Origin of the sequence: Ilumatobacter sp. (assembly GCF_046290335.1) — a bacterium.
Lineage (GTDB): Bacteria > Actinomycetota > Acidimicrobiia > Acidimicrobiales > Ilumatobacteraceae > Ilumatobacter_A.
The window spans coordinates 1,667,528-1,782,331 of the sequence record NZ_JBKAGH010000001.1; the positions used below are offsets into that span (position 1 = coordinate 1,667,528).

The following is a 114,804-nucleotide window of genomic DNA, read 5'->3' on the forward strand; positions in this document are numbered from 1 at the left end:
GCGACGGATTCCCCGCCGCCGGCGAACCAGGTCTCGGCGGCATCGACATCGTCCTGCTCGACCTCGGCGGCACGACCGTCGCCTCGACCACCAGCGCTGCCGACGGCAGCTGGCAGATCGACGGCATCCTCCCCGCCGCCTACACGGCCGAAATCGTCTTGGCCAGCGTTCCAGCGGGCTTCACCCCCACCACCGTGGAATCCTTCCCGCTGTCGCTCACGTCAGGAACCGACATCGACGTCGTCGACTTCGGCTACCGGATGCAGGCCACGATCAGCGGCGAAGTGTGGCACGACCTCGACGGCGACGGCTCGATCGACGACGGACTCCCCGCCGACCGCGGCCTCGGGGGCCTGACCGTCACGCTGACCGGCGGCGACCTCCCGGTCGGCGGGATCACCACGACCACCGACAGCGTCGGCACCTACTCCTTCACCGGGCTCGCCCCCGGCGCCTACACCGTCACGTTCACGCCACCGAGCGGCGGCATCTCCACGACGGGCGGCAACACCGACAACGTGACGCTGCTGTCGGGCGACGCGGCGACCGTCGACGCCGGCTACCGCTTCCCTGCGACGATCGGCGACCGCGTGTGGCACGACCTCGACGCGGACGGGATCCAGGACCTCGGCGAACCGGGCCTCGGTGGCATCGACGTGCTGCTGACCGATGAGGACGGCGTCGGGGCGACCGTTCGAGTGACGAGCGATGGCACCGGTGCCTACTCGTTCAACGATCTGGCCCCCGGCACCTACACGGTGTCGATCGATCCGCTGACCGTTCCGGTCGGCGTCGTCTCGGGCGCCCAACTCGCCGCAACGACCAGCGTCAGCGTCACCGTGCCGGTCGCATCCGGCGAGGCGATCGACGACGTCGATGTCGGCTATGCCACGACGGGAGCGATCCCGGCCTGTGTCTTCGACGACGCGAACGGCAACGGCGTCGCCGACGCCGGAGAGATCGCGGTGTCGGGCATCGACATCGACCTCGTGGACGACGGCGGCGCGATCGTCGCCACCCTGACCACGGACGCGAGCGGCTGTGTCACGTTCCCCGGTGTCGCACCCGGCACGTGGACGGTCCAGCCGAACCCCGCCACGTTCCCCGCCGACACGAGCCTCACGACCGCGTCGACGTCGACGGTGACGATCGGTTCCGACGAGGCGGCGCCGTCGTCCGACTTCGGACTCGTTCGCCCCGCCGCCATCGGCGATCTCGTCTGGCACGACCTCGATGCGAACGGTCTCCGAGACGCAGGCGAGCCCGGGCTCGGCTCGGTCGACGTGGTGCTGTCCCAGGGCGGCACGCCCGTGGCAACCGCCACCACGCTCGCCGACGGCACCTACTCGTTCAACGGACTCGCTCCGGGCACCTACACCGTCACGGTCGACGGCTCGACCCTCCCGCTCGGCGCGTCGACGGGCGGCGCCTTCGTGGCGACCGCCGGTTCCACCACGTCGTGGACGGTCACCCTGGTCTCCGGCCAGATGGTCGCCAGCGCCGACTTCGCGTTCCACACGACCGCGGTCATCGGCGACCTCGTGTGGCACGACCTCGACGCCAACGGTCTCGACGACGACGGTCCGGCCACCGACCCGTGGCTCGACGCCGTCGTGGTCGAACTCGTCGACCCCGACGACGGCTCCGTCATCGCGACGACCACCACCTCCGACGGCTCGTACCTCTTCGCAGGCGTCGCACCCGGCACGTACCAGGTGCGAATCGACACCGCCACGGTCCCGGTCGGCTACTCCTCGACGACCGGCAACAACCCGACGACGCTCACCGTGCAATCCGACGAACTGGTCGACGACGTCGACATCGGATTCGCAGCCCTCACGGGCGGCTCGATCGGCGACGCGGTCTTCCACGATCTCGACGCCGACGGGGTCCGCGATCCCGGCGACCCCGGGCTCGAGGTGACCGTCGAACTCCTCGACGACAGCGGCGACGTCATCGACAGCGAGACGACGACGAACGGCGCGTACCTGTTCACCGGGCTCGCTCCGGGCGACTACGAGGTACGGATCGTTGCCTCGTCGGTGCAGCCCGGATACACGACGACCACCGGCGGCAACTCGCGTGCGGTGACGCTCGTGTCCGGTGAGGCCGATCTGAGTGTGGACTTCGGGTTCGCCACGACCGCGACCCTCGGTGACCTGGTCTGGCACGATCTCGATGCCAACGGGCTGGACGACGACGGCCTGCCGTCGACGACCGGGCTCGCCGATGTCACCGTCGAGTTGCGCACACCTGGTGGCGTCGTCGTGACGTCGACGACCACGGCCGCCGACGGATCTTGGGGCCTCACCGCTGCACCAGGCGCCTACGACGTCGTCATGGTTCCAGCAACGTTCCCGATCGGAACCGGCTCGGGTGAGCAGATGACGCCGACCACTCCCGCCACGTTCTCGATCGTCGTGCAGTCGGGCGAAATGCGCACCGATCTCGACGTCGGCCTCACGACGACGGCCACGGTCGGCGACCTCGTCTGGGACGACATCGACGGCGACGGACTTCGCGACGCCGGCGAGCCCGGCTTGCCCAACGTCATCGTCCGAGCCATCGGCGACGCGACCGACCAGACCGCCACGACCAACGCCGCAGGCTTCTACACTTTCGCCGGGCTCGCACCCGGGTCGTACAGCATCGACGTCGACGCCGGGAGCCTTCCCAGCGGCGCCGTCCGCTCCTCGGCCGCCGGACCGGTGCTCCTCGTGCTGCGATCCGACGATGTGATCGACACCGTCGACTTCGGCTACGTCCAGCCGGCCTCGATCAGCGGACTGCTGTTCCTCGACGACGACGGCGACGGCGACCAGACCGGCGAGACGGGCCTTGGCGGGCTCGACGTCGACCTGCTCGACGCGGCCGGCCTCGTGATCGACACGACCACGACCAACCCCGATGGCACCTACGCCTTCGATGCGATCGTGCCCGGTGACTATCGGGTGCGTCCGATCCTCCCTGTGGACATGGTGTTCACCGTGCCCGACGCCGTCGACGATGCCGACGACTCCGACGTGCTGCCCGGCGACGGGCGCACCGCTCCGATCACGATCACGAGCGGCCTGGCCGTCGTCGACGTCGACGCCGGCGCCTACCGACTGGCGACGATCGGTGACCTCGTCTGGGTCGACCTCGACGACGACGGCGTGCTCGACGACGCGCTCACCGGCCCCTCGGCGGGCATGGAGTTCGGCCTCGGCGGCATCGAGGTCTCCGTGTTCGACGCAGCGTTCGGCGCGGGCGGCGCCTTCGTCGGTGCCGTCACGACCGCTGCCGACGGAGCCTGGACGCTCGATGTCGCTCCCGGGACATATCTCGTGCGTATCGACGTGCCCGTCGGATACGGACCCGGCGTGGCGGGTTCGGAGATCACCGTGTCGGTGACCTCCGGCGTGCTCGCCCTCGACGCCGACCTGCCAGTCGTCCCGATCGGCAGTATCGCTGGCAGCATCCTGCACGACCTCGCTGGCGACGGCACGGTCGGCCCCACCGATCTCGGCCTCGCCGACGTGGTCGTGAGCGCCACGTGGACGACGCCGGACGGCGACCTCGTCGTGACGACGACCACGACCGCCGCCGACGGCTCCTACGGCTTCAGCGGGTTGCCTCCCGCCGAGGTCACCATCGACGTCGATACCGCCACGCTTCCCGACGGCCTCGTCGACCCGACGCTCGACCCCGACCCGGTGATCGACCTGACGACGGTCGTCACCGTGGCCGGCGCGACGATCGACGGTGTCGACTTCGGCGTCAACGGCACCGCCCGTCTCGGCGACAACGTCTTCGTCGACCTCGACGACAACGGGGTGCTCGACGCCGACGAACCCGGCGTGCCCGGCGTGACGGTCGTCGCGATCGTGGAGACGGCCAACGGCACTCGGGTGTATCGCACCGTGACCGACGCCGACGGCGCCTACGAGTTCACCGGTCTCCCCGCGGGCGACTACGTCGTGTCGGTCGACCTCACGACCATCCCCGCCGGCATGGTGGCAAGCATGACGAGTGCCACGTCGACGTTGAGCATCGGCGGCGACGACGACACGCTCGACTTCTCCCTCGTGCTGGTCGACGGACCGATCGCGGTCGACGATCAGGCGACGACGACACTCGACACGCCCGTGACGATCGAGGTGCTGGCGAACGATCAGGTGGTCCCGGCCTCGTCGGTGACCGTGACCTCGGTGACGGCGCCGACCAACGGAACGGTGGTCGTCGACGGCGACGGTGTCGTGACCTACACGCCTGACCCCGGCTACGTCGGCACCGACACGTTCGACTACACGATCTGTGACCTCGACACCTTGGCCGCCGTCGGCGACACCCCGGCGACGCGCGACGCGCTCTGCGACACGGCCACGGTGACCGTCGTGGTCACCGCTCCCATCCCAGGTCCGCCCGATACTGCGACACCGACCACGACACCCGCCACGACGCCCGGCACGACACCCGGCACGACGCCCGGCACGACACCGGGCACGACACCCGCCACGCCTGTCACCACGACGAGTGGGCCAGGTGGCACGACGGCCACCACTGCGCCGGTGAGCACGACGACCAGCAACACCAGCACGGAGACGACCGGCAGCCCACGACCGCTGCCGACGACCGGTTCCGAGCTCGGCGGGGTCGAACGTGTCGGCGCAGGCCTCCTGCTGCTCGGTGCGATCCTCCTGCTGGTCGGACGCCCTCGACGGCGCTCCGAACCTGCCAACTGGCCGCCGCCGACCGTCTGATCACCACCGTCCGGTCCGGTGACCGATACGCGACCCTCGGTCGCCTGCCCGGCTGCGGCCCGAGCCTCCCGATACGATGGATCAGCGCTCACGGGCCGACATCAGCGCCAGCATCTCCACGGCGCTGCCACCACGCCCGCACTGCTCGACGACCACTCACTCCCATGCACGACACCGACCGACCCCGCTTCTTCCTCGCGATCGTGGTGACACTCATCGCCGTCCCTGCGTTCTTGCTGATCAGCCGTGACAGCGACGGCGAACCAGGCGATGACACCGTTGTGGCAAGCGATTCGGTCGACGACTCGGTCATCAATCCGATCCCGGCGGCGAGCGACATCGCTGCGCCGACGAGCAACGAATCACAACTCCCTCCGCTCGACGCCCCCGACGGCGATCCGATCTTCATGGACGGGCCCGTTGCCGACTCCAGCGGCCGAACGGTTGCGATCGCCGTTCCCGCAGCTCCTGCCATCGAACCGGTGGTACTCGCGGCCACGTTCCGCAGCACGGTGCCGGGGACGCGCTCGTGCATCGTGCGCGGGATCAGCAGCAACCGAACGGTGACGGTACGCAACCTCGACAACGGCCGATCGATCACCTGCGTGACGATCGTCGCACCGGCATCTCAGGTCGAGGACATGATCATGCACACCGAGGCCTTCGAACAGCTCGCCGACCTCACCGAAGCACCGATTCCGGTCGAAGTCCAGCAGTGATGCACGGCGTCGCAGCGATCCGCCGTCAGCAAGATGATCCGTGCAAGATGATCCGTGCAAGATGACGCATTCCCGACCAGCGATCAGAGAACTGCTCGACGAGCACGGCCTCGCCCCGCGTCGAGACCTCGGTCAGAACTTCGTCGCCGACCCCAACACGGTGCGGCGCATCGCCGATCTCGCTCGGGTCGGCCCCGGCGACCACGTGGTCGAGATCGGCGCCGGGCTCGGTTCGTTGACACTCGCCCTCGCTGAAACAGGTGCGGCGGTCACCGCCGTCGAGGTCGATCGGGGCGTCGTGCCGCTGCTGCGCGAGGTCGTCGCCGACGCCGCCAACGTTCGCGTCGTCGAGGCGGACGCGATGACGATCGACTGGACCGAGCTCCTCGATCCGCACGTCGACGGAGGCTGGACCCTCGTCGCCAACCTGCCGTACAACGTCGGCACACCGCTCGTGTGCGACGTGCTCGACGACGTCCCCCACGTCACCCGCCTGCTCGTGATGGTCCAGCGAGAAGTCGCCGAACGCTTCGCCGCGTCACCGAGGACGAGCGCCTACGGAGCGATCAGCGTGAAGGCGGCGTACTGGGGCACCGCCCGCATCGTCGGGCACGTTCCGGCCGCGGTGTTCTTCCCCCGCCCCAACGTCGAGTCGGCCCTGGTCGAGATCACCCGGCGCTCTCCTCCCGACGCCGCGCCCGACGCACTCTTCGGGCTCGTGAAAACGGCATTCGGGCAGCGACGCAAGATGCTGCGCAAGTCGTTGGCAGGCATCGTCGACCCCGATCAGTTCGTCGCCGCCGCCGTGGCCGAGACCGCTCGCCCCGAAGAGCTCGACGTCGACGCGTGGGTGCGGCTCACGCACGCGACCGCTGACGATCGCGGCGCCGGCACATGAGCGCGACACCGGCTCGGCTGCCCGAGGAACGCAGCGAACGCACACCGGACGAAGCCACCCCGATCGAGCTGCGCGCGCACGCCAAGCTGACGCGGACGCTGCGCATGACGGGTCTGCGTGACGACGGCTACCACCTGATCGACGCAGAGATGGTGAGCCTCGCGCTCCACGACGTGCTCGTCGTCGACCCGGCCCGCACCGGTCTTGCGGCAACCGGCCCCTTCGCCGCCGGGATGCCGACCGACCACTCCAACCTCGTGGCGAAGGCGCTGCGGTTGATCGGCGCCGACGCCCACGTGACCATCGACAAACGGATCCCACACGGCGGTGGACTCGGCGGCGGATCGACCGATGCCGCCGCCGTGCTGCGATGGGGCGGGTTCGGCACCAACGATGCGGCCCTCGTCGAGGCGTCACGGCTCGGCGCTGACATCCCGTTCTGCATGGTCGGAGGACGCGCCCGCGTCACCGGGATCGGCGAGATCATCGAACCGCTGCCTCAGGTCGATCTGACCATCACCCTCGTCATCCCGCCGCTGGCGGTGAGCACCCCCGCCGCGTATCGAGCATGGGACGACCTCGGAGGACCGACCGGCGACGGTCCCAACGACCTCGAGGTCGCCGCGATCACGGTCGAGCCGCGGCTGGCGTGGTGGCGCGACGCGATAGCGGAGCGCACCGGCACAGCGCCGGTGCTCGCAGGCAGTGGGGCGACGTGGTTCGTCGACGGCCAACGCGACGACGCCCTCGCCGATCTGGTCGACGAGGGCGCTCGGTTGGTGGTCACGACGACCATTTCGTCCGTCTCGTCACCGTTCGACCTGTGACGACCGAACGATCACGCGACGACCTCAGGCCGCAGTTGACGTGAACTGTGTTGGTGATTACTTGCGACGCTGGTGACGCGTGCGGCGGAGCATCTTCTTGTGCTTCTTCTTGCGCATGCGCTTGCGACGCTTCTTGATCAGAGAACCCATAAGGCCGACGACGCTATCGTGCGTGCGACGGCCCGCCACCCGCGGTACGGTGGCGTCTAGGTGTTGTCGTGGCCAAACAGGTCGACGGCTGGCCCGATCCCGGGTCGTCTAATGGTAGGACAGCGGTTTTTGGTGCCGTTTGTAGGGGTTCGAATCCTCTCCCGGGAACGCTCACACCGACGACAGAACACCTGGGGTCAGGCACCAGGCGTTGATCGGCGTTCGAATCCTCTCCCGGGAACGCTCAGGCGAAGGTTGTCCGACGCTCCACTAGCCTCGCGAGCATGAGTGTTTCCGCGATCGTCTTGGCGGCTGGCGAAGGAACGCGTATGCGTTCGGCCCGACCCAAGCCGCTGCACATGATCTGCGGACGCTCGATGGTGCTCCACGTCATCCACGCGCTCGAGAAGCTGCAGCCCGAACGCACGGCGATCGTCGTCGGCCACGGTGCGGAACAGGTCACCAAGAAGGTGCAGGCCATGGCGCCCGCCTGGGCCAACGTGGCCTTCGTCGAGCAGGTCGAACAGAACGGCACCGGCGACGCCGCCGCGATCGGCATGACCGCCTTCGACGGCGACGACTACGACGACGAGGCCACCATCATCGTGTTGCCGGGCGATGCGCCGCTCCTTCGTACCGAGACCCTCGACGAATTGGTGGCGACACATGTCGCGAACAGCAACGCAGCGACGATGCTGACCTCGGTGATGGACGACCCGACCGGATACGGCCGGGTGATCCGCAAGAAGGACGGCCAGGTCCAGCGCATCGTCGAGCAGCGCGATGCGTCCCCCGACGAACTCGACGTCCGCGAGGTGTGCACCTCGATCTATGCGTTTCGCCGCGACCTGCTCGGCCCGGCGCTGCGCACCCTCACGACCGACAACTCGCAAGGCGAGTACTACCTGACCGACGTGATCTCGGTGCTCGCCTCGATGGGGCACCGAGTGGGATGTGTGCAGGCTCCGAGCGAGGAAACGCAAGGCGTCAACGACCGCTGGCAACTCGCCCTGGCCGAACGCGAGTTGCGGGCGCGCACCAACCGACACTGGCTGCTCAACGGCGTCACGATGCTCGATCCACGCCAGACCTTCATCGACGTGACGGTCACGATCGGACGTGACGTCACGCTCTATCCGGGCACGATGCTGCAGGGTACGACGGCGATCGGCGACGGCTGCGAGATCGGACCCGACGCTCGACTCGTCGACTGCGCGATCGGCAGCGAAGCGACCGTCACCCACACGGTCGGCCACGACGCCGAAGTGGGAACGGGCGCCAACGTCGGCCCGTACGCCCATCTGCCAGTGGGCTCGTCCGTCTCTTCGAACACGGTCACCGGCGCGTTCTACACTGCTCCTGGCACCTAGCCACGGCGGGCGGCGCTCTCCACACCCACGACACCCCCAAGACACCACCCCCACGACACCGGCCAGGTCTCGAACCAGGTCAGAAGGTTGCACATGGAAAAGGTCACCACGAAGCGGCTTGCGATCTACACCGGTCGTACGCATCCTGCGTTGGCGCACGAGGTGGCAGCCCATCTGAACATCGACGTCGGCCACGACGGCCTGATCGAGTTCGCCAACGGCGAAGTGCGCTGCAGCTTCGGCGAGTCGGTGCGCGGGACCGACGTGTTCGTCATGCAGACCCATTTCGGCATCGACGACCGCTCGGTGAACGACTCGATCATGGAGCACCTGATCATGATCGATGCCGCGTCTCGCGCATCGGCGAAGCGGATCACCGCGGTGTGCCCCTTCTACGGCTACGCCCGCCAGGATCGCAAAGCGGCAGGCCGCGAACCGATCACGGCGCGTCTCGTCGCCGACATGTTCAAGGCCGCCGGAGCGAAGCGGATGATCTCGATCGATCTGCACTCCGGTCAGATCCAGGGATTCTTCGACGGCCCAGTCGATCACTTGACCGCGATGCCCGTCCTCGAGCAGTACGTCCGCGCCAACGCCTCCGAGCCCGTGATCGTGTCGCCAGACGCCGGACGCATCAAGGTGGCCGAGCGGATGGCACAGCACCTCAACGACTGCGGCGCCGATCTCGCGTTCATCTACAAACGGCGACCGAAGGGCACCACCAACGTGGCCGAGGCCGCTGAGGTGATGGGTGACGTCGAGGGCCGCATCTGCGTGCTCACCGACGACATGATCGACACCGGCGGCACGATCGTCGCTGCCGCGGAGTTGTTGATGAAGCGCGGCGCGAAAGAAGTGTGGGCGATGGCGACCCACGGCCTGCTCTCGGGCCCGGCCATCGACCGGCTCAAGAACGCACCGATCGAGCGGATCGTGCTCACCAACTCGCTGCCGTTCCCACCGGAGAAGCAGCTGCCGAACCTCGAGGTACTGTCGATCGCGCCGCTGATCGCCGAAGCGTTGAGTGCCGTGTTCGACGACACCAGCGTCAGCGACATCTTCGACGGCGAAAACCTGGCCTGACGCACCGCCACGCGCATCGCCGGCGGCTGTGTAGCTGCCGCCCGGCGCGCATGTTGAGGTCGTGACGCGCGGCGATAGCGTTGCCGCCTGCTGTATTTCGTACGGCGGCACTTGGAGATGATCGGATTCTCCAGGCACCCGTCGCAACCGTTTGGACAACGATCACCATGACTGAGACCATCCTCCACGCTGAATCCGGGCGCACCACGGGGAGCGCCGCGACTCGCCGCTTGCGGGCCGAGGGCAAGATCCCCGGCGTCGTGTACGGCCACGGGATGGACCCGGTGAGCATCAGCGTCGACCGCCGTGAGCTGCGCCAGGCCGTCTCCGGTGGTGCCGGCATGAACACGATCATCGACCTCACCGTCGATGGCACCGTGTACCCGTCGCTGATCAAGGACGTGCAGCGCCACCCGGTGCGCCTCAACATCGCGCACATCGACTTCATCCAGGTCAACCTGAACGAGGAGATCGTCGTCAGCGTGCCGATCCGTCTCGACGGCGAAGCGAAGGCCGTGTCGAACGGCGGCGGCCTCGTCGACTTGTCGATGAACGAACTCGAAGTCGCGACGACCCCGCGCAACATCCCCGACGAGATCATCGTCGACATCGCCGACATGGACATGGACACCGTGATCCGCGTGGAAGATCTCAACATCCCAGCTGGCGCCAAGGCGACCGCGGACCCCGAGGTCCCCGTCGTCACGGTGCTCACGATGCGCACGCCGGTCCTCGACGCCGAGGAGGCTGCCGCGGCCGAGTCCGCGGACGCCGGCGCAGCCGACGACTCCGCCGCTGCGGGCGACGACGCCGACAGCTGAGTCTGGCGCCGAACTGAGCCTGCGATGAATCTCTTCGGGCGAGCCGGCAAGGGCTCCCCGTTCGACTGGCTCGTCGTAGGGCTCGGCAATCCGGGCGAGAAGTACGCCCGGACTCGCCACAACGTCGGAGAAGAGGTCGTTCGCCTGCTCGCGCAACGCCGCGACTCGACGCTCAAGGGTGGGCGTGACAACGCGCTCGTCGCCGAGACCCGCTTCGCCGGGCCCGACGGAGACGAGCGTGTGGCCCTGGCGTTCCCGATCACCTACATGAACGAATCCGGTCGTGCCGTCGGCGCGATGGTGCGGCGATATCGGATCGAGTCACCCGACCAGATCATCGTCGTGCACGACGAACTCGACCTCCCACCCGGCGAACTCAAGGTGAAGGTCGGCGGCGGATTGGCCGGTCACAACGGGCTGCGTTCGATCACCCAGCACGTGCACTCGCAGGAATATCTGCGGGTACGCATCGGCGTCGGCAAACCCGACTCCAAGCACGTCGGCAAAGTGCATGTGCTCGCCCCGTTCCCGAAACGCCAGCGCGAGTTGATCGACACGGTGATCGTCGACGCTGCCGACGCCGTGGAGCGAATCATCGCCGACGGCGTCAACGCCGCCATGCAGCGCTACAACACCAAGCGTTGACCGCGCGCGTCGCCCGCGACCGTCACGAGCGCCACACGGCACAGGTGGCATCGTCGCAATCACGAGCGAGCGCGCTTCAATGGGCCCAGATGACCACTGCAGCGCCCATCGGCGACGCCAGGACGATCCCCGCCAGCCCCGACGCTGCAACCGGAGCCGACCAGCCCGACGTGAACGAATCCGTCGCCGGGCTCGCCTCGCTGGCGCCGCTCCTACGCGCCGAACCCGGACTCACCCGGGCGCTGTCGGATCCGTCGGCGCGGCTCGCGGTCGTCGACGTCGCTCGACCGATCTCGATCGCCGCGTTGTCGAAGCTGTCGAACCGCCGACCGCTGGTCGTGGCATGCCCGACCGGCACGATGGCAGCGCAGCTCCACGACGACCTGAGCCAGTTCCTCGACGATTCCGAGCTCGTCTTGTTTCCCGGCTGGGAGACGCTCCCGTTCGAGCGGGTCAGCCCGAACGTGGAGACCATGGGGCAGCGCCTCGACGTACTGTGGCGGCTGCGCGATCCCGAGCGCTGTCCGAGCGTCATCGTCGCCGGCGTGCGGTCGCTGCTCCAGAAGCTCGGCCCCGGAACGATCGACGTCGAGCCGATCGTCGTGGCACCGCGAACGGAGATCGACCCGGACGAACTCGTGCAGACGCTCGTCCAGTTCGGCTACCGCCGCGAAGAGCTGGTCGAGCACCGAGGTGAGTTCGCCCGACGCGGCGCCATCATCGACGTGTTCCCCGCCCGAGCGCACGCACCGATCCGCATCGATCTCTGGGGCGACGAAGTCGACCGACTCACCCGCTTCAGCGTCAACGATCAACGCTCCACCGACGACCTCGACCTCGTGCACATCTTCCCGGCGAGGGAACTGATCCCGTCGGAAGCCGTGCGAGCAAAGGCGGCCACGCTCGTCGCCACCGAGCCGTGGGGGCGCGAACAGTGGGAACGCCTCGCGGAAGGCACGCATTTCGATGGCATGGAGTCCTGGCTGCCCTGGCTCGTCGACGACGACGTCCTGCTCACCGACATCCTCCCCGGCGACGCGAAGGTGCTGCTGATCGAGCCACGGCGGATGCGCGATCGAGCCAGCGACCTGCTCGCCGAGGAGGACGACCTCGCTCGCACCCTCGCATCGACGTGGGCGCGTGACCCCGACAAGACGTTCCCCCGACTGCACGCAGACCCCGATGTGCTGCTCGCCGGTGCCGGTTCGTTCTGGTCGATCGACTCGACCCCCGAGTCGCCCGACACCCCGCTGGTCTCAGCGATGGGGTGGGGCCCCGTCGTCGGCGACGGCAGCGGACTCACCGACCGACTGCGCGACCTGATCGCCGACGGCTACCGCGTCGTGGTCGCCGCCGACGGCGAGGGCTCGGCACGCCGCATCAAGTCGCTGCTGCTCGACCAAGGACTCGACTTCCCGATCCGGCCCGTCACCGACCACAGCGACATTCCGCCGGGTGGTCGCATCGTCGTCGCGCCGCTGCACCGCGGCGCGACGCTGCCCAACGCGAAGATCGCGATCGTCGCCGAGGCCGACCTCACCGGCCGTCGTCGCGCACACCGCAAGGCCCGGCCGCGCAAACGTAGCGATGCGGCGAGCACGTTCGAAGACCTCACGACCGGCAGCTACGTCGTGCACCATCAGCACGGCGTCGGCAAGTACGAGGGCATGGTCAAGCGGGCGATCGGCGGCGTCGAACGCGACTACCTGCTGCTCAGCTACAAAGGCGGCGACAAGCTCTACATCCCGTCGGATCAGATCGACACGATCCGCCAATACGTCGGCGGCGAGGCGCCCAAGCTCCACAGGCTCGGCGGGTCCGATTTCGCCAAGACGAAGTCGCGCGTCAAGTCCGAGGTGCGTCAGATCGCGCAAGAACTGGTGCTGCTCTACCAGCAGCGGGTCACGGCACAGGGGCACCAGTTCGCGCTCGACACCCCGTGGCAGGCCGAGATGGAAGAGGCGTTCCCGTTCGTCGAGACGGTCGACCAACAGCGCGCCATCGACGAGATCAAGGCCGACATGGAACGCGAGTTCCCGATGGACCGCCTCGTGTGCGGCGACGTCGGATTCGGCAAGACCGAGATCGCGATCCGCGCCGCGTTCAAGGCGATTCAAGACGGCAAGCAAGTCGCGGTACTCGCGCCGACCACACTGTTGGCCACCCAGCACGGCAACACCTTCGCCGACCGGTTCGCCGGCTTTCCGATCCGCGTCGAGGTGCTCTCGCGCTTCTTGACGCCCGGTCAGGCGAAGAAGGTCATCGCCGACGTCAAATCCGGAGAGGTCGACTGCGTGATCGGCACGCACCGCCTGCTCGGCGCCGACATCCACTTCAAGGACCTCGGCCTGTTGGTCGTCGACGAAGAGCAACGGTTCGGCGTCCAGCACAAGGAGAAGATGAAGAAGCTGAAGACGAACGTCGATGTCCTCACCCTCTCCGCCACGCCGATTCCTCGCACGCTCGAGATGTCGCTGGTCGGTATCCGCGACCTCTCGTTGCTGCAGACCCCGCCCGCCGAACGCCAGCCGATCCTCACCTACGTCGGCGAGTACGACGAGCGCGTCGCGATCGAGGCGATCCGCCGCGAACTGCTGCGTGAAGGACAGGTCTTCTGGGTGCACAACCGGGTGCAGTCGATCGAGACCGCGGCGCGCCGGCTTCGCGAACTCGTCCCCGAGGCGCGTATCGCCATCGCGCACGGGCAGATGGACGAGGGTTCGCTCGAAACGGTCGTGCAGGAGTTCTGGGACGGCGAGTTCGACGTGCTGGTCTGTACGACGATCATCGAGTCGGGGATCGACATGCCGGCCGTCAACACGCTCGTCGTCGAACGCGCGGACCTGCTCGGGCTGGGCCAGATGCACCAGTTGCGCGGACGGGTCGGGCGCTCGGGCCAGCGCGCGTACGCCTATCTGTTCCACCCGCGCGACAAGACGCTCACCGAGGAGGCCTACGAACGCCTCCGCACGATCGGCGAGGCCACCGAACTCGGCTCCGGGTTCAAGATCGCGATGCGCGACCTCGAGATCCGCGGCGCGGGCAGCCTGCTCGGCGAGTCGCAGTCGGGCCACATCGCAGCGGTCGGCTACGACCTGTACTGCCAGATGGTCACCGAAGCGGTGAGCGAGATGAAGGGCGAACCGCTGCCCAACCAGCCCACCGAGATCAAGCTCGACGTGCCGACCGACGCGTTCCTGCCGAACGACTACGTCGCGAAGGAAGAGCTGCGCCTCGAGGCCTATCGCCGCCTCGCCGAGGTCACCGCGCAGGTGCACGTCGACGACATCCGCACCGAATGGCAGGACCGGTACGGCCCGCTGCCCACCCACGCCGAGGCGCTGCTCCAGGTCGGCTACCTACGAGCCGAGTGTCACCGACTCGGCATCACCGACCTGCAGATCACGTCGTCCGATGCTCGGATCCAGCCGATCGAGCTCAAGATGAGCGCCACCCTTCGACTTCGGCGCCTCTCCAAAGGCGCGAAGTACAAAGACGACCTGTCGCAACTCGTGGTGCCGCTCCCGCGCGGCAAGGACGCCGCCACCTACCTGGTCGGCTTCCTCCGCGACCTCGTCCCCGTCGAGGACTGAGATCAGCCCCGAGCGGCGGGTAGCGTGCAGGACCGTGACTCGCCGACCGTTGACGATCCTGCTTCCCCTCGCCGCCGCCTCCCTGCTCGCTGCCGGATGCACCACCTTCACCGACGACAACGTGATCGCCCGTGTCGACGACGCCGAGCTCCGACAGGAGCAGATCGACGAATTGCTCCCGTTGGTGAGCCCCGACGTCAGCTCCGAGGCCCAAGCCGGTGCCATTCGCACGGCCATCTCGGTGTGGATCGAAGCGCAGGTGTTCAGCCAGGCGGTGTCGGATGCGGGTATCGAACTCGACGACACGGCGATCGACGACACGAACACTCGTCTCAGCGGTCAGTTCCCGACGTTCAGCGAGATCAGCGCCGAGACTCGCGATCTGCTGGTCGAGTACGTGACCGGCCTCGACCAGCTCCCGGCACTGCCCCGACCGTCGCAAGCCGACACCCGTCGGTGGTTCGACGGCGGCCCGCAGGTGAGCGGAGTCGCCTGCGTCACGCACATCCTCGTCGACACCGAAGCCGAAGCCGACGAGATCATCGACGAACTCGCTGCCGCACAAACCGAGGGCGGCGAGGAGGCCGAAGCCGCCGCGTTCGCCGCGCTCGCGGCGGAGCGGTCGACCGATCCCGGATCGGGCGCGAACGGTGGTTTCCTGACGTGCGACGTCACCGACGCGATCAGCACCCAGTTCGTGCCCCCGTTCGCCGAAGGAACGCTCGCCGCGATGCCCGGCGAGCCGACCGAGCCGATCGAGTCCGACTTCGGCTTCCACGTGATCCGGCTCAACACCTACGACGAGAGCGTCGCCGACCTCGAGGCATACTTCGCCTCCGGCTACGTCCAGGCCCGCATCGCGATCGACTCAGCAGACGTCTACGTCAATCCCCGCTACGGCACCGCCGAGGGCATCAACGTCGTGCCGCTCGGCTGAGCCCGACGACCCAACCACACCCAACGACCGATGAACGAGCGATGAGCGAGCGATGAGGACGCCGACGATCACGGTGGTGGGGCTTGGCCCGGGCAACCCAGATCACGTGACGGTCGAGACCCTGGCTGCGATCGAACGGATCGAGCACCGCCACCTCCGAACCGCCGTCCACCCGTCGGCACACCTCGTGCCCGATGCGATCGCCCACGACGATCTCTACGAGCGCTCCGACGAGTTCGACGACGTGTACCGGGCGATCGTCGATCGTCTCATCGCTGCCACCGTCGACCACGACGAGGTGCTGTATGCCGTGCCGGGCTCGCCGTTGGTGCTCGAACGCACCGTTCGCTATCTGCGCGACACCTGCGCCGACGCCGGCGTCGACCTTCGCGTGCTCCCGGCCATGTCGTTCCTCGACGTGGCGTGGGCCCGTCTCGGGATCGATCCGGTCGAGGCCCGCGTCACCCTCGTCGACGGGCATGACTTCACGGTGGCCGCCGCGGACCTGACCGGGCCGCTGCTCGTGACGCACACGCACGCCAACTGGGTGCTGTCCGACATCAAGCTCGCGGTCGAACAGGCGACCGGCGACGAAGCCGTCACGATCCTGCAGGCACTCGGCACCGACGACGAGCGCATCGTCGACACCACCTGGGCAGACCTCGACCGCACGATCGACGCCGATCATCTCACCTCGCTCTACATCCCGGCACTCGGCGCTCCCGTGGGGCGCGAGTACGTGCGGTTCCACGAACTCGTGCGCACGCTGCGCGAGACCTGTCCGTGGGACATCGAGCAGACGCACCAGACGCTGTTGCCGTTCCTCCTCGAGGAGACCTACGAAGTCGTCGATGCACTGCAGGCACTCGATCCTGGCGACGCAGCCACCGACGACGATCTCGTCGAAGAACTCGGCGACCTGCTGTTCCAGATCGAATTCCACGCGACGATCGCCGAGCAGGAGGGGCGGTTCACGATCGCCGACATCACCCAGGGCATCCACGACAAGCTCGTGCGACGCCACCCGCACGTCTTTGCCGACGTCACGGTCGACGGCACCGACGAAGTACTCAGCAACTGGGACGACATCAAGCGCGCCGAGAAGGGGCGGACCTCGGTCTTCGACGGGATACCTCGCTCACTGCCCTCGCTCAGCTATGCCGCCAAGGTCGGCAAGAAGGCGTCGAAGGTCGGCTTCGACTGGCCGGACGTGTCGGGCGCGTTCCCGAAGATCGTCGAGGAAACCGGTGAGCTCGCAGCGGCGATGGCGAGCGATCGCCGCCGTGACCCGGGTGCTGAAGCAGGTGACGATCCGGGTGCTGAGGCAGGCGATGACGTGCGTGATGAACTCGGCGACCTGCTGTTCGCCACGGTCAATGTGGCCCGCCATCTCGACGTCGACGCGGAGTTGGCGCTTCGTCGTGCGACCGACAAGTTCCGGGCGCGCTTCGAGCAGGTCGAGCGACTCGCGGTCGAGCAGGGCATCGACTTACGCGACGCCGATCTCACCACACTCGACCGGCTGTGGGACGACGCCAAACTCGTGGTGCGCGCCAACCGCTCGACATCCGGCTCGACCAACCGCTCGACATCCGGCTCGACCATCCGCTCGACCACGGACTGAGCACCCCGCCACCCGTGCGGACGCCGTCGATCCCCGGCACCCACGCGTTCGCCGCGCCCCATCGATGACCTGGTGATGTCCCGGCAACTTTATTGACGCTAAACAGTGCTAATTCATGCTAAAGGGTACTAATTTCAATCGGGTCGTCATCAGGCGACATCGCCCCTACCGAAGGAACCCACCATGGAACTGTTACTGAGCGAGGGCCAGTACAACCTCGTGTACAACGCCTTTTCGTTCGTGATCGCCAGCATGGGCGCGGCGCTGATCTTCTTCCTGCTCGTCAGGAGCAAGGTCGACCCACGTCATCGCATGGCGATCACGCTGTCGACGCTCGTCGTCGCCATCGCGCTCTACCACTACCTGCGCATCTTCGACTCGTGGTCCGCCGCATTCAGCTTCGACGGCACCAACTACCTCCAAGACGGCGAACCGTTCAACGAGGGCTATCGCTACGTCGACTGGCTGCTGACCGTGCCACTGCTCCTCGCGGAACTCGTCGTCGTGCTCAAACTCACGAAGGGCAAGACCCGCAGCCTGCTGATCCGGCTGACCATCGCAGCGACCGCGATGATCCTGCTCGGCTGGCCCGGCGAGGTCTCCGATCCGGACTCCACGGCTCGCACCGTTTGGGGAGTCCTGTCCACGCTTCCGTTCCTCTACATCCTCTACGTGCTGTTCGTGGAACTGGGCCGGTCGCTCGGGCGCCAGAGCGACACCGTACGCAAGCTGGTCGACGGACTCCGCTACGTCATCCTCGCCACGTGGGGCGTCTACCCGCTCGCCTACATCGCGCCGTCGGTCATCGACGACGAAGCCAAGGCCGAAGTCGCCCGCCAGGTCGGCTATGCGATCGCCGACGTGCTCGCCAAGCCGCTGTTCGGTCTGCTCGTGTTGGGCATTGCGCTGGCCAAGTCTCGTGAAGATGGCTACGGACCAGCGCTCGACGCCGAACATGCTCACGGTGACGAGACCGGAGATCCCGACGTCGAAGTCGCTCACTCCCCGACCTGAGTCGAATCGAGTCGGGCTGGTCTGACCTGAGGCCAGCCTCGATCTCCCACCCGCGCGAGATCCCCCCACCGGTGACCAACACCTTGGTCACCACCGATGGCGCCCCGAGCGACGGCCCCTCCGACAACGAGTGGTCAGCACGGGGCGTCGTCGCGTACCAACGGCGGTCGGCACGCAACCACTACGAGATCCCAGCCGAAGTGTGGTTGCCGGACTGCGCCTGTGCCATCGCGACAGCGGCCTGCCGACGGTCGAGTTCGAGGCAGCGGTCGGCCAGCACGTTGTGTCGATCGGCTTCCTGGCGGGCGCCTCGCGTCACCAGACGACTCGCTTCGGTGACCGCCAGCATCGACAACAGTTCGATCAGCGCAGCCAACGCGAGGTAACCGGCCAGGCGACCGAAGCGGTCGGCCGGCGACGAGACGTCGAGCGTCGACAGGCCGGCCAGTCCCTGCACGTGGACGAGCAGGATGACGCCGAGCGCGTACGCCAACCGAACCGGCTGGCGACGAGCGCCGACCGACACGGCGGCTCGCTCCACGAAGAAGAACGGCACATACGCGACGGCCGCCTGCAGTGCGAACCCGGCGACGACGACCATGGTGTCGTCGCTGTCGCCGACTCGGGAGCCGATGGCCCAGATCCCCGCTGCGGCGGCCGGCCATGCGACTGCTGCGAGGACAGGATTGCGCCGACGACCAGAGGCGACTCGAGCATTGAGCACCGTGACGAATGCCCACACCGACGTCACGCCGAGCAGCCCGAGTGCGAACAGGCGCTCGACGCGGCGCAGCGCGGCGAGCGCGTCCCACGCTCGGTCCTGCTGCGACTGGAGGAGCAACCCGTCGCTGGACTCACGCCAGAACAAGAACATGACGATCGCCGCCACGGTGCTCAACAGCACGAGGGCAGCGATCGCGATCACCAGCGCCAGCCGGAGGATCTCGTCACCGGGTACGAGTCGGATGCGTTGACGAACGTCGCGCTGGATCGGCGGTCGAGCATCGGCTCGCAACGCGCGAGCCATCAACCCGAGGCGGCCACGGCCGATCCCGGCGGTGATGTCGCCGTTGCGTCGCAAGTAGGCGAACCCGACTGCGTCCTCCATGGCACGGCCACCGCGCCACGCGAGCCACAGCACGATGACGAGCGGCGGGAGCGCCACGACGCCAAGCGCCCACGGCGGGACGACGCCGTCGAAGTCGTCATAGGCTCCGCCCGCATCCAACGCGATGAGGCTGAGCGACCCGACGACTGCCAACGACACCGGAACCCAGAACCAGCGGGCGAGTGTCACCGAGACGCCACCGAGTCGCCGAGTGACGTCGGACAGCAAGAAAAGTGGGCGATACATCACCAGCAGGGTCACGATCATCGACACCAGTCCCACAGCAAGTGGTAGCGGCGACGTGTCGCCGAGCCCTTCGCGCTCGGCGCTCGCTTGCAAGTAGACCACGGCGGCACCGGCGGCGCCAGCAACGGCCAACGGAGCCATCCAGGCGAGCGCCGTCATGATCGGATCGGGTGGGTGCTGCGACCGGGCGATGACGAGGAGACGACGGGCATTCTCGACGATCACCCACGTCCACAACAGCAAGGACGAGGCCGCGAGGATCGACGCGGCGAGTGCACCGAACGCGATCTGACTCGACCACGATTGGTCGTCGAGGACACGAGCGCTCTGCCAGCCGGAGAGTCCGAGCGCGACCGCTCCGCCGGTCAGTGCCAGCCAGCGCAGAAAGCGGGTCGGGATGGCCAGGGGTTCACACGCAGGAGCGTCGTCCATCGTCCAGACGCGAGGATCGACCTCCGCCATCACCGCGGGCGCGTGCGTCTGCTGATGGACCGCCGTCGGGGCCGGATCGAGCGGTGGATGCAGCGTCGCGCTCGGCGGCGCGAATGGAGCGGCGGCGGAAGATCCTGCGGTGGGATCCTGAGGTTCCATATCGACAGCATCGGCACTCGTTGCTCGACCCTTGAGCAGAAATTGAGGAAAGAGCGCCTCCTCGCTGACGGCATGCGCGAGCGATACCGGCGGATGCAGTCAGACTGGGTAGATGCGTGTGCAACTCGCCAGTCCGTCCGATCATCCTCACATCGCCGGACTTCCCTTCGCCCAAGCGCTCGACGACTGGACACTTCCGCACATGCACGGCGTCCTCGGACTGCATCGCCACGTCGTCCGACTGATCGAACTCGGCAACGCCAGCTACGTGATCAAGGAGTTGCCCGACCCGTTGGTGCAACGGGAGTACCGACTCCTCCGAGAGCTCGACGATGCGGGCTTGCCCACCGTCGAGGTCGTCGCGGCCGTCACCGGCAAGACCGGTGGCGCCGACGGCATGTTGGTGACGCGTCACCTCGACTACTCACTGCCGTACCGCACCCTGCTGTCGGGCCGAGGCCTGACGATCCCGTACCTCGGCGAGCGAGTGCTCGACTCGCTCGTCGGTCTGCTCGTTCGCCTCCACCTCGCCGGGTTCTTCTGGGGGGACTGCTCGCTGTCGAACACCCTGTTCCGCCGCGACGCCGGCGCGCTGAGCGCGTACGTCATCGACATGGAGACCGGTGAGCGGTACCCGCAGATCTCGCCCGGCCAACGCAGTCTCGACCTACAGATCGCTACCGAGAGCGTCGCCGGCGGGCTGCTCGACCTCCAGGTCGGCGGCCGCCTCAAGGCCGACATCGACCCGTGGGAGGTGTCGATGCAGATCGAGGAGCGCTACCGAGCCCTGTGGGACGAACTGACCGCCGCCGACGAATTCGGCCCCGGCGAGACCTACAAGATCGATCAACGACTGCAGCGGTTGCACGAGCTCGGCTTCGACGTCGAAGAGATGGAGATCGTCGACGACGATGGCAGCGACCGGTTGCGCTACATCCCCCGCGTCGTCGAGCACGGATTCCACGCTCTGCGGCTGAGGAACCTGACGGGGCTGGAGACGACCGAGAACCAAGCGCGCCGACTGCTCGACGACATTCGCGCCTTCGGCCACGAACTCAACCTGGAACGCCAGGCGAAGATCGAAGCCGGTCTCCCGACCGGCTACGGCGGCTCGACCGTGCGTTCGCTTCCCGAGAACGTCGTCGCCGTCCGCTGGCTCGACGACCGCTTCGAGCCACTGATCGCGCAGATCCCACCCGAGCTGTTCGCCAAGCTGGAGGCAGCGGAGATCTACCACCAACTGCTCGAGCACCGATGGTTCCTGTCGGAAGAAGCGCAGGTCGACATCACGCTGGAAGAAGCCTTGCCCTCCTACATCGCCGACGTGCTCGCGGCGGCGCCCGACGAGCTCAACATCTCACGCGAGAGCGCCTCCGCGTCGGATACGTTCGAGGCATGAGCGAGATCATCGACATCACCGGCCGCGAAGTCCTCGACAGCCGTGGGAACCCGACCGTCGAGGTCGACGTCCTGCTCGATTCCGGAGCACTCGGCCGTGCGATCGTGCCGTCGGGAGCGTCGACGGGAGAGCACGAGGCGGTCGAGTTGCGTGACGGCGGCGACCGCTACGGAGGCAAGGGCGTCCTCGACGCGGTCGGCTTCGTCAACGACGAGATCGGCGATGCACTCGAGGGCTTCGATGCGCTCGACCAGCGGATGATCGACCGAATCATGCTCGACCTCGACGGCACGCACAACAAGGCCCGTATCGGCGCCAACGCCATCCTCGGCGTGAGCCTGGCGGTCGCCAAGGCCGCTGCGATCGAGCTCGACATGCCGCTCTACCAGTACGTCGGCGGGCCCAACGCTCACGTCCTGCCCGTGCCGATGATGAACGTGATCAACGGTGGCGTGCACGCCGACAACTCGATCGACTTCCAGGAGTTCATGATCATGCCCGTCGGGGCCCCGAGCTTCTCCGAGGCACTGCGCTGGGGCACCGAGACCTACCACGTGCTCAAGAAGGTCATCGGCGAACGCGGCCTGTCGACCGCGGTCGGCGACGAAGGTGGATTCGCGCCGAACCTCGACTCGAACGAGGAAGCGATCACCGTGCTCGTCGAGGCGATCGAGCGCGCCGGCTTCACGCCGGGCGACGACATCGCCATCGCGCTGGACCCCGCCGTCAGCGAGATCTTCTCCGACGGCAACTACCAGCTCGCCGGTGAAGGCAAGGTGCTGACGCCCGCCGAGATGTCGGCCTACTGGACCCGCCTGGTCGACACGTACCCGATCGTCTCGATCGAGGACGCGATGGACGAGAACGACTGGGACGGGTGGGCGACGCTCACGGCCGCCGTCGGCGACCGCGTCCAGCTCGTGGGTGACGACTTGTTCGTGACCAACGTCGAGCGCCTGCAGCAGGGCATCGAACGCAACGTCGCCAACTCGATCCTGATCAAGGTGAACCAGATCGGCTCGCTGACCGAGACCCTCGACACGGTCGGCCTGGCGACTCGTCATGCGTACACGTCGGTGATGAGCCACCGCTCGGGCGAGACCGAGGATTCGACGATCGCCGACCTCGCCGTCGCCACCAACTGCGGCCAGATCAAGACGGGCGCGCCGGCTCGTTCGGACCGCGTCGCGAAGTACAACCAACTGCTGCGCATCGAAGCCCAACTCGGTGACGCCGCCGCCTACCGCGGCCGCGCGGCGCTCGCTCCCCTCCGCTGACCCCACCCCCGTCAATCTGGTGTCTGACACCAGGTTGACCGTCTCGGCGCTGGTGATCACTCCCTGGTCACTCGGATCGGTCGGAGCTGATTCCGACCCCATCGCCACGATCGAGCCGGTCCATCTGCTCGACACGCGCTCCAACGGCGAAACCATCGACACCCAATCCCAAGCCACCGGACGACTCGACGCCAGCGCCATCATCACCATCCAGATCGCCAGACGCGCCAACATCCCCGACGACGCCGCCGGCGCCATGCTCAACCTCGCCGCCATCGACCCCGACGGCAACGGCTTCGCCACCCTCTACCCCTGCACCACCACCCCACCCCTCGCCGCATCACTCGACACCCCAACCGCGTCGACATCTCCAACGCCTTGACCGTCGCCCTCCCCCCACCGGCACCGTCTGCATCTTCACCTCCAACCCCGCCGACTACGCCCTCGGCTACCTCCCCGCCGACACCAACGCGACGAGCACCACCACGACCACGACCACGACCACGACCACGACCACGACCACGACCACCACCACCACCACGACGCCGCCCACGTCGGCGTCACCGAGATCGCGTTGGCCGACTGCGAGACCCTCGTCGCCCGGTTCGACACGGCCGACGGGGCGAACTGGGTCGACAACACCGACTGGCTGAACACGACCACAACCTGCGGTTGGTTCGGCGTGCAGCGCGCGTCCGGGCGGGTCTCGGCCATCGATCTGCCTGCCAACGGACTGACGGGATTCATGCCCACCGCGATCGGCGCCCTCACCGGGCTCACACCTCTCCAACAACCGGTTCGACGGAACGCTGCCGACCGAGATCGGAGCATTGGTGATCCTGATCAACCTCTGGCTCAACGACAACGAGCTCGACGGAGAGGTGCCGTCGAGCATCCAGAACCTGACCGCGACGGCGAACCTCTTGCTGATCGGAAACGGCTGCTTCACCGCAGAGGGACCCACCTCCGCCTTCCTCGACGTCAGGAGCCCCGGCTGGGACGACGTCTGCTTCGTGCTCCCGCGCTCGCCGCGCGCCTGAGCCCCGTTCGAGCAGTGCCGATCAGGCGGTCAATCTGGTGTCAGACACCACGTCAATCTGGTGTCAGACACCACGTTGACGTCGATCTGGTCAATCTGGTGTCAGACACCACGTTGACGTCGATCTGGTGTTGGCCACGACGAGCAGACACCACGTCGACCGCCACGTCGACCGCCACGTTGGCGGCGAGGCGGAATGCGGCGTCGGGTCGGCGGTGGACGGGCAGGGTCGACCTGTGGTGAAGGTCGAGGGACTTGCGGGGATGACGGGGGAACACGGGTCGGTCCTGGCAGAATCGTGCGGTGCCCCGTAACGCCACCACCTCGATCAAGCGACCGGCACCCGGCGCGGCGTCGAAGGAGGGGTCGTCGCGCCTCGGTGACTTCACCCGGCCGATTCCGATCGACAAGCGGATTTCCCGCCGGCCGCGCCTGGCCGTCTTCGCCGCGCTCTTCGCGGTGGCGCTCATCGGAGCGGTCGGCGCCGCGGTGTTCGTCCTCCCGATCGGCACCTGGCGAGATCAAGACGTCGACCTCGTCCAACGCCGCACCCAACTCGACGAACTCACCCGCGTCAACACCGAACTCGAAGCCGAGGTCAACCGGCTGAAAACCGACGACGGCATCCGCGAAGCGGCGAGAGAGGACTACGGCTACGTCGAAGCGGGCGAACGCCGCACGTCGATTCTGCCGTTCCCGGATCTGTCGACCGCGTTGCCCGATGGCTGGCCGTACAACGTGGTCACCCAGATCATCGCAGCGACTGCAGCGGGCCCAGCGCCAGCGCCGACCAACGACGACGGCTGACCGCGACCAGCGGTACCGCGACAACAGTGCCTCCGCACGACCGGGGGTCGCGGAATGCGTCCACTCGGGTGGCCATCGCGCCGCTCGATGCGGCTAAGTTCGTGACCGACGTCATGTCCGACCCGACGTTCCCGTCAGGCGACGATCGATTCCGGACATTCAACAACCGAGTCTCAACATCAAGGGGTACACGTGACTGGTGGCAGCATCCTGGGCAATCGGGTCCAGCGCAAGGAAGATCCGAAGTTCCTCACCTCGGGCGGCGTGTACGTCGACGACATGGTCGACGACCGACTCGCCGGCGCTGCGTGCGTGCACTTCGTGCGCTCCCCCATCGCCCACGGCACGATCAACGGTATCGACGTGTCCGACGCGATCGACATGCCCGGCGTCCTGGCCGTCCACACCGCCGAGTCCTTGGGACTGCAGCCCACCCCGGCCGTCTTCAACCCGATGGTGTCGCGCACCCTGCTCGCCAGCGGCAAGGTGCGTTACGTCGGCGAGCCGATCGCTGCAGTCGTCGCCGAGACGCGCGAGCAAGCGGCCGACGCTGCCGAAGCCGTGTTCGCCGACATCGACTTCCTGCCGGCGCACATCGATCCCGAAGCGGCGATGATGTCCGACCTGTTGATCTACGAAGAGGCCGGGTCCAACGTCGTGTTCGACACCACGGCGCTCGGCATCCCCGAGAACACGCCGGCAGAGGAGTACTTCGCTGGCTGTGAGGTCGTCGTCGACGGCCACTTCCTCAACCAGCGCGTCGCCCCGTGCCCCCTCGAGGTCCGCGGCGCGGCAGCCGCGTGGGTCGACGGGCGGCTCTACCAGTGGCTCTCGACGCAGCACTCGCAGGGCGCCAAGGCGCCGACCGCTCAGGCGAACGGCATCACCGAAGACGACGTCCGCATCATCGCCCCCGACGTCGGCGGTGGCTTCGGCGCGAAGATCGGCATCTACCCCGAAGAGTTGCTCCTCGGCCCGATCTCGAAAGCACTCGGCCGCCCCGTCACGTGGCGTGAAACCCGCAGCGAGTCGATGATGGCACTCGGTCACGGTCGTGCGCAGATGCAGCACGTCACCCTCGGCGGGACTCGTGACGGCAAGGTCACCCACTACCAACTGCACGCCATCCAGGACTCCGGCGGCTTCGCCGACATGGGCACGATCCTCGCGCCGTTCATGACCCGCCCGATGGCATCGGGCGTCTACGACATTCCCAACATCGAAGTACGCACCACGTCGGTGGTCACCAACACCACCCCGACGGTGGCGTACCGCGGTGCCGGCCGCCCCGAGGCGACCGCTGCGATCGAGCGGGTCATGGACGTCTTCGCCGCCGAGATCGGCCAGGACCCGGCCGAGGTGCGCCGCAAGAACCTCATCGCGAAGTTCGACACGCCGCACACGACCGCCATCGGTCAGGTCTACGACGTCGGCGACTTCGAAGGTGCGCTCGACAAGGCGCTCGAGGCAGCCGATTACGCAGCGTTGCGCGCCGAGCAGGCCGCTCGCCGCGAGTCGGGCGATGCCAAGCAACTCGGCATCGGCGTGAGCGTCTACGTCGAGATCACCGGTGGCGTCGACCCCAAGCAGGAGGGCGCGAAGATCGAAGTCAACGACGACGGCACCGCCAACGTCTACACGGGCACGAGCCCCCACGGCCAGGGCCACGACACCGCATGGTCGATGATCGCCAGCGATCAGACCGGCATCCCGATGGACAAGATCACCCTCATCTGGGGTGACACCGATCTCGTCCCGTCCGGTGGCGGCACGATGGGCTCTCGTTCGCTGCAGCAAGGTGGCGTCGCCGTCAACCAGGCCGCGCAGGAACTCGTCGACATGGCACAGAAGCTCGCAGCGAAAATGCTGGAAGCCGACGAGGCCGACATCGTGCTCGACAAAGAGCGCGGCGCGTTCCACGTCGCCGGCACCCCGGCGGTGTCGAAGACCTGGGCCGACATCGCCGTTGCGGCGAAGCACGACGGCGCCGATCTCACCGTCGACACGATGTTCGTCGCCGAGATGGCGACGTTCCCGTTCGGTGCGCACGTCGCCGTCGTCGAGGTCGACACCGGCACTGGCCAGGTCAAGCACCTGCGCCAGATCGCGTGTGACGATGCCGGCCGAGTCATCAACCCGCTGCTGCTCGACGGACAGATCCACGGCGGCATTGCCCAGGGCACCGCCCAAGCGCTGCTCGAAGAGGTGCGGTACGACGAAGACGGCAACCCGGTCACGTCGAACCTGGCCGACTACGGAATGATCTCGTCGGCCGAGTTGCCGAGCTTCGAGGTCATCCACATGGAGACCCCGACCTTCGTCAACCCGCTCGGAGCGAAAGGCATCGGCGAGTCCGGCACCATCGGTTCGACCCCGGCCGTCCAGTCGGCCGTGGTCGACGCGGTGAGCCATCTCGGTGTCCGCCACATCGACATGCCCGCCACCGCCGAGCGCGTCTGGCGAGCCATCCAGTCCGCCACGAACTGAGCGACAGAGTGGGTCAGACCCACTCTGTCGCCCGCACCCGTCCGCCATCTCGACACGACAGAGTGGGTCAGACCCACTCTGTCGCCATCGCCCGAACACCACCTCGAACACGAAAGGCCCGGCCATGACCGACACGATCGATCCCACCACGAGCGCCCACCCCCGAGCGTCGTTCACGTCCTTCGAGGAGTCGACCGCCGAGGACTGGGCGCTCATCGTGCCGCAACTCGAGGTCACCCAGTCGCTGGTCGCCGATCGAGTCATCGGGCTGCTGCGAGATCTGGCGTCGGATCATGGCGGGTTCCCCGTCGACCGCCTCGAACACAGCCTGCAAACCGCCACCCGTGCCGAGCGAGCCGGGAAAGACGACGAGTACGTCTTCTGTGCGCTGATCCACGACATCGGCGACACGCTCAGCCCGTACAACCACCCTGACATCGCTGCCGGAATCGTGAAGCCGTTCGTGTCAGATGCCAACTACTTCATGGTCAAGCACCACGGCACCTTCCAGGGCTACTACTTCTGGGATCACATCGGCCTCGACGGCAACGCCCGCGAGCAGTTCCGCGGGCACGAACACTTCGACTACACCGAGGAGTTCTGCGCCGAGTACGACCAGACGGCCTTCGATGCGAACTACACGAGCAACCCGCTCGAGCACTACGAACCGTTGATCCGCCAGATCCTGCGCGGCGCCTGATCCGCCGATCGAGGCCGACCCGACCTGCCCGGCATCGCCGCTCGTCAACTCGTACCGTCGGCGAGACGTCGCGCGTACTCCTCGACGTCGATCTCACCGCCGGCGTCGGCCGCTTTGCCCTCATCTGCTGCAGGGAGGAACCCCTGCAGCAGATCGATCCGCTTCCAGGCCGGATACGGCTGCGACCCGTTCGCATCGGGCACGTAGTCGGATGCGCGAACTCGCTCATGGGGATGGATGTAGCGAGCGCAGTTGACGAACGTGTTCTCGACGCGGCCGCGCACGATGAGTTGCGCTCCAGGAAACCGATCCAACATCGGATCGTCGTCGTGGACCGTGGCCTCGGCGTGCAGTCGAAGCCGATTCGGGGTCTCGAAGTCGATGAACAGCAGCGCGATCTTCGCGGTGGCGCCGATGTTGCCCATCGACAGGAACATTCCGTTGCCGTCGTAGCTGGGAAACACGATCGTGCGTTCGTCTTCGACCTGGACCACTCCGACCCCTCCGCCCTTGTACGACACGGTCGGCCAGCCGTCGGCCCCGATGGTCGACAGGAAGAAGAAGTCGCGTGATTCGATGAACGCACGGCGATCGTCGTCGATGCCGGCCTGCACGATCGTCATCAGATGAACGTCCGCGAGGCGACGGGTGTCGAAGTCGTCCTGCAGCAACCGTTGGTGCGCACCGTAGAACTCAGCCATGACCGCATCGTCGCACGTCTGCGCCGACCGACGCATGCCGGACCGTTTGGCGTTCGATTCGTGGGGCCGATGTCGCCGCTTGACGAAAATGGGTGCAGACTGCAACCAATGATGTGTGAGATCACCAGCGAATCGTGGACCAGATGACGAATCCGATCGTCGCCGAAGGACTGCAGCGCTACTTCGGATCGGGAGACACCTTGGTGAAGGCGGTCGACGGAGTCGATCTCCAGATCGAGCCGGGCGAGGTCTTCGGTTTCCTCGGACCGAACGGGGCCGGCAAGTCCACCACCGTTCGCATGCTGACCACGCTGCTGCGCCCCACCGGCGGCACCGCACGCGTCGCCGGATTCGACGTCGTGACAGAAGCCGACAGCGTACGTCGCAACATCGGCGTGGCCCTGCAGGACGCGGCGATCGACCCGCTCATGACCGGTGAGGAGTTGCTGCTGCTGCAAGCCGTGCTGTACGGACTCCCCAAACAGCAGCACCGTCAGCGGGCGGGCGAACTCCTCGAGCGAGTGGGCCTGACCGCCGCCGGCGAGCGACGCGTCGGCACCTACTCGGGCGGCATGCGGCGCCGTCTCGACCTGGCGTTGTCGTTGATCCACGAGCCGTCGGTGCTGTTCCTCGACGAGCCGACGACCGGGCTCGACCCGATGAGCCGGATCTCGCTCTGGGAGGAGATCCGTCGCCTCAACGACGACGGCACGACGGTGCTGTTGACCACTCAGTACCTCGAAGAAGCCGATCAACTCGCCGAGCGCATCGCGATCATCGACAACGGTGTGATCGTCCGCAAGGGACGCCCCGCCGAACTGAAGGCGGAGGTCGGGTCGCCGACGCTGTTCGTCTCCGTCCCCGCCGACCACCGCGAGCAGGCGACCGCCGTCCTCGCGACGTTCGGCGAGCCGCGGCCGAGTCCGGAGGGCACGCTCGGCGTCGGCCTCGACGACGGCCCTGGCGCCGTGTCGACCGTGGTGCGCCAACTCGACGACGCTGGCATCCACGTCGCCAACCTCGAGTTGCGCGAACCCAGCCTCGACGACGTGTTCGCCGAGGCGACCGGCCACCGGCTCGAGGGCGCAGAATGACGATCGCTCCCCCCGTCGCCACCGCCATCGACGAGCGACGACTCGATCCGTCGACGATCGCGCAGACCTGGGCGATGTCGAAGCGAGCGATCATCGCGCTCGCCCGCCAACCAGCGCTCGTCGTGCCGTCGATCATCTTCCCGCTGTTCTTCGCCGCGCTCGGCACCGCGTCATTCGGCCGAGCGATCGACGTCCCCGGCTTTCCCGAGGTCGACTCGTACCTCGATTTCGCCTTGGCCGGTGCGATCGCGCAGGGCGTCCTGTTCGGCTCGACGGTCGGAGCGACCGCACTCGCCACCGACATCGAGAACGGGTTCTTCGACCGTCTGCTCAGCTCGCCGACGAGTCGCACGAGCATCATCGTCGGCCGCATGGCCGGTGGGATGGTCTACGGCGCCGTGCAGTCGGCGTTCTTCGTCGCCGTGCTCCTCCCCTTCGGGTTGTCGATCAAGGGTGGGGTCGTGGCCGTCATCGGACTCGTGATCGCCGGCACCTTCCTCGCGCTCGCCGTCGGCGCGCTGATGGCGACCATGGCCATCGCGACCGGATCGTCCGAGGCAACGCAAGGCGCGTTCCCGCTGCTGTTCATCGCGCTGTTCTTCTCGTCGTCGTTCTTCCCCCGTGAGACGATGAGCGGGATCTACGCCACGCTCGCCGACTGGAACCCGATTTCCCATCTCGTCGAAGGCATGCGTGACCTCGTGATCGAGGGTGCGTCGACATCGGCGCTCGTGCGGGCGATCGCCATCCCTGCCGTCCTCTCCGTCCTGACGGTCGCGTTGGCGGTCCGTTCGCTCCACCGACGGCTGGGAGCGTCATGAGCACGATCGATCAACGCACCGATCGCCCGACGAACGAGTTGCGCACCGGCCTCGCTCCCGCCTCGGTCGGCCTCGCACGCCGCAGCCTCGGCAACATCGTGCGCCTGCCGTCGGCGTTCATCCCGTCGGTGATGATGCCGATCGTCCAAGCCATAGCGTTCTCGGGAACGTTCTTCGCGATCATCCAGATTCCGGGATTCCCCACCGACCGGTCGATCAACTGGTTCATGCCCCTCGCGGTGCTGATGGGTTGCGGGTTCGCCGGTATCGGCGTCGGGTTCTCGACCATTCGAGATCTCGAAGGTGGCTTCTACGACCGCCTTCGGCTCACTCCGACCCCGCGGCTGGCGTTGATCACCGGATTGCTCCTCGCCGCGCTCGCTCGCGCCGTCATCGTGATCACCGTCGTGCTGATCGTCGGGACCCTGTTCGGCGCGCGACTCACCCACGGCCCGCTTGGCCTCGTCCCGCTGTACGCGGCCGGCCTCGGCATCGCCGCGATCGGCACCGGTTGGTCGCTCGGCCTCGCCTACCGCTTCCGTGACATGCGGGCGGCGGCGATCATGCAGCTGACCTTGTTCCTCGGATTGTTCCTCACCGAGGCGCAGACGCCCTCGTTCGTCATCCAGGGCTGGCTCGATTCGGTGGTGCGGGTCAACCCACTCAATAACATCATCCGACTCGCTCGACTCGGGTTCCTCGATCCCGACATGACCTGGGATCACACCTGGGGCGGGCTGGTCGCGGTCGTCGGGCTGGCGACGGCGACACTGTGGTTCGCTCGACGCGGCCTCGACCGCCTCGACCAGGTGTGAAGCGACGCTGCGCTGGACGTATCGTCGGATCGGACGACGACGCATCAGCCGACCCCGACCACGACTCGAGACTGTCATGACCCACCCTCCTGTCACCCACGTCCTGCTCGACCTCGACGGCACGCTGTCGGACTCGTCGGCTGGCATCGGCCGCTCGCTGATCCATGCCTTCAGCGAGTGTGGATACGAGCCACCCGACGACGCCACGATCCGCAACCTGATCGGACCGCCGTTCGAAGTCTCACTTCCCAAGATCGGGGTCCACGTCGACGACCTCGAGCGGTTGATCGACACGTATCGAGTTCGCTACGACGACGTCGGATTGTTCGAGAACGACGTCTACGACGGGGTGCACGAGATGCTCGACGGCCTCCGTTCTGCCGGACACGCATTGACGTTGGCGACCGCCAAACCCGAGCACGTCGCCGTACGCATCACCGAGCATTTCGGGTTGACCGGCTACTTCCGAGCGCAGGTCGGTTCGTCGCCGGAAGTCGGATCGAGTCGTCGCACGAAAGCCGAGGTGATCACCGAAGCGTTTCGCCGGCTCGGAATCGGCGCCCACGACCGCATCGCGCTCGATCACGTGGTGATGGTGGGCGATCGAGATCACGATGTCGAAGGTGCCCACATGAACGCGATCGACTGCATCGGCGTGTCGTGGGGCTTCGGCTCGCACGACGAATTGCTGGGCGCGGGGGCCTGCGCGGTGGTCGACACCCCCGCAGAAGTTGTCGGAGCCGTCGCTGCGACCTACCGTTCCAGGCAGACATGAGCACGACCGCCGAGCCCTCCACCGGCGCACCCACGGGTGCTCCGCATCCGGCGACGTCCGCCTCGCCGGCCGACCGATTCATGCGTCGGCTCCTTCGCCTCCCCGAAGGCAAGACCTCCACGGCCGCCGAGGCGCGATCGGCCTTCCAGAAATCGTTGGCGTTCACCACGTGCCGGTGCCTGCTGATGTACATCGTGTTGCCGTTCGTGTTGCCGCTCGTTGGCATCGCGCGCGGCGTGGGTCCGGTGATCGGGATCGTGATCGGTCTGCTGGCGATGGTGTCGATCGTGTACTCGATCCGCCGGTTCTGGCGAGCCGATCACTCGAAACGTTGGCACTACACGGTCTTCGGTACCGTCATCATCGGCTTCCTCGTGTACCTGACGATCAAAGACATCGCCGACCTCGCCAGCTGAACTCCTCGCCGATCGCGGCGCGAGGTGCGCACCGCGCGATGTCGGAGAGGCGCGATGTCAGCGTGACGGTGTGTTGCGTGACACAGTCGCACGGTTCAGATGCAATGCGGCGCGCCTGCGACGCTTCGGAGATGTCGATCTCCGACCCACGCTTCTCGGTGCACGAGACGGCCAGGACGCTCGACGACAGCCTGCTCACGCGTGTGGTGTCCGGCTTCGGCATCGGGAGCGGCTGGACCCTCGGCGAGATCGTCGCGGCGGCCGGCCGCCCCAGTCTGTTCGTGTTCCTCCGACACTACGGTTGACTCTTCTACCGTCAACTGGTCAGCGAGTTCGCTGCCATCGTCGACCAGGAGCCCGACTATCCGCGAGTCGTGTTCGTCTATCAAGGCACCGCCGAGCAAGGCGCCATGTACTTCGGCACGCTCTTCGCCGATGCCAGCGCGATCGCCGACCCCGACGGCTCGCTGTATCGAGCGTTCGGCGTCGAGCGGGGCAACTGGCGAGCGATGTTCGGGATCCGATCGTGGCGATCCGGGATCCGGGCCACGCTCGACGGCCACTTCATCAACCGCAAGATCGGCGACGCCTGGACGCTGCCGACGATCTTCGCGATCCGCAGCGGTGCGATCATCGGTGAGTTCCGCGGGCGCTACGCCGGCGATCACCCCGACCTGACGAGCCTTCCGAGAGAACTGGGCATTCGATGACCGAGACACCGACGACACCGACGACACCGACGACCGGGGAGCCGGCCAAGCCTTCGACGGTTACGGTCGTCGCGGTGCACGGCAACGGAGGGGGCAGCACTCGTTTCGATCGCGTCCGTACCGACCTCGGCGACGGCATCCGCTTCGTCGCGGTCGACCTGCCCGGCTTCAACGGCGTGCCGCTCGATCCGTCGTTGCGCGATGTCGCTGCCTACGCCGACCATCTCGCCGGCCTGTTGGTCCAGGCCGCCGGTGATGGCGACGGCGGTACCGACGGCGCCGCTCGGCCTCCCGTCGTGCTCGGGCACGGCATCGGTGGCTCGATCGCCCTCGATCTGGCCAGTCGTCGACCCGAGACCATGTCGGGATTGATCCTCCACGCTCCGGTCGGCGCCGACCTCGACACCCGCCTGTTCCCCAAGATCATGTCGACTCGACCGGTTCGTGAACTGATCCGCCGGGCGATCTCCGCGCGTCTTCTGCGTCCCGTATGGCGCCGCGTCTTCTTCCCGATCGGCGCGCCCAACGCCGACCTCGACGTGTTCTTCGAGGGCTACCGATCGTGCGAGGCGTTCGGTCAGATGTTCGAGATCATCGACGCCGAGTGGTTCGAGGCGCTCGAACCGATCACCGCCCTCCCCACCGTGCTCCTCTGGGGTGAGCACGATCGGGTCCTGAAGTCGGGACAGACCGATGGGATCGCGTCGAAGGCTCCAGCCGCGAAGCGTGTGATCGAGGCCGGCTGGGATCACTTCCCGATGATCGAGCAACCGGAGGAGTACGCCGATGTCATCCAGCGACTTGCGCGCACGCTGGCGACGCCCGCGACCTGAACCGTCGGCGCCGCTCGCACCGACCGGCGCGCTTCGGCTCGGGTCGGGCACGCTGGCGGGCCTCGGCGTCTCCGACAAGGCCGCGCTCCTCGATCGAGCACTGGCCGCAGGGTTGGCGGTGCCCGACGGACTCCTCGTCCCCGACGGCATTTCTTGGAATCCGCTCGACGGCGCCGCGTTTCCCGCGGGACGGCGCGTCGCCGTCCGATCGGCGTTCGGCGCCGAAGACCGCCGCGACGAGAGCCTCGCCGGATGGTTCACGACGCTGCTCGACGTCGAGTCGTCGAACATCTCGCACGCCATCGACGAGGTGCGCGCGTCGGCACTGCGTCGAGACGGCGACTTCCGGCGCGACGTGTTGCTGCTCGAGATGGTCGACGCCGACCACGCCGGCGTCGCCTTCAGCGAACCGGGCCGCTACGACGACCTCGTCAACGTGACCGACGGTCTCGCCGATCGTCTCGTCGGCGGCGAGGTCGAAGGAGAACGCTTGCTGCTGGCACGACTCGAACAGGCTGACGACGGTTGGCCCCGACGCTTGCAGGCACTGCTCGGAGACGTCCGCGACGAGTTCGGCGACCGTCCGTGGGACATCGAGTGGGCCGATGACGGCGACCGCTGCTGGTTGATCCAGATTCGGCCGATCACCGCGGCCCCACTGCGCGACGAAACACTCACTGCGGCGAACCACGCCGAGATCCTTCCCCGGCTTCCTTCACAGCTCATGACGAGTGTGATCGCCGAGGCCGGGCCCGACCTGTTCGACTGGTACCGACGGCGGGTTCCTGGTCTCCCTGCCGACCGTGACTTCCTGCACGTCGTCGCCGGGCGGCCCATGATCAACCTGTCATTGCTCGAGGACATGATGCGCCACCTCGGGCTGCCGACCAAGCTCGTCGCCGAGTCGATCGGCGGTGGCCACGGCGTCGACCAACCCGGTGCTCCGATGCGGATCGTCCGGAGGAGTCCGGCGCTCGTTCGGCTCGGTCTCGCTCAGGTCTCCGCGGTTGCGTTCGCGTCCCGGAATCGGCGTCGGGTCGCGGCGATCGGTGCGCGTCCCGCCGCCGACTTCACCGCCGCGGTCGACGACCTGCACCGGGCGTACGTCGCGCTCGTGACCGGGATGTTCCCCCTGTCGTCGGCGATCGGACCGCCTCTGGCCGTCCTGCGTTCGAGCGGCACCCTCTACGAGCACGCCGCCCGCCATCGAACCATCACCGCCGAATTGGCCCGACGTCGTGCCGAGCTGCGCACCACACCCGAGCCGGACCGCGGTCCGCTGCTCGCCGAATTCCTCCGCGACTTCGGGCATCGCGGCGTCTACGAAAGCGACATCGCCCGACCTCGCTACGCCGACGACCCGGAGGCATTGGCCGACGAGCCGACGTCGTCGCTCCCACCCTCGAACGCGCGCACGGCGACCTCACTCGAGGCCGCCGAGAACGGGCCACCACGACGAACCGTTCGCGGTCGGCTGACCTCACCGGTCTGGTGGATCGCGAAGCGGCCCCTCGATGCGCGAGAGCGGTTTCGCCACGACGCGATGCGGAGCTTCCAGTCGGTGCGACGGTCGCTCGTTCGCTTGGCTGACACCGCCGTGGGTCGCGGTCAACTGCGCGAGGTCGATGATCTCTGGCTACTCGACGCCGATGAGACGCGCCGACTCGACAGGGGATGGATGCCCGAGCCATCGTTCTGGCACGAACGCGAACAACTCCGCCACGTGCTCGACGACATCGACGTCCCCCACGTCGTGCAGCTGCTCGATGATCCGGCGTCATGGTCGATCGAGTCGCACGCATCGAGCGAGTCGGACACTCCGGACGGCCCGCTTCGCGGCTTGCCGCTGTCGACGGGACGCGTCGAGGGCATCGCCTGGGTGCTCGACGAACCCTCCTCGACGCTCCCGCCCGGGTTCGCTCCCGACACCACGATCCTCGTAGCTCGGTCGATCGATGCTGGCTGGATCTCGACCCTCGGTCACGTCGCCGCCGTCGTGGTCGAGATCGGCGGCGACCTCTCCCACGGCTCGATCCTCCTGCGCGAGCTCGGCATCCCGTCGATCACCAACGTGACAGGAGCAACCCGACGCGTCTCCACCGGCGACGCACTCCGCGTCGATGCCCGCTCCGGCTCCGTCCTCCAGACGACAAAGCGATGAGAACCGGCGCGACACGTGCGCCGGGATCCTCATCACCGACGGCTCGCTACGGCGACGCGGCGCGCCAGACTGGAGGAATGGATGCCGACGCGCCAACACCGACGCCACCCCGGATCGTGTCGTTGCTCCCTGCGGCGACCGAGATCGTGTACGCCCTCGGCCTGGACGACCATCTCGTCGGCGTGACGTTCGAGTGCGACTTCCCACCTGATCCTCGGACCACTCGTCGGGTGGTCGTCGGCGGCCTCGACACGCACGGACTCACCCCGACGCAGATCGACGCGCTGGTTCGCGAGCGTCTCGCCGCCAGCGACGACCTGTACCGCCTCGACGAGGACGGGTTTCGCGAATGCGCGCCGACCCATGTACTCACGCAGGACCTGTGTCGTGTCTGCGCACTTCCGGCGGGTGACGCCGATGCGGCCATGACCCGGCTCGGTTGTGCCGCGGTGACCGTGACGCTCGATCCGCACACGCTCGACGAGGTGCTCGACACCATCACGACGGTCGGCGACGCACTCGGCGTGCGCGACCGGGCCGACGAGGTCGCGGGCGACGCCCGACGCCGCCTGGCGGCCGTGGAAGCAGCGACGGCGGGGCACACGATGCCGAACGTGTTCGTACTCGAATGGTCGGATCCTCCCTTCGTGGCCGGGCACTGGGTGCCGGACCTCGTTCTCGCTGCGGGCGCGAACCCGGTGCTCGCCCGACCGGGCGATCGCTCGGTCCCCACCGACTGGTCGGCGATCGCCGAGTGCGATCCCGATCTGATCGTCGTGGCGCCCTGCGGGTTCGGCCTCGACGCCGCTGCCGACCAAGCCCGAGACGTGCTCGATCGGCTGCCCGCCCGCGCCGCCGTGTGGGCGATCGACGCCGACGCGTTGATCGTCCGTCCCGGGCCCAGACTCGTCGACGGTGTGGAGACGCTCGCCGCGATCTTCCAGCACCACGACGGCAGCGACCGCATCCGGACGGCGCTCGACGGCCGAGCACGACTCATCCGTCCGTGAGTCGAGTCGGCGAGGCGAGCGGGCGACAGAGAGGGTCTGACCCACTCTGTCGCTCGGTCGTCGCCAGGCGCACTTGCGCACGATCGCGCGTTGCGTGAAACCTCTCGGTGCCAAATGAGGCATGATGGTGGCGCGCGTCACGTACGCACATCACCATCACCACAACACAGAACCATTGGGGGTTTTCGTGGAAGTCAGCATCACGATCAATGGACAGCAGCAGACGCACGACGTCGAAGCGCGCACACTCCTGGTCCACTACATCCGCGAACACGCCGGCCTCACCGGCACCAACGTGGGCTGTGACACGTCGTCGTGTGGCGCCTGCTCGATCCACCTCAACGGTGAAGCCGTGAAGAGCTGCACGGTCCTCGCCGCGCAGGCCGACGGCATGGAGGTTCGCACCATCGAAGGCATGGCCGCCGCCGACGGCACACTGCACCCGATGCAACAGGCCTTCATGGAGAACCACGGCCTGCAGTGCGGTTACTGCACACCGGGAATGGTGATGGCTGCGACGAGCCTGCTCGAAGAGAATCCGAACCCGACCGAAGACGACGTCCGCATCGGCCTCGAAGGCAACCTGTGCCGCTGCACGGGCTACCACAACATCGTGAAGTCGGTGCTGGCTGCGGCCAACGCCTGACGGCCGCAGCACCACACCACGCAACACACAGCGGTGCATCCGGCGTTCGGGGGAACGCCGGATGCACCCGTGCTCTGGCGAGCACACCCATCATCGACACGGCGAGTGAACTGGGGGTTCACGACATGACCATCACCGACGATCCATCGACGACCGGAACCTCGGTCATCGGCACACGAATGCTCCGCAAGGAGGATCCGGCGCTGTTGACCGGCGAAGCCGTGTTCACCAACGACATGAAGGTGCCGGGGGCGCTGCACATGGCGGTGCTGCGCAGCCCGTACGCACATGCACGCATCGTGTCGATCGACACCGGTGAGGCCGCATCCATGGCTGGCGTGCATTCGGTGTTCACCGGCGAGCAAGTGATGGACCTGTGGGCTGCGCCGATGCCGTGCGCCTGGCCGGTCACCGACGACATGTTGAATCCACCGCACTATCCGCTGGCCGTCGGCAAAGCCGTGTACGTGGGCGACGGTGTCGCCTGTGTCCTCGCCGAGACCGATGCGATCGCTCGCGACGCGCTCGAGGCCATCATCGTCGAGTACGAGCCGCTGGAGGCCGTGATCGATCTCGAGGAAGCGCTGTCCGACCGCGTGGTCATCCATGAGGAACTCGGCACGAATGCGTCCTACACCTGGCCGCTGGTGATCGAGGAGAACGAGGGTGACTGCGAACGGGCGATGCAGGAATCCCCGCACGTGGTCAAGGAGCGCTACGTCCAGCAGCGGCTCATTCCGATGGCGATGGAGCCGCGTGCGGTCGTGGCCATGCCCGAGCCCTTCGGCGGCAACATGACGCTCTACTCGGCGACGCAGGTGCCCCACATCTTGAAGGTGATGACCGCACTCACCCTCGGAATCCCCGAACAGCAGATGCGAGTCGTGTGCCCGGCCGTGGGCGGCGGGTTCGGTTCCAAACTCAACGTGTACGCCGAAGAACTGCTCTGCGTGGCCCTCGCCCGAAAGCTCGGCAAGCCGGTTCGTTGGAACGAGGAGCGCAGCGAGAACGCCCAGGCGACGTGCCACGGTCGAGCCCAGATCCAGGAGATCGAGCTGGCCGCCGACGCCGACGGCAAGCTCACCGGGCTGCGCGTGCGGCTGATCGGCGACATGGGCGGCTATCTCCAGTTGGTCGCTCCGGGCGTGCCGCTGCTCGGTGCCTTCCTCTACGGCGGCGTCTATCACCTGCCCAAGGCGTTCGACTTCAGCTGTACGTCGGTCTTCACGAACATGACACCGACCGACGCCTACCGAGGTGCCGGACGGCCCGAGGCGACGTACGCGATCGAGCATGCGATGGACGCGCTCGCCCGCAAGATGGGCATCGACCCGCTCGAGATCCGGCGCCGGAACTTCATCCCGACCGAGTCGTATCCCTACGAGGCCTACACCGGGCTCGTGTACGACTCCGGCGACCACGACAAGGCCGCCCGCGTGGCCGAGGGACTCCTCGACTACGCCGGCCTGCGAGCCCGTCAGGCCGAGCAGAACACGCCCGATGCGACGAAGCGTCTGGGCATCGGCGTGTCGACGTACTTCGAGATGTGCGGGCTCGCTCCGTCGCGCGTGCTCGCCTCGCTCAACTACTCGGCCGGCGGCTGGGAATCGGCGACCGTGCGAGTGCTGCCGACGTCGAAGATCCAAGTCGTCACGGGCACCGCCCCACACGGCCAGGGGCACGAGACCTCCTGGTCGATGATCGCCGCCGACAAGTTCGGCATCGATCCCGCCGACATCGAGGTGCTGCACTCCGATACCGCCATCGCACCGCTGGGGCTCGACACGTACGGGTCGCGGTCACTCCCGGTCGGCGGTGTCGCCATCGGGATGGCCTGCGACAAGGTCATCGACAAGGCACGCCAGATCGCTGCCCACCAGATGGAGGCCAACCCCGACGACCTCGAATTCACCGGCGGCGTGTTCCGGATCGCCGGTCAGCCCGACAAGGAGATGCCACTCGCCGCGGTCGCATTCGAGGCGTTCACCGCTCACGATCTCCCCGACGGGGTCGAGCCGAACCTCGAAGCGCAGGTGACCTACGACCCGCCGAACTTCTCGTGGCCGTTCGGCACCCACATGTGCGCCGTCGAGATCGACGTCGAGACCGGTGAGGTCGAGGTCCTCCAGTACGTCGCCGTCGACGACTGCGGCGTCCAGGTCAACCCCCTCATCGTCGAAGGCCAGGTCCACGGTGGCGTCATCCAGGGCCTTGCTCAGGCGCTCTGGGAGGAGGCTCGCTACGACAGCGACGGCAACCTGCAGTCGTCGACGCTGGCCGAGTACCTGGTGCCCGCAGCGAGCGACGTGCCGAGCATCACGACCGGGGTGAGCGTCACGCCGTCGCCGACCAACCCGCTGGGCGTCAAGGGCGTCGGCGAAGCGGGCACGATCGGTGCCGCCCCCTGCGTGATGAACGCCGTGGTCGACGCGCTGTCGGGTCTCGGCGTCACCGACATCCAGATGCCGGCCAGCCCCCTCAAGGTCTGGCAGGCAATCCAGGAAGCCCAGCAATGACCGGTACACCCGACCACGGCACGCCGAGTGCCACCCGATCCGCTCCGACCGTCTACATTTCGTCCAGCACGCCTTTCAACTCCCAGGAGAGCAACCAGTGATCCCCGCATCATTCGAATACGTCCGGGCCGAGTCGGCCGAAGAGGCCATCAGCCTGATCGGCCAACACGGGGACGAATCCAAGTTCCTTGCCGGAGGCCACAGCCTGCTGCCCCTGATGAAGCTCCGTCTGGCCCAGCCGACGGTGTTGATCGACATCGGGCGGCTCAGCGACCTGTCATACATCCGTGACGACGGCGACGTCATCGCGATCGGCGCGCTCACGCGCCACATGGATGTCGAGAACTCGCCCATCCTGCACGAGCACGTCCCGCTGCTCGCGCACGCCGCGTCGCACGTCGGCGATCCACAGGTTCGCCACCGTGGCACGATCGGCGGCTCGATCGCTCACAGCGACTCGGCGTCCGATCTTCCCGCGACCACCCTGGCGCTGGGCGCCACGTACGTCGCGCAGGGCCCGAACGGCACTCGCGAAATCGCCGCCGGTGACTTCTACCAGGGCTTCTTGACGACGGCGCTCGCCGCCGACGAGATGCTCACCGAGATTCGCGTGCCGAAGATGCAGGGCGCCGGGTGGAGCTTCCAGAAGTTCAACCGTCGCGCCCAGGACTGGGCCATCGTCGGCGTTGCCGCGTGGCGTCGCAACGGTGACTCGGGCGTCGGGCTCGTCAACATGGGTTCGGTCCCGATCCTCGCCTCCGAGGTCAGCTCGGCGCTCGCTGGTGGCGCATCGATCGAGGACGCAGCCGCTCTCGCCGCCAACGGCTGCGACCCCACGGCCGACCTCAACGCCAGCATCGAGTACCGCGAACACCTCGCCCGCGTCCTCACCCGCCGAGCCCTCGAACACGCCAGCGCCTGACCGCCAGGCGTAACGGTTTGTGTCAGACACAAACCGTTACGCCGGTGAGATGACCGGAGGGTGAACCCCGGGTAGCGTCGCGGAGATGTCCGCGGCGCGATGGCGACAGATCCGGTACGGGCTCGTCGCGCTCTACGGAATCGGGTACGTCTGGTGGTTCTTCAGTCGAGGGATCATCATCAATCACGTCCTCGTCCTGTCGTCGATGGCGCTCTTCTTCGTGATCGCCAGCGTCGGCCGACCACCTGGGCACTGGTTGCGGTCGCTCGGTGACTTCGCCCTGTTTGCCGCGATGTGGCTCGCGTATGCGGAGAGCCGCGGCATCGCCGATCAACTCGGCTTCCCGATTCAGGTCGAGTCGGTGCGAAACATCGATCGGTTCGTGTTCGTCGGTAACGATGCCGTCGTGATCCTGCAGGAGCGTTTCCTCGCTCCCGCCGGTGTCGTGCGCTGGTACGACGTCGTCGGCTCGATGGTGTACTACTCCCACTTCATCGTGCCGCCGGTGACGATCGCCGTGTTGTGGCTCGTCAGCCGCACGCAGTGGGTCCGCTACATGCGGCGTTTCGCCACGATGCTGTTCATCGGCTGCGTTCTGTTCGTCGTGGTACCCACCGCTCCCCCGTGGATGGCCGGCGATCCCGACTACGGCTACGGGGCGCTTGCGCCACTGCGCCGCCCCACGGGCAACGGATGGCGCCACATCGGCCTCGACGCAGCCGTGCAGGCCTGGGACACCGGCCGCGATTGGGCGAACCCGGTCGCTGCGATGCCCTCACTGCACTCGGCGTTCTCGCTGTTCGTCGTGGTGTTCCTGTTCCGCTGGGTCGTCGACTGGCGCTGGCGGATCGTCATGTTGGCGTACCCGGCGGCGATGGCGCTGTCGCTGATGTACTTCGCCGAGCACTACTTCGCCGACGCGATCGCCGGATGGATGATCGTCGGGTTCAGCTTCTGGATCTGGAGGATCATCGAGGAACGGACGGACGCCTCAGAGGAGCCCGCCGTACGCTCCGCCGTCGACGTGGAGTTGGACACCGGTGGTGAAGCGGGCCTGGTCACTGCACAAGAACGCGACGACTGAACCGAAGTCGTCGGGGTCGCCCAGCGTGATCGCTGCCTTCTGTTCCGGGGAGTAGAGCGCGTCGAGCCGGGGCGTGTCGTGCATGCCCGGCTGCACGGTGTTGACGGTGACACCGTCGGCAGCGAATTCGAGCGCGAGCGTCTTGAGGAACGCGGTGAGGCCAGCGCGAGCCGTGTTCGACAGGATCAACTGCCCGATGGGTTGACGAACCGACAGCGAAGTGATCGCCACGATGCGCCCCCAGCCACGAGTCTGCATGCCAGGCACCACCGCTTGGCACATCGCCACGATCGACATCAGGTTCTGGTCGAGTGCTGGCGAGTAGGCCTCCATCGGGGTGGTCGCGAACGTTCCGGGTGGTGGGCCGCCACCGTTGGGAACGAGAATGTCGATCGGTCCATCGAGCCGTTCGGCCGCCTCGGCGACGAACGCCGTCGCCCCGTCGACCGTCGACACGTCCGCGACGAAACCGACACAGCCGTGACCGATCGACTCGACCGCTCGGTCGAGCCGCTCGGGGTCGCGTCCACAGATCGCGACGCCCACCCCTTCGTTGGCGAGCGCCCGAGCCGCGCCCAGCCCGAGCCCCGACGTTGCCGCCGCGACCGCGGCCCGACGTCCAGCAATCTTCAGGTCCATGCCGACACCGTAGGGCACACACCGCCCGACATCGGCAGCATCGAGAGCGTCGAGGCGAGCTGGCCGACGAACGAGCCCCGGGGCGGCACCAGCCCGTCAGACCAGAGCGGCAGACCAGAGCGGCAGACCAGGGCGTCAAACCCGAGCGTCAGCGGGCCGCGTCGGCGAGCACGATGATCGAGCGTGGCCCGACCGCGACGTACTCGCCCGCCAATTCGCTGTCGTCCAGAACGCCGCGTTCGAGCGACGTGTCGATCACCGGCCGCCACGGGCCCGGCACGAGCACCGAGAACGTCAGCGGCTCCCACCACATGTTGACCATCGCATACAGACCGTCGAGGTGCCAGGCGATCGACCGAGAGTGCGCTGCGAGGTCAGGAGCGCCGTCGACGCCGAACCACTCGACGTCGTCGCCCCACCAGTCGGCTTGCGTCAACACCGGATGCGCTGCTCGGAACTCGATCAGCCGAGCGACGTACGACTCCAACCACTCGTGCTCGTCGCGCCGATCCCAGTCGACCCACGACGTCTCGTCGTCGAGGCGGTACGGATTGTTGTTGCCGCGTTGCGTGCGGCCGAACTCGTCGCCGGCGACGAACATCGGCGTGCCGTGGCTGAGCAACAGCAGCGCCCACGCGTTGCGGAGTTGCCGTCGTCGCAGCGCGAGCACCGACTCGGGGGCGCCCACCTCTCCTTCCCATCCGCAGTTCCACGAACGGTTCTCATCAGGACCATCGGTGCCGTTCCACCCGTTCGCGTCATTGTGCTTTCGGTCGTACGACACGAGGTCGTGCATGGTGAAGCCATCGTGCGCGGTGATGAAGTTGAGGCTCGTGGACGGCGATGTGAACAGATCAGGGCTCCCCTGCAACCGCTGCATCACCGCAGGCACCAAACCGGGTTCGGCTCGGAGGAACCCGCGCATGTCGTCGCGGAAGCGATCGTTCCACTGCATCCACCGCTCGTCGGGCCAACCACGACCGACGAGATAGCGCGCCACGTCCCACGGTTCAGCGACGAGGCGCACGCCCCGCTCGTCGGCCCAATCGCCGATCGAGAGAACGAAGTCGGGATCGCGTGCCAGCACTGATGCGAGATCGAAGCGGAAGCCGTCGATGCCGAGATCGGCGAATCGATCGAGTGCTGTCATGATCAGTCGCTGGGCCGGGGCGGAACCGGCATCGACGATGTTGCCCGTCCCGGCTTCGTCGACGTAGGTCCGATCTGCGCGCACGACGTAATAGTCGATGTCGGCGAGCCCGCGCAGGTTGTAGGTCGGCCCGTGCTCGTCTTCCTCGGTCGTGTGGTTGAACACGACGTCGATCCACACTTCGATGTCGAGGTCGTGCGCGGCGGCGACGAGATCGGCGAGTTCCGTGGCCGGATCGTCGCCCGCCGCGTACTGACGGTGAACGGCACCGAACACCAGCGGCATGTAGCCCCAGTAGTTGTCTTCGTCCGGATCGAACTGGTGCACCGGCAGGAGTTCGATCACCGACACGCCGAGCTCCGCCAGGCGAGGGAGTTCGTCGACGAGGGCTCGATAGCTTCCGGCGTCGTCTCGTGGACGGCGTCTGGTCATCCCACGAACGTGCAACTCGTCGACGACGAGCGGGCGTGTCGTGCGGCGCGACGGCCTCGGTGCCGGCCACGGCGACGCCACGGCCCACGCACCCGACTCGCCGTCGCGAGCGTGTCCGTCGGCAAACCACACCTCCGTGGCGTTCGGGTCGACCAGCCGGCGGTGCGGATCGAAGCGTCCCTCGGCCGGGCCCCACGCCCGAAGCTGGTACCGAGCGCCGTCGGACACCTCCCCGAACCACTCGCCGCGTTCTCGCCGCAGCTCGCGTTCGGTCCCACCGTCGTCGACGACGACGACTCGTTCGGCACGCGGCGAGTACACCCGAAGCTCCACTGTCTCATCCTGCCAGGCCCGACGACGCTTCGCTGTCGGACCGGTCGGGACGGATCTCGGTGGAGGCCTCCGGTAACGTCGTCGGCGTGACGCCCGATGACGTGAGCACCCGCCTCTCCGCCCAGGGCTACCTGCCCGACGACGGGATCGCGACGGCGGTCTTCTTGGCGATGACGCTGCAGCGGCCGCTACTACTCGAGGGTGAGGCCGGTGTCGGCAAGACGGAGTTGGCCAAAGCGCTCGCCGCGTCAACCGGTGGCGAACTCATCCGGCTCCAATGCTACGAAGGCATCGACGTCGCCCAGGCGGTCTACGACTGGGACTATTCTCGCCAGTTGCTGCACCTGCGCGCGGCCGAGGCGACCGGCGAGTCGCGTTCGATGTCGTCGGACGCGCTCGAAGCCGAACTGTACGGCGAGCGTTTCATGGTCAAGCGTGCGCTGCTTCGCGCGATCGAGCCGACCGAGGGTCCGCCGCCGGTCTTGCTGATCGACGAGGTCGACCGCGCCGATGACGAGTTCGAGGCCTACCTGCTCGAAGTGCTGTCCGACTTCCAGATCACCGTGCCCGAGATCGGGGTCTTCTCGACCGATCGACCGCCGCTGGTCATCTTGACGTCGAACCGGACCCGTGACGTCCACGACGCGCTCAAGCGCCGCTGTCTCTATCACTGGGTCGAGCACCCCACCTTCGAGCGGGAGGTGGCGATCGTGAAGCTGCGCGTGCCCGGCGTCGACGACGGCCTCGCCCGCCAGGTCGCCGGTGCCGTCGAAGCCTTGCGTGAGCTCAACCTCTACAAGCCGCCGGGCGTCGCCGAGACGATCGATTGGGCCAACGCGCTCGGCCGACTCGGGGCGACACGCCTCGACGAACGCCTCGTCACCAACACCCTCGGCACCGTGTTGAAGTACCGCGAAGACCACCAGCGTGTCGATCAGCATGGCGTCGCGGCGGTCATCAAGCAGGCGTTCGACAAGGGCCTGCTCCACGGGTGAGCACGCAGCAGCGCTCGGATCCGGCCGACATCGCCGTCGCGTTCACACGGGTCTTGCGCGGTGCTGGCTTGTCGGTGCCGACGAGTTGTACGCACACGTTCGCCGAAGCACTCTGCGCCGTCGGATTCGACCAGCGCGACCGCGTCTACTGGGCCGGTCGAGCCACCCTGGCGCGCCGCCCGGAAGACACTGCCGTCTACGACCGTGCGTTCGCCGTGTTCTTCGATCAGCGCGGCGCCGACGTCTCGCTCGACGAGGAAGAACTGTTGTCGATCTCCATCGCCGTCGACGTCGACGATGATGATGACGGCGACGACGGTGCCGACTCGGGAGATGCCTCGGACGATCCGGTGATCGAGCTGCGCTTCTCGGCAACAGAGGTGCTCCGACACAAGGACTTCGCGCAATACAGCTCCGACGAACTCGTGCGGTCGCAGGAGTTGATGACGCAGCTCCGTCTCGTCGGCTCGCCTCGCGCGTCACTGCGACTCGGCCCGTCGCCGCGCCAGTCCTCGCGCCCCGACATCCGCAAGACCATGCAGGCGACGATCCGTTCCGGTGGCGAACCGCTCGAACGCCATTTCCGTCGCCCCACCACCCGCTTACGCCGCCTGGTCCTGCTCCTCGACGTGAGCGGATCCATGGAGCCCTATGCGCGAGCGCTGCTGCGGTTCGTGCACGCCGCGGTCGCCGGCCGACAAAAGGTGGAGGCGTTCGCGCTCGGCACTCGACTGACGCGCATGACCCGGGAGCTGACGAGCCGCGATCCCGACGTTGCGCTCGCGGCGGCGGCCGAGCGAGTCAGCGACTGGAGCGGCGGCACCCGACTCGGCGACGGCCTACGACGCTTCAACGATGAATGGGGCGTTCGCGGGCTCGCTCGCAATTCGATCGTCGTGGTGTTGTCGGATGGGTGGGACCGCGGCGACCCCGACGAACTCGCCGCGCAGATGGAACGCCTCCACCGGGTCACGCATCGCCTCGTGTGGGTCAACCCGCTCAAGGTCACGCCCGGCTACGCCCCGCTCGCTCGCGGTATGGCCGCGGCGCTGCCACACGTCGACCACTTCGTCGAAGGCCACTCGGTCGCCGCGATGGAAGAACTGACCCGCGTCATCAGCGAGCCATGAGCGCCTGCCCATCGCTGCGAACCGCGATTCGCCTCTACCATTCGACCCGTCACGAAAGTCGAGCGTCATGAAAGAACTCCTCAACGACATCCAGCGCTGGCGCGCAACCGGTGAACGTATCGCGGTGGCGCGAGTCGTCGACATCGAAGGGTCCGGGCCCCGACTGCCCGGAGCAGCGATGGCCGTCACCGAGTCGGGGGAGGTCGCCGGCAGCGTGAGCGGCGGCTGTGTCGAAGGTGCCGTGGTCGGCGAGGCACTGTCGATCCTCGACGGCACGACCTCACCGCGGGTCGTCACGTTCGGGTACTCCGATGACGATGCGTTCGCCGTCGGGCTCACCTGCGGCGGCACGATCCACCTGTTCATCGAGGAGTTGGCCTGGTGACGTCGATCTTCGATCGCTACGCCGAACTGCTCGCGGCCGAAGAACCGGTCGCGCTCGCGACGGTCATCGACGGAACCTCGGTCGGCGCCAAACTCCTCGTCACGAGCGATGGCGCGGCGCCTCTCGGCTCACTCGGTCATCCCGAACTCGATCGGGTGGTCGCCCGTGACGCTGTGGCGGAGCTCGAAGCCGCGAGGTCCGGCGTCCGCAGCTACGGACCCGAGGGGCAGACCACGCCGGAAGATCTCGTCGATCAACCGACGATTCGCGTGTTCGTCGAGTCGCACGCTCCGCCACCACAGATGTGGATTTTCGGCGCGGTCGATTTCACCGCAGCGCTCGCTCGGGTGGCGAAGGTGCTCGGCTACCGCGTGACCGTCTGCGATGCCAGGGAGGTGTTCGCGACGAAGCGCCGATTTCCGATGGCCGACGCCGTCCGCGTGACGTGGCCGGGGCCGATGTTCGACGAGCTCGGTGCCGGCCTGACCCAGCGTGACGCTGTGTGCATCCTGACGCACGATCCCAAGTTCGACGTGCCCGCCGTGCAGGGTGCACTCGCCACTCGCGTCGGCTACATCGGCGTGATGGGCAGCCGCACGACGCACGCGAGACGGATGGAGCGCCTCGCCGAGGTGGGGGTGTCGGCTGCTGAGCAGCTCGATCGGCTGCAGTCACCGATCGGGCTCGACATCGGCGCACGAACGCCCGAGGAGACCGCTGTGAGCATCTGCGCCGAGATCATCGCTCGACGGACCGGCAAGCAGGTGCCGAGTCTCAAGGACTCCAGCGGACCGATTCACGCCTGACCCGATCAGGCGGCTCTGGTCAGGCGGCTCTGGTCAGGCGGTGGGGTCACCCCAGCGCACGGTGTTGCGACGCCGCTCGCTGATGGTGTCGACCTCGACCGTGCGGCCATGGGTGATGCTGTGGATGATGGCGTCACCCACACCGAGGTACATCATGATGTGGCCGGGATAGTGAACGAGGTCGCCAGCTTTTGCGTGCTCACGGGTCAGCGGCGCCGCCTCGTTGATCTGTGATCCGCTCTGGCGGTACAACTCGACGCCGGCACCTGCCCACGCGTAGGTGGTGAGGCCGGAGCAATCGAAGCCGACGCCCGGCTTGCTCGTGTTCGTGCGGTAGGGCACACCGATCTGTGTCAGCGCACCGAGCAGCGCCCGCTGATGACCGAGGGGCGCGTCGCTCCACGCGGTGACCATCTGCAGTTCGTCATAGCCGAGTTGCTGGGCCGTGTAGCGGGCGGCGATCGCCCGATGCCACGCCAGATCCTGCGCGTCGGCGGGGTTCCCGCTCTGGTCGTAGGCCTCGAGTGAGGTGACGGCTTCGGCCGCCGCCATGGTGATCTGGTCGGCGAGCGCGTTGGTCGCCATCTCGGGGGCGATCGCTGGCGACGCGGCGACCGGGGAGGCCTCGGTCAGTGCGATCGAGGCGACGCTCGTCAGCGTCGCCGCCAACGTCACCGTCGTGAGCGCCGCCGCACGACCGAACCGCCGAGCGGATCGGGGACGTGCAGTGGCAGAGGAGGGAGTCGAGGAGACGATCATCGGAGTCGGTGCGTTCGTGTCGGCGCTCAAGCGCTGCGCCACGGTCCGCCCGTGACAGGTACGTAACATACCGTCATGCAATCGCAATAATCAAGCCCCAATCGCGAGTTGTGTGTCGGACTGGTGACGCTTGCCATCACGCTGAGTGAGCTTGAACCCACTTTGCGCCAGCGATTCCGCGATTCCGTGCCGAACGATGTCGCTCCCCGGCACACTGCCGACGTGACCGATGTCATCGCCGTCCTGCTCGCTGCCGGTGCTGGCTCACGCTTCGCCGGCAGCGAACACAAGTTGCTGGCGACGTTGCCGGCCGCCGACGACCGGCCCGCCGAAGCTGTGGCAGCGAGAGCCTTCTCGAACCTCGCGCGATCGGGCATCGAGCACGTCGTGGTGGTGACGGGCGCAGTCGACGTCGGCGCCGTCTTGCCCATCACCGACGCCGCGAACGCCACGGTCGAGATCGTCCACAACCCTCGATGGGCCACCGGCCAGATGTCATCGGTACGCGCCGGAATCAGTCGGGCGCGCGATCTGGGGGCTCGTCGAGTCGTCATCGGTCTCGCCGACCAGCCCGCCGTCGAACCCGCCGCATGGAACGCAGTCGCCGGCAGCGGCGGAGCGATCGTCGTGGCCACCTACGACGGACGCCGAGGCAACCCCGTGGCGCTCGCCGCAGAGGTCTGGTCGCTGCTCCCCGAGGAGGGCGACGAGGGTGCCCGTACGCTGATGCGTCTTCACCCCGAACTCGTCGTTGAAGTAGCGTGCTCTGGTTCACCCGACGACATCGACACCACAGAGGATCTCCGCCGATGGCAGAACAACTCGTCAACGAATTCACCGTGAATCGCCCGATCGAGGAAGCGTGGCCGATCATCACCGATGTGGAAAAGATCGCTCCGTGCCTTCCTGGGGCCGAGTTGCAAGAGGTCGTCCACGATGACGAGAACGGCGACACCTATCGCGGCGTCGTCAAGGTCAAGCTCGGAGCCATCTCGACCCAGTTCAAAGGTGACGCGCACTTCGTCAGCCGTGACGACGAGAACTACACGGCCGAGTTGAAGGGCAAGGGCCGCGACACCGGCGGACGCGGCAACGCCTCGGCCGACATCAAGGCGCACGCCGAGAGCCTGTCACCGACGAGCACCAAGGTGACCGTCACCACCGACCTCCACATCACGGGCAAGGTCGCACAGTTCGGCCGCGGCATCCTCGGTGACGTCAGCGCCAAGCTGATCGACCAGTTCGCCGCCAACCTCAACGAGATGATCGACCAGGACGGCGTCGACGACGCCGAGCCCGCTGCGGCCGCACCCGATGAGGCCGCCCCGGCCGCCACCGACGAGGCCGCCACGGCGAGCTCGGAGAGCGACGCCGGCGGGCCGAAGGTCCGCAAGATCAACGGTCCGGCAGCCGAGCCGATCGACCTGATGGACGTCAGCGGCAGCTCGATCCTCAAGCGGGCGGCACCGGCGTTCGCTGCGCTGCTCCTGATCCTGCTCCTCCTGCGCCGCCGCCGGAGCTGATGGACGACCGGGAACGCGTCGCCGAGTTGCTCGGGCGCACCCCGCGAGGACAGTTCGACGTGGTCGTACGTGACGATCGAGGAGATCCGGTGGTGGTTCGCAATGCCCCGTTCCTCGACGACGGCACACCGATGCCGACGCGCTATTACCTCGTCGGCGTGGAGCACGTTCCTGCGGTGAGTCGGGTCGAAGCCGACGGCGGCGTCAACGCGGTCGAGGCCGAGCTCCCCGATGAGGTGATCGCCGCCATCCACCGACGCTACGAGCTCGAACGCGACGCCGCGATTCCCACCGGCCACGTCGGCCCCCGCCCGTCTGGCGGCGTCGGCGGCACCCGACGCGGCGTGAAGTGTCTCCATGCACACGTCGCCCACGAACTCGCCACCGGCGACGACGCGATCGGCAAATGGACGCTCGCTCGGATCCCACCACCGATCGGCACGGCGAGCGGCGAGGCGACCGAATGAACCCCGACCCCGGCGGATTGACCATCGACATCGACGATCGCGAGTTGACCGTGACCATGACCGGCGGAGCGCAGTGGACGCTGCCGGTCGGCCCGGCCACGCTCGTCGACGGTGAACTCGAGCGCGCCGACACGCCACACCCGGCGCAGCTCACCAACGCGCTCGGGGTCGTCCACGACCACTTCGACGACATCCTCGTCGTCGCTCCGATCGTCGCTGCTGCACCGTCCATCGAGTTCCGTGGGCGCCACGCGGTCGGGCTCGCCCAGGTCGAGATCGGGAGCGACGCGGTGTCCGGTCGGGCCGTCGTGCAACGCGCCGATGTCGACGAGGTGTTCCGAACGCTGGTCAGCGAATCCGTCGCCGACCGCACCCACAACCCGGGACTCCCCGCCGATCAGGTCGAGACGATCATCGCCACGTGCTGCGTCGTGCTCGCCATCGTCCGACGACTCGACCTCACCTCCCTCACGATCTCCGGAGCAGGCGACTGACATGGTGTTGCGCCATCCCTCCCGAGCACTGGCTCCCATTCGACTCTACGGCCGTCGCATCGTGCTGCGTCCGCTCGCTCCCAGCGACTTTCGAACGTGGAGCGACGTTCGCCAGCGCAACGCGGACTGGCTCACCGTCTGGGAGCCGAGTCGCCAGGCTCACCAGCCCGATCCGACCACGGATCGCTCGGCGTTCGCCTCTCGATGCCTGCAGCGAGATCGAGATCGCGCGGCCGGAACGGCGTTCCAGTTCGGCATCTTCATCGATCAACAGATCGCCGGTGAGGTCAACCTCAACAATGTGATCCGCGGGGCGATGCAGTCGTGCACCATCGGCTACTGGATCGACCAGGCGCACGCCGGCCACGGCTACACGGCCGAAGGCGTCGTGCTCGTCATGCAGTTCGCGTTCGAGCAGCTCGGGCTCCACCGCGTCGAGATCTGCATCGTGCCGCGCAATCACCGCAGTCGGCGCATCATGGAAAAGCTCGACATCCGAGACGAGGGCATCGCGCAGCGGTATCTCGAGATCAACGGCGTCTGGGAAGACCACATCCGCTTCGGCATGACGACGGAGGAATGGTCGGTTCGCCGCGACGAACTCGTCGGCCAGTGGATCTCCGGCACGGCGCACTGACCGGCGCCTCCCCATCGCGCACCGAACCGGTCCCCCGCCCGGCTGCACCCAGAGGGCTCAGAGCGGGTCGAGCACGTGCTTGCGGCGATGCTCGAACATGATGCTGGTGCGCTCGTCGACCACACCGGGGAGCTCCGCGATCTGATCGACGACGATCGCACGCAGGCTGGCGGTGTCGGGAACGCTGACGTGCACGATCAGGTCGATGTCACCTGACATCAGCGAGACCGACACCGTCTCGCGCATCGAGTAGATCGCGTCGACGACCGCAGCGACACGATCACGGGTCTTGGGCACGACGCGCACCGAGATGAGCGCCTCGATCTGGCGACCGAGAGCCGACGGATCGATCTCGGCGTGGTAGCCGACGATCACACCACCGCGTTCGAGGTCGCGGACTCGCTCGAGCGTCGACGACGGCGACATGTCGATCGCCGTGGCGAGTGCTCGATTCGAGCACCGCGCATCTGACTGGAGATGACGGAGGATTTCCAGGTGTTTCGCGTCGATGTTCGCCACATTGGCATCCTGACAGAATTTTGTGCGGATTTCTTGCACTCTGTCCGTGCGCTTGGAAAAGTAGAGCCGGGGAACAGATCACGGCGGCAGCGCTGCGGTGACGACCAGACGGGGATGACATGACCACCGAAATGCCCACGTTCGACGCCTCGAACACCTCACCAGACGAACGAGCCAGCGAGCAGCACGGCGGCCAGACCAGCGCACATGACCGCGGGTATCGGCTCACCGACCGCTACGTGGCCGACGAGGGACGAGTGTTCCTCACCGGAGCGCAAGCGTTGTCCCGGCTCCCGATCGAGCAACTCCGAGCCGACCGAGCCGCAGGGCTCAACACCGCCGCTTTTGCCTCGGGTTACCCCGGCTCTCCGCTCGGCGGCATCGACGGCGACTTCGCACGCGCCGCTGCCGCCCGACCCGAGCTCCCCTTCGTCGTGCGTCCGAACGTCAACGAGGAGTTGGCCGCCACCGCCGTCATGGGCACCCAACTCGTCGGCGGACAGCCCGACGCGAAGTACGACGGGGTCCTCGGGCTCTGGTACGGCAAGGCACAGGGGCTCGATCGATCGTGTGACGCCCTCCGACACGGGGTCTTCGGCGGGAGCTCTCGCCACGGCGGCGTCGTCGTCCTCGTCGGTGACGATCCGGGTGCCAAGAGTTCGGTCGTTCCGTCCAGTTCCGACCTCGCACTGCTCGATCTGCACCTGCCGGTCTTCTATCCCGCCGACGTCCACGACGTCGTCGATCTGAGTCGACACGCCGTCGCACTCAGCCGCGCCACCGGGCTGTGGACCGCGATGAAGCTCGTCGCGCCGGTGGCTGACGGGTCCGGCACCGTCGACGTGTGCACGTTCCGCGACGACATCGTGATCCCCGACATGCACATCGACGGGGTCCCCGACCACCACGTGCCCGACATGCGGCTGCTCCCACCGCACAACATGGACGTCGAGTACGACATCCGCACGACGCGCGCCGAGCGAGCGCAGCGGTACCTCGCTGCGAACCGGCTGAACCGGATCGACGGCGACACCTCGCCCGATGCGTGGATCGGACTCGCCGCGACCGGCCACACCTACAGCGAGCTGCGTGAGGCCCTGCGGCGCCTGGGCCTCGACACAGTCGACGAGATCGCCGCGGTCGGTGTCCGACTGCTCCATCTCCGGGTGCCCCTTCCGTTCGACGTCGAGACGACCCGCCGCTTCGCCCGTGGACTCGACGAGATCGTCGTCGTCGAGGAGAAGGACCCGACGCTGGAGTTGTTCGTCAAGGACGCGCTGTACGGCATCGCGGGCGCACCCCGGATCGTCGGCAAGCGTGACGAGACCGGAGCGACCTTGCTGGCGAATTACGGCCCGCTCTACGCCGACACGATCACCCCGGCGATCCGTACGCGCCTCGAGGGGCGGCTGGGCGAACGTCTCGCTCCTCCTCCCCCACCGCCGCCGCGTGAGCGCACACTCATCCCGCTGTCGGTCGAACGAGCGCCGTACTTCTGCTCGGGTTGTCCACACAACTGGGGCACCAAGGTGCCCGACGGCGATGTGCTCATCGGGGCCGGGGTCGGGTGCCACACGATGGCGCTGACGATGGAGGAGGACAAGGTCGGCAACATGGTCGGTATCACCCAGATGGGGGGTGAGGGCTCGCAATGGACCGGTATGGCACCGTTCGTCGAACGCCGGCACTTCATCCAGAACATCGGCGACGGCACGTTCTTCCATTCCGGCCAACTGTCGGTGCAGGCGTCGATCGCCGCGGGCGACAGCATCACCTACAAGCTCCTCTACAACGGCACGGTGGCGATGACCGGCGGCCAGGACGCCGTGGGCGGACTCGACGTCCCGACGATCGCGTCGGTTCTCATCGGCCACGGCGTGCGGCGCGTCATCGTCACCACCGACGACGTCGACCGCTACCGCGAGTTGCAGCTTCCCACCGACGACGCAGGCCGCATCGAGGTGTGGGACCGCACGCGTGTGGTCGAGGCCCAGAAGGTCTTGGCGGAGGTGCAGGGGGTCACCGTGCTGATCCACGATCAGGCCTGCGCGGCTCAGGCTCGCCGGCTCCGCAAGCGCGGCCACATGGCGACGCCGACGCAACGGATCGTGATCAATCACCGCATCTGCGAGGCGTGCGGCGATTGCGGCGAAGTGAGCAACTGCCTGTCGGTCCAGCCGATCGACACGCCGCTCGGCGTGAAGACCACGATCGATCAGACCACCTGCAACCTCGATTTCTCGTGTCTGGGCGGCGACTGCCCCAGTTTCGCGACGGTCGAGGTCGACCCCGACCGTCCGGTGCACACGCCAGCGACGCTCGATCCGCCGGTTTCACTCGACCCGCCGACGGCTCGCGTGGCGTCCGATCACGTCGACGTACGCATCGCCGGAATCGGCGGCACGGGCGTCGTGACCGCCGCGCAGGTGATCTCCACGGCGGCGATGCTCGACGGCTTCGACGCTCGTGGTCTCGACCAGACCGGCCTGTCGCAGAAGGCCGGTCCGGTCGTGAGCGACATCCGGCTTCGCCTCGGTGATGCCCCGGTGTCGAACCTGCTCGGTTCGGGCACCGCCGACGTCGTGATCGCCTTCGACCTGCTCGCCGCGGTCACCGAGCGGACACTGTCGTCGTGCCGAGCCGATCACACGATCGCCGTCGGCTCCACGACGCCGACGCCCACCGGGGCGATGATCGGCCACCCAGAACGCACCCTGCCCGACCTCGAGACGCAGCGCGCACGCCTCGACACGGCGACCGATCCGACCGCCACGTTGCTCGTCGACGCCGGAGCGATCGTCGACGCACTCCTCGGGAGTGCCGCGGCCGCCAACACGTTCGTCATCGGCGTCGCCTACCAGCATGGCGTCCTTCCGATCTCGATCGAGTCGCTCGACGAGGCCATCCGCCTCAACGGCGTGCAGGTCGAGACGAACCTCGCCGCGCTGCGGTGGGGACGGGCGTGGGTGCTCGATGCCGTAGCCGTCGAGGGCGCCGCCGCACAACGCCGAGGCCTCGTTCCGAGCGTCGACGTCGATCCGCTCCCCGAGAAGCTGCAACGCCGAGTCGACGCGGCCACCGACGGCGCGAACGATCCTGCCAGCGATCGCGCGGCGTTGTCGATGCTGACCGCCGATCTGGTGGCCTATCAGCACCGCGCCTACGCACAGCGCTTCCTCGACGATGTCGAACGCGCCACCGCTGCCGACCCGCGGCTGACGATGACGGTCGCGCGCTCGTTGCACAAGTTGATGGCGTACAAGGACGAATACGAGGTCGCCCGTCTCCTCATCGCGCCCGACGCGTCGGCGGCCACCCGAGCGGTCGGCGGGAACGACGCGTCGGTGACCTGGAAACTGCACCCACCGGTGCTCAAGGCACTCGGACGTCACGACAAGATCGGCGTGCCCGAGCGCATCGGCCAGCCGATGATGACGCTGCTCGCCGCCGGCAAACGTCTGCGGGGCACGCGTCTCGATCCGTTCGGTGCCTCACACATGCGCCGCACCGAGCGGGCACTCATCCAGGAGTACCGCACGCTGCTCGACGACGAGATCGCAGCGCTCGGCACGTCACCGACCGATGAGCAGGTCGCAGCTGCGATCGCTGCACTCGCGCTGCCGATGCAGATCCGCGGCTACGAGGAGTTGAAGCTGCGACGAGTCGAGGAATACAGAACGGCCGTCGCAGCCAGAGCGCAGGCTCGGGCTGCGACGGCCTGATCCGTCGTCTGGGTTGGGTTCGGTCAGAAGCTGGCGAAAGTGGGGTCCTCTCGCGTCATCTTCCAGGCCTCGTTCTTCTGCTGGCGCATCTGCGTTCGCCGCTTCCACATCTTGGTCTTCCAATGCCGCTTGGTGCGGCCGCGCTTTGCGAGTTTGCTCTTGGCGACCTCCGCATCGTGATGATGCATCGGCTTCCACGCAGCGCCCGGCTCGTGAACTTCATCCGGCTCGAGACCGCCCGACACACTCTGTGCGACGGATTGCAACTCCACATGGATGCGGTGGCGCTCGCTGTGTGCGTGCGCTCGCCGTTCCTGGCGGGGCAACATCGGCGTCTCGGAATCGCGATGACGCTGGCTCATTGGTGACCTCCTACTTTGCGGCTCAGGTTTCGCCGCGGTGGTTTCGGTTCCTGTAGTTCAACAGTACGACACGCCGTGTTTGCTCCGAATGGACGTTGTGTAACGATTCTGCGCGCTTTTGCATACCGACGTTGCGCGCGCACCTGATCACCCATCGTCGATATCTCGCTCCCGAACACTCCGCCACGATGCCCGATCGGTGCGGTCGAGATCATGCTCGGTCACACGATTCGTCAAGAACGGCGCTGCAGCGACCGATACCGAAACTGTGGAGCTTCCGCCACCCCCTCTCCTCGAACGCGCCGTTCCGCCGCCACCGCCGCCGCCGCCAGTGCCGTCGTCAGTGCTGGCGCACCGTGCACCCCGCTCGTCACCGATTGCGCCGTCAACCGACCGGGCCGCGCAGCTTGGCGCACGTCTCGTCAGCTCCATCGACGCGGTCGTCGCCGGTCAACACGAGATCGCGAACATCGCGGTGGCCACACTGTTCGCACGCGGTCACCTGCTGATCGAGGACATCCCCGGTGTCGGCAAGACGCTGCTCGCGCAAGTCCTGGCCCGAACCGTCGGCGGGTCGTTCGGCCGTGTCCAGGGCACACCCGATCTCCTACCGGGCGACGTCACCGGCTCGATGATTCCCGTGCTCGACCCCCGTGGCGACACGCGCCTCGAGTTCCGGCCGGGCCCGATGTTTGCGAACGTCGTCGTGTTCGACGAACTCAATCGTGCGACGCCTCGAACGCAGTCCGCACTGCTCGAGGCCGCCGAAGAAGCGACCGTCACCGTCGACGGGCAGATGCACCGTCTGCCCCAGCCGTTCACGATCGTGGCGACGCAGAATCCGATCGACCTGGCCGGTACCTACGGGCTCGGCGAAGGAGCGCTCGACCGATTCACCGCCGTGGTGTCGCCAGGGCGAGCGTCAGCCGAGTTCGAACTCGACGTCGTCACCGGGCGTCGCGGGAGAACGATGCTCACGGCGATCGAACCGATCACGGACCCCACCGAGATCGCGGCGATCCAACGAGACGTCGCCGCCGTACACGTCAGCGACGCACTCGGCCGGTACGTGATCGATCTGCTCGCGGCAACCCGTGCGCACCCCGCCGTTCGCTTGGGTGCGTCGACACGAGCCGGTGTCTCGCTGGTCGGCCTCGCCCGTGCACGCGCTGCGCTGGCCAGTCGGTCGTTCGTCGTCCCCGACGACGTCGCCTCGATCGCCGTCGCCGCGCTGGGTCATCGAGTGCTCGTCGCCGACGGCAACGGATCCACCACAGCCGGCCAGACGGTGATCCACGACTGCCTCTCTCGGGTGCCGATCCCCTCCGCTTGAGCATGACGACCGAGACGAACGCCGTCGAGGTTCCGATCGAGACTCGGTTCGGACGTGCCCACCCGGTCGGGTTCTCGCGCGGCAGTGCGTCGCTGATCGCCGCTTGGGTCGTCGGACTCGCCATCGTGCGTCTCACGGGTGCTGCTGCTGTCGTCTTGATGCTCGTGGTCAGCGCCGTCGCTCTCCTCGGCGCTGCCGCAAGCGGCTGGCTCCAACTGCGTCGACTTCGCGGCATCTCGGTGATCGCCCCGCCGATCGCCGAGGCCGGTGCCGACGTCGACCTGATCCTCGACGCCATCGGACCGGCGACCGCGACCAACCCACCCCTCGTCGTTCGACACGCCGACCGCCACGCCGACCGCGACACCGACACCCACACCGACATCAGCACCGACACCCACACCGACACCAGCACCGGCGTCGAGCTCGATCGTGCGATGTCGATGCGCATCGTGATCGCTGAGGCCGGCACGGTGACCTCGCTGCCGATGACGGTGTCGGCGGCCGGGCGGGCCGGGCTCGTGTGGTGGCGACGTCGGATCGAGGTCGTGATCGAGCCGATGCGGGTCGCCCCGACCGCATCAGGGCCGATGTTGCCCGTCGGGGCGACGGCGGCAACCGACGACGGAACGACCGTTGCCGGTGGAAGCCGCCACATCGGTGACATCGACGGCGTACGGCCGTGGCGGCCTGGCGAGAGTGACCAAGCGATCCACTGGCCGTCGACCGTGCGCTCTGGTCGACTGATCGCACACGACCGCACCAGCACCGTCGAGTCGCGTTGGACACTGTCGCTGCGCAACGATCCCGGCCGATTGCGGTGGACGCTCGAACGCGGCATTCGTCTCGGTCACGAGGTGTACGTCAGCGATCCCGACAGCGGCCAGGAATTCGAGATCCGTTCGGCCGACGACGCCGCACGCTGGGCCACCGTCGCCGCCGACGTCGCGCCCGCCGACTGCCACGACGACGGCACGCCGCGTTGGTGGCGACGCAGCGTCACCCTTCGCCACCGCATCGCGGAGTCGACCCACGTGCGGCCCTTGGCGCGTTGGTGGACAGGCCTCGCCTCCGCGATCGCGCTCAACATGTTGCTCGGCGCACTCGGCGCGTCACTCACGGCGCACGTCCTCGCGACCGCTGGTATCGCCGTCGGCGCGTCCGTGTCGGTTCGGTTCCGCCACGGTCAGGTCCCGACCTGGATCCGCGTCGGCGTGACGATGCTGACGTTGGGGGCACTGCTGCGCATCGTCGTGCAGGAGGCCGACCTGCGCGGTCTCGTCGAGATCCTCCGCGGACCGATGCCCGACCTGTTGATGCTGCTCCTGGTGCTCCACGGCGCCGAGTGCATCGACCGTCGAACCAATCGGGTCCACCTCGCCATCGCCGGTGTGATCGTCGCCTACGCCGCCGGGCTTCGACTCGACGACGGAGTCGGATGGTGGCTGTTGGCGTGGTCGGTTGCGGCCGTCGCCGCGGTGACCTCGTTGCCGAGCCCCGAACCGCACGCGATGACTCCTCGCCGGATCGACGGCGGCGCACACCGAGGGCGGCGGCACGCCGGATGGGCCGGGTGGCTGGCACTCGGCGCGCTGATGTCGTTCGGACTCGCGAGCATCGTCCCCGTACCCGCCGGCCCGGCGAGCCTCGGGTTGCCCGCCCTGTCGGGCGGCGATGCGGACGGCACGCTGGACGGATCGGGCGGGGATGCGAATTCCTCTCGACGCGGGGCACTCGATCAGGTCGGTGGCTACCCGGGGTTCTCCGAGACGATGGACACCTCGATGCGCGGCGACCTCGGTGACGAGATCGTGATGCGCGTGCGAGCCCCGGAGCCGGCGTTCTGGCGAGGGCAGACCTTCACCGACTTCGATGGCCGCTTCTGGCGCGTGGCCGACGTCGACGGCCCTCGCTTCGACGGCCCGCGGATCGGCATCGAGCCGACGGTCGGCGATCTGCCCGCCGACGGCGTTCGGGTCGAGGAGTTCGTCCAGACCTATCACGTGGAGGCAGACCTGCCGAACGTCGTCTTCGCTGCGTCCCGACCCGACACGGTCGTGTTCGACGGTGCCCTCGAACCTCGGCCGGACGGATCGATTCGTGCCGACCGTCGGCTGACGGCTGGCACGATCTACACGGTCGTGTCGCAACGCGTCCAGACCACACCAGCGATGCTCCACGAGCAAGGTGACATCGCCCAGCGCTTCGCCGCGGTCGCCGATCCCCGAGCCCGCCCGATCATCGACCCCTACCTCGCGCTGCCAGCGACGGTCAGCGACCGCACCCTCGAACTCGCCGAACAGCTGGAAGTTCCCGGCTCGACGTACGAGACCGTCATGGCGTACCAGCGGTGGATCGCCGAGACGACGGTCTACGACCTCGATGCACCCGTACCGCGCGAAGGCGCCGATGCAGTCGACGATCATCTCTTCGTGTCACAGCGCGGGTTCTGCGAGCAGATCGCCTCGTCGCTGGTCGTCATGCTGCGCTCGCGTGGTATTCCGACACGAGTCGCGACCGGCTACATCCCTGGTGAACGCGATCAGGTGTCGGGCGTGTGGAAGGTCCGAGCGAGCGACGCGCATGCCTGGGCCGAAGTGTGGTTCCCCGACACCGGGTGGGAAGCCTTCGACCCGACAGCGAGCGTGCCGCTCGCGGGCGACGTCGACGCTCCGACCGTCGGCGACGACGCGGCCGGCGCCCTGTTCGATTCGATCACCTCGAACCCGATCGAGGTCGCACTGGTCGTCGTCGGTGCGCTCGCCGTCGTCCTGGGGCTCCGCCGGCTCGACGCGCTTCGCCGTCGCCGCGAACGCGGTGACTGGGGCGTGCTACACGACCGATTCGTCGCGCTGGCACGTTCCGACGAAGAACCCGGCGATCCCCGCGAACGCCGCGTACCGCTGACGACGACCGCAGCCGCGAACCGGCTCGTCGACCGACTTCGAACCGAGCACGATGCGTCGGTGGCCCTCCCACCTCCCGAACTCGCCGCAGACGTCAAGATGATCGCCGAGACGCTCGACCGCGTGGCGTTCGACCCCACCTTCGGGGCCGATGCTGCCACGACCGACAACGCTCGCGACCTCGAGCGCCGGCTCGACGCGGTCGAGGCGGCGCTCGGCCGTCGAGGAACGTCTCGACGCCGAGCGTCGCTCAGCGCTGCTTCGAGCTGATCTTCGCACGCAACGCGGCCATCCGCTCGGCGAACCACGGCTGCGTCGTGCTCCATAGCTGCGGCTCCAGTTCCCGGGCGACCGCAGCCGGGTGCTCGTCGATGTCAGCCATCGCCAGGATCGTCGCCTTGGTGGCGATGGCCAGTTCGCGAGGTGCGGACGCCGCACCGGCCGCGAACGTCTGTGCGGCTTCGGCGAGGTCGGCGAGCGGCACCGATCGATACGCGAGTCCGACGCGTTCGGCCTCTCGGCCGTCGAGCACCTGCCCGAAGACGACCGCTGCCATCGCTGCCTGGGGGCCCGCGATGCGGCGGAACATCCAGGTGTGTCCGCCGCCAGGGTGGATGCCGAGTTGCAAGAACCGCGTGTCGAGCTTGGCTTCGTGGGCGACGATGCGAACGTCACAACCGAGCGCGAGGTTCATGCCAGCGCCGACGGCCGAGCCGTTGACCGCTGCCAGCGTCGGGAGCGGACTGCGTGCGATCCGCAAGAACCCCTCGTAGATCTTTCCCAGACTCTCGCCCGTGGCTTCGGAGAGGTTGCCGAGGTTCGCTCCGGCGCAGAATGCCGGTGCCGCGCCGGTGACCACCAGCGCACCGACCGATGCGTCGGACTCGATCGCATCCATCGCCGCCGTGATCTCGTCGACCATCGGCGCGGTGAGCGTGTTGCGCTCCCCGGGGTTGTTCAGTGTGAGCGTGGCGACGCCGTCGCGGATTTCGGTGAGCACGAGTGACATGCTCAGATCCTCGCACGCCGACCCCCACCATCATGCGACAGACGACCCCAGGCGAGCGACAGAGTGGGTCTGACCCACTCTGTCGCTTAGCCTTGCGCCAGATGCTCGATCACGTGTTCACCGATGCGATCAGCGCGCTGCGCGATGCGTTCGAAGCCGCCTTCCTCGAACGCCAGCCGTTCGAGGAACACTTCCAGTCCGACGTGCTCCTCGGCGACCTCACGTGGGAGACGAGCTATGGGCTTCCCGGCGAAGGCGAACCACCGCGGGTCGTCGCACACATCACCTTCGACTGGCCGTCGTGGAGCCAAGCTGCGTACCGACGTTGGTACGTCGACGACGAACTCGAGGTCCGGCCCGCGATCGAGATGGAGATCGTGTTGCGTGTCCAACAATTGGCAGCACCCGTCGATCCCGAACAGGTCTACGCCGCCATGCCCCAGTCGAGCCCGCTGATCGGCGACGACCGTCTCGAAAGGGCCGGGCTGACGACCGAGGTGTCGCATCCCGACCCCGACGGAGACCCGCTCGACTTCGCGGCAGAGTACGCCGTCGAGATCACCTACGAAGGGCTGTACGAGTTGGCAGAATAAACCGTCGCCGACGGACGCAGCAGTCTGCTCGACGACCACTTCGGCGCCCTCGGCGGCTGGATCGCCTCGACGCTCGTCAAGCTCGGCGATCTGAAGCTCAGCTTCCTGCCGACCGACTGAGATCGCGCTGCACCGGTCGGAGCCGGACGTGGTCGCCCGGGATGATGAGCCAGCCGAGTCGATGTGCTGGGATGGACGCATGGCTGAACCCGTGGTGCTGTACGACGTCGCCGACCGGATCGCGACGGTGACGATCAATCGACCCGAGGCGCGCAACGCGCTCTCGAGTGAGGTCCTGACCCTGCTCCCGCGGCTGCTGAGCGACGCCGAACACGACGACGCAGTCGACGTGATCATCCTGACCGGAACCGACCCTGCGTTCTCGGCCGGACTCGACCTCAAGGAACTCGGTTCCACCGGCGGGAACCTCGGTGGCTCGTCGTCGAGCGGCCGACCCGACGGTGCCAGCCCCAACGATCGCGGCGCTCGCGGCCCGTTCCCCAAGCTCACGAAACCGCTCATCGGAGCGATCAACGGGGTCGCCGTCACCGGAGGTTTCGAGCTGGCACTGAACTGCGACTTCCTCGTCGCGAGCGAGCACGCCAAGTTCGGCGACACCCACGCACGGGTCGGGGTCATGCCCGGCTGGGGGCTCACGGTCCTGCTCCCCCAGGCGATCGGCGTCAGACGGGCCCGCGAGATGAGCTTCACCGGCAACTTCATGGGCGCGGAGGAGTCGCTGCAGTTCGGACTCGTCAACCACGTCGTTGCGCATGACGAGTTGCTCCCGTTCACCCGTCAACTCGCCTCCGACATCGTCGGCAACGAGCAAGACGGCGTGCGTCAGATCCGCGAGACGTACGCATCGATCGCGACCGACGACGACGCATGGGAGACCGAGGCCCGCGACGGACGTGCGTGGCGACGCAGCCAGTTCAGCCCCGACAAGGTCGCCGCCCGCCGGGAGAAGATCCAGTCTCGCGGCAAGACGCAGTGACCACCCGCTGAGCGATCCGGGCCACCATCTCGCTGAACGAACCTGCTGAACCGAACGGCGACTCGCCGTCGTAGCGGATCAGATCGCGGCGCCCATGTCGCGCAGCGCATCCTGCACGGCCACGGCGATGTCGATTGCCAGGATCTCGGCACCGGTCGTGTTGAGATGGAACCCGTCGGAGGCACGAACGTCTTTGCCCACTCCGTCGCGCGGGTCGACGACGAACTCGGCCCAGTTGCCGTCTCGACCGGAGAACCGCTTCCAGGTGTCGATGAAGACGATCTCGGGTCGTTCGGCCGCTGCCGCCCTCACGGCTCGATCCTGAATCGCGAGGCGCGCCGTGACGTCGGCGTTGTCGTCGTTGGGAATACCGACCCAGATCACCTCGCGGTCGTTCTCGAGCAGTTGGTCCATGACCGCGCCTGCCCGCCGCTGGTACTCCTCGGTCCACTCGGCCTCGTTCGCCACGGGATCTCCGACGATGAACTCGAGTTCGGGTTGCGGCAACGAGAGCCCCTGCGAGTCATTGCCCCCGAAGGTGACGACCACGATGTCGGGGTCGACCTCTGGCAGCTTGCGGTCGAGTTCTTCGGGCCAGTTGAAGAAGTCGGGACGAGCGAGACCCGACGACACCTTGTAGTCGAGGGAGGTCTCGACGATGCGTGTGCCGTCGAGAAGCTGTTGGAGATAGGGCCCAAACGTGCCGGCGTCGCTGTCGCCGACGATGAAGACCTTGGCCGGGTTCGACGGCGACGGCGGACCGCTCGACGCTGGCTCCGGATCCGTCGTGGCCGCGCTGTCGCCAGTCGCCTCCTGGCCCGGTGTCAGCGCCACCCCCTCGACCTCGACGCCGGCGACGTCGGTCGCCTCCGTCGCTGGCTCGTCGGCGGCGTTCCCGTTGCCGGCGTCGGCGTCCGCTCCGGCGTCTGCCGCCGTGTCGGTCCCGGCTTCGGTCTCGGCCTCGGCTTCGCTCGGTGTCGCCGTCGTGGTGTCGCCGCTGTCGCCGTCATCGAGCAGTCCCACGACCGCCATGACGCTCGCGTACCCGATCACACCGAGGACGCACAGCACTCCCACGCGGCGAAGCCAATAGCGCTGTCGGCTGACCCGCTGACGAGGCGCGGAACGCGGTGGTGTCGTCGACGAGGCCACGCCCCAACGATACGTGCCCAGCAGCGATGTCAGACATCAGCGGCTCATCCCCGCAGCGGCCCCACCACTACGCTCGCGTCGATGACCGGTCCCTCTGCCTCCGCACAGCCGCTCGACGGACCGCTGGACCAGCCGCTCGACGGACCGCTGGGTGATGTCGACGTACTGGCGCGGATCTGGATTCCGGTCGGTCTCCCCGGCTTCAGCGGCGACGACAAACAGCGCCGCGCCGACCTGCTCGACGAACGCTGCGGGCCTGACGGCTGGCGATACCGGTTCGTGGTGCGCGGCGAACTCGTCGACTTCGATACCGCGATCGCCGAGTACGAGGAGGCGTACCGCGTCCACCTGCGGCGGAACCCGGCGATCGTCGACTGGCTGGTGACGCACTGCGCCAACGTCTACGACCACAGCGTCGACAACGTGCACGACGACGACTACGTACAGCCCGGTCCGGCCGCCAACCACTATCAAGACATCTCCGTGCGCCGCGTCGTCGCCGAACTCGCAGACGAGCAGCGTGCCACACAGGTCGTCGACGCACGCAGCGAGATGGCGTGGGGTGAGGCGACGGAGGCGATCGACCTCGGCACCGGCGAACGCCACCTGGTGCCGCGTGCACGAGGATTTCGCGGGCGCTACCTTGCCCAGATCCGCGATGCCGAGTCACCGGCGTACTTCCTCAATCCCGCCGTGGTGCCGGTCCACGATCCGGCGCTGATCACGACCCTGCCCGGGCGCCACGAGTGGTACCACCTCGAAGGGTGCGCTCACCTCTCGGTCGAGGCGTATTGGCAGATGGCCAAGGTGATCGAAGTGCGCTACGACCGCTTCCTCGCGCTCGGCGACCTTCGCCACGACCCGCTGGCCGACGTATGACCTCGACGATCACTGCCCGCTTGCTCGGCCCGCTCAGCATCGACCAGTACCGAGGCACGGTCGACGACGCCGACACCAGCGACCACGCCGATCTGCCGGGCGGCGGAGCGCTCAACATGGCGTTCCACTGGGCTCGGCGAGGACTCGAAGTGGAGGTGATCAGCCGCGTGTCGAGCGACCGGTCCGAGCTCTTCGACGCGTTCTGTGACCGTCACGGCATCAACTCGACGCCAGACCTGATCGCCGATGGACCGGCCTGTACCGTCGACATCCGGTTCGCCGACGACCGCCAACCCGTCATGGATCAGTTCGTCGAAGGGGTCCTCGCCGACGTGCGGGTGACCGTCGACGAAGCCGACCGCCTCTTCGGCGCATCGCCGAGTCATCTCGTGCTGGTCGAGGTCGTCGATCGGGAACTCCACCGTCTCGCTGCCGAGCGCCTGGTTGGTGCAGCGCCGCTCACCGGCGACTTTCTCAGCGCTCGTCATCTCACCGTCGAGCGGTTCGCCGCGACCCTGCGACACCTCGACATCGGCTTCGTCGGGTGGCCCGGCCGACCCGACGATGCTGGAGCCACGGAACTGGCGAATCGGGCGGTCGAGGCATCGTCGCTTCTCGTGATGACCTTCGGGTCGCAGGGCGTTCGGGTGATCGACGGGCGAACCGAACGACGCCGCGACCACTGGTTCGAGGTCGATCCCGTCGAGGTGATCGGAACGACGGTGGGGTGCGGCGACGCGTTCATCGCCGCGTTCCTCGCAGAGTGGTATCGCTCGGAGCGCATCGATGCCGCCGTCGACGCCGGCCGCGCACTCGGCGCCGAAGCCACCTCCTGGCTGCGCCCGCTCCCCGACCACGCCTACCACTGGCCCGCTCGGGGCGTCACGGTCTGTGTCTGACACACACCGTGACGCCTGGCGCGACTGATCGATCAGGTCACAAGCTGGCGAGAATCTCGCGGCGACGTTCGATCGGCGCGAACCCTGCGGCCACGCCGTTGCGGACCAACTGACGAACCTCGTCGTCGGTCAGACCGAACGTCGAGCGCAGGAGTGCCATCTCCGTCGACGGCATCACCGCGCTCATCAGCCGGTTGTCGGTGTTGACGCTGACGTCGAAGCCGGCGCGCAGCATCGGGCCGATCGGATGGCTGGCGATGTCGGGCACCGCTCCGACATGCACGTGACACGTCGGTGCCATCTCGAGCGGGATCTGACGATCGAGAACGAACCGCGCCAAGGGACCCATCGAGGTGATCTCACCATCGTCGATCGTCATGTCGGCGAGGAGCCGGACCCCGTGGCCGATGCGGTGGGCCCCATGGGCCAACGCATCGCTGATCAGTTCGAGATCGGGAGGTTCGGACGCGTGAATGGTGATGTTGAGATGCCGTTCGCGGGCAAACTCGAGCGCCTCGGCATGCAATGACGGCGGCCAGCCCGTCTCGGCGCCGGCCAGATCGAAGGCCAGCACCTTGTCGTCGTCCTCGCGCAACCGATCGACGAGTTGCGCGATCTCCATCGAGCGCTGCTCGGTCCGCATCGCACACAAGATCGCTCCGATGTAGATGTCCGCGCCGCCAGCTCGAACCTCGGCCTCACCGCGCCGGAACCCCGCGGTGACCGCCGCGACCACGGCATCGAGCGACAGGCCCTGCTGTTGATGCAGCTCGGGAGCGAAGCGAACCTCGGCGTACACCACACCGTCTGCGGCCAAATCGACCGCCGCCTCGTACGCGACGCGTTCGATGTGTTCTTCTGTTTGCATCACCGCCAGCGTGTGCTCGAAGGTCGCGAGGTACTGCAGCAAGTCGCCCGACGCTGCCCCGGCGGTGAACCATGCGGCCAGCGCCGACGGCTCGGTGGTCGGTAGCTGCCAGTCGATCGAGTCGGCGATGTCGAGCACCGTGGCGACGCGCAGACCGCCGTCGAGATGGTCGTGGAGGAGCGACAGCCCGACGTCGCTCACGACGCCAACCCCCAAGAATCGGCATGCATCGTCAATGCTCCTCACCGGAGACGAACGGTCGACCCGTATACGCGGGAGGTCGCAATCGTTGCGCCGCGGTGGCGAGCACGATCAGCGTCAGGACGAACGGCACCGACTTGGTCAGCGGCTCGGGTACTTCGTCGACCGCGACGAACGCGAGCAGTGACAGTGCTGCGAGCACGCCGATCACGACCGCCGGGACGACCTTGCGCTTCATCACCGCTCGGATCATCGCGACGAGACCAACGATCGCGAACACCAAGAAGAGTTTGGGTACGGCCTTCGAGCCGACCAACTGCAATGCCTCACCGAAGCCGAACAGCGCCGAACCGCCGAGCACACCGGTCGGCCGCCAATTCCCGAAGATCGCCGTCGCCAGGCCGATGTACCCGCGTTCTTGCGTCTGCCCCTGTCGATAGAAGGAGGTGGCCACGATCGCGAGGAAACCACCGCCGAGCCCGGCCAGGCCTCCGCTGATCAGCATCGCCTGGTAGCGCAGCGGCACGATCTTGACACCCAGCGATTCCGCGGCGTGCGGCTGTTCGCCCGACGAGCGGATCCGCAGGCCGAACCGAGTCCGCCAGAGCACGAAGAACGTCACCGGAACCAGCACGAGCGCGAGGATCGACAAGTACGACACGTCGATCGTCAGTCCGCGCAGGATGCCCGCCGCGTCGGAGATGAGGAACCACCCGCGTTTCTCGAGGTTGCCGAGCACGTCCGGCGTTCCCCATCCTCCCGAGAGCACCGGCAGACTCAACTTGCCGATCGACGACGTCTGCTGCGGCGACTGCGTGATGCCACCACCCTGCTCGCCCACGAAGATCAACTCCGACAGGTAGCGCATCGCACCGAGGGCGAGGATGTTGATCGCGACGCCGGAGATGACGTGGTCGACGTTGAAACGGGTCACCGCAACACAATGGATGAGACCTCCGATCGAGCCGCCGAGGATGGCGAACAGCACGCCGACGTACGCGCCCCACTGCCAGGCCGCCCACCCACCGAACCACGTACCGAGGATCATCATCCCCTCGATACCGATGTTGACGATGCCGACGCGGTCGGCCCAGAGCGCTGCGAGGCCAGCGAGCAGAATCGGGATCGTGGCTCGAAGCGCTGCGCCGACCGTGATCGACGACGTCAACGCACTCGCATCGGTCGTGAAGCGGACGATCGACAACAGCACGAACAGGCCACCCGCGAGCAGCAACGCGACGCGCCACTTGCGACCGCGCGCCAACGAGGTCGGCACCGGCGCACCGGTCGCTCCGACTGGCTGATCGACGACGGTCATTCCCCGGCCTCCATGCTGAGGCGGGCCGCAGCCCGCTCGGTCGTGCGCTTCGTGTACCACCGATTGACGATGCCGTTGACGATCACGACCGAGAACAGGGTGATGCCCTGGATCACGTTGACGATCGACCGCGGGATCCCCACGAGCTGCAACGGTCCGGCCGATGCTTCGAGGAAGCCCCAGAGCACGCCAGCCAGCACGATGCCGACCGGATGGTTTCGGCCGAGCAAGGCGACCGACAGGCCGCTGAAGCCATAGCCGCTCGGGCGAGACGGACCGTAGGCACCGGCATCACCGATCAAGTACTGGAGTCCGGCGAGTCCGGCCACACCGCCCGAGATCAGCATCGCGACCAGCACCATCTTCTTCGAGCTGATACCCGACGTGGACGCGGCCGTCGGGTTCAACCCCGAAGCTCGAAGTCGGAACCCGAACCGGCTCTTCGACACGAGCACGTAGTAGGCCGCCGCGACGATCAGCGAGACGACCAAGAAGCCGTTGACCCGCCCGTCCACGATGTCGGGCATGAGGCCCGAGTCGGGAATCGGTTTCGTGCGAACGTCGAGCGAGCCCGTGCCGTCGTCGAAACGGAAGAAGTCGTTGAACAGCCAGTCGATGATCTGCAGCGCGATCGCGTTGAGCATGATCGTGCTGATGATCTCGCTCACCCCGAGTTGCACCTTGAGATAGCCGGCGATGCCGGCCCAGAAGGCACCGGCTGCAGCGCCGACAACGAGGATGAACAGCACGTGGATCGGCCCGGGCAGATCCACATACGCGCCGGCGACCGCCGCCCAGAACATCCCGAAGAGGTACTGCCCCTCGACGCCGATGTTGAACAGGTTCATCTTGGCGGCCACGGCGAACGCGATCGCCGAGATGACGAACGGAATCGCCCGTTCGATCGTCTCGTACTGGAACCGAGTCGTCGTCGCCGTGTCCCACATCGTCGACAGCACGTCGAGTGGGCTCTTGCCGGTGAGCACGAGCAGTGCAGCGCTCAAGATCAAGGCGATGATCACGGCGGAGACCGAGCTCCCGGCCATCACCAAACCGGCCTCGAGACGCGCCCTGCGGCGTTCCGCGGTGAGTCCCGGGTGCTTCGGTCGTTCGACCGGATCGCTCGGTGGATCGTCGATGATGCTCACGCCGCACGCTCCGGCCGTCCACCGGTCATGTAGGTGCCGAGGATCTCGGGGGTGGCCTCGGCGGGTTGGAGTTCGGCGTGGATGAGGCCGTCGAACATCACGATGATTCGGTCGGACAAGGCGATCAGCTCCTCCAGGTCGGCGGTGATCAGCAAGACAGCGAGGCCGTCGTCACGTTCGGCACGCAGATGATGCCAGATCGTCGCCTGGGCGCCGACGTCGACACCGCGGGTGGGATGGGCGGCGATCATCACGCTCGGGTTGCTGTCGAGTTCTCGGCCGACGAGCAGCTTCTGCTGGTTGCCGCCCGACAGCGCATACGCCGGGACGGTCTCATCGGGGGTGCGCACGCCGAACTTGTCGATCGTGTCGAGGGTGGCATCTCGTACAGCCTTCTGATTCACGAACGCGCCCGACCTGAACGGCGGCTCCTCGTCACGGGTGAGGAGCAGGTTCTCCCACAGCGGTGCATCGAGCATGAGACCTTCGGAGTGGCGGTCGAACGGGATGTAACTGAGACCGGTTTCGAGTCGCTGCCGGGTCGACAGCATCGTGACGTCATTGCCGTCGAGGCGGATCGTTCCTTCGCTCTCGACCAGGCCCAGGATGGCCTGGCACAGCTCGTATTGTCCGTTGCCTTCGACACCGGCGACGCCGAGGATCTCGCCTGACCGGACGGCGAACGAGGCGTCGCTCACGAGCGGCTTCGACACTCCCGGCACAGGATTCGCAACGGTCAGCGATGTCACCTCGAGGCGAACCTCGTCGCTGATGGTCGTCGTGCGAGGCTCGGCAGAGGGCAGTGCATCGCCGACCATCAGCTCGCCGAGACCGGTCTGGGTCACCTCGGCGGGCTTGACCGACGCCACGGTCGTTCCCGCTCGGATCACGGTGATGTCGTCGCTGACCGCGAGGACCTCGTCGAGCTTGTGGGAGATGAAGATCACGGTGGCGCCATCGGCAACGAGTTGGCGCAGGTTCTCGAACAACTCGTCGACCTCTTGGGGAACCAACACGGCGGTGGGTTCGTCGAGGATGAGGATCTTCGCGCCGCGGAAGAGCACCTTGAGGATCTCGACCCGCTGGCGCTGACCGACTCCGAGCTCCGAGACGAACGCGTCGAGGTCGATGCTGATGCCGGCGTTCTTGGCGATGCGGGCCAGTTCGGTTCGCGCGGACTTCATGTCGAGCCTGATGCCGTTGGTCGGTTCGGCACCGAGGATGATGTTCTCGAGCACCGTGAAGTTCTCGGCGAGCATGAAGTGCTGGTGCACCATGCCGATCCCGGCATCGATCGCATCGGATGGCGAACGGAAATGCTGCTCGAGGCCGTTGACGACCACCGTGCCCTTCTCGGGCTGGTGCATGCCGTACAACGTCTTCATCAAGGTCGACTTGCCAGCACCGTTCTCACCGATGATCGCGTGAATCGTCTGTGGGTCGACGGTGATGTTGACGTCGTGGTTGGCGATCACGCCGGGGAATCGCTTCTCGATTCCGATCAATTCGACCGCTGGTGTTGCGCTCATGTGACTCCTTGGGCCGTGCCCACCGACCGACGGTGTGATCGGTGCAGCGTAGACGCACAACGCCCGGAGGCCGAAACCCCCGGGCGCTGCATCGCATGTTCTTCACACGCTGTTCTTCGAATCAGGCCGAACGTGTCGACCTGATGAAATCAGTGACCTGAACGATCACTCCGGAGCGGTCGGCACGACGATCGTGCCGTCGATGACCTGCTGCTTGAGGTCTTCGAGCTCGGCCTCGTAGGCATCGAGGTACCCACCGGAGGTGGAGTAGCCCACACCGTCGGTCGACAGGTCGTAGGTGACGAAGCCACCTGCGAGCGTGCCGGCGATCGCCGCTTCGGCGATGGCGAACACAGCGTTGTCGACCCGCTTGAGCATCGAGGTCAGGATGTGCTCCTGCTGCTCGGGCGACGCGGTGAGGTACTGGTCGGAGTCGACGCCGATGGCCCACTTGTCGGCCTCGACGGCCGCTTCGATGGTGCCCTGGCCCGACCCGCCGGCGGCGGTGTAGATGACTTCCACGCCGTCGGCGTACCAAGCAGTGGCGATTTCCTTCGCCTTGTCGGGCGCTGCCCAAGCGGAGTCGTCACCGGCAGCGCCGAGGTACTGGACCTCGACGGTGATGTCGGGGTTGACCTGCTGGGCGCCAGCGACGTAGCCGGCTTCGAACTTCTTGATGAGGTCGATCTCCTGACCACCGATGAAGCCGAGCTGGTCACATTCGCAAGCGAGCGCGGCAGCGGCACCGACGAGGAACGAGCCCTGCTCTTCGGCGAAAGCCACCAACGTCACGTTGGCCGGAGCGTCGGGGATGAACCCGTCGATCACAGCGAACTGCGTGTCGGGGAAGTTGGCCGATGCCTCGGCGACTGCGTCACCGAAGGAGAAGCTGATCGCGACGACCGGGTTGGCGCCGGCACCAGCCAGCGTCTCCACGTTCGGCCCGCGGTCATCGGCGCCAGCGGCTTCGAGTTCCTGCAGCGCGACGCCGAGTTCGGCTTCGGCTCGGTCGGCGCCACGGCCAGCCGAGTCGTTGAACGTTCCGTCGCCGCGGCCGCCGGTGTCGAAGGCGATACCGAGCGTGACGTCGGATTCAGCAGCCGGCTCGTCGGCGGGCTCTTCGGCCGGGGCCTCGTCGGCAGGCTCTTCGGTGACATCCTCGGCAGGCTCGTCAGCAGGTTCGCTGCTGTCGTCGTCACTGCCACAGGCAGCCAGGACCAGTGCGGTGGCGAGACCCGCCGCCGCGAGGCGCTTGTGCTTGATCATGTGTTCCCCCTTCTCGGGACATTATGTGGTGTTCGCTTGTTCACGGTGAACCGGCACAGGCTAACCGAGTTGGCGGGTCCCTCGGCCCGCAGGGCGCCACGCGCTGATGAACAACGTGTTTCCCGACCGACGCATGCCAGGTCACGCGACAACAGCTACGCAGCAGATACTCACCGCTCCAGGTGACTGACCGCACGGACCTCGATCCCGCCGCGCGGACGCTGCGTGAGGGTCACGGTGACGCTGGTCGGCTGAGCGCTGGTCATGATCTCCGTGGCGATCTCCACTGCGAGCGCCTCGGCGAACACCGCTCGGTCGCGAAAGCCCCACAGAAACAGCTTGAGGCTCTTCGACTCGACGCACCACTCGTCGGGGGCGTACTCGATCACGACGCTCGACAGGTCGGGCTGTTCGGTGACCGGGCACATCGAGTTCAACTCGTCGTTGGTGAACGTCACGGTCGTGATGCCGGTCGGCGCCGGAAACACCTCGACGTGCTCGATCGCGTGCCGCACGGTCGCACCGAGCACCGTGAGTTTCCCGGTTTCTGCCATGCGGTCGAGGCTACCGATGCCCTCCCCCTCCCGCGATGAGCATCATCCGCTCGCTGCCGGATCATCCTCATCGCGGCGGGGTCCCCTGCTCGTGCGATGAGCATCATCCGCTCGCTACCGGATCATCCTCATCGCGGCGGGGTGGCGGGGCACTACGGTCAACAGCGCACGCAACCGTTGCCGTGATCACGAAGGACGCACAACATGACGCACAACATGACGCACAAGATGCGGACGCCGATCATCGCCATCGGGCTCGTCGGGGCGCTGACACTGGCCGCGTGTGCGGGCTCGAACGACGACACCGGCGACACCGGCACACCCGCTCCCACGACGACGAATCCGCCGACGCCTGCGTCGTCGAGCGCCCCGCTCGACCCAGCCGACACGACACCCACGGTTCGCGAATCGACCACCACGGTCGCAGCGCCGACGACGATCGATCCGGCCGAGGCTCGGACCGCCGAGCAGATGAACGCCTACATCGAGCAGGCCGCTGCGTTCGATCAGGCGGGCGCCGACGCGCAGTTCCCCGAGGGCCTCACGTTCGCGGCAGGCGGAGCGCCCGGATACAGCCGTTACGTGTTCCGCGAAAACTCCGTCGGTGTCGTCCCCACCCTCGTCGAAGGCCCCATCGACGACGCGGTCCGCTGCCAACAGACCGATCTGCCATGCAGCTACCTCGAACTGAAGGAACTGCACGAATCTGGGGCACCGATCCCGCCGCAGTTGCAAATGACCCCCGACGAACTGACCGGACTCGTCGCGCAACTCGACGAGTTGAGCGAGTTCGCCGTCGCTCATCGCGACATCGACACCGCATGTGCCGCAGGGTTCATCAGCGACCGAATCCAGACGCCGAACATGGGCACCCATCTCTACCGAGTCGACTGGATCGCCGACGGCTTCGACCCGTCCCGGCCCGAAATCCTGCTGTACGCCCTCGCCGACGACACGCTCCCCTCGGGCCCGCTCGGGCAATGCGAGGACGGCACCTGGAGCGGCGATCCGATGAAACTGATCGGTACGTCGTTCATCATCCCGCCGCAGATCATCGGCAACGAGCATCCCGAGACCTTCGACGGCCCCCTCGACAACTGGCACATCCACTACAACCTGTGCCGCGGAGCAAGCGAAGGCCGCGACTCGTTCCTCCCCCGCTCGGAATGCGAAGCCGCCGGCGGGTCGTTCAGCGCTGCGCTCGGGTGGATGATCCACGCGTGGGTCGAGCCCGGGCACGACAACGACCTCGGCGTGTTCGCGATGTGGAACTCCACGGTGGCTCCGATCCTCGACGCGAATTCGATCCGCGAAAGTCGCGAAGTGCGCGGCTCCGACTTTCCCGAAGGTGCTCAGCAGTCGTTGATCACCGACTTCATGTACACCGGCGAACTCAACGTCACGGTCGGCCAGTCACTGTTCTTCAACAACGTCGATGCCGTCCCGCACACGGTCAGCTCCGGAACGTTCGAGTCGCCTGCACTCGACGAGTTCGACTCCGGGCTGCTCGCTCCGGGTACCAACTACGAACTCTCCTTCGACGAGCCCGGCGTCTACAGCCTCTTCTGCACCCTGCACCCCGACATGGTCGCCACCGTCAACGTGGATCGGTAGATCGACGTGCCGGCGCGGTCAACACGGTGTCTGACACCAGACTGATGCGTCAACGCGGTGTCTGACACCAGACTGACGCGAGATCGACATCACGCGGGTGCACCGAATTGGCGGTCGCCGGCGTCGCCGAGGCCGGGGACGATGTAGGCATCGTCGTTGAGGCGATCGTCGACGGACGCCGTGAACAGTGTGACGTCGATACCCGACTCGGCGACGGCCGAAATGCCTTCGGGGGCGCACAGCGCGCACACGACGGTGAGCGGTTGCTGAGCGCCGCGCTCGACCAACAGCTGCAGCGTGTGGATCAGCGAGCCGCCGGTCGCCAGCATGGGGTCGACGACGATGACCGGTCGATCCCCGATGTCGTCGGGGAGCTTGTTGACGTAGGGCTCCGGCTCGTGGGTTGCTTCGTTGCGTGCGATGCCGATGAAGCCGATGTCGGCGTTGGGGAGCAACTGCTGCGCCGGAGCCAGGAACCCGAGACCGGCCCGGAGGATCGGCACGATCACGGGTTGGACGGCGAGCCGAATCGCGGAGGTCTCGGTCAGCGGGGTGACGACCGTGCCCTCGACGGTCGGCAGCGTCTGCGTCGCTTCGGCGATGAGCAGCATGCCGATCCGTTCGAGATGTTGGCGGAACAACGCGTTGGGGGTGTCGATGTCACGGATGCGCGTGAGCGCATCGAGCACGAGCGGGTGATCGACGATGACGGTTTCGACAGACATGGTCGCCAGCCTGTCAGACCCCGAGTTGCTGTTCGGCTTTGAGCATCGCGTAGCGCGGCTTGATCAGCCCGTCGATGATCTTGATCCGCTCGGGGAACGGAGCGAACGCCGACTTCACCGCGTTGACCGTGAGCCACTGGAGATCGTCGAGCCCCCAGCCGAACGCCTCGCAGCATGCGATCATCTCGTCGGTCATCGACGTGTCGCTCATCAACCGGTTGTCGGTGTTGAGCGTCACACGGAACCGCAGACGGCGCAGCATCCCGATCGGATGCTCGGCGATGGTGGCGGCGACCCCCGTGTTGACGTTCGAGGTCGGACACACTTCGAGCGGGATCCGACGATCACGGATGTAGGTGGCGAGCTGGCCGAGCGTGGCGTCGCCCGCCTCGTCGAGCTCGATGTCGTCGACGAGGCGCACCCCGTGCCCGAGTCGCTCGGCCCCGCAGAACTGCACCGCCTCCCAGATCGACGGCAGCCCGAACGCTTCGCCCGCATGGATCGTCGAATGGAAGTTCTCCCGCTTGACGTATTGGAACGCGTCGAGGTGTCGCGTGGGTGGGAACCCGGCCTCGGGCCCGGCGATGTCGAAGCCGACGACACCGTTGTCACGGTGGCGGACGGCGACCTCGGCGATCTCGAGACTCCGAGCCGCTTGGCGCATCGCGGTGACCAAGCCGTAGATGAAGAGGTCGGTGCCTTCGGCGCCACGCCGGAACCCCGCCATCACGGCCTCGACGACCTCGTCCAACGTGAGCCCGCCGTCGATGTGCAGTTCGGGAGCGAAGCGGACCTCGGCATACACCACGCCGTCGGCGGCGAGATCGACGGCGCACTCGTAGGCCACACGCTCGATCGCGTCGCGGTGCTGCATCACCCCGACGGTGTGTGCGAACGTCTCGAGATACAGCACGAGGTCGTTGCGCTTGGCGCCACGGTTGAACCAGCGGGCGAGCTCGTCGACATCGGTCGTCGGGAGGTCGGCGTAGCCGAACTCGCTGGCGAGTTCGATCACCGTCTGAGGGCGGAGGCCACCATCGAGGTGGTCGTGGAGCAGCGCCTTGGGCGCCCGCTGGATGAGATCGGCCATCGACATGGCGATCACGCTACCGACCGTGCAGACGGCGCCCGTCGGGGATCAGCGGGCGAGGGGGCGCAGCGGCATGTCCGCCGGGCGTTGCAACCAGTTCCAGTCGGGATAGTCGGCCTGGCCGGAGATGCAGTGGAGGCTGTACGCGTGGCGGCTGGTGCCCGAACGATTCGGGCCGCTCCAGTGCGGAAGCAGGCCGTGCAACACGACGAGCGTGCCCGCTTCGACCTCGAGCGGTACGAGCGAGGACGTCGTCGCGTCGAGTTCGACCGGCGGTGCGGGCAACGGCTCGGGATCGAGCACATCGAACACGGTGCCGTCGGACGACGCCGGGTCGTCGAGGTCGTTGCGCTTGAACACCTGTCGCAGCGAGCTGCGGTGAGCGCCGGGGGCTGCCCACAGACACCCGTTGTCGAGCGTGGCATCTTCGATGGCGAACCAGAACCCGGTGACGGTCACGGGATCGGTGTAGAGGAACGTCGCGTCCTGGTGACACGACACCTCGCCACCGATCCGCGGCTGCTTGAAGATGTACATCGACTGCAACGCGAGCGCGTCGACGAGCCCGATGTCGTCGGCCACCTCGGCGAGGCGCGGATCGTACGCGAAGCGCTCGAACTCGTCGTCGAGATCGTGCTGAGCGTGCCCGATCTTGTTGATGCTCAGCATCTTCGGTTGCGCGAGTTCTCCGTCCGGACCGAACGCTTCCTCCTCGAAGAAGCACCATGACGTCGCACCGGAATCGAGGAACTCGCGATTCGATTGCCGCTCCTGCTCGTTGGTCGTGAACACCGAGCGGTGCTCCGATGGCTCCCACGCGTCGACCATCTCGTTGGCACGCGCCTGGAGCCGCTCGCAGGACGCTCGGCTCGCGAAGCCGGGCACGGTGACGAACCCGTCGCGTTCGAAGGCGGCAACTTGCTCGGTCGTCAGCACGCCACGACTGTACTGGCCAGGCGCTCGCCCGGCGACGGGCTCCGAGCGCTGCGCGTCACCCTCGGAGTCAGTTCGCCGGTGCGGTCGCGGCGAGCGCGGCCAACAACTCGTCGAGGACGGCCACGTCGATGTCGACGCCTTCGCCGTAGAGCTTGACCTTCGGCTCCGTACCGCTCGGACGGATCTGGATGCGCACGCCACCGTCCAGCATGAGGCGAACCAAGCCCGCCTCCGGATACGTCGACACCGATTCGACCGCTCGATCCCCGACCGTCGCTGGTGGCGAGGCTTCGACGTCGTCCACCCACGCCGCACCGGCGGCCGGTTCCATGCGGACCGACAACTCGGCGGTGACGTAGCGACCGAACTCGTCGGCGATCGCGTCGAGGCGGCCCTGCAGCGTCACACCGTCGGCAGCCGCGCACGCAGCGATCTCGGCCATCAGCACGGCGGCCGAGATGCCGTCCTTGTCGAGCGGTCGGTCGGTGACGAGATACCCCAGCGCCTGCTCGTAGCCGAGCACGAACCGCTGGCCGATCGCTGCACGTTCGGTCGCGATCTTTCCGATCCACTTGAAACCGGTGAAGGTCTCCTCCGCGTGTACGCCGCGGGCCGCGGCCATGCGACCGAGCAGCGACGACGACACCAGCGTGGTCACCACCAGCCGGTCGTCGCCGGTGGTGTTGGCCAGGATGTGATCGGCGAACAGCCAACCGATCTCGTCGCCGCTCAGCTTGCGCCAGCCTCCATCGTCGGTCGGGATGGCAACACCCAGGCGGTCGGCATCGGGGTCGTTCGCGAGGGCGATCGCCGCGCCCGATTCCTGCGCCGTCTCGAGCAGCAGATCCATCGCGCCCGGCTCCTCGGGATTCGGGAACGCGACGGTCGGGAACCGAGCATCGGGGAGGTGCTGTTCGACGACCGGGATCGGCGGCTCGAACCCGGCCGCAGCGAACGCCAACTCGATCGTCTCGGCGCCGACCCCATGCATCGCGCTGTACGCCACCGGAACCCCCGGAACCTCCGGACGCAACCGAACCGCCGGGATCGACGCCACGTACGCCTCCTGCCACGACAGGTCGAGTCGGCGAATCAGATGATCGTCTTCCTGCGCGAGCGGCACCGCGAGCGGGTCGAACGCGCCGATGCAGGCGGAGATCTGCGTGTCGACCGGGCTGACGATCTGCGAGCCCGTCTCGAGGAAGACCTTGTACCCGTTGTCGGCGGGCGGATTGTGCGACGCCGTCACGACGACACCAGCGGCAGCCTCGAGACCCGTGATCGACCAGGCCAACACCGGTGTCGGCTGCACCCCGGGATGCAGCATCGAGCGGATGCCCATCGCCGCGAGCACCCGTGCCGTGTCGAGCGCGAAGAGGTCGCTCTTGCGTCGAGCATCGTGCGCGATCACGACGCCGCGCTCGGCCGCCCGATCGATCCGACCCGCAGCCTGCTCGTCGAGTAACCACCGGCCGAGTCCCGCGGCCGCCTGGCGAACGACCAGCCGATTCATCCGCATCGGCCCAGCCGCAACGGCCGCCCGGAGACCGGCAGTGCCGAACTGGAGGCGACCGGAGAAGCGCTGCGCGAGATCGGAACGAGCAGCCGCCCGCTCCTCGGGGTCGTCGGACCGGGCCGCCTCGACGAGATCGACGAGTTCGACGCGCAGGTCCTCGTCGGGTTCGGCGGCGTTCCACGCCTCGGCGGCGTCGATGATCTCGTCGAATTCACTCATCGGGGTCCTCTCGTTTCGTCACGTCGTCACGGCGGCGATGTCGGCTGGACCGACGCCGGAGTCGTGCTGGTGGGTGCTGGCGCGTTCGGGTCGATCCTCGCGCACTTCGATCGGGTGCAGCGACGAGGCACGAGCGACAGGCCGGGGCGACACGCAGGTCAGATCAGCGTGCGGAGGTCGACGAGCGGGCGCGGGCCGACGTGGCTGATGACTTCGGCGGCGGCGACCGAACCGAGACGACCGCATTCGGCGAGGTCGGCGCCGGTCGTGAGGCCGTGCAGGAAGCCCGCGGCGAACAGGTCGCCGGCGCCGGTCGTGTCGAGCACCCGCTCGACCGGCACCGACGGCACCTCGATGACGTCGTCGGCGGTGATGATCACGCAGCCCGCTGCGCCACGCGTGATGGCAGCCATCGAGCACTCGGCGCGCAGCGCGGCGACGGACGCGTCGAACGAGTCGAGTTCGTACAGGGCGAGCAGTTCGGCCTCGTTGCCGAACAGCAGGTCGACCTCGTCGGCGACGAGCGATCGGAAATCGTCCCGGTGGCGGTCGACGCAGAACGAGTCCGACAGCGTCAGCGACACGAGCCGGTCGTGGCGGTGGGCCACCTGAGCGGCATGGCGAAACGCGGCCTTCGCATCGTCGCGGTCGAACAGGTAGCCCTCCATGTAGAGCACGCTCGAGTCGGCGATGGCCTCGTCGTCGACGTCACCGACGTTGAGGTCGCTCGACACGCCGAGGTAGGTGTTGAGGGTGCGCTCGGCGTCGGGGGTCACGACGATGACGCACCGGCCGGTCGGAGTTCCGTGTACGACACCGCCACCTCGGAACGACACACCGACCGCTCGCATGTCGTGCCCGAACACCTCGCCGAGGTCGTCGGCATCGACCTTGCCGATGTACGCGGCCCGACCGCCGAAGCTCGCCACCCCGCACATCGTGTTGGCTGCCGAGCCTCCGCTCATCTCGACCGCCCCGTCGAGCGCTCGATACAACTCCGTGGCCCGATCGCTCTCGATCAGCGTCATCGACCCCTTGACCAACTCGAACTCCCCGAGGAAGTCGTCGGACGCGTGGGCGATCACGTCGACGAGCGCGTTGCCGATTCCGACGACGTCGAAACGAGTCGGTCGCGACGACCGCGATGACGACCCGGCGAACCAGGACGCCGCCGACCCGGACACGGACGACGAGGGCGAGTTGGACGTCGGAGTCGACACGGCCCGCAACGCTACCCGTCCGCGGTCGGCGCCGGTACTCTCAGCGAGATGGCCAGTACCGATCCCTACCGCCTCCCGACGGAGGTGACGCCGAATCGCTACGACGTGCGATTGCGGCCGTCACTCGACGATGCGACCTTCGACGGCAACGTCTCGATCCTCCTCGATGTCGACGTCCCGGTCGACACGCTGATGCTCAACGCGGCTGAGCTGACGATCGAATCGTGCCTCGTCGACGGCCAGCCCGCCACGTGGCAGCTCGACGACGAGAACGAACGCCTGGTCGTCGAGTGCCCGACGACGATCACCGGGCCGAGCGCGCAGCTCGAGATCTCGTTCGAAGGCATCCTCAATGACAAGCTGCGCGGCTTCTACCGGAGCACCTACGTCGACGACGACGGCATCACCCAGGTCATCGCGGCGAGCCAGATGCAGTCGACCGACTGCCGCCGAGCGTTTCCCTGCTGGGACGAACCCGAGTTCAAGGCGGTGTTCGGCATCACCCTCGACGTCGCCGACGGGTTGACCGCGATCTCCAACGGTCCCGAGATCGACCGGGTCACCGCCGACGGACGCACCGTCATCCGCTTCGCCGACACGATGAAGATGAGCTGCTACCTGGTCGCGCTCGTCGTCGGCCGCTTGGAGGCGACCGAGCCGATCGATGTCGATGGCACCCCGCTGCGCGTCGTCCATGTGCCGGGCAAGCAGCACCTGACCGCCTTCGGGCTCGACGTCGGCGCCTACTGTCTTCGCTGGTTCGAGGACTACTACGGCATCTCGTACCCGAGCGACAAGATCGACCTCGTCGCGCTCCCCGACTTCGCCGCGGGGGCGATGGAGAACCTCGGGTGCATCACGTTCCGAGAGAGCCTGCTCCTGCTCGACCCGGCGACGAGCACCCAGGCCGATCAGCAGAACGTCGCCGACGTCATCGCCCACGAACTCGCTCACATGTGGTTCGGCGACCTCGTCACGATGCGCTGGTGGAACGGCATCTGGTTGAACGAGGCGTTCGCGACGTTCATGGAGGTCGCGGCGTGCGACGCCTATCGGCCGAGTTGGGAGAGGTGGACGAACTTCGGACTCGAACGCACCTTTGCCTTCGAGGTCGACTCGTTGGCGAGTACCCGTCCCGTCGAGTATGAAGTTCGGTCTCCCGCCGATTGCGAAGGCATGTTCGACGTGCTCACGTACCAGAAGGGCGGCGCGTTGCTGCGCATGCTCGAGCAGTACCTCACCCCTGAGGTGTTTCGTGCGGGCGTCGGCCGGTACCTGCGCACGCACGCCTACGGCAACACCGAGACCAACGACTTGTGGGACGCGATCGAAGACACGTCCGGCGAGCCGGTCCGTCGGATCATGGATTCCTGGATCTGGCAGCCGGGCTATCCGCAACTGTCGGCGACCCTCACGAAGGGCGGCGACGGCTCGACGCGCTTGTCGCTCACCCAGTCGCGGTTCTCGTTCCCCGATCCGGCGCGAGCCGATCAGGGTTCGGACGCGACGGTGTGGGTGGTGCCGGTCCACGTTCGCAACGGCGGCGTCACGCAGACGCTGCTCCTCGACTCGGCCGGCCCACTCCACGTCGCGCTCGACGATCCCGAGGGTCCCGTCGTCGTGAACGCCGGCGGACACGGCTTTTCCCGGGTGGCCTACGACACCACGCTGCGCGACCGTCTCGGCGACGCGCTCGCCGACCTCGACACGCTCGAGCGATACAACCTGGTCGACGATGCCTGGGCGGCGGCGGTGTCGGGCCAACTCAGCGCGGTCGAGATGCTGGAGTTCATCAAGACCTTCGAGGGCGAACGCGACCTCGCGGTGTGGCAAGCGATCACCACGGCACTGCGAGGCCTGTCACGCCTCGTCGACGGCGACGCGCTCGCAGCGTTCCGAGAGCAGGTGCGCACGCTCATCCGACCCGCTGTCGACGACCTCGGAGAGCCGACATCCGGCGAGTCTCCGTTGGTGAGCCAGCTGCGCGGTCTGCTCGTGTCGACGATGGGTGTCTTGGGGAACGACCCGGACACGATCGATCGATGCCGCGTCGTGCTCGCCACCGCCGCTCACGCAGACCAGCCGACCGATCCCGAGTTGCTCGCCGCTGCGACCTCGGTGGTTGCGGCGACAGGCGGCGTCGAGGACTACGAGCGGATGCTCGACGTGTTCCGCCACGGTGACACGCCACAGGAACAACTCCGGAATCTCTACGCACTCACGAGTTTCGACGACGCCGAACTCATCCGCCGCACCTGCGAGTTCGCGATGGGCGACGCCGTACGCACGCAGAACGCACCGTTCGTGCTGCGCCTGGCGATCGCGAACCGCCATCACGGTGGACTGGCCTGGGAGTACGTCCGCGACCACTGGGAGACGGCGGTCGAGCGTTTCCCGTCCAACACCGTGGTGCGGATGATCGACTCGGTCAAGCTGCTCACACAGCCCGAGCAGGTCGACGACGTACAGCAGTTCTTCACCGCCCACCCGATCAAGCAGGCGTTGAAGACACAGGAGCAGGTGCTCGAACGTCAGCGGGTCAACGCGGCGTTCCACGTTCGCAACGCTGCGGACTTCGCTGCCCATGTCGGTTGAGCCGCGAATCGACCGACGCACGCTGTTGCTGGCCGGGGCGGGGGTGATGGCCACCGTCGCGGCTGGCTGCGCGTCCGACGAGTCGGAGTCCGGCGACACCGCGACGAGTCCGACCGGCGACACCGCGACGAGTCCGATCAGCGACACCGCGGCCAGCCCGACCAGTGACGCAGTTCGATCGGTCGGCGATCCGACCGGTGTGCTCATCACGCGGTGGGCTGCCGACCCGTTCGCCTTCGGCAGCTACAGCTACCTGGCACTCGGCTCGGGGCCCGACGACCGCGACGCGCTGCGCGCCGACGTCGGCAGCCGACTCTTCTTCGCCGGCGAGGCCACCTCTCGCGAGTACGCGGCGACCGTGCACGGGGCGTTGCTCGAAGGCCGAGCCGCCGCCGAGCGCATCGCCGCGGTCGCCGAGGAGGGCGAGCGAGTCGTCGTGATCGGCGCGGGCGCCGCCGGACTCGCGGCCGCACGAGATCTCGCCGACTCGGGTTTCGAGGTCACGATCGTCGAAGGGCGCGACCGCATCGGCGGGCGAGTGCATACCGACACCTCGCTGGGCGTCGCAGTCGACGTCGGCGCATCGTGGATCCACGGGGTCGACGGCAATCCACTCACCGAACTGGCCGACGCCATCGGTGCCGCCCGACGCACGACCGACCCCGACGACATCGTCGTGTACGACTCGACGGGCGCGACGGTGCCCGATGACGACCTCGGAACCGTCGAGGCGGCGATCCTCGGCGAGATCGAAGCAGCGTCCGAACGCGACCTCGCCGACGACACCGAGACCGCACTCGCCGAACTCGCCGAGTCGGTCGCTGCGAGCGTGGGCCCTGAGTTGACGCCGCTGGCCCGGTATCTCGCGATCGCCAACGTCGAGCACGAGTTCGGCGCCCCGCTCGACGACATGGCGGCTGGCGCTCTCTGGCACGACGAGGGGTTCGACGGCGGCGATGTCATGTTCCCCGACGGGTACGTGCGCGTGCTCGAACCGCTCGGCGTCGGCATCGACATCCAGACGAGCACGACCGTCACGTACGTGTACCACGGCGACGATGGCCCCGAACTCGAGTTCGCCGACGACGCGACCATGGCCGCCGACCGCATCCTGGTGACGGTGCCACTCGGTGTGCTCCAGGCCGAGGTGATCGAGTTCGAGCCGCCGCTGCCCGCAACGAAGATCGACGCGATCGATCGCCTCGGGATGGGCCTACTCGACAAGGTGGTGCTGACCTTCGACGAACGGTTCTGGGACGACGTCGAGGTCATCGGGTTCGTCGGCCTCTCGGCCGGGCTGTTCGTCGAGTGGTATGACCTGACCGAACTCCTCGGCAGACCGGCGCTGTTGGGGTTCAACGCCGCCGACGTCGCTCGAGAGTTGGAACAGCGCGGGGACGACGAGATCGTCGCCGCCGCACTCGACGCGTTGCGAACGATGTTCGAGTAATTCTCATCCGCGCCGCCAGAGGGCTCCGTAGACCTGTCAGACCGAGGATGAGCCTCCGGTCACAGCCGAAAGGAAACCTCATGAAGAAACTGATCGCAGGCGTGGCCGCCGTTGCCGCCGCCCTCCTCGTTGCTCCCGCCGGAACGCAAGCACAAGAGGACGCTGAGGTGATGCTGCTGCACGGCATCCCCGGCGTGACCGTCGATGTCGCCGTCGACGGCGAGGTGCTGTTGCCCGGCTTCGAGCCCGGCGCCATGCAGGATCTCAGCGCCTTCGCCGGGCAGACCCTGGCCAACCTCGAGGTTCGCCTCGCCGGCACCGAGGACGTCGCCATCGGGCCCGTCGAGGAGTTCGCCGTGCCCGCCAGCGGAAGTTGGACCGTGGTCGCGCACCTCGACGCCGACGGCACCCCGACGATCACCCCGTTCGAGAACGACACCTCGACGACCGCTGACGGCGAGGGCCGTCTCACCGTGCGACACACCGCTGCGGCACCGGCCGTCGACCTGGTCGTCGGCGACGCACGCCCGATCGAGGGAGCCACCAACGGCGCCAGCGCCGACCTGGCACTGCCCGCCGGTGAGATCGCCGGAGCGCAGCTCGCACCGGCTGGCGGCGATCCGATCGTCGACGTCCCGACCGTCGAACTCGGCGCCGGCGAGAACCTGATCGTCTACGCGGTCGGCTCGCTCGAGGACGAGACGTTCACGTTCTACGTGCAGGAGCGCACGGTCGGGAGCGAGGCCCCGGCCGGTGGCGACGCCGGCGACGGCACGCCGGCACCCACCGAGGTCAACACCGGTGACGAGATCGCCGCATCATCGAACGCCGGGGTGCTGGCCGCGATCGCGGTCGGTCTGTTCGCAGCAGCCGCCGGTGTCGTGGCGCTGGGCCGTCGTTCGACGCTCTCCTGACGTGAACCTGTCGACCACCCTCTGAGATCCCGCTGGCGGCCACGATGATCAACTCCCCCACACCAACGCCCTCGACGCGCCGGTTCGGAGCTGCCATCGTGGTCGCTGGCGGTCTCGCGTTGGCTGCCATCGGCGTCGGCTCGGTCGCCCTCGTCCAGTCGACGTCAACGAGCACCGCCGACCGGATCGTGCTCGATGCTCCGGACGTCGTTGCATCCGAGGTACCCACAACGATCACCCCGACCGCACCCACAACAAGCCCCGGTCGTGCCGAGGCCCCGGCGCCCGACACCCAGCGTGTCGACGAAGCCCGCGAACGCACCACGGCCGATGCGAACGACACGAACGACACGACCCCCGGCCCGAACGACACGTTGTCGAACGAGACCGCGTCGCCGCTCGCCGAGTTGCTCGGACCGACCTACTCGGTGGTACCCGAGCCGCTCACCCCTCGCCCGCAGCCCGTCGGACTCGCCATCGATGCGATCGACGTCGACGAGTACCCGATCCGGGCAGTCGGCCTCGAACCCGACGGACAGCTCGAGGTGCCCGACGAGACCGAGATCGGGTGGTACCGCTACGGAGCGACCGCCGGGCGACCGGGAGCCACCGTGCTCGCCGCGCACGTGTCGTGGAACGGCACGACCGGTCCGTTCTTCGAGCTCGGCTCGCTGGAGCCGGGCAACCAGGTCTCCGTCGCACTCGACGACGGCACGATCCGCCAGTACGTCGTGACCGAGCGCACGATGTACGACAAGAACGAACTTCCCCGCGAGCGCATCTGGCGGAACACCGGCGACGAGACACTCGTCCTCATCACGTGCGGCGGCGACTTCAATCCCGAGATCCGCCGCTACCGCCAGAACATCGTCGTCTACGCCGTGCCTGTCGCCTGACCGCTGAGGCGGCACCGACCAGCCCGCTTCTCGGCATCCGGGAGCGCCTCAGTGGACGATGATCTCGCCGGTCCGCAGGTCGATCGTGCGGTCGGCGATCGCCGAGCCGTTCGTCCACCGCAGCCGCAACGTGCCGTCGTCGCTGTCGACGAGTTCGAAGTCGCCGTCGAAGGCCGGATCGCTGGCCCGCCAGCGAAGCATCTCGAGCAGCGATGCGACCACCGGCCGATCGAGATCCGCCTCGATCTCGTCGAGCGTGTAGTGATGCCGGTTCACATCTCGACCGACGCCTGATGCTTCGAGCAGTTCCATGTCGTTCGAGCCGGCCAGCAGGCCGACGTAGTACACCTGAGCTACACCGGGCAGCATCAGCTGCAGCAGCCGAGCAGCGAGGTAGCGCTGATCGTCTTGACCGAGCGCGTCGTAGAACGTGCAGTTGACCTGGTAGAGGTCGAGGTTCGACGCTGCGGCGCCGGTGGCCATCCGGCTGGTGCCACCGGACCGTTCGTGGATACCTTCGACGAGCTCATGGATCCGCTCCGGCGACAGCAACCCGAGGCGCGTCGGGTTGCGCTGGTCGACCCCGACGTCGATGATCCCGATACCGTCGTGGGTGTCGAGCACGTTGATCGAGTTGTTCGGCCGCATCCCGATCCACGCGCGCAGCGGTTCGGCGTCGCCGGTGGTCAAGGCGTCGATGGCGAGCGGAGGAAGCGCGAAGTCATACACCCAGTCGACCCGCTCGGCCACGTCGATCTGGTCGCGGTGGTACCCGTGGATCTCGACGAGCACCTCCATCCCCCGTGACCGAGCCGCATCGGTGAGCTGGTCGATGAACGCGAACGTCTCGGGGATCATGAAGCACGAGGTTCCGGCACGCTTGATCGCGTACCCGATCGCGTCGAGACGGACCAGTCCGACGCGACCCTCGACGAAACGGTCGAGGATCTGCACGAGATACGACCAGCCGGCGTCGGTCTCGACGTCGATGTCGATCTGCTCGTGCGTGAACGTCGACCACACCGTGCGAGACGAACCGTCGGCGAACTCGATGTCATGGAACGGCGGCGTCGGGCGCGGGCGGTAGATCAGCGCACGTTCCTCGTCGGTCGGCATCCGACCACCGAACACGTCGAGTGGCGACAGGAACATCTCGGCGTAGGCGGACTCGCTGCCCCGCTGGCGCCAGTCGACGAACTGCGCCGACTCGCTCGAGACGTGATTGACGATCAGGTCGGCCATCACCAACAGGTCGTCGCCGAGTGCAGCGACGTCGGCCCAGCTTCCCAGCCGCGGATCGACACACGTGTGATCGATCGGGTCGAAGCCGGCGTCGCTGCCGTCGATCGGGACGTAGAACGGCAGCACGTGCACGCCGGCGAATGCTCCGCAGAACGGTCCGCCAAGCAGTCGACGCACTCCGACAAGGTCACCGGCGAGGCGGTCGGCGTACGCGATGAGGTGAGGCTGGGTGCGCATAGCGAAGTGCGAAACGATAGCGACCTCGCAGGCCCCATGTCGCACGTCACACTCACGGAACAGGGCTTCCGGCCGGGAGACGTCTCGATCTGGCGCTCGGGCTGGCACCTTCGGAGCTCAGGTCGTCACGGGCCGGAGCTTGACATGTCACCATACAGTGACTAAGAAGTCACTGTATGGTGACAACCCGAGTTCGAAACCGGCACGACACCGAGCAGGAGCTCGTCGACGCTGTCGGCAGACTGTTGGCGCGTGACGGGGTGGCCGCGTTCGGGGTCAACGCCGTGGCTCGCGAAGCGGGCGTCGACAAGGTCCTCATCTATCGATACTTCGACGGGCTGGATGGGCTGCTCCGAGCGTTCGCTCAGAGCGCTTCGTTCTGGCCGAGCATCGAGGAGGTACTGGGCCAGGGCGACTCCGACCTGCGCTCCATGCCTCTCGCCGACCGCTGGGCCACCGGTCTGGTGCGTTACGCCCGGGCGCTGCGACGTCGACCGATCACCCGTGAGGTACTCGCCTGGGAACAGATCGAGAAGAACGGGCTCACCGAGATTCTCCGCGTGCGCCGCGAGGAATGGTTCGCCGAACTCCTGGGGCTCCTGCCCGATGACAACGTCGCCACCGACATCGACCCCATCGCCACTGCGCTCGTGATCGCGACGTCGATCCACTACCTCGTCGCCCGGAGCCGCCTCCATGGCGACTTCAGCGGCCTCGACATCGACACCGACGCTGGTTGGGCTGTCGTCGAGGACATCGTCCACGCGCTCGCCCACCGAACCCTCAATGGCGCCGCCGAGCGCTCACGACCGACGGACATCATCTCGAAGGAGCACCATGCCTGACCCCAACTCGAACGGGGCCCATGTCGCGTTCGACACCGACACCAACGGCTCGCGCGGCTCGACCAACTCGTCGCAGACGGCCGCCGGCGCAAGGAGACGTTCCATGTCCGCCAAGACCCGAGGCCTCGTCGTGATGACCCAGAGCCTCCTCCTCGTCGTTCCCCTCCTCATCCTCGGAGCGGCGATCGACTGGCCTGCATCCCTCGACGAACCCGCCTCGGTCGTGCTGCCTCGAATCATCGAGAACGAAGGCGCCGTTCGGTTCGGGTATCTCGTCTACCTCGCGTACAGCGTCATGTTCCTCCCCGTCGCAGTGATCATCACCAGGTGGCTGCACCGGACGGGAGACGCACACCCCGTCGTCCTCATCGCCACCGGCATGGCCGCCGCCTCTGCTGCGCTCCGGGCGATCGGGATCATCCGCTGGCTCGCCGCCATGTTCCCGATGGCAGAACGCTGGGAGACCGCCGACGCCGACACCCGCACCATCTTGGAGTTGCAGTTCGACACCGCGAACGACTACGGCGGTGCGATCGGTGAGCTGCTCGGCGTGAGCTTGTTCGCAGCCGCCTGGCTGGCGGTCACCGTGCTCGGGCGATCCGGCACGCCGATCAAGACGTGGATCATTGCCTCCGGCACGGCGGCATTCGCGCTCCTCCTCCTTCCGTTGACCGAGCTCGCCGGGTTCGGGTTCGATCTGGCGATCACGCTGTCCGGTGTCGCGATCACCGTCTGGCTGTTCGTGATCGGCATGGCGATCTTCCGGTCGCCCGAACGACTCGATCCCACCCCGCCCGCCGAAGCTCCCTACGAAACGAGCGACCGATGACGATTTCCGTCTCAGCGACCGCCGATGTCCACGCCTCGCCAGAGGAGGTGCTCGGCTTCGTGCTCGACCTCGACGCCTATCGCCAGGCAGACCACAAGATCACCCGGGTCTCCTCGGTCACCGGGCCCGATGCGAACGGCCATGGCTCGGTCCGGGTGTGGGGCAAACTGCCCGGCGTTCCACTCCCGGCCGCACCCGATCGACAGGACTTCACGCTGGAACGCTGGGAGCGACTCACCCTCGTCGGAGCACCCCGGCAGCCCGGGCGCCTGCTCTTCGACTTCGTCGGATCGTTCGAGTGCACGCCGATCGACTCCGACCGGACCACGGTCACCCACGCCTACCAATTCACGTTCCGCCGCCCGTTCAGATGGCTCGAACGACGCATGGAACCGAGCCTCTCCAACGAGATCGAGCAGGAAATCGCGCGACTCGCCGAGATCCTCGACACTCGCTCCCTGTAACGACACACGCGACCTACCGATCGGCGATCAACGTCGGAGCACCTCGGGACCTCAGGCGGCCGAACGACGAGCAGACGCCGAACACAGCGATCCGTCACACCGACGTCGAGGCTGCCGACGCATCTCACCGGCCATTTCTCGGGCCAGAGATCTCTCACGACGACGCGCGAGATCTCGCGAACATCCGACAACCGGGGAGTGGAGCTAAGGGGAATTGAACCCCTGACCTCATCATTGCGAACGATGCGCTCTACCAACTGAGCTATAGCCCCGAGAGGGAGGAAGTGTAGCGGTGGACCGCCGAACTGCGCGAGACAAAATCGACGCCCTGCATCGGCCTCGAGCGACGTCGGCGCGGCCCGCATTCCCGGGCGGCGCAGACCGTTCGGTACGACCGGTCAGTACGAGTCCATCCAGCCGTCGAAGCTGGAGGAGGTGCGCTGGCGCAACTGCGCGAGCAGGTACACGTAACCACACAACGCGAGGAACGACAGTGCGAAGAGATACAGCAGCACGGTCGACGAGGTGGTGGCCGCAAGAAACAGCGTGCAGGCGGTCGTGATCACGAGCATGAACAACACGTTGCTGCGGCGGCGACGAACATCGGCGGCTCCGGCTGACCGAGGTGCGGGGCGGCCGGAAGGCCCTGCACCGCGAGCCGCAGCACCGTTGCGAGACCCGCTCGGCCGGGCGTGACCGCCGGTCGGGTCACCGTGGGTGCGGTACCGCTGGGCGCCCCCGGTCGGATCGGCGGACCGTGTCGGCGGGGTCGGCGCCGTGGCCACCGATCGTGCGGCCAACTCCGAACTCGACGGCTGGCGGGTGATCCCTGATCGCATCACCGGTTGATTCGGACGGCCGCCGGCCACCGGGCGGTGCAGCGGCGAGGGAGCGAGCGGCCGACCCATGGCCCGAGCGGCGCCCCGAGGAGGAGTCGAGGTGTTCTGGAGCTTCGTGAGCTGCCGACGGAAGTCGGTGACCGAGGAGTTCGGCCGGTTCTCCACCCGTGAGCGAAGCATGGGCGGGAGCAGCACGGCAAGCCATGCTGCGGCGACGACGAGAAAGATGAGTTGAGCCATGATCAGTTCAGAGTGAGTTCAGCGTGTGTGGAGAGCGAGCGTGTCGAGTCGGTTCCGAGCGGGGAGGAGCGGGTAGGAGATCAGGAGGATCCGATCCCTACGGCAATGTGACGATTCTACGACGTTTATGACGACTCATGCAACGACTGGTGTGATGACGGTCACCATCGTCGAGGGTGGACCTGGCATCGGATCGGACGGATCGGCGGCAAGTCAGGCGGTAGGTCAGGTCGCATCGCGACGGTACGGACCGGACTTTCCACCGGTCTTCTCCCACAGCGCGAGCTCGCCGATGGTCATGCCCCGATCCGCTGACTTGCACATGTCGTAGACAGTCAGCGCGGCCACACTGCAGGCGTGCAACGCCTCCATCTCCACACCGGTACGTTCGACGCAGTCGACGTGCGCCTCGATCGAGACGTAGTCGTCGCCGATCTCGAAGTTGACCGAGACCGCACCGATCAACAGCGGATGGCACAGCGGGATCATGTCGGACGTGCGCTTCGCGGCCTGGATCGCCGCGACCCTCGCGACCGACAGCACGTCGCCCTTCTTCACTTCCCGGTTGGCGATCGCTGCCGTGGTCTCCGGTTGCATGAACACCTTGCAACGAGCGACCGCTCGGCGATGTGTCGGCTCTTTCGGCGTGACGTCGACCATGCGGGCACGCCCACGCGGATCGAGGTGGGTGAACTCGAGATCGCTCATTGCGATCGAACGGTAGCGCACGATCACCCAACCCTCCCGCCACGCACACGCCGACGAACCGCGGACGAACCAGGAATGAAGTGGCTCGCTGCGGTGTGGGACGAACCCGGTGTGATCGCGCGGTACGTTCCAGGTGATGGATCTCCCGTACCACCCGCTCGACGTCCTCCAGAACAACGGGATCGCCACGATCGACATGTTGCGTGACGCCGATCTCGACCTGCGAGTCGCCGCCTGCCCCGATTGGACGCTGGGCGACCTCGCCCATCACCTCGGTGCCACCTGGCATTTCTGGGGCCGTCTCCTCGACGAAGGCATCACCGATCGCGCCGATCTCCAACGGCTGGAAGCTCCGAGTCGGCCCACCGGCGACCTGCTCATCGACTGGCTCGGCATCACGCACAACGAACTGTTCTCGGCCCTCACCGCCGCCCCGCTCGACACGGCGGTGTGGACCTGGACCGGCGCGCCTCGAGACGCAGCCTGGGTGCGGCGCCGCATGGCGATCGAGACCTCGATCCACCGATGGGACGTCGCGAACGCCATCGGCGTGTCCTACGCGGTACCGACGGCGATCGCCGCCGACGGGATCGACGAGTTCCTGACGTGGTTCGCAGCGCGCGAGCGCCGCGAAGGCGAGATGAAGGTCGGCGGGACCGTCCATCTCCACTGCACCGACACCGACACCGACACCGACACCGGCACCGGCACCGGCACCGGCGACGTCGCTGGCGGCGAGTGGTTCATCTCGAGCATGAAAGAACCAGCGGCCACGTTCACACGTGAGCATCGCAAGGGCGACGCTGCCGTGCGCGGCAGTGCCCACGACCTGCTGTTGTGGCTGTGGCGGCGCGACGATCGCCTCAGTGACGGTGTCGAGATCATCGGCAAGGACGTCGTCGCCCGCCGGTTCCGCGCCTTCACCGACCTCGACTGACGAACCCGGCAGGGTCGTCACGGTCGACATCGCGGACGGGGCGGGTCAGCCGCCGATCTGCGACATCGACTTGCCGGGTCGGATGAAGTTGACCTGGTTGATCTGGTGACCGGCCCACTTGGTGGCAACAGCCGCCTCGATCCGAGCGGCGATCTCGTCGTCGGTTTCGCCGCCCCGCAACGCGCCGAGCAGATCGAACTCCTTCGTCGCGAACAGGCAGGTCCGGAAGTCGCCTTCGGCGGTCAATCGAACACGGTCGCAATCGCCGCAGAACGGTTTGGTCACCGTCGGGATGACACCGACCGTTCCCCCGCCGTCGAGGTAGCGGAACCGATCTGCCGGCGCGGCGCCGCGCGCCGGCATCTGCTCGATGGGATACACCGCGTTGATCGTCTCGACGATCTCGTCCTGGCCGACGACCTTGTCGTTCATCCAGTGCCCCTCGGCGTCGAGCGGCATGAACTCGATGAAACGAACCTCGACCCCGCGGTCGCGGCCGAACGTCGCCAGATCGACGATCTCGTCGTCGTTGACGCCGCGTTCGACGACCGCGTTGATCTTGACCGGATCGAACCCGGCCGCCTTCGACGCCTCGATGCCGTCGAGCACGCTCTCCAACTCGTCGCGACGCGTCATCTGGAAGAACTTGTCGCGCTGCAACGTGTCGAGGCTGATGTTGATCCGTCGCAGACCCGCCTCGCGGAGACGTTCGGCGAGGAGGCGCATCGTCGCGCCATTGGTCGTCATCGCGAGGTCGACCGGGCCGTGATCGTTGCGCAGGACCGACAGCTTGCGTACCAGGACCGGAAGATGCGCGCGAACGGTCGGCTCGCCCCCGGTGAGGCGGATGCTGCGGACGCCGTACCGTTCCACGAAGATCCGTGCGAGGTGTTCGATCTCCTCGAACGACATCACCTGCTCGCGCGGCAGCCAGTTCATGCCTTCCTCGGGCATGCAGTACGTGCATCGGAAGTTGCAGCGATCGGTGATCGAGATCCGGAGGTCCTCGATCACGCGGCTGAACGGATCGACGAGCGGCACGTGCGACGGAGTGTCTGCCATCCGTCCAGGCTAGTGCCGCGTCGAGGAACGTTTGCCCCGTTGTGGGGTGCCCCGCACCCGGCGCTTGACTCTCACCCGCGTCAGACCTTCAGACTGCTCGTGTGATCAACCACCCTGACCGTCTCCAGATCGGCGCGTTCGCCGAGCTCGTCGGCTTGAGCATCCCGCAGCTGCGCCGATACGACCGGCTGAGCCTGCTCGAACCAGCCGGAGAATCATCGGCCGGATATCGCTACTACACCTCCGGCCAAACCGGCGCCGCTCGGGTCATCGCCCTGCTCCGCTCGATCGACATGCCGATCGCCGACGTATGGCGCATCATCAGCGGCGCCGACGACGCCGAACGCCAACAGATCGTCATCGACCACCGGGCGCGCCTCGAGGCGCGACTCGACGAAGTCCGCCGCCTCCTGGAAGCGGTCGACACGATCAGCAAGGAACCACCGACGAACGCAATGACCGAACTGTCCACCTGGCTGCACGTGATGCCCAGAGTTCCCGTGAGCGACCTCGACCAATCGATCACCTACTACCAGGAAGCGCTCGGCCTCGATCTTGCGTGGCGCACCGACGACGGCCAACTGGCTGCGATCGCAACAGGAGGTATCGAGATTCTCCTGCTCGTGCCCTGGCCCGGCGAGCAGCCACCACCGCCGCAGTCGTTCTACGTCTACGTCGAGGACCCCGACGCTCTGTGCGCCGATGCCGAAGAGGCAGGTGCGATCATCGTCGACACAGTGGCGCTGCGGACGTACGGGATGCGGGACTTCGCCGTCGCCGACCCCGACGGACATCGCTTCACGCTCGGGCGTGGCGACGAGACACTGCGCGACGTGGCCGCCCGCTACGGCCTCGAACCCGACGAGATCGCCGTCGACCCGACATGGCTCCGACGCGGCAAACACGACTGACCTCGAGCCGGCGATTGGTGACGCGTTCGGGGCCATGTCGGCCCGGGATTGGGGGGCACTCGGTAAGGATTGACATGGAGCTGATCGACACACGCTCCTCGCCTTGATGGCACCGGCGTCGATCATCTGCATGATCTGCCCTCATGGCGGTGATCGGGCGCACCCCGATCGAGCCAGCCAGATCGATCACCGACATGAGGGCCGAAGTAGCACGCCTGCGTCTCGTCGTTGATGGTGAATACGTGCGTCGATATGCGGTACGACGAAGTATGACGAAGTATGACGAAGTATGACGAAGTATGATCGCCGTATGGCCGTCGAACGACTCACCGTGTCGCTGGAATCCGAGCTAGCGATCGCCGTCCGCGAGGCTGCAGACGCTGACGGGCAAAACGTCTCCGCTTGGCTCGCCGACGCTGCTCGCCGCCAACTCGCCAACCGCGGACTACGCGACATCGTTGCGGCCTGGGAGCACCAGCACGGCGCCTTCAGCGTTGACGAACTCGCTGCCGCACGCACACTCGTCGACGGATGACCACACTCGTCCTCGACGCTGGTGCGCTGATCGCGCTGGATCGCAACGACCGCTCGGTCTGGGCGATGCTGCGCAACGCAGCCGACGACTCCGCCGAGGTGTCGGTACCCGCAGGCGTGATCGCGCAGGCGTGGCGCGACGGCAGCCGTCAAGCGCTCCTGTCACGGGCACTCGCGCACTGCGACGAGGTTCCGCTCGACGGACCACTCGCACGGGCAACGGGGCTGCTGTGCGGACAGGCCGGCACCGCTGACATTGTCGACGCGTCCGTGGCGGTGGTCGCAGCCGCCCGGGCAAGGGGCAACGCGGTTGCCGTCGTCACGTCCGACCCAGACGATCTCAGACGCCTGCTTCATACGCTTGGCGCATCGGTTCGACTCGTCACCGTCTGACACCGAACGAGAAATCGCACCGGGACTATCTCGTGTCACGTATGGGCCGATATAGGGCGGGATGTCCAACGATCGAGTTCGGATCACCGTGCGGCGTTATCGGGCGCTTGGCGGGCTGGTGAGCCGACGAGCGACCGCTGCATCAGAGTTCAGTCGAACCACCTTCGTGTCCGCAACGACGTACTGAGCCAGTTCGTGAGCGATCCGCTCGGAGCAGCCCGGCCAGCGTTGGCGCAGACGCCAGATCGCGTTCGGGGAGAGCACGGCGATCGATTCTCGGTTCCCGTTCCAGAGCTCGGTTCCCCGGACCGACCGCCCTGCCGATCACAGCACGGCTCGTCGGATGGCGACGTGCCGGGGTGGATCCAGCCACACCACCGCGTCGGCGGCCGGCCAGGCGAGGTCTGCGATCTCGTCGATGTAGTTGCCATCGACGACCCACTTGTCCACGGCGAGTCGTTTGGACCGTCTTTGGCGGAGTTCGAGACGTCCCGCCGGCATCGACCCTGGACCCCACCACCGGTCGTCCAGCTCAACGTGTTGTGCACCGAACCGTTCGGCCAGCGTCGATGCCGCGTGGGGCTACCGATGGTGGAGGACCGTCACACCAGGCAGATCGTCGAACGCTGTGAGATCGCAGGTCACGACGGTGCGCTTCGATGCGCGTGCTGTCGCAGCAGTGATGAGGTCGTGGGCGCCGCGTGGGCGGCCGGCCTGACGTACGGCGACGAGCAGTTCGGCGTGTTCGGCAGCGACCGAACGGTCGTAGGAGAGGATCGGGATGACGTCGCACACGTCGTCGACGAGCCGTTGGCGTTGTGTTCGTCGTCGCCCCGTCGCCAAGCGCGCGCCGACTTGGAGCTCGGCGACGGTGATCGCGGCGATCGCGACGTCGTCGTCGTCGCCGATTGCCTGGTCGAGCTGAGCGTCGGACCGTTCGGCGTCGATGAGGAATGTGGTGTCGAGCAGCAGCAGGGTCATCGTCGCTCATCGAGTTCGACGAGCGCGCGGACCTCGTCGAACGACGTCGCCCACTCCCGGTCGGGGCCGTTTCGTCGCAGCAGGTCTTTCGTGTCGGATCCGCGGCCACGAGAGACGGGCTCGATCTGTGCGACTGCGCGACCGTGCCGGATGATCGTGTAACGCTCGCCGTCATGCTCGACTGAATCGAGCAGGTCCGCGAACCTTCGAGCGGCGTCTGTTGCTGTCACTTCCGACACAGGATCAGATTATCTGATTCTGTCGCGCAGCAAGAGGATGGGGCGGGGAGTCGGCGCAGAAGGTCGATGGCCGCCAGAGTCCCCGATATGCCGGTGAAAGTGTGACGTCACGGTTGGGCCGCGGTGCAGCGCGGCCAAGTACGAGTGTGTCGTGATCACGCGTGTCAAAGTGTGGGCCCCGGTGAGGTCGTCAACGGGACCCGGCGTTGAGCCAACAGTGACCGGGCGTACACCGGTTGACAGCCGATGCGACCGATCCAGTCGGTCACCGGTCCGCCGGCAACTCAGCCGATGCGCCGACGGTGCGATGGAACAGGGTCCGGAGTGTTTCGATCACCCGTGTTCGATCGGTGGAGTGGTAGCAGGGCCCGCCGTAGGCGTGCAGCAGGAACTCGGTCGTGGTGTCGATGTCGGCGACGTCGAACTCGCCGGCCTCGGTTCCGCCGTCGAGCACCGATCGGAGGAGGAGGCGGGCTTGTTCCATCGGCTCGGGACCGCCCGAGCCGGCGACGTGGAACACGGCGTGGTAGAGGTCGTGGTGGTCGAACTCGAAGTCGATCCAGTGTTCGAGGATGCGGTCGAGTCGATGGGTCCACGTCGACGTGTGCTCGGCGGCGACCACCGACGGCTGGGTGAGCATCCGTTCCCAGATGTCGGCTTGGAGCGCGGCGATCAACTCGGCGCGCGACTGGTAGTGGAGGTAGATCGAGCCCTTGGCGATGCCAGCCTCTGACGCAACTCGGGCGATCGTCACGTTGTCGAGCCCCTCGCTGATGGCGAGCCGTGCGAGCGCGTCGAGGATTTGTCGGCGCCGTACTTCGGCGGGCTGGAAGCGCCCGCTCGGGTCGGCCTCGTTCACGTTTCCGAGGCTAGAGGTTGGCACTCGAATGACCAACGGTCATACTGGACTGACCAACGGTCACTCGAAGACGGGAGAACTCCATGAACAACACTTCGCCCAACCGCACCGGCGGACGCGCTGATGTCGCGATCGTCGGTGGCGGGCCCGCGGGGTTGCAGGCCGCCACGGTGCTCGCCCGCACCCGCAAACGTGTGTTGGTGTTCGACAGCTCCAATCCGCCACGCAACGCGGCCTCGCATGGCATCCACAACTTCGTCGGCGTCGAGGGTCTGACCCCACGGCAGTTCCGGGACCACGTCTGGTCGCAGATCACCGAGTACGACAGCGCTCGGCGGATCGACGGTCATGTCGATGACGTCGCCCGCGACGCGAACGGTCGCTTCGCGGTTCTCGCCGGCGGCGATCGCTACGAGGTGGACCACGTGGTCCTCGCCCTCGGCTACCGCGATGTGTATCCCGACATCGACGGCTTCGAGGCGTGTTGGGGGCGAACGATCATCCCGTGCCCGTTCTGCGACGGCTACGAGAATCGCGACCGGCTGTGGGCCATCGTGGCCCGCACCCAAGACGAACTCGACCACTTCCCGACGATGACCCGCAACTGGACCGACCGCCGGGTCGTGATCGCGTCGCACGACGTCGACGTGACACCGCAGCATCTCGAGGCCCTTCACCGGCTGAACATCGGGTTCCACCGCGGCGACATCGTCGCCATCGACCACCACGACGGCGACGTGCGCAGCGTCACACTCGACGACGGCACCGCCGTCACCGCCGAGACGCTGTTGTGGACCCCCGACGAAGCCCCCTCACCGCTGATCACCCGACTCGCAACGACACTCGGGCTCGCCACCGACGACCACGGCCACGTCATCACCGATGAGTACCAGGGCACGAACGTCGCCGGCGTGTGGGCCTCCGGCGATGTCAAAGGCTGGACCGGTGCGATCGAGTCGGCCAACCAGGGTGGCATGGCCGCCGCGATGATCGTGCACGGCTGGTACGGGGATGCAGCGTGATGGCGAACCGAACCTTCGACGCCGCCCAGTTCTACGCCGACTACGGTGCCCGCCATCCCGAAGACCGATCACGGTTGTTCGAAGCGGTCTCGCAGGCAGTCGACGCCGACCGTGTCCTGTATCCCGGCTGCTACATCGACATCGCGCCGTCCATCCACTTCGACGACGTCACCTACATCGACACCGACCGGCGAGCAGCACGCTTCTTCGCCCAGCAAGACGCCGTCCATCACATCGTCTCCCAGCACCGCAGCACGACCCGAACCTCACGACCGTTCCACGTCGAGTTCCACCATCAGGACTACACAACGAACCTCCCGATCGCCGACGAGTCGATCGACCTGTTGATCTCGCTCTACGCCGGGTTCATCAGCGAGCACTGCACCCGATACGTCGGCATCGGCGGTCACCTCCTCGTCAACTCGAGCCACGGCGACGCGGCGATGGCGAGCCTCGACCCGCGCTGGCGTCTCGCCGCCGTCGTCAACCCGCGCGGCGACCGCTACCACGTGCGCACCGAACGGCTCGACGACTACCTGATCCCCAAACGCGGCACCCCACCCACCCACGCCGAACTGCACCAACTCGGGCGAGGCATCGCCTACACCCGGACCGCAGCCGCGTACCTGTTCGCGAAGGTCGCACGATGAGCGCCGCGAAACGAGCCGGGCTCATCGCCGTCGCGTCCCACCTCTGGAGCTCCCCCGTCCACGCCGATGCGACCAAGCTGTTGGACCCTCAACCCGGCGAATCGGTCATCGACCTCGGTGCAGGGTTCGGCGCCGCAACGCTGCACCTCGCGCGTCGACTGGGCTCACACGGCCGCGTCATCGCCGTCGACCCGTCCCGGCTGATGCGCTCCGCGCTCCGAGCTCGCCGCGCCGTTCACCACAACCGCCAACTGATCGACGTGCGACCCGGAACCGCCGAACGGCTACCCCTACCCGACCACAGCGTCGACGCAGTGATCGCCATGAACCTCATCCACCTCCTCGACGACGTCGGCGCAGCCGCCACCGAAGTAGCCCGCGTGCTGCGCCACGGCGGCCGATTCCTCTTCATCGAAGAAGACCTCGACCACCCCGACCACCGCTTCCACCACACCAAGCCACACGCACCAGACGGCGCGACAGTCGACGACCTCGCCCGAGCACTCGACCGCATCGCGTCGGCGACCACGATCGACCGACGACACATCGGCGGGCAGCCAACCACAGCGGTCACCGGGCACGCCACCGACTGAGAGCCCTCCACCCCAACGAGCCCGTCAGCAACATCGCCGCACCGCGACCAGCACACACATCGAGAGGACAGCGCGCCCCTCCAACCCGTCCGGGATCGACACGCATCGCTCACTGACCTCGGCCACCGGAACCACTCAGATCAGCGGCAGGATGCCACACTCGGTCCGGCTGAGACGGGATTTCCGAGCGCTGCACTTGGGCCGATACCGCACGCAGGCGCGCCTCGAACGACGGTGATTCTGTGCGCGTGTCATGTGGCGAGTTGGCGAAGTCGTTCGGCGATCGCGTCGACGGTCGGTTGGCCGGCGGCGACGTCGATCACGAGGTCGTAAACGTCATCGTTGCTGGCGCGTGTGATCTCGACGCCGTTGATCTCGAGGAAGACTGCGGTCGCCAACCATCCGAGGCGCTTGTTGCCGTCAACAAGCGCATGGTTCCTGACGATCGAATGCAGCAGGGCAGCTGCTTTCGTCCAGATGTCGGGGTAGGCGTCCTCGCCGAAGGCGGTCGTCTGAGGGCGAGCGACGGCCGACCCGAGCAGACCGACATCTCGTATGGGTGCAGGATCACCGAGCAGGGAGATGGCGAGGTCGACGACGTCATCGAGGTCGAGGAACTCGACCGGGTCGCTCACTCGCCGAGTCGACGCAAGGCGTCGCTGTGGCTGTCCATGACCAAGTGCGCAGCACGCGCCACACGATCGCGGTGATCGCTGCGAGCGACGAACTCACGCACAGCCCGGCGCGCTGCCTCCTGCATCGAGATACCTTCGGCGTCGGCGCGGGCCTTCAGCGCTTCTTGCTCGCCGTCCGTGAGCCGCAATGTCATGGCCATTCGGAGATGGTATCACTTCGATACCGGCGCCAGCGATGGGCGCTCCTCTCGCCGCAACCGCCACTCGAGATTGCAGCGCGCTCGGCTTGGGTAGATATGTCGGTGGCTTCGTCCCGCAGAGCGACGGGATCACGGGCGCTGGCTATCGTGCGGCACCTTCTTCTTCCAGCTCTGGTCGACCGATCATTCCGGGACAGTCGCGATCGACTGGGTTGGGTTGAGCGCAGTGATGCGGTCGTCGTCATCCTCCCAGCAATCGAGCATGACGTCGAGGTCTCTCGCCAGGGTGGTGTTCTCGATGAAGTAGTCGTCGGCGTACTCGACCTCCCCGCCGCCGCCGACGATCCAATCGCCACTTCTGATCTCCACCCCGTCCACGGTCCGGATGACGGTTCCGTCGAAGGTAGTTCCGTACGGCCAGATCGCTGGTTCGAGGGGCCCGTCGGGCTCGCTGTGAAGCGAGACGCAGCCATCCTGCGCGATGGTCACGATCCCCGTAACCGGCGCATCAAGGCGGTCAGAAATCGGTTCCGTCCAGACAATGAATCCGCTCGGCACTCCGTCGGGTCGCTTGGCATCGCCCGATTCGGTGCAACCGAAGACGGCTGCTGCGAACAGGACGATCAACAGCGGACGGCCGACCATCAGCACTGTCTACACCGACTGAGCGTCTCGATCGGTTCGGCACTTCCTTTCGAGTATCCGCCGGTTAGCCACCGGGATTCCCGGGCGCTCGACTGGGGCCGTGGTGCAGCGCGTTCCCCTTGACTTGGCCGGTGGTCATGCGTGGTGAAGTGTGCGACTCGTAGCCATGGCGTCAGCGAATCCAGTACCGCCGCTTCATCGGTCCGCCGTCGGGCTGCTCGACGATCGAGTCGAGCACCCCGCCGCAGCCCTGAATCGTGCGGATCGACCCGAGATTGTCCTCGTCGCAGGTGACGAGAACATCCATGACGCCAACAGCCCGCGCGAGCACCAGGCTTTGGCGAAGGATCTCGGTCGCGTACCCGCGTCGCCGGACGTTTGGGACGACGCCGTAGCCAATGTGACCACCGTAGGCCTCCAGGTAGTCGTTCAACTCGTGCCGGATCGAGGTACGGCCGACCAATTCGCCGTCGACCCAAGCCAACAGGAACGTTGCCGGAACCTCACTCGGGCCTAGCCCAACACCTCGATGCACATCGGCAAGCCAGCTCAGGTACTCGGCCCAACTCCCATTGGGGTCGTAGCCGTAGAGGAATGTGAACGGCACCCAACTCGGGTCATCACGCACGGCGACCGCTGCAGCCTGGTCTTGATGCCGCACCGGCACCAGCCTCCGCGCTGGACTCAGGGCGGGGTGGTCACCCGACCTGTCGCGGATGAGGCTCCCAAACGATGTCATCGAGGACCTGAACTCCGTCCAGCTCGCAGGCCTGGCGATGACGATGGTCGAACTGATCGCACCCTATGGCGTCATTGCTTCGGACGTCGTCGAACCTGCCCTGTTCCGCAGCCTCAGTGAACGCATCGTCTCAGCCGGCGCAGCACGCGATGCAACGGAGATCGAACGAGTCTGCGGAGACATCATCGAGCAGCTGGTCGATGATGAACCCGACGGTGCAGGCTTCTACGCCTTCGGTGCCGTGGTGTCCGTCTACTACGCGTGCAGTGCGATTCGAGCGGTGCCCGACGGTGGGCTGAACGCTGCGAAGCGCTTCTGTGACCTCACGGGCGCTGCGGACGATGACGGCGTCGGCGGGTTGTTCGATCTCGCCGTCGACTTCCTCGCTCGTCGACGCGATGACGTCCGCGACGAGATCGCAGCGCGTATCGCCGAACACGCGCTTGCGCTGAGCAACGCAGAACTGCCGATCTGCGCTCCCCTCCGTCCGTGGCGCGGGGATCAGTCGGTGTCGAGATCGGCCAGGATGACGGGCAGGTCTTGGGCGTCGGAGAGGAGGCGGACAACGTCGGCGTGATCCGGCCGCACGAAGTAGAACCAGCCGACCGGAAAGCCTTCGATTCGCCGGACCCGAAGCCCCGGAATGTCGCACAGCTCACCGACTCGTGGTGACCCGGCGTTGGGCATCTTCTCGATGGCTCGCAGGGATGCCACAGCAGCATCGAAGAAGCGCACGCCGAGATCGGTTCCGCCCTCAGCGCTGTAGTAGCGGGCGCGTTCGACGAGATCGGCCTCAGCCAGCGGTCGCAGCCGGGCGACGGTCACGTGTCAGCGGCGAAGGCACGTTGACGGATCTCGTCGATGACCTCGGCGGTCGCGGGGCGCCCGTCGCCGGACTCGAGCCCGTCAGCGATGAGGCTTCGCAGTCGCCGCTCGGCCACGTGTTGCTGGTCGCGCCGGATCAGCTCTCGCAGATACTCGCTGGTGTTGCCGTACTCGCCGGATTGGACGCGGTCATCGATGTAGCGCCGCAGCTCGTCTGGCAGAGCGAAGCTCATGGTGGTCTTGCTCACTCCACCAGACTGCCTTGGTTATCAACTGTTGTCAACGCGTCCATCAGGCAATCGAGGCAGGCGATATTCGCAGCCGTCAACGGTCACGACCGCGCCGCATCGCCGGCGAAGTCGTTGACCTTCTGGCACGACGTACCTGCTCCATAATCTCGGACCACGAGTCTGTTGGCACGTGGCCGAAGTGCCGATCACGGACACACCGAACGTTGCCTGACACGGCACGAGATGCCAACGACGGCATCCCTCGCATCGGGTCGCCCCGGCCATGCGCGACTCGCCACCGGGCTGCGGTCCGCGCCCCAGTTCGCGGTCAGCCGTGGAGGAGGAGTGTCTCGACGTCGTCGCCGGCCGCGATGCCGTCGCCGTCGGGGATCAGCGCCATCGCGTCGGCCGAGGCGGTCGCCGCGAGCTGATGGCTGCCCTGCGATCCGACGGGGGTGACGTGGTACCGCCCGTCGTCGGCGAAGTGTCCGTTGACGCGGGCGAAGTGGACCTTGCCGTCGGGGCCACGACGGAAGTCGGCGTCGGCGATGGCCACGACGCGCTGTCGCGTCAGCTGACGGTGCCCCATCATCTTGCGCAGTGCTGGCCGAGCCATCAGCTCGTAGCTGACGAGCGAACTCACGGGATTGCCGGGCAGGCCGAAGATCGGCACACGAGTTCCGTCGTCACGCATGAGCGTCCCGAACGCGAACGGCTTCGCCGGCTTGATCGCGATCTGCATCCACGTCATGTCCGCGATACGGCCGAGCACGGCCTTGACCACGTCGTAGTCGCCCATCGACACGCCGCCGCTCGACACGATCGCGTCGCACTCGAGCGCCGACGTGCGAAGCGCATGCTCGAGTGCCGCCTCGTCGTCGCGGATCACGCCGAGGTCGACGACGTCACAGCCCGACTCGAGCAGCATCCCGGCGAGCATCGTCTTGTTCGATTCGCGGATCTGCCCGGGGGCGAGCGGTGAACCGTCGTCGACGAGTTCATCGCCGGTGGACAGCACGGCGACGCGTAGGCGGGGGAACACCGACAACCGCTGCGCGTTCACACTCGCCAAGACCGCTGCGACCGCAGGGGTGACCACGACGCCGGCCGGAAAGATCTCGTCGCCGATCCGCACGTCGTCGCCGGCACCACGCACCGCACTCCCCGCCGGAACGCTCCGCGACAGGCGAACCCGCTCGATCCCGTCCGCGTCGACATCGAGCCGTTCGGAATCCTCGACCATCACGACGGCATCTGCACCGTCGGGCATCGGCGCACCCGTCATGATCCTGATCGTCTCGCCGGCACCGATCGGCCGATCGGGTGCCGCGCCCGCCGCGATCTCGCCGACGACCCGCAACTCGACGGGCGCCGCCTCGACGTCGATCGCGCGCACCGCATAGCCATCGACGGCGGTGTTGTCGAAGGGCGGGACGATCTCGGTCGACACCACCGACTCGGCCAGCACCAGATCCGCAGCGACGGCGCGATCGACGACCACGGGTGCCTTCGTCGGACACGAATCGAGCACGAACCGCTGCGCATCTTCAAGGGGCCACATGGGCACGACGATAGGCCGTCGATCAGCACCTGGGTCGACCGGCGACCGCCTCGCTCCGTGCCGGCCTGGTCGCCTCGCTCCGTGCCGGCCTGGCTCCGTGCCCACCTGCTCGTAGCCTGCACATCATGACGACGGCGTTGACGGCCTTTCCCGCTGACGGGTACACGGTGCGCTGGCAGACCTGGGATGCCGCGGGCGACGAGACGACGACCCTGCGATGGGAGAACGAAGGCTGGACCGTCGTGGGCGAGGTGGGACGTGAACGGGTGTCGTACGTGCTGCGGCTCACCGCCACCTGGCAGCTCACCCAGTTCCTGCTCTTTCGCGACCAAGACGAGCCCGATCTGTGGCTCGGCACCGACGGGTCCGGGCGATGGGGCGAGGTCAACGGCGCGCACCGCCCCGACCTCGACGGCTGCACCGACATCAGCCTGGACTGCACCCCGTTCTCCGCAACGCTCCCGATCCGACGGCTCACGCTCGACGTCGGTCACGCTGCCGACATCACGGTCGCGAAGGTCGACGTCGAGACACTCGGCGTCGTGCCCGTTCGACAACGCTTCGAGCACGTATCGCCCCAGCTGTGGCGTCTCACCGAAATCGGCGGCGACGAACACGAGTTCCGGGTCGACGAGTTCGGGCTGATCCACGACCTGCCCGATCGGTTCCGCCGCCACTGAGGCCGCCGCGGCCGAGAGGCAACGGCGAGCCGGCGGACGCGCAGCGTCAGGTCTGCAGGTCGGACAGGAACCGGCGCAGCGGGCCACCGAGCTCGGGGCTGGCGAGACCGAGCTCGATCGACGCCGTGAGGAACCCGAGCGGGTTGCCCGTGTCGTAGCGACCGATGTCGGCGACCACGCCGTGGAACGGTGCCCGGCTGGCCTGAGCCCGCAGTGCATCGGTGAGTTGCAGCTCCCCACCGCGACCAGGCTGCAGCGCAGCGATCTCCGACCAGGCGTCGGCGGTCAACACGTAGCGACCCGTGAGGATGAAATTGGACGGCGCCTCGTCCATCGGCGGCTTCTCGACGAGATCGCGGACGGGGATGACCCCGTCGTCCGACAGCGGGCCGGACGGGTCGATGACGCCGTACGACGACACCTCGTGCGGCTGCACCTCGACGACGGCGACCACGCTGCCGCCCGTCGACGCGCACACGCCGTTCATCTGTGCGAGCAGCGCCGACGATCCCATCAGCTCGTCGGGCAACAACACGGCGAACGGTTCGTCACCGACCGCCTCGTGAGCGCACCCGACCGCATGGCCGAGGCCCTTCGGGTTGTCTTGGTACACGATGCTGACCCGCCAGTCGCGCCCGATCGCACGCAAACGCTCGGCGGTGTCGTGCTTGCCCTTGTCGTCGAGCGCGGCAAGCAACGCCTCGTCGGGAGCAAAGTACGCGTCGATCGCCGGCTTCGCCCGACTCGACACCACGACGATGTGATCGATGCCCGCGCCGAGCGCTTCGTCGATGACCACCTGGATCGCCGGTTGGTCACCGATCGGGAAGAGTTCCTTCGGAACCGCCTTGGTCGCGGGAAGGAATCTGGTCCCGAGACCGGCGGCGGGAATCACTGCGCTGCGGACCTGCATGCTGGCGACGATAGCTTTTCATCTTCGATGCCCACCTACGTCTACAAGTTCATCGACACCGATGAGACGATCGAAGTCCAGCAGTCGTTCACCGACGACACGCTGACCGAGTACGCGCACCCGGCCACGGGTGAGTTGATGTCCGTCAAGAAGGTCTTCCAACCGGTCGGCGTGACGTTCAAGGGGAGCGGCTTCTTCAAGACCGACCATCGGGGAAAGAGCAGCAGCTCCGCGTCCGGGTCGTCCGAATCATCCGGCTCGTCCGGCTCAACCGGGTCGAGCGGGTCATCCGGCTCGAGCGGCTCGAGCGATTCGTCGTCGAGCACCACCAGCTCCTCGTCGAGCTCGACCAGTTCCTCGACCAGCTCGTCGAAGCCGGCAGCCAGCACGTCGTCATCGGACTGACACCGCGCCGATGCTGATTCCGCTCGACGATCGGGCGACCGACCTCGGAGCGGAGATCGGTGTCTTCGGCGGGTCCGGGTTCTACGAATTCCTCGACGATGCCGTCGACGTCGACGTCCAAACGCCCTACGGCGACCCGGCCGCACCCGTGCGCATCGGCACACTCGCCGGACGCCGAGTCGCCTTCCTCGCCCGACACGGGCACCGCCACCAGTACGCCGCGCATCGCGTGCCGTTTCGCGCCAACGTGTGGGCGCTCGCGTCGCTCGGCGTTCGCTCCGTGGTCGCACCCTGCTCGGTCGGGTCGCTGCGACCCGACCTCGACGTCGGCGACTTCGTCGTCGTCGACCAACTCGTCGATCGCACCAGCGCACGACGCGACACGTTCTACGACGTGGGGTCGAACGACGGCACCCACGGCTCCGACGGCCCCGTGCAGCACCAGGCGTTCGCCGACCCGTACGCCGAACCGCTGCGACGAGTGCTGGTCGACGCCGGACGCTCGATCGAGGGCATCACGGTGCACGACGGCGGGACGATGGTCGTCATCAACGGCCCGCGGTTCTCGACGCGTGCCGAGTCGCAGTGGTTCTCGTCGATGGGCTGGAGCGTGGTGAACATGACCGGGTATCCCGAAGCGGTCCTCGCTGCCGAGGCAGGTCTGCCCTACGCGTCGATCGCGCTCGTCACCGACCGAGACGCTGGCCTCGCCGGCGGACAAGGCGATCACGAACCGGTGTCGATGGACCTGGTGATGGCGGTCGTCGCCCGCAACATCGACCGGGTCAAGCAGCTGATCGAAGCCGCGGTCCCCGAACTGCCCTGACAGCACTCACTCGAGCATCTCGCTGCGTCTCGCGACGATCTTGGCGCGTGACCACCTTCTCGGTACCGTCACGCTTCCGACTCCACCTCGATCGCCATCCCGGCCCTCCTGCCCATCCCGACCCTCGTACCGGCCGGTCACCACCAGGTGGTCGGGGGCCGTGTTCACGTCCACGTCGCCGACCCCGCAGTGCCTCGCGCTGCACCGTTTCGAGAGGAGCCGCTGTGCTGCGCACCGCCACCACGCCGAACCGCCACCGCCGCATCGGCACCGACGTACGAAGGTTCATGGCCAAACGTCCCTGGGTGTACTGGCTGGTGGTTGCGCTGTTGGCGGCCATCGTGGCCGCAGGGGTCGCCGACCGACTCGCCGCCGTCGAGCGCGCTCGTTCGGAATGGGGCGACTCCCGAGCGGTCTGGGTCGCCGACGCCGACATCGAGATCGGACAGGCGATCACGGCGACTCGACGCCAGCTTCCACGCATCGCAGCCCCCGGAGCTGCCCTCGACGCGAGCGTCGACACGGCCCCGCCTGATGGACTCGCCCGCCAACGGATCCGCCACGGCGAAGTGATCGTCGACGCCGACATCACGCCGCGCTCGGGGCCGGCCTCCACCGCAGCTCCCGGGCACGTCGTCGTCGCGATCGACGACCCTTTGTTGGCCACCGCAGTCGACTCGCTGGCGGCCGGACTCGGCGTCGCCGTGTACGCCGACGGAGTGCTGCTGACCGACCGAGCCGACATCGCCGACATCACCGGCGGTGTGGTGTTCGTCGCCGTGCCCGACGACGACGCCGCAGTCGTCGCCGCGGCCGCACAGATGCGCATTGCCTCGCTGGCGTTCACACCGTGATCTCGAACGCCGAGGCGGCCGCACGCCTCGTTCGTCGATGTGCTGGCATCAGAGCGAGGCGTCGCGGAAGCCGATACCGATCAGCGCCAACACCAGAATCCCCGCCGCGATCCGGTACACGACGAAGGGCGTGAAGCTGCGTGTACGGATGTAGCGCAACGTGCCCCAGATGGCGATCCAGCCGGAGATGCCCGAGGTGATGATCCCGATCGCCATCGGCCAGTACAGGTCCGACGGGATCCCGTCGGTGATGGCGCCGAGTGTCTTGAACACGACCGCGCCGAAAATCACGGGCAGCGACATGACGAAGCTGATCCGGGCGGCCGAGTCCCGATCGAAGCCGAGCGCTCGTGCCCCGGTCATCGTGATGCCCGAGCGAGAGGTTCCGGGGTTCAACGCCAAGGCTTGCGCAGCGCCGACGAGTAGTGCATCGCGTGCACCGAACGCTTCCAGCTGACGCTTGCCCGCCATCCGGTCGGCCCAGCCGAGGAGCACACCGAAGACGATCAGTGAGATCGCGATGATGATCGGCGTGCCGAGACGCTCGTCGATGGCGTCTTCGAACAGCGCGCCGATCACCGCTGCCGGAATCGTCGACAGCACGAAGAACCAAGCGAGCTTGCCGTCGGTGGTCGCCGGGATCGAACGCTTGAACACCAAGCGCGTGCCTTCGCGCACATACGTCACGACGTCGCGACGGAAGTAGCCGAGCACAGCGATGAACGTGCCGAAGTGGAGGGCGACGTCGAACGTCTTCTTGATCCGGTCGCCATCGGGGCCGCCGAAGTCGTCCCATCCGAACAACCACGGAACCAGGAGCAAGTGGCCGCTCGACGAGATCGGCAAGAACTCCGAGAGGCCCTGCACCAGCCCGAGAACGATCGCATGCAAGATCGGCACGCCCCGTGTCTATCCCGGCGTGACGGTCGATGCGACGCTTGGCAGTGCCACGCAACGACCTGCGAGGCCCGAACGGGCCGTCACCGCCACCCGCACCGGTGGGGCGTCAGGCGCCCGACATCGTGATGTTGTCGATGACGAGGCTCATGCCAGCGCTGCGCATCGGAAGCCAGTCGATGTCACCACCGACTTCGACGATGTCGAGCAACATGCGCTGCAGCGTCGATGCGATGGTGAACTCGCGCACCGGCGCCCCGACCGCGCCGTTGGTGATCAACAGCCCGGCTGCGCCGGTCGAGAAGTCGCCGCTGATCGGGTTGACGCCCGAGTGAAGACCCTGCATCTGCTGCACGAGCAGTCCGTCGTCGATCCCGGCGACGATCTCCGCTTGAGAACGGGTGCCCGGCACCAACGACAGCGCAAGGCAGCCGACGCCGGGCGTACCAGCGAACCCCCCGCGCGTGGCGTTGCCCGTCGAGACCGTTCCCGCCCGGCGGGCCGAGTACGAGTTGTGGACGAATTGCTGGAGAACACCGTTCTCGATCAGCACGTTGCGGCGGGCAGCGAGGCCCTCTCCGTCGACGTCGGTGGACGTGTACGCCTTCGGGTTGGTCGGATCGTCGACGAGGGTGACCGAGGCGGCCGCGACCTCGTCGCCGAGCCGGTCGGTGAACAGTGAGCGCCCCTTCACGACGGCCTCACCGTTGAGCGTCGAGGAGATCACCCCGAGGAACTGCGCGGTGACGAACGGGTCGAGCACGACGGTGACACGGCGCGACGACGGTTTGGTCGCCCCGAGCAGACAGGTCGCTCGCTCGCTCGCCTCACGCGCGGCCCGCTCGAGATCGAACTCGCCCGGTTCACGCCCGACCGAGAACCCGAAGCCGGTCTGCGTCTCGGCGGCGGCGCCCTCTCCCTCGTCGGCCAGCGTGGCGACCGACACGTAACAGCCGTTCTCGCGCCCCGACTGACGGATACCTGCCGTCGAGGCGACCGCCGCTTCGCCCCAGGCATCGGCGTAGTTCGCTTCGTCGACACGCACGCGGGAGTCGTGACTCGACGCGAGACGTTCGAGATCCTGTGCCCGAGCGATCTTTTCGTCGGTGGGGTAGTCCGCGAGCGCGTCGTTCCACAAGGCCTGCTCGGTCGGCGACACTCCGTCGGGCTCCGCCAATGCGGCGTACTCGTCGACGGTGCCGAACTGCACGTTGTCACGAGCGTCGGCGAGCACCTCGGCGATGGCGGCCTCATCGAGCGTGCCCGCGTACGCGAAGCCGGTCCGACCGTCGGAGATCACCCGGATGCCGATGCCCTCCGACTGCGCCGAGACGAAGTGCTCGACCTCGCCCTGGTACACCCGGACCTCGGTCTCGCCGCCCCGGGAGACGAACGCTTCGATCTGTTCGCCGGGCCGAGCCTGTTCGATGACGCGGTCGGCGATCGCCTGCAACGCGCCGACGGTGTCGCTCATGACGACGTGCCGCCGACGGTGAGCGCCTTCACTCGAAGCGTCGGCTGGCCGTCGCCGACGGGCACGCCTTGCCCGTCCTTGCCGCACGTGCCGGGGCTGCCCATCGAGAAGTCGTTGCCGAGCATGTCGATGTCGCGCAGCACCTTCGGACCGTTGCCGATCAGATTGCCGTCGCGGAGCGGCTCGGTGATGACACCGTCTTCGATCAGGTACGCCTCGGTCATGCCGAACACGAAGTCGCCCGACGCGGTGTTGACGCTGCCGCCTCCGAGCTTCGCGACGTAGACGCCCTTGGGCGTCGAGGAGATGATGTCGTCGGGATCGTCGGGTCCGTCGAGCACGAACGTGTTGGTCATGCGGACCATCGGCAGGTGCTGGTAGCTCTGGCGGCGGCCATTGCCCGACTGCGGCCGGCCATCGTTGCGCGACCGGAGGTAGTCCCACATGTAGTCGGTGAGGATGCCGTCCTGGATCAACACGTTGCGCTGCGTGCGCTGCCCTTCGTCATCGACCCCGAGCGTGCCCCACTCTCCCGGCATCGTCCCGTCGTCGACCAGGGTGACCAGCGGGTTGGCCACCAACTCGCCCATCTTGCCCGCGTAGACGCTTGCACCCTTGTGGATGTGGTCGGCTTCGAGGCCATGCCCGCACGCTTCGTGGAACAACACCCCGCCGGTGCCGTGCTTGATCACGACCGGCATCTCGCCGGACGGAGCGGGCCGGGCGCCGAGTTTCGTGATCGCCTGGCGTGCCGCCTCGCGGGCCATCTCCTCGACGTCGACGGTGTCGAAGATCTCGAACCCGACCGTGTGTCCCATCGTCTGATATCCGGTCTGCATGCCGGTGTCGCCGTTGGCAACGGCGCTGACGCGCAACAGGGTGCGCACCACTTCGTCGTCGGCGAGCACGCCCTCGGTGTTCGCGACGAGCACGCGTTTGACGCTGTCGCCGTAACCAGCCGACACCTGCACGATCTCGGGTCCGTAGCCCCGCGCCGCTTCGTCCATCCGCGCCAACAACTCGACCTTGCGGGCCTTTTCGATCGAATCGGGGTCGTGCACGATCGTGTTCGGCCGGTGCGGATCGGATCGCGTGAGCCCAACGGTGCGAACACCGCCACCGCCACCCTTCGCGGCAGCCGCGGCAGCAGCAGCCGCCGCGGTCAGCCCGGCCTCCGACAGATCGGAGGTGTAGGCGAAGCCGGTGGTGTCTCCAGCGATCACCCGGATGCCAGCACCACGGTCTCGACCGCTGGTGACCTGTTCGACCCGGCCGTCGTCGAGACCAGCCGACGTCGATCGTTTGTCCTCGGCGTACACCTCGGCGAAATCGGCCCCGGTCTGGGTCGCACCGACGAGCACTCGTTCCAACACGTCTTGATCGATCACCCCATCAGCCTACGAGCCCGGCTTCGACCTCGCCCGACGATGCCGTGATCACCGCGAGTCCGACGATTCGGACTCGCTGCGAACAACGAGCTGGCGTGCGTTGGCAGGCGGGATCCGTTAGCGTCGTACCCCGTGCCGTTCGCCACGTTCGAGACCGGGTTGCGAGGAACCGCCGTCCTGACGGTGACGGAGTCCGATACCGCTCGAGCCCTCGGTTCGGGAGACGTCGAAGTGCTCGGAACTCCCCGCCTCATCGCTCTGTGCGAGGCCGCCACGATCAACGCCATCGCGGGCGTGCTCGACGAGGCCACCAGCAGCGTCGGGATGCGCATCCGCGTCGACCACCTCCAGCCCACTGCCGTCGGAGAGGTCGTCACCGCCGAGGCCAGCCTCGAACAGGTCGATGGTCGACGCCTCACCTTCACGGTCTCGGTCTCCGACCGAGGCGGCCTGGTCGCCGCCGGCAAGGTCACCAGGGCGCTGGTCGACCGGGCGAAGTTCATGGACAAATGCTGTAGTCCCGCCTGACCTGCCCGAGCGCCAGGATGAGGCCGAACACCCGTCAGCATGAGTCAACGCGTGTCAACGCGTGGCCCAAAACACGTAGTGTATGAAACCGATGGAGGGGACAATCACCACCGGAACCCCTCCGCGGGAACATCGCCTCTTCTGGTGGAAGGAACTGCTGATCGTCGCCGCGTTCTACGTGGTCTACTCCTGGATCCGCAACCAGTTCGGATCGAACACCATCGCCGCCGACGGCGTGCCCGAGGCCGCATTCCACAACGCCGAGCGGATCATCCGTCTCGAGCGGGCGATCGGGCTCTACCACGAAGAGACCCTCCAAGACGTCTTTCTGCCCTACGAGTGGTTCATCCAGTTCTGGAACGTGTACTACGGCACGGCCCACTTCTTCGTCACCCTGGGCGTGTTCATCCTGCTGTTCTTCAAGCGGGCCGACGTGTTCCCGCAGTGGCGCAACACGCTCGCTGCGATGACGGCACTCGCGATCGTCGGCTTCGCCTTCTTCCCGTTGATGCCACCGCGGCTGCTCGACGCCCCGTGCCCGATCGCGACGGAGTTCCCCGACGACCTCGCCGACATCGATGCGGGGCTGGCCTCACCGGTCGTCATCCCCGATGCCGCCAACACCAACTTCGGTGGCGCCTGCGTTCCGAGTCAGCTTCGGCCCGGCACCGAGCAGCGATTCGACGGCACGAACGGATTCGGGTTCACCGACACGATCAAGGAGTTCGGCGGACCGTGGCGATTCGATTCCGACCGGGTGGCCGCGATCTCCAATCAGTACGCGGCGATGCCGAGCATGCACATCGGCTGGTCGACCTGGTGTGCGATCGCCATCTGGCCACTGCTGCGTCGGCGCCGGACCAAAGCGCTCGTCCTCACGTACCCCGCAGCCACGTTGTTCTGCATCATCGTCACGGGCAATCACTTCTGGCTCGACGGCGTCGGCGGACTGTTGGCGTTCGCCGTCGGCGCGTTCATCGGGTGGTGGATGCATCGATGGAACCAGCGCCGCCTCGATCGTCTGCACGGACTCGGTGCGGAGCACGACCTGAGCATCGCCGGCGTGGCACACGACATCCTCGATGATGTAGCGAGCACCGGAGACACACGCGAGCGGGTGGAATCATCAGCCCCGACGCGGTCCGACGACGCTTCTCCCAACAGCGACCCGGGCTCGCCGCCTCCAGACCCGCCGACAGAACCCGCGTAGTGTCACGCACGTCCGCCGGGTTCGGCGTAGCCTGAGGGCCCAATGAGTCAGATGCGGCTGAACCCCCTCAACGGACGGTGGGTGACCATCGTTCCCGACCGTGCAGGTCGACCGAGCGACTTCACCGAACGGGATCGAACCAGCGAACTGCAGCTCGATCGTCCGTGCCCGTTCTGTCCGGGCAACGAGGAAGAGACCCCGCCGGCGATCGAGGTCACGGAGGCCGACGGCACCTGGTCGATGCGAGTCATCCCCAATCGCTATCCGGCCTTCGACGGCGACGACGCGTTCGCGGTCCACAACCTCGGGCCCGTCCACGTCAAGGCCGAAGCAAGCGGCATCCACGAAGTGTTCGTGTACGCACCCGACCACGACGCTGGCCTGCATGAACTCGACGACGATCATGCCGCCGAATTCATGCTCATTCTCAAGCGCCGACTCGCCGAGC

General features: G+C 67.2%; 112 protein-coding genes and 2 tRNA genes (2 of these 114 only partly in view). 72 read left to right on the forward strand and 42 right to left on the reverse strand.

Going from position 1 to position 114,804, the window contains the following annotated elements:
• From ACE37B_RS07445 to ACE37B_RS07460, 4 genes are all read left to right on the forward strand, one after another.
• Positions 1-4,742: the 3' portion of an SdrD B-like domain-containing protein gene (locus ACE37B_RS07445; protein ID WP_409922642.1), read on the forward strand. It extends 10,561 nt beyond the left edge of the window; 4,742 of the gene's 15,303 nt are visible here — the last part of the coding sequence; the start codon falls outside the window, past its left edge; the stop codon is at positions 4,740-4,742.
• 164 nt (positions 4,743-4,906) lie between these two features.
• Positions 4,907-5,461: a hypothetical protein gene (locus tag ACE37B_RS07450; protein ID WP_409922643.1), complete on the forward strand. Its 555-nt coding sequence runs from the start codon at positions 4,907-4,909 to the stop codon at positions 5,459-5,461.
• Positions 5,462-5,522: 61 nt separating this feature from the next.
• Positions 5,523-6,359 (forward strand): 16S rRNA (adenine(1518)-N(6)/adenine(1519)-N(6))-dimethyltransferase RsmA, encoded by an 837-nt coding sequence (rsmA, locus tag ACE37B_RS07455; RefSeq protein ID WP_409922644.1) that lies wholly within the window; start codon positions 5,523-5,525, stop codon positions 6,357-6,359.
• On the forward strand, positions 6,356-7,186 hold the full coding sequence (locus ACE37B_RS07460; protein ID WP_409922645.1) for a 4-(cytidine 5'-diphospho)-2-C-methyl-D-erythritol kinase: 831 nt from the start codon (positions 6,356-6,358) through the stop codon (positions 7,184-7,186). The genes rsmA and ACE37B_RS07460 overlap by 4 nt, the downstream gene beginning before the upstream one ends.
• A gap of 57 nt (positions 7,187-7,243) precedes the next feature.
• Here ACE37B_RS07460 and ACE37B_RS07465 read toward each other — a convergent pair whose 3' ends face one another.
• Positions 7,244-7,336 (reverse strand): 30S ribosomal protein bS22, encoded by a 93-nt coding sequence (locus tag ACE37B_RS07465; RefSeq protein ID WP_015442868.1) that lies wholly within the window; start codon positions 7,334-7,336, stop codon positions 7,244-7,246.
• A gap of 97 nt (positions 7,337-7,433) precedes the next feature.
• On the opposite strand from ACE37B_RS07465, the gene ACE37B_RS07470 reads away from it, so the two are divergent.
• The 9 genes from ACE37B_RS07470 to ACE37B_RS07510 all read left to right on the forward strand — a co-directional run bounded on the left by ACE37B_RS07470 (position 7,434) and on the right by ACE37B_RS07510 (position 18,423).
• Positions 7,434-7,504, forward strand: a tRNA-Gln gene (locus ACE37B_RS07470).
• A 116-nt stretch (positions 7,505-7,620) separates the two neighbouring features.
• Positions 7,621-8,706 (forward strand): bifunctional N-acetylglucosamine-1-phosphate uridyltransferase/glucosamine-1-phosphate acetyltransferase, encoded by a 1,086-nt coding sequence (locus tag ACE37B_RS07475; protein ID WP_409922646.1) that lies wholly within the window; start codon positions 7,621-7,623, stop codon positions 8,704-8,706.
• 93 nt (positions 8,707-8,799) lie between these two features.
• Positions 8,800-9,789, forward strand: a complete 990-nt coding sequence (locus ACE37B_RS07480; protein ID WP_409922647.1) for a ribose-phosphate diphosphokinase — start codon at positions 8,800-8,802, stop codon at positions 9,787-9,789.
• Positions 9,790-9,956: 167 nt separating this feature from the next.
• Positions 9,957-10,610, forward strand: a complete 654-nt coding sequence (locus ACE37B_RS07485) for a 50S ribosomal protein L25 (protein ID WP_409922648.1) — start codon at positions 9,957-9,959, stop codon at positions 10,608-10,610.
• Positions 10,611-10,634: 24 nt separating this feature from the next.
• Positions 10,635-11,255, forward strand: coding sequence for an aminoacyl-tRNA hydrolase (gene pth, locus ACE37B_RS07490; RefSeq protein WP_409922649.1), 621 nt, complete (start codon positions 10,635-10,637; stop codon positions 11,253-11,255).
• Between the two features lie 89 nt (positions 11,256-11,344).
• Positions 11,345-14,848, forward strand: coding sequence for a transcription-repair coupling factor (gene mfd / locus ACE37B_RS07495; RefSeq protein WP_409922650.1), 3,504 nt, complete (start codon positions 11,345-11,347; stop codon positions 14,846-14,848).
• Between the two features lie 34 nt (positions 14,849-14,882).
• The gene (locus tag ACE37B_RS07500) at positions 14,883-15,785 is read left to right on the forward strand and encodes a peptidylprolyl isomerase (RefSeq protein WP_409922651.1); all 903 of its coding nucleotides are present in this window, start codon (positions 14,883-14,885) and stop codon (positions 15,783-15,785) included.
• 52 nt (positions 15,786-15,837) lie between these two features.
• Positions 15,838-17,409, forward strand: a complete 1,572-nt coding sequence (mazG, locus tag ACE37B_RS07505) for a nucleoside triphosphate pyrophosphohydrolase (protein WP_409922652.1) — start codon at positions 15,838-15,840, stop codon at positions 17,407-17,409.
• 183 nt (positions 17,410-17,592) lie between these two features.
• Complete coding sequence (locus ACE37B_RS07510; protein WP_409922653.1) at positions 17,593-18,423, forward strand: bacteriorhodopsin-like; 831 nt, start codon at positions 17,593-17,595, stop codon at positions 18,421-18,423.
• A 181-nt stretch (positions 18,424-18,604) separates the two neighbouring features.
• On the opposite strand, the gene ACE37B_RS07515 is transcribed toward ACE37B_RS07510, so the two are convergent.
• Entirely contained in the window at positions 18,605-20,368 is a 1,764-nt protein-coding gene (locus ACE37B_RS07515) for a hypothetical protein (RefSeq protein WP_409922654.1), read from the reverse strand.
• Between the two features lie 112 nt (positions 20,369-20,480).
• Here ACE37B_RS07515 and ACE37B_RS07520 point away from each other — a divergent pair, with 112 nt between their 5' ends.
• From ACE37B_RS07520 to ACE37B_RS07550, 7 genes are all read left to right on the forward strand, one after another.
• Complete coding sequence (locus tag ACE37B_RS07520) at positions 20,481-21,767, forward strand: DUF4032 domain-containing protein (protein ID WP_409922655.1); 1,287 nt, start codon at positions 20,481-20,483, stop codon at positions 21,765-21,767.
• On the forward strand, positions 21,764-23,044 hold the full coding sequence (gene eno / locus ACE37B_RS07525) for a phosphopyruvate hydratase (RefSeq protein ID WP_409922656.1): 1,281 nt from the start codon (positions 21,764-21,766) through the stop codon (positions 23,042-23,044). The genes ACE37B_RS07520 and eno overlap by 4 nt, the downstream gene beginning before the upstream one ends.
• 19 nt (positions 23,045-23,063) lie before the next feature.
• Positions 23,064-23,426, forward strand: coding sequence for a hypothetical protein (locus ACE37B_RS07530; RefSeq protein WP_409922657.1), 363 nt, complete (start codon positions 23,064-23,066; stop codon positions 23,424-23,426).
• Positions 23,427-23,877: 451 nt separating this feature from the next.
• Positions 23,878-24,084 carry a hypothetical protein gene (locus tag ACE37B_RS07535; protein WP_409922658.1) on the forward strand — a complete coding sequence of 69 codons (207 nt, stop codon included), beginning with the start codon at positions 23,878-23,880 and terminating at the stop codon, positions 24,082-24,084.
• 302 nt (positions 24,085-24,386) lie between these two features.
• Positions 24,387-24,890 carry an FtsB family cell division protein gene (locus ACE37B_RS07540; protein ID WP_409922659.1) on the forward strand — a complete coding sequence of 168 codons (504 nt, stop codon included), beginning with the start codon at positions 24,387-24,389 and terminating at the stop codon, positions 24,888-24,890.
• A 192-nt stretch (positions 24,891-25,082) separates the two neighbouring features.
• Complete coding sequence (locus ACE37B_RS07545) at positions 25,083-27,377, forward strand: xanthine dehydrogenase family protein molybdopterin-binding subunit (RefSeq protein WP_409922660.1); 2,295 nt, start codon at positions 25,083-25,085, stop codon at positions 27,375-27,377.
• 124 nt (positions 27,378-27,501) lie between these two features.
• Positions 27,502-28,077, forward strand: a complete 576-nt coding sequence (locus tag ACE37B_RS07550) for an HD domain-containing protein (RefSeq protein WP_409922661.1) — start codon at positions 27,502-27,504, stop codon at positions 28,075-28,077.
• A gap of 44 nt (positions 28,078-28,121) precedes the next feature.
• Here the strand turns inward: ACE37B_RS07550 and ACE37B_RS07555 are convergent, their stop codons facing one another.
• Positions 28,122-28,778 (reverse strand): pyridoxamine 5'-phosphate oxidase family protein, encoded by a 657-nt coding sequence (locus ACE37B_RS07555; protein ID WP_409922662.1) that lies wholly within the window; start codon positions 28,776-28,778, stop codon positions 28,122-28,124.
• A gap of 143 nt (positions 28,779-28,921) precedes the next feature.
• On the opposite strand from ACE37B_RS07555, the gene ACE37B_RS07560 reads away from it, so the two are divergent.
• The 14 genes from ACE37B_RS07560 to ACE37B_RS07625 all read left to right on the forward strand — a co-directional run bounded on the left by ACE37B_RS07560 (position 28,922) and on the right by ACE37B_RS07625 (position 42,581).
• Positions 28,922-29,872: an ATP-binding cassette domain-containing protein gene (locus ACE37B_RS07560; protein WP_409922663.1), complete on the forward strand. Its 951-nt coding sequence runs from the start codon at positions 28,922-28,924 to the stop codon at positions 29,870-29,872.
• Entirely contained in the window at positions 29,869-30,693 is an 825-nt protein-coding gene (locus ACE37B_RS07565; protein ID WP_409922664.1) for an ABC transporter permease, read from the forward strand. Before ACE37B_RS07560 ends, ACE37B_RS07565 begins: the two co-directional genes overlap by 4 nt.
• Positions 30,690-31,508: an ABC transporter permease gene (locus tag ACE37B_RS07570; protein ID WP_409922665.1), complete on the forward strand. Its 819-nt coding sequence runs from the start codon at positions 30,690-30,692 to the stop codon at positions 31,506-31,508. Before ACE37B_RS07565 ends, ACE37B_RS07570 begins: the two co-directional genes overlap by 4 nt.
• Positions 31,509-31,584: 76 nt before the next feature.
• Positions 31,585-32,283, forward strand: a complete 699-nt coding sequence (locus tag ACE37B_RS07575; RefSeq protein WP_409922666.1) for an HAD hydrolase-like protein — start codon at positions 31,585-31,587, stop codon at positions 32,281-32,283.
• Positions 32,280-32,699 (forward strand): hypothetical protein, encoded by a 420-nt coding sequence (locus ACE37B_RS07580; RefSeq protein ID WP_409922667.1) that lies wholly within the window; start codon positions 32,280-32,282, stop codon positions 32,697-32,699. Before ACE37B_RS07575 ends, ACE37B_RS07580 begins: the two co-directional genes overlap by 4 nt.
• 131 nt (positions 32,700-32,830) lie before the next feature.
• Complete coding sequence (locus ACE37B_RS07585; RefSeq protein ID WP_409922668.1) at positions 32,831-33,004, forward strand: hypothetical protein; 174 nt, start codon at positions 32,831-32,833, stop codon at positions 33,002-33,004.
• 69 nt (positions 33,005-33,073) lie between these two features.
• Entirely contained in the window at positions 33,074-33,409 is a 336-nt protein-coding gene (locus ACE37B_RS07590) for a hypothetical protein (protein WP_409922669.1), read from the forward strand.
• Complete coding sequence (locus tag ACE37B_RS07595; RefSeq protein WP_409922670.1) at positions 33,406-34,242, forward strand: alpha/beta fold hydrolase; 837 nt, start codon at positions 33,406-33,408, stop codon at positions 34,240-34,242. Before ACE37B_RS07590 ends, ACE37B_RS07595 begins: the two co-directional genes overlap by 4 nt.
• Positions 34,196-36,403, forward strand: coding sequence for a PEP-utilizing enzyme (locus ACE37B_RS07600; RefSeq protein ID WP_409922671.1), 2,208 nt, complete (start codon positions 34,196-34,198; stop codon positions 36,401-36,403). The genes ACE37B_RS07595 and ACE37B_RS07600 overlap by 47 nt, the downstream gene beginning before the upstream one ends.
• A gap of 77 nt (positions 36,404-36,480) precedes the next feature.
• The gene (locus ACE37B_RS07605; RefSeq protein ID WP_409922672.1) at positions 36,481-37,413 is read left to right on the forward strand and encodes an ABC transporter substrate-binding protein; all 933 of its coding nucleotides are present in this window, start codon (positions 36,481-36,483) and stop codon (positions 37,411-37,413) included.
• 187 nt (positions 37,414-37,600) lie between these two features.
• Positions 37,601-38,059, forward strand: coding sequence for a (2Fe-2S)-binding protein (locus tag ACE37B_RS07610; RefSeq protein ID WP_409922673.1), 459 nt, complete (start codon positions 37,601-37,603; stop codon positions 38,057-38,059).
• A gap of 125 nt (positions 38,060-38,184) precedes the next feature.
• A complete protein-coding gene (locus ACE37B_RS07615) occupies positions 38,185-40,575 on the forward strand; it encodes a xanthine dehydrogenase family protein molybdopterin-binding subunit (RefSeq protein WP_409922674.1) in 2,391 nt (796 codons plus the stop codon).
• 97 nt (positions 40,576-40,672) lie between these two features.
• Entirely contained in the window at positions 40,673-41,497 is an 825-nt protein-coding gene (locus ACE37B_RS07620) for an FAD binding domain-containing protein (RefSeq protein WP_409922675.1), read from the forward strand.
• Positions 41,498-41,582: 85 nt separating this feature from the next.
• Positions 41,583-42,581, forward strand: a complete 999-nt coding sequence (locus ACE37B_RS07625) for a phosphatase PAP2 family protein (RefSeq protein WP_409922676.1) — start codon at positions 41,583-41,585, stop codon at positions 42,579-42,581.
• On the opposite strand, the gene ACE37B_RS07630 is transcribed toward ACE37B_RS07625, so the two are convergent.
• Positions 42,489-43,220: an SDR family oxidoreductase gene (locus ACE37B_RS07630; protein WP_409922677.1), complete on the reverse strand. Its 732-nt coding sequence runs from the start codon at positions 43,218-43,220 to the stop codon at positions 42,489-42,491. The genes ACE37B_RS07625 and ACE37B_RS07630 overlap by 93 nt on opposite strands.
• A 148-nt stretch (positions 43,221-43,368) precedes the next feature.
• On the reverse strand, positions 43,369-45,135 hold the full coding sequence (locus ACE37B_RS07635; RefSeq protein WP_409922678.1) for an alpha-amylase family glycosyl hydrolase: 1,767 nt from the start codon (positions 45,133-45,135) through the stop codon (positions 43,369-43,371).
• An 86-nt stretch (positions 45,136-45,221) separates the two neighbouring features.
• Between ACE37B_RS07635 and ACE37B_RS07640 the strand changes: the two genes are divergently transcribed.
• The 4 genes from ACE37B_RS07640 to ACE37B_RS07655 all read left to right on the forward strand — a co-directional run bounded on the left by ACE37B_RS07640 (position 45,222) and on the right by ACE37B_RS07655 (position 48,451).
• Positions 45,222-46,130, forward strand: a complete 909-nt coding sequence (locus ACE37B_RS07640; protein WP_409922679.1) for an AAA family ATPase — start codon at positions 45,222-45,224, stop codon at positions 46,128-46,130.
• Entirely contained in the window at positions 46,127-47,260 is a 1,134-nt protein-coding gene (locus tag ACE37B_RS07645) for a vWA domain-containing protein (RefSeq protein ID WP_409922680.1), read from the forward strand. The genes ACE37B_RS07640 and ACE37B_RS07645 overlap by 4 nt, the downstream gene beginning before the upstream one ends.
• 67 nt (positions 47,261-47,327) lie before the next feature.
• Positions 47,328-47,645: an XdhC family protein gene (locus ACE37B_RS07650; RefSeq protein ID WP_409922681.1), complete on the forward strand. Its 318-nt coding sequence runs from the start codon at positions 47,328-47,330 to the stop codon at positions 47,643-47,645.
• On the forward strand, positions 47,642-48,451 hold the full coding sequence (locus ACE37B_RS07655) for an XdhC family protein (protein ID WP_409922682.1): 810 nt from the start codon (positions 47,642-47,644) through the stop codon (positions 48,449-48,451). Before ACE37B_RS07650 ends, ACE37B_RS07655 begins: the two co-directional genes overlap by 4 nt.
• Positions 48,452-48,484: 33 nt before the next feature.
• Here the strand turns inward: ACE37B_RS07655 and ACE37B_RS07660 are convergent, their stop codons facing one another.
• Positions 48,485-49,210, reverse strand: coding sequence for a C40 family peptidase (locus ACE37B_RS07660; protein WP_409922683.1), 726 nt, complete (start codon positions 49,208-49,210; stop codon positions 48,485-48,487).
• 222 nt (positions 49,211-49,432) lie between these two features.
• Between ACE37B_RS07660 and ACE37B_RS07665 the strand changes: the two genes are divergently transcribed.
• From ACE37B_RS07665 to ACE37B_RS07685, 5 genes are all read left to right on the forward strand, one after another.
• On the forward strand, positions 49,433-50,053 hold the full coding sequence (locus ACE37B_RS07665; protein WP_409922684.1) for an NTP transferase domain-containing protein: 621 nt from the start codon (positions 49,433-49,435) through the stop codon (positions 50,051-50,053).
• Complete coding sequence (locus ACE37B_RS07670) at positions 50,020-50,733, forward strand: SRPBCC family protein (RefSeq protein WP_409922685.1); 714 nt, start codon at positions 50,020-50,022, stop codon at positions 50,731-50,733. The genes ACE37B_RS07665 and ACE37B_RS07670 overlap by 34 nt, the downstream gene beginning before the upstream one ends.
• The gene (locus ACE37B_RS07675; RefSeq protein ID WP_409922686.1) at positions 50,733-51,200 is read left to right on the forward strand and encodes a DUF501 domain-containing protein; all 468 of its coding nucleotides are present in this window, start codon (positions 50,733-50,735) and stop codon (positions 51,198-51,200) included. The genes ACE37B_RS07670 and ACE37B_RS07675 overlap by 1 nt, the downstream gene beginning before the upstream one ends.
• The gene (locus tag ACE37B_RS07680; RefSeq protein ID WP_409922687.1) at positions 51,197-51,694 is read left to right on the forward strand and encodes a hypothetical protein; all 498 of its coding nucleotides are present in this window, start codon (positions 51,197-51,199) and stop codon (positions 51,692-51,694) included. Before ACE37B_RS07675 ends, ACE37B_RS07680 begins: the two co-directional genes overlap by 4 nt.
• A gap of 61 nt (positions 51,695-51,755) precedes the next feature.
• Complete coding sequence (locus ACE37B_RS07685) at positions 51,756-52,331, forward strand: GNAT family N-acetyltransferase (RefSeq protein ID WP_409922688.1); 576 nt, start codon at positions 51,756-51,758, stop codon at positions 52,329-52,331.
• Positions 52,332-52,388: 57 nt separating this feature from the next.
• Here the strand turns inward: ACE37B_RS07685 and ACE37B_RS07690 are convergent, their stop codons facing one another.
• Positions 52,389-52,850 (reverse strand): Lrp/AsnC family transcriptional regulator, encoded by a 462-nt coding sequence (locus ACE37B_RS07690; RefSeq protein ID WP_409922689.1) that lies wholly within the window; start codon positions 52,848-52,850, stop codon positions 52,389-52,391.
• Between the two features lie 119 nt (positions 52,851-52,969).
• Between ACE37B_RS07690 and ACE37B_RS07695 the strand changes: the two genes are divergently transcribed.
• A complete protein-coding gene (locus tag ACE37B_RS07695) occupies positions 52,970-56,572 on the forward strand; it encodes an indolepyruvate ferredoxin oxidoreductase family protein (RefSeq protein ID WP_409922690.1) in 3,603 nt (1,200 codons plus the stop codon).
• Positions 56,573-56,595: 23 nt separating this feature from the next.
• Here the strand turns inward: ACE37B_RS07695 and ACE37B_RS07700 are convergent, their stop codons facing one another.
• Positions 56,596-56,934, reverse strand: coding sequence for a hypothetical protein (locus ACE37B_RS07700; RefSeq protein ID WP_409922691.1), 339 nt, complete (start codon positions 56,932-56,934; stop codon positions 56,596-56,598).
• Between the two features lie 475 nt (positions 56,935-57,409).
• Here ACE37B_RS07700 and ACE37B_RS07705 point away from each other — a divergent pair, with 475 nt between their 5' ends.
• Together ACE37B_RS07705 and ACE37B_RS07710 are read left to right on the forward strand one after the other, a co-directional pair.
• Positions 57,410-58,267, forward strand: coding sequence for an AAA family ATPase (locus ACE37B_RS07705; protein ID WP_409922692.1), 858 nt, complete (start codon positions 57,410-57,412; stop codon positions 58,265-58,267).
• A 2-nt stretch (positions 58,268-58,269) separates the two neighbouring features.
• Positions 58,270-61,443: a transglutaminaseTgpA domain-containing protein gene (locus ACE37B_RS07710; protein WP_409922693.1), complete on the forward strand. Its 3,174-nt coding sequence runs from the start codon at positions 58,270-58,272 to the stop codon at positions 61,441-61,443.
• On the opposite strand, the gene ACE37B_RS07715 is transcribed toward ACE37B_RS07710, so the two are convergent.
• The gene (locus ACE37B_RS07715; protein WP_409922694.1) at positions 61,424-62,182 is read right to left on the reverse strand and encodes an enoyl-CoA hydratase-related protein; all 759 of its coding nucleotides are present in this window, start codon (positions 62,180-62,182) and stop codon (positions 61,424-61,426) included. The genes ACE37B_RS07710 and ACE37B_RS07715 overlap by 20 nt on opposite strands.
• Before the next feature lie 101 nt (positions 62,183-62,283).
• On the opposite strand from ACE37B_RS07715, the gene ACE37B_RS07720 reads away from it, so the two are divergent.
• Positions 62,284-62,775: a hypothetical protein gene (locus tag ACE37B_RS07720; protein ID WP_409922695.1), complete on the forward strand. Its 492-nt coding sequence runs from the start codon at positions 62,284-62,286 to the stop codon at positions 62,773-62,775.
• 199 nt (positions 62,776-62,974) lie between these two features.
• Positions 62,975-63,772 carry an enoyl-CoA hydratase gene (locus ACE37B_RS07725; protein WP_409922696.1) on the forward strand — a complete coding sequence of 266 codons (798 nt, stop codon included), beginning with the start codon at positions 62,975-62,977 and terminating at the stop codon, positions 63,770-63,772.
• 78 nt (positions 63,773-63,850) lie between these two features.
• Here the strand turns inward: ACE37B_RS07725 and ACE37B_RS07730 are convergent, their stop codons facing one another.
• Positions 63,851-64,924 (reverse strand): DUF459 domain-containing protein, encoded by a 1,074-nt coding sequence (locus ACE37B_RS07730; RefSeq protein ID WP_409922697.1) that lies wholly within the window; start codon positions 64,922-64,924, stop codon positions 63,851-63,853.
• An 81-nt stretch (positions 64,925-65,005) separates the two neighbouring features.
• On the opposite strand from ACE37B_RS07730, the gene ACE37B_RS07735 reads away from it, so the two are divergent.
• A complete protein-coding gene (locus ACE37B_RS07735) occupies positions 65,006-65,803 on the forward strand; it encodes a hypothetical protein (protein WP_409922698.1) in 798 nt (265 codons plus the stop codon).
• Complete coding sequence (locus ACE37B_RS07740; protein ID WP_409922699.1) at positions 65,800-66,702, forward strand: PfkB family carbohydrate kinase; 903 nt, start codon at positions 65,800-65,802, stop codon at positions 66,700-66,702. The genes ACE37B_RS07735 and ACE37B_RS07740 overlap by 4 nt, the downstream gene beginning before the upstream one ends.
• A gap of 37 nt (positions 66,703-66,739) precedes the next feature.
• Here ACE37B_RS07740 and ACE37B_RS07745 read toward each other — a convergent pair whose 3' ends face one another.
• The 6 genes from ACE37B_RS07745 to queF form a co-directional block, all read right to left on the reverse strand.
• Positions 66,740-67,771, reverse strand: coding sequence for an adenosine deaminase (locus ACE37B_RS07745; protein WP_409922700.1), 1,032 nt, complete (start codon positions 67,769-67,771; stop codon positions 66,740-66,742).
• A 31-nt stretch (positions 67,772-67,802) separates the two neighbouring features.
• Positions 67,803-69,089 (reverse strand): ABC transporter permease, encoded by a 1,287-nt coding sequence (locus ACE37B_RS07750; RefSeq protein WP_409922701.1) that lies wholly within the window; start codon positions 69,087-69,089, stop codon positions 67,803-67,805.
• The gene (locus tag ACE37B_RS07755; RefSeq protein ID WP_409922702.1) at positions 69,086-70,237 is read right to left on the reverse strand and encodes an ABC transporter permease; all 1,152 of its coding nucleotides are present in this window, start codon (positions 70,235-70,237) and stop codon (positions 69,086-69,088) included. The genes ACE37B_RS07750 and ACE37B_RS07755 overlap by 4 nt, the downstream gene beginning before the upstream one ends.
• Positions 70,234-71,766 (reverse strand): ABC transporter ATP-binding protein, encoded by a 1,533-nt coding sequence (locus ACE37B_RS07760; protein WP_409922703.1) that lies wholly within the window; start codon positions 71,764-71,766, stop codon positions 70,234-70,236. The genes ACE37B_RS07755 and ACE37B_RS07760 overlap by 4 nt, the downstream gene beginning before the upstream one ends.
• Before the next feature lie 165 nt (positions 71,767-71,931).
• On the reverse strand, positions 71,932-73,032 hold the full coding sequence (locus ACE37B_RS07765) for a BMP family protein (protein ID WP_409922704.1): 1,101 nt from the start codon (positions 73,030-73,032) through the stop codon (positions 71,932-71,934).
• Between the two features lie 170 nt (positions 73,033-73,202).
• Positions 73,203-73,586 (reverse strand): preQ(1) synthase, encoded by a 384-nt coding sequence (gene queF, locus ACE37B_RS07770; protein WP_409922705.1) that lies wholly within the window; start codon positions 73,584-73,586, stop codon positions 73,203-73,205.
• Between the two features lie 204 nt (positions 73,587-73,790).
• On the opposite strand from queF, the gene ACE37B_RS07775 reads away from it, so the two are divergent.
• Positions 73,791-75,200, forward strand: coding sequence for a plastocyanin/azurin family copper-binding protein (locus ACE37B_RS07775; protein ID WP_409922706.1), 1,410 nt, complete (start codon positions 73,791-73,793; stop codon positions 75,198-75,200).
• Between the two features lie 89 nt (positions 75,201-75,289).
• On the opposite strand, the gene upp is transcribed toward ACE37B_RS07775, so the two are convergent.
• The 5 genes from upp to ACE37B_RS07800 all read right to left on the reverse strand — a co-directional run bounded on the left by upp (position 75,290) and on the right by ACE37B_RS07800 (position 80,906).
• On the reverse strand, positions 75,290-75,925 hold the full coding sequence (gene upp, locus ACE37B_RS07780; protein WP_409922707.1) for a uracil phosphoribosyltransferase: 636 nt from the start codon (positions 75,923-75,925) through the stop codon (positions 75,290-75,292).
• 13 nt (positions 75,926-75,938) lie between these two features.
• The gene (locus ACE37B_RS07785; RefSeq protein ID WP_409922906.1) at positions 75,939-77,021 is read right to left on the reverse strand and encodes an adenosine deaminase; all 1,083 of its coding nucleotides are present in this window, start codon (positions 77,019-77,021) and stop codon (positions 75,939-75,941) included.
• 42 nt (positions 77,022-77,063) lie between these two features.
• Positions 77,064-77,951 (reverse strand): phytanoyl-CoA dioxygenase family protein, encoded by an 888-nt coding sequence (locus ACE37B_RS07790; protein ID WP_409922708.1) that lies wholly within the window; start codon positions 77,949-77,951, stop codon positions 77,064-77,066.
• Between the two features lie 67 nt (positions 77,952-78,018).
• Positions 78,019-79,686 (reverse strand): phospho-sugar mutase, encoded by a 1,668-nt coding sequence (locus tag ACE37B_RS07795; RefSeq protein ID WP_409922709.1) that lies wholly within the window; start codon positions 79,684-79,686, stop codon positions 78,019-78,021.
• Positions 79,687-79,844: 158 nt separating this feature from the next.
• The gene (locus tag ACE37B_RS07800; protein WP_409922710.1) at positions 79,845-80,906 is read right to left on the reverse strand and encodes an adenosine kinase; all 1,062 of its coding nucleotides are present in this window, start codon (positions 80,904-80,906) and stop codon (positions 79,845-79,847) included.
• A 48-nt stretch (positions 80,907-80,954) separates the two neighbouring features.
• Between ACE37B_RS07800 and ACE37B_RS07805 the strand changes: the two genes are divergently transcribed.
• The 4 genes from ACE37B_RS07805 to ACE37B_RS07820 all read left to right on the forward strand — a co-directional run bounded on the left by ACE37B_RS07805 (position 80,955) and on the right by ACE37B_RS07820 (position 86,761).
• Positions 80,955-83,501 (forward strand): M1 family metallopeptidase, encoded by a 2,547-nt coding sequence (locus ACE37B_RS07805; protein WP_409922711.1) that lies wholly within the window; start codon positions 80,955-80,957, stop codon positions 83,499-83,501.
• The gene (locus ACE37B_RS07810; protein WP_409922712.1) at positions 83,491-84,951 is read left to right on the forward strand and encodes an FAD-dependent oxidoreductase; all 1,461 of its coding nucleotides are present in this window, start codon (positions 83,491-83,493) and stop codon (positions 84,949-84,951) included. The genes ACE37B_RS07805 and ACE37B_RS07810 overlap by 11 nt, the downstream gene beginning before the upstream one ends.
• Positions 84,952-85,031: 80 nt before the next feature.
• Positions 85,032-85,865 carry a DUF4397 domain-containing protein gene (locus ACE37B_RS07815; protein ID WP_409922713.1) on the forward strand — a complete coding sequence of 278 codons (834 nt, stop codon included), beginning with the start codon at positions 85,032-85,034 and terminating at the stop codon, positions 85,863-85,865.
• A 44-nt stretch (positions 85,866-85,909) separates the two neighbouring features.
• Positions 85,910-86,761: a class F sortase gene (locus ACE37B_RS07820; protein ID WP_409922714.1), complete on the forward strand. Its 852-nt coding sequence runs from the start codon at positions 85,910-85,912 to the stop codon at positions 86,759-86,761.
• A gap of 48 nt (positions 86,762-86,809) precedes the next feature.
• On the opposite strand, the gene gtfA is transcribed toward ACE37B_RS07820, so the two are convergent.
• On the reverse strand, positions 86,810-88,240 hold the full coding sequence (gtfA, locus tag ACE37B_RS07825; protein ID WP_409922715.1) for a sucrose phosphorylase: 1,431 nt from the start codon (positions 88,238-88,240) through the stop codon (positions 86,810-86,812).
• Positions 88,241-88,416: 176 nt separating this feature from the next.
• Between gtfA and ACE37B_RS07830 the strand changes: the two genes are divergently transcribed.
• From ACE37B_RS07830 to ACE37B_RS07840, 3 genes are read left to right on the forward strand one after another with little or no spacing between them, the layout of a single operon-like run.
• Positions 88,417-89,085 (forward strand): TetR/AcrR family transcriptional regulator, encoded by a 669-nt coding sequence (locus tag ACE37B_RS07830; RefSeq protein WP_409922716.1) that lies wholly within the window; start codon positions 88,417-88,419, stop codon positions 89,083-89,085.
• On the forward strand, positions 89,078-89,914 hold the full coding sequence (locus ACE37B_RS07835) for a DUF4386 domain-containing protein (protein WP_409922717.1): 837 nt from the start codon (positions 89,078-89,080) through the stop codon (positions 89,912-89,914). The genes ACE37B_RS07830 and ACE37B_RS07835 overlap by 8 nt, the downstream gene beginning before the upstream one ends.
• Positions 89,911-90,378 (forward strand): SRPBCC family protein, encoded by a 468-nt coding sequence (locus ACE37B_RS07840; RefSeq protein WP_409922718.1) that lies wholly within the window; start codon positions 89,911-89,913, stop codon positions 90,376-90,378. The genes ACE37B_RS07835 and ACE37B_RS07840 overlap by 4 nt, the downstream gene beginning before the upstream one ends.
• 199 nt (positions 90,379-90,577) lie before the next feature.
• Here ACE37B_RS07840 and ACE37B_RS07845 read toward each other — a convergent pair.
• From ACE37B_RS07845 to moaC, 3 genes are all read right to left on the reverse strand, one after another.
• Positions 90,578-90,650, reverse strand: a tRNA-Ala gene (locus ACE37B_RS07845).
• A 126-nt stretch (positions 90,651-90,776) separates the two neighbouring features.
• On the reverse strand, positions 90,777-91,457 hold the full coding sequence (locus ACE37B_RS07850; protein WP_409922719.1) for a hypothetical protein: 681 nt from the start codon (positions 91,455-91,457) through the stop codon (positions 90,777-90,779).
• Between the two features lie 225 nt (positions 91,458-91,682).
• Positions 91,683-92,165, reverse strand: a complete 483-nt coding sequence (moaC, locus tag ACE37B_RS07855; protein WP_409922720.1) for a cyclic pyranopterin monophosphate synthase MoaC — start codon at positions 92,163-92,165, stop codon at positions 91,683-91,685.
• A 136-nt stretch (positions 92,166-92,301) separates the two neighbouring features.
• On the opposite strand from moaC, the gene ACE37B_RS07860 reads away from it, so the two are divergent.
• A complete protein-coding gene (locus tag ACE37B_RS07860; RefSeq protein WP_409922721.1) occupies positions 92,302-93,102 on the forward strand; it encodes a maleylpyruvate isomerase family mycothiol-dependent enzyme in 801 nt (266 codons plus the stop codon).
• A gap of 45 nt (positions 93,103-93,147) precedes the next feature.
• Here ACE37B_RS07860 and moaA read toward each other — a convergent pair whose 3' ends face one another.
• Entirely contained in the window at positions 93,148-94,164 is a 1,017-nt protein-coding gene (gene moaA / locus ACE37B_RS07865; RefSeq protein WP_409922722.1) for a GTP 3',8-cyclase MoaA, read from the reverse strand.
• A gap of 101 nt (positions 94,165-94,265) precedes the next feature.
• Here moaA and ACE37B_RS07870 point away from each other — a divergent pair, with 101 nt between their 5' ends.
• The 3 genes from ACE37B_RS07870 (at position 94,266) to ACE37B_RS07880 (ending at position 96,002) form a co-directional block, all read left to right on the forward strand.
• Positions 94,266-95,075 carry a VOC family protein gene (locus ACE37B_RS07870; protein ID WP_409922723.1) on the forward strand — a complete coding sequence of 270 codons (810 nt, stop codon included), beginning with the start codon at positions 94,266-94,268 and terminating at the stop codon, positions 95,073-95,075.
• A gap of 310 nt (positions 95,076-95,385) precedes the next feature.
• Complete coding sequence (locus tag ACE37B_RS07875; protein ID WP_409922724.1) at positions 95,386-95,610, forward strand: hypothetical protein; 225 nt, start codon at positions 95,386-95,388, stop codon at positions 95,608-95,610.
• Complete coding sequence (locus ACE37B_RS07880; RefSeq protein WP_409922725.1) at positions 95,607-96,002, forward strand: twitching motility protein PilT; 396 nt, start codon at positions 95,607-95,609, stop codon at positions 96,000-96,002. The genes ACE37B_RS07875 and ACE37B_RS07880 overlap by 4 nt, the downstream gene beginning before the upstream one ends.
• A gap of 324 nt (positions 96,003-96,326) precedes the next feature.
• Here ACE37B_RS07880 and ACE37B_RS07885 read toward each other — a convergent pair whose 3' ends face one another.
• From ACE37B_RS07885 to ACE37B_RS07900, 4 genes are all read right to left on the reverse strand, one after another.
• The gene (locus ACE37B_RS07885) at positions 96,327-96,503 is read right to left on the reverse strand and encodes a hypothetical protein (RefSeq protein WP_409922726.1); all 177 of its coding nucleotides are present in this window, start codon (positions 96,501-96,503) and stop codon (positions 96,327-96,329) included.
• Between the two features lie 81 nt (positions 96,504-96,584).
• A complete protein-coding gene (locus tag ACE37B_RS07890; protein WP_409922727.1) occupies positions 96,585-96,983 on the reverse strand; it encodes a type II toxin-antitoxin system VapC family toxin in 399 nt (132 codons plus the stop codon).
• Positions 96,980-97,213 (reverse strand): type II toxin-antitoxin system Phd/YefM family antitoxin, encoded by a 234-nt coding sequence (locus ACE37B_RS07895; protein ID WP_409922728.1) that lies wholly within the window; start codon positions 97,211-97,213, stop codon positions 96,980-96,982. The genes ACE37B_RS07890 and ACE37B_RS07895 overlap by 4 nt, the downstream gene beginning before the upstream one ends.
• A gap of 274 nt (positions 97,214-97,487) precedes the next feature.
• Complete coding sequence (locus ACE37B_RS07900; RefSeq protein ID WP_409922729.1) at positions 97,488-98,081, reverse strand: TetR/AcrR family transcriptional regulator; 594 nt, start codon at positions 98,079-98,081, stop codon at positions 97,488-97,490.
• Positions 98,082-98,164: 83 nt separating this feature from the next.
• On the opposite strand from ACE37B_RS07900, the gene ACE37B_RS07905 reads away from it, so the two are divergent.
• The 3 genes from ACE37B_RS07905 to ACE37B_RS07915 are packed head-to-tail and all read left to right on the forward strand — an operon-like array spanning position 98,165 to position 100,346.
• Positions 98,165-99,103 carry an NAD(P)/FAD-dependent oxidoreductase gene (locus tag ACE37B_RS07905; RefSeq protein WP_409922730.1) on the forward strand — a complete coding sequence of 313 codons (939 nt, stop codon included), beginning with the start codon at positions 98,165-98,167 and terminating at the stop codon, positions 99,101-99,103.
• A complete protein-coding gene (locus ACE37B_RS07910) occupies positions 99,103-99,753 on the forward strand; it encodes a hypothetical protein (protein ID WP_409922731.1) in 651 nt (216 codons plus the stop codon). The genes ACE37B_RS07905 and ACE37B_RS07910 overlap by 1 nt, the downstream gene beginning before the upstream one ends.
• Positions 99,750-100,346: a class I SAM-dependent methyltransferase gene (locus ACE37B_RS07915; protein WP_409922732.1), complete on the forward strand. Its 597-nt coding sequence runs from the start codon at positions 99,750-99,752 to the stop codon at positions 100,344-100,346. Before ACE37B_RS07910 ends, ACE37B_RS07915 begins: the two co-directional genes overlap by 4 nt.
• A 251-nt stretch (positions 100,347-100,597) precedes the next feature.
• Here the strand turns inward: ACE37B_RS07915 and ACE37B_RS07920 are convergent, their stop codons facing one another.
• From ACE37B_RS07920 to ACE37B_RS07935, 4 genes are all read right to left on the reverse strand, one after another.
• Positions 100,598-100,981 (reverse strand): type II toxin-antitoxin system death-on-curing family toxin, encoded by a 384-nt coding sequence (locus tag ACE37B_RS07920; RefSeq protein ID WP_409922733.1) that lies wholly within the window; start codon positions 100,979-100,981, stop codon positions 100,598-100,600.
• On the reverse strand, positions 100,978-101,181 hold the full coding sequence (locus ACE37B_RS07925; RefSeq protein WP_409922734.1) for a hypothetical protein: 204 nt from the start codon (positions 101,179-101,181) through the stop codon (positions 100,978-100,980). Before ACE37B_RS07925 ends, ACE37B_RS07920 begins: the two co-directional genes overlap by 4 nt.
• 183 nt (positions 101,182-101,364) lie before the next feature.
• Entirely contained in the window at positions 101,365-101,739 is a 375-nt protein-coding gene (locus tag ACE37B_RS07930) for a hypothetical protein (RefSeq protein ID WP_409922735.1), read from the reverse strand.
• Positions 101,740-101,998: 259 nt separating this feature from the next.
• The gene (locus ACE37B_RS07935; RefSeq protein ID WP_409922736.1) at positions 101,999-102,487 is read right to left on the reverse strand and encodes a GNAT family N-acetyltransferase; all 489 of its coding nucleotides are present in this window, start codon (positions 102,485-102,487) and stop codon (positions 101,999-102,001) included.
• A gap of 55 nt (positions 102,488-102,542) precedes the next feature.
• Here ACE37B_RS07935 and ACE37B_RS07940 point away from each other — a divergent pair, with 55 nt between their 5' ends.
• Complete coding sequence (locus ACE37B_RS07940) at positions 102,543-103,142, forward strand: hypothetical protein (protein ID WP_409922737.1); 600 nt, start codon at positions 102,543-102,545, stop codon at positions 103,140-103,142.
• Here the strand turns inward: ACE37B_RS07940 and ACE37B_RS07945 are convergent.
• The 3 genes from ACE37B_RS07945 to glp all read right to left on the reverse strand — a co-directional run bounded on the left by ACE37B_RS07945 (position 103,067) and on the right by glp (position 105,181).
• On the reverse strand, positions 103,067-103,390 hold the full coding sequence (locus ACE37B_RS07945) for a type II toxin-antitoxin system RelE/ParE family toxin (RefSeq protein WP_409922738.1): 324 nt from the start codon (positions 103,388-103,390) through the stop codon (positions 103,067-103,069). The genes ACE37B_RS07940 and ACE37B_RS07945 overlap by 76 nt on opposite strands.
• A complete protein-coding gene (locus ACE37B_RS07950; RefSeq protein ID WP_409922739.1) occupies positions 103,387-103,638 on the reverse strand; it encodes a type II toxin-antitoxin system ParD family antitoxin in 252 nt (83 codons plus the stop codon). The genes ACE37B_RS07945 and ACE37B_RS07950 overlap by 4 nt, the downstream gene beginning before the upstream one ends.
• A 310-nt stretch (positions 103,639-103,948) precedes the next feature.
• Positions 103,949-105,181: a gephyrin-like molybdotransferase Glp gene (gene glp / locus ACE37B_RS07955; protein ID WP_409922740.1), complete on the reverse strand. Its 1,233-nt coding sequence runs from the start codon at positions 105,179-105,181 to the stop codon at positions 103,949-103,951.
• A 125-nt stretch (positions 105,182-105,306) separates the two neighbouring features.
• Between glp and ACE37B_RS07960 the strand changes: the two genes are divergently transcribed.
• A complete protein-coding gene (locus ACE37B_RS07960) occupies positions 105,307-105,861 on the forward strand; it encodes a putative glycolipid-binding domain-containing protein (protein WP_409922741.1) in 555 nt (184 codons plus the stop codon).
• 46 nt (positions 105,862-105,907) lie between these two features.
• Here the strand turns inward: ACE37B_RS07960 and ACE37B_RS07965 are convergent, their stop codons facing one another.
• The gene (locus tag ACE37B_RS07965) at positions 105,908-106,774 is read right to left on the reverse strand and encodes a UTP--glucose-1-phosphate uridylyltransferase (protein WP_409922742.1); all 867 of its coding nucleotides are present in this window, start codon (positions 106,772-106,774) and stop codon (positions 105,908-105,910) included.
• Positions 106,775-106,815: 41 nt separating this feature from the next.
• Complete coding sequence (locus tag ACE37B_RS07970; protein WP_409922743.1) at positions 106,816-107,163, reverse strand: hypothetical protein; 348 nt, start codon at positions 107,161-107,163, stop codon at positions 106,816-106,818.
• Positions 107,164-107,189: 26 nt separating this feature from the next.
• Between ACE37B_RS07970 and ACE37B_RS07975 the strand changes: the two genes are divergently transcribed.
• Complete coding sequence (locus tag ACE37B_RS07975) at positions 107,190-108,005, forward strand: S-methyl-5'-thioadenosine phosphorylase (protein ID WP_409922744.1); 816 nt, start codon at positions 107,190-107,192, stop codon at positions 108,003-108,005.
• A gap of 287 nt (positions 108,006-108,292) precedes the next feature.
• Positions 108,293-108,859 (forward strand): hypothetical protein, encoded by a 567-nt coding sequence (locus ACE37B_RS07980; RefSeq protein ID WP_409922745.1) that lies wholly within the window; start codon positions 108,293-108,295, stop codon positions 108,857-108,859.
• Positions 108,860-108,907: 48 nt separating this feature from the next.
• On the opposite strand, the gene ACE37B_RS07985 is transcribed toward ACE37B_RS07980, so the two are convergent.
• The 3 genes from ACE37B_RS07985 to ACE37B_RS07995 form a co-directional block, all read right to left on the reverse strand.
• Complete coding sequence (locus tag ACE37B_RS07985) at positions 108,908-109,759, reverse strand: undecaprenyl-diphosphate phosphatase (protein WP_409922746.1); 852 nt, start codon at positions 109,757-109,759, stop codon at positions 108,908-108,910.
• 106 nt (positions 109,760-109,865) lie between these two features.
• Complete coding sequence (locus ACE37B_RS07990) at positions 109,866-111,230, reverse strand: TldD/PmbA family protein (protein WP_409922747.1); 1,365 nt, start codon at positions 111,228-111,230, stop codon at positions 109,866-109,868.
• On the reverse strand, positions 111,227-112,618 hold the full coding sequence (locus tag ACE37B_RS07995) for a TldD/PmbA family protein (RefSeq protein WP_409922748.1): 1,392 nt from the start codon (positions 112,616-112,618) through the stop codon (positions 111,227-111,229). Before ACE37B_RS07995 ends, ACE37B_RS07990 begins: the two co-directional genes overlap by 4 nt.
• Before the next feature lie 132 nt (positions 112,619-112,750).
• Here ACE37B_RS07995 and ACE37B_RS08000 point away from each other — a divergent pair, with 132 nt between their 5' ends.
• The 3 genes from ACE37B_RS08000 to galT form a co-directional block, all read left to right on the forward strand.
• Positions 112,751-113,146, forward strand: coding sequence for a thioesterase family protein (locus ACE37B_RS08000; protein WP_409922749.1), 396 nt, complete (start codon positions 112,751-112,753; stop codon positions 113,144-113,146).
• Positions 113,147-113,237: 91 nt separating this feature from the next.
• Positions 113,238-114,356, forward strand: a complete 1,119-nt coding sequence (locus ACE37B_RS08005; protein WP_409922750.1) for a phosphatase PAP2 family protein — start codon at positions 113,238-113,240, stop codon at positions 114,354-114,356.
• Positions 114,357-114,407: 51 nt separating this feature from the next.
• Positions 114,408-114,804: the 5' portion of a galactose-1-phosphate uridylyltransferase gene (gene galT, locus ACE37B_RS08010; RefSeq protein ID WP_409922907.1), read on the forward strand. It continues 578 nt past the right edge of the window; only the first 397 of its 975 coding nucleotides appear in the window; its start codon is at positions 114,408-114,410; its stop codon lies beyond the right edge, outside the window.

Excerpts from the sequence above, each read along its gene's own strand:
- ACE37B_RS07820 (WP_409922714.1), top strand. The coding sequence starts at position 85,910 with ATGATCAACTCCCCCACACCAACGCCCTCGACGCGCCGGTTCGGAGCT.
- mazG (WP_409922652.1), top strand. The coding sequence starts at position 15,838 with ATGAGGACGCCGACGATCACGGTGGTGGGGCTTGGCCCGGGCAACCCA.
- ACE37B_RS07830 (WP_409922716.1), top strand. The coding sequence starts at position 88,417 with ATGGTGACAACCCGAGTTCGAAACCGGCACGACACCGAGCAGGAGCTC.
- ACE37B_RS07680 (WP_409922687.1), top strand. The coding sequence starts at position 51,197 with ATGAACCCCGACCCCGGCGGATTGACCATCGACATCGACGATCGCGAG.
- ACE37B_RS07460 (WP_409922645.1), top strand. The coding sequence starts at position 6,356 with ATGAGCGCGACACCGGCTCGGCTGCCCGAGGAACGCAGCGAACGCACA.
- ACE37B_RS07960 (WP_409922741.1), top strand. The coding sequence starts at position 105,307 with ATGACGACGGCGTTGACGGCCTTTCCCGCTGACGGGTACACGGTGCGC.
- ACE37B_RS07850 (WP_409922719.1), bottom strand. The coding sequence starts at position 91,457 with ATGGCTCAACTCATCTTTCTCGTCGTCGCCGCAGCATGGCTTGCCGTG.
- ACE37B_RS07475 (WP_409922646.1), top strand. The coding sequence starts at position 7,621 with ATGAGTGTTTCCGCGATCGTCTTGGCGGCTGGCGAAGGAACGCGTATG.
- glp (WP_409922740.1), bottom strand. The coding sequence starts at position 105,181 with ATGTGGCCCCTTGAAGATGCGCAGCGGTTCGTGCTCGATTCGTGTCCG.
- ACE37B_RS07785 (WP_409922906.1), bottom strand. The coding sequence starts at position 77,021 with ATGTCGATGGCCGATCTCATCCAGCGGGCGCCCAAGGCGCTGCTCCAC.
- ACE37B_RS07520 (WP_409922655.1), top strand. The coding sequence starts at position 20,481 with ATGCGTGTGCAACTCGCCAGTCCGTCCGATCATCCTCACATCGCCGGA.
- ACE37B_RS07615 (WP_409922674.1), top strand. The coding sequence starts at position 38,185 with ATGACCATCACCGACGATCCATCGACGACCGGAACCTCGGTCATCGGC.
- ACE37B_RS07600 (WP_409922671.1), top strand. The coding sequence starts at position 34,196 with ATGTCATCCAGCGACTTGCGCGCACGCTGGCGACGCCCGCGACCTGAA.
- ACE37B_RS07915 (WP_409922732.1), top strand. The coding sequence starts at position 99,750 with ATGAGCGCCGCGAAACGAGCCGGGCTCATCGCCGTCGCGTCCCACCTC.
- ACE37B_RS07815 (WP_409922713.1), top strand. The coding sequence starts at position 85,032 with ATGAAGAAACTGATCGCAGGCGTGGCCGCCGTTGCCGCCGCCCTCCTC.
- ACE37B_RS07670 (WP_409922685.1), top strand. The coding sequence starts at position 50,020 with ATGGCAGAACAACTCGTCAACGAATTCACCGTGAATCGCCCGATCGAG.
- pth (WP_409922649.1), top strand. The coding sequence starts at position 10,635 with ATGAATCTCTTCGGGCGAGCCGGCAAGGGCTCCCCGTTCGACTGGCTC.
- ACE37B_RS07735 (WP_409922698.1), top strand. The coding sequence starts at position 65,006 with ATGACCGGTCCCTCTGCCTCCGCACAGCCGCTCGACGGACCGCTGGAC.
- ACE37B_RS07805 (WP_409922711.1), top strand. The coding sequence starts at position 80,955 with ATGGCCAGTACCGATCCCTACCGCCTCCCGACGGAGGTGACGCCGAAT.
- ACE37B_RS07585 (WP_409922668.1), top strand. The coding sequence starts at position 32,831 with ATGTCGATCTCCGACCCACGCTTCTCGGTGCACGAGACGGCCAGGACG.
- ACE37B_RS07910 (WP_409922731.1), top strand. The coding sequence starts at position 99,103 with ATGGCGAACCGAACCTTCGACGCCGCCCAGTTCTACGCCGACTACGGT.
- ACE37B_RS07880 (WP_409922725.1), top strand. The coding sequence starts at position 95,607 with ATGACCACACTCGTCCTCGACGCTGGTGCGCTGATCGCGCTGGATCGC.
- ACE37B_RS07660 (WP_409922683.1), bottom strand. The coding sequence starts at position 49,210 with ATGATCGTCTCCTCGACTCCCTCCTCTGCCACTGCACGTCCCCGATCC.
- ACE37B_RS07555 (WP_409922662.1), bottom strand. The coding sequence starts at position 28,778 with ATGGCTGAGTTCTACGGTGCGCACCAACGGTTGCTGCAGGACGACTTC.
- ACE37B_RS07860 (WP_409922721.1), top strand. The coding sequence starts at position 92,302 with ATGGATCTCCCGTACCACCCGCTCGACGTCCTCCAGAACAACGGGATC.
- upp (WP_409922707.1), bottom strand. The coding sequence starts at position 75,925 with ATGTCTGTCGAAACCGTCATCGTCGATCACCCGCTCGTGCTCGATGCG.
- eno (WP_409922656.1), top strand. The coding sequence starts at position 21,764 with ATGAGCGAGATCATCGACATCACCGGCCGCGAAGTCCTCGACAGCCGT.
- ACE37B_RS07570 (WP_409922665.1), top strand. The coding sequence starts at position 30,690 with ATGAGCACGATCGATCAACGCACCGATCGCCCGACGAACGAGTTGCGC.
- ACE37B_RS07515 (WP_409922654.1), bottom strand. The coding sequence starts at position 20,368 with ATGGAACCTCAGGATCCCACCGCAGGATCTTCCGCCGCCGCTCCATTC.
- moaC (WP_409922720.1), bottom strand. The coding sequence starts at position 92,165 with ATGAGCGATCTCGAGTTCACCCACCTCGATCCGCGTGGGCGTGCCCGC.
- ACE37B_RS07925 (WP_409922734.1), bottom strand. The coding sequence starts at position 101,181 with ATGGCCATGACATTGCGGCTCACGGACGGCGAGCAAGAAGCGCTGAAG.
- ACE37B_RS07630 (WP_409922677.1), bottom strand. The coding sequence starts at position 43,220 with ATGGACCTGAAGATTGCTGGACGTCGGGCCGCGGTCGCGGCGGCAACG.
- ACE37B_RS07675 (WP_409922686.1), top strand. The coding sequence starts at position 50,733 with ATGGACGACCGGGAACGCGTCGCCGAGTTGCTCGGGCGCACCCCGCGA.
- ACE37B_RS07750 (WP_409922701.1), bottom strand. The coding sequence starts at position 69,089 with ATGACCGTCGTCGATCAGCCAGTCGGAGCGACCGGTGCGCCGGTGCCG.
- ACE37B_RS07560 (WP_409922663.1), top strand. The coding sequence starts at position 28,922 with ATGACGAATCCGATCGTCGCCGAAGGACTGCAGCGCTACTTCGGATCG.
- ACE37B_RS07695 (WP_409922690.1), top strand. The coding sequence starts at position 52,970 with ATGACCACCGAAATGCCCACGTTCGACGCCTCGAACACCTCACCAGAC.
- ACE37B_RS07765 (WP_409922704.1), bottom strand. The coding sequence starts at position 73,032 with ATGATCAAGCACAAGCGCCTCGCGGCGGCGGGTCTCGCCACCGCACTG.
- ACE37B_RS07725 (WP_409922696.1), top strand. The coding sequence starts at position 62,975 with ATGGCTGAACCCGTGGTGCTGTACGACGTCGCCGACCGGATCGCGACG.
- ACE37B_RS07975 (WP_409922744.1), top strand. The coding sequence starts at position 107,190 with ATGCTGATTCCGCTCGACGATCGGGCGACCGACCTCGGAGCGGAGATC.
- ACE37B_RS07625 (WP_409922676.1), top strand. The coding sequence starts at position 41,583 with ATGTCCGCGGCGCGATGGCGACAGATCCGGTACGGGCTCGTCGCGCTC.
- gtfA (WP_409922715.1), bottom strand. The coding sequence starts at position 88,240 with ATGCGCACCCAGCCTCACCTCATCGCGTACGCCGACCGCCTCGCCGGT.
- ACE37B_RS07700 (WP_409922691.1), bottom strand. The coding sequence starts at position 56,934 with ATGAGCCAGCGTCATCGCGATTCCGAGACGCCGATGTTGCCCCGCCAG.
- ACE37B_RS07740 (WP_409922699.1), top strand. The coding sequence starts at position 65,800 with ATGACCTCGACGATCACTGCCCGCTTGCTCGGCCCGCTCAGCATCGAC.
- rsmA (WP_409922644.1), top strand. The coding sequence starts at position 5,523 with ATGACGCATTCCCGACCAGCGATCAGAGAACTGCTCGACGAGCACGGC.
- ACE37B_RS07485 (WP_409922648.1), top strand. The coding sequence starts at position 9,957 with ATGACTGAGACCATCCTCCACGCTGAATCCGGGCGCACCACGGGGAGC.
- ACE37B_RS08005 (WP_409922750.1), top strand. The coding sequence starts at position 113,238 with ATGGAGGGGACAATCACCACCGGAACCCCTCCGCGGGAACATCGCCTC.
- mfd (WP_409922650.1), top strand. The coding sequence starts at position 11,345 with ATGACCACTGCAGCGCCCATCGGCGACGCCAGGACGATCCCCGCCAGC.
- ACE37B_RS07480 (WP_409922647.1), top strand. The coding sequence starts at position 8,800 with ATGGAAAAGGTCACCACGAAGCGGCTTGCGATCTACACCGGTCGTACG.
- ACE37B_RS07550 (WP_409922661.1), top strand. The coding sequence starts at position 27,502 with ATGACCGACACGATCGATCCCACCACGAGCGCCCACCCCCGAGCGTCG.
- ACE37B_RS07890 (WP_409922727.1), bottom strand. The coding sequence starts at position 96,983 with ATGACCCTGCTGCTGCTCGACACCACATTCCTCATCGACGCCGAACGG.
- ACE37B_RS07595 (WP_409922670.1), top strand. The coding sequence starts at position 33,406 with ATGACCGAGACACCGACGACACCGACGACACCGACGACCGGGGAGCCG.
- ACE37B_RS07710 (WP_409922693.1), top strand. The coding sequence starts at position 58,270 with ATGACGACCGAGACGAACGCCGTCGAGGTTCCGATCGAGACTCGGTTC.
- ACE37B_RS07760 (WP_409922703.1), bottom strand. The coding sequence starts at position 71,766 with ATGAGCGCAACACCAGCGGTCGAATTGATCGGAATCGAGAAGCGATTC.
- ACE37B_RS07835 (WP_409922717.1), top strand. The coding sequence starts at position 89,078 with ATGCCTGACCCCAACTCGAACGGGGCCCATGTCGCGTTCGACACCGAC.
- ACE37B_RS07810 (WP_409922712.1), top strand. The coding sequence starts at position 83,491 with ATGTCGGTTGAGCCGCGAATCGACCGACGCACGCTGTTGCTGGCCGGG.
- ACE37B_RS07905 (WP_409922730.1), top strand. The coding sequence starts at position 98,165 with ATGAACAACACTTCGCCCAACCGCACCGGCGGACGCGCTGATGTCGCG.
- ACE37B_RS07795 (WP_409922709.1), bottom strand. The coding sequence starts at position 79,686 with ATGAGTGAATTCGACGAGATCATCGACGCCGCCGAGGCGTGGAACGCC.
- queF (WP_409922705.1), bottom strand. The coding sequence starts at position 73,586 with ATGGCAGAAACCGGGAAACTCACGGTGCTCGGTGCGACCGTGCGGCAC.
- ACE37B_RS07715 (WP_409922694.1), bottom strand. The coding sequence starts at position 62,182 with ATGTCACTCGTGCTCACCGAAATCCGCGACGGCGTCGCCACGCTCACA.
- ACE37B_RS07720 (WP_409922695.1), top strand. The coding sequence starts at position 62,284 with ATGCTCGATCACGTGTTCACCGATGCGATCAGCGCGCTGCGCGATGCG.
- moaA (WP_409922722.1), bottom strand. The coding sequence starts at position 94,164 with ATGGCAGACACTCCGTCGCACGTGCCGCTCGTCGATCCGTTCAGCCGC.
- ACE37B_RS07775 (WP_409922706.1), top strand. The coding sequence starts at position 73,791 with ATGACGCACAACATGACGCACAAGATGCGGACGCCGATCATCGCCATC.
- ACE37B_RS07565 (WP_409922664.1), top strand. The coding sequence starts at position 29,869 with ATGACGATCGCTCCCCCCGTCGCCACCGCCATCGACGAGCGACGACTC.
- ACE37B_RS07875 (WP_409922724.1), top strand. The coding sequence starts at position 95,386 with ATGGCCGTCGAACGACTCACCGTGTCGCTGGAATCCGAGCTAGCGATC.
- ACE37B_RS07605 (WP_409922672.1), top strand. The coding sequence starts at position 36,481 with ATGGATGCCGACGCGCCAACACCGACGCCACCCCGGATCGTGTCGTTG.
- ACE37B_RS07465 (WP_015442868.1), bottom strand. The coding sequence starts at position 7,336 with ATGGGTTCTCTGATCAAGAAGCGTCGCAAGCGCATGCGCAAGAAGAAG.
- ACE37B_RS07450 (WP_409922643.1), top strand. The coding sequence starts at position 4,907 with ATGCACGACACCGACCGACCCCGCTTCTTCCTCGCGATCGTGGTGACA.
- ACE37B_RS07580 (WP_409922667.1), top strand. The coding sequence starts at position 32,280 with ATGAGCACGACCGCCGAGCCCTCCACCGGCGCACCCACGGGTGCTCCG.
- ACE37B_RS07885 (WP_409922726.1), bottom strand. The coding sequence starts at position 96,503 with ATGCCGGCGGGACGTCTCGAACTCCGCCAAAGACGGTCCAAACGACTC.
- ACE37B_RS07840 (WP_409922718.1), top strand. The coding sequence starts at position 89,911 with ATGACGATTTCCGTCTCAGCGACCGCCGATGTCCACGCCTCGCCAGAG.
- ACE37B_RS07965 (WP_409922742.1), bottom strand. The coding sequence starts at position 106,774 with ATGCAGGTCCGCAGCGCAGTGATTCCCGCCGCCGGTCTCGGGACCAGA.
- ACE37B_RS07650 (WP_409922681.1), top strand. The coding sequence starts at position 47,328 with ATGAAAGAACTCCTCAACGACATCCAGCGCTGGCGCGCAACCGGTGAA.
- ACE37B_RS07990 (WP_409922747.1), bottom strand. The coding sequence starts at position 111,230 with ATGAGCGACACCGTCGGCGCGTTGCAGGCGATCGCCGACCGCGTCATC.
- ACE37B_RS07980 (WP_409922745.1), top strand. The coding sequence starts at position 108,293 with ATGGCCAAACGTCCCTGGGTGTACTGGCTGGTGGTTGCGCTGTTGGCG.
- ACE37B_RS07510 (WP_409922653.1), top strand. The coding sequence starts at position 17,593 with ATGGAACTGTTACTGAGCGAGGGCCAGTACAACCTCGTGTACAACGCC.
- ACE37B_RS07575 (WP_409922666.1), top strand. The coding sequence starts at position 31,585 with ATGACCCACCCTCCTGTCACCCACGTCCTGCTCGACCTCGACGGCACG.
- ACE37B_RS07940 (WP_409922737.1), top strand. The coding sequence starts at position 102,543 with ATGAGGCTCCCAAACGATGTCATCGAGGACCTGAACTCCGTCCAGCTC.